The 115,343-nt window shown below is 32.2% G+C and carries 104 protein-coding genes, 1 pseudogene and 8 riboswitches (1 of these 113 running past the window's edge); of the genes and pseudogenes, 84 read left to right on the plus strand and 21 right to left on the minus strand.

Going from position 1 to position 115,343, the window contains the following annotated elements:
* Positions 1-902: 902 nt before the first annotated feature.
* From CLMAG_RS08460 to CLMAG_RS08475, 5 genes are all read left to right on the plus strand, one after another.
* Positions 903-2,048 carry a universal stress protein gene (locus CLMAG_RS08460; RefSeq protein ID WP_066620978.1) on the plus strand — a complete coding sequence of 382 codons (1,146 nt, stop codon included), beginning with the start codon at positions 903-905 and terminating at the stop codon, positions 2,046-2,048.
* Positions 2,049-2,490: 442 nt separating this feature from the next.
* Positions 2,491-2,568 carry a K(+)-transporting ATPase subunit F gene (gene kdpF / locus CLMAG_RS34915; RefSeq protein WP_139264100.1) on the plus strand — a complete coding sequence of 26 codons (78 nt, stop codon included), beginning with the start codon at positions 2,491-2,493 and terminating at the stop codon, positions 2,566-2,568.
* 27 nt (positions 2,569-2,595) lie between these two features.
* Positions 2,596-4,278, plus strand: coding sequence for a potassium-transporting ATPase subunit KdpA (gene kdpA, locus CLMAG_RS08465; RefSeq protein ID WP_066620981.1), 1,683 nt, complete (start codon positions 2,596-2,598; stop codon positions 4,276-4,278).
* 37 nt (positions 4,279-4,315) lie between these two features.
* Positions 4,316-6,379: a potassium-transporting ATPase subunit KdpB gene (gene kdpB, locus CLMAG_RS08470; protein ID WP_066620984.1), complete on the plus strand. Its 2,064-nt coding sequence runs from the start codon at positions 4,316-4,318 to the stop codon at positions 6,377-6,379.
* 112 nt (positions 6,380-6,491) lie between these two features.
* On the plus strand, positions 6,492-7,118 hold the full coding sequence (locus tag CLMAG_RS08475) for a K(+)-transporting ATPase subunit C (RefSeq protein WP_066620987.1): 627 nt from the start codon (positions 6,492-6,494) through the stop codon (positions 7,116-7,118).
* A gap of 62 nt (positions 7,119-7,180) precedes the next feature.
* Here the strand turns inward: CLMAG_RS08475 and CLMAG_RS08480 are convergent, their stop codons facing one another.
* From CLMAG_RS08480 to CLMAG_RS08485, 3 genes are all read right to left on the minus strand, one after another.
* Complete coding sequence (locus tag CLMAG_RS08480; RefSeq protein WP_341420252.1) at positions 7,181-7,618, minus strand: P-loop nucleotide/nucleoside kinase family protein; 438 nt, start codon at positions 7,616-7,618, stop codon at positions 7,181-7,183.
* Positions 7,566-7,763 (minus strand): AAA family ATPase, encoded by a 198-nt coding sequence (locus tag CLMAG_RS34665; protein WP_341420254.1) that lies wholly within the window; start codon positions 7,761-7,763, stop codon positions 7,566-7,568. The genes CLMAG_RS08480 and CLMAG_RS34665 overlap by 53 nt, the downstream gene beginning before the upstream one ends.
* A 165-nt stretch (positions 7,764-7,928) precedes the next feature.
* Positions 7,929-8,363: a P-type ATPase actuator domain-containing protein gene (locus CLMAG_RS08485; RefSeq protein ID WP_066620990.1), complete on the minus strand. Its 435-nt coding sequence runs from the start codon at positions 8,361-8,363 to the stop codon at positions 7,929-7,931.
* Positions 8,364-8,703: 340 nt separating this feature from the next.
* Here CLMAG_RS08485 and CLMAG_RS08490 point away from each other — a divergent pair, with 340 nt between their 5' ends.
* The 3 genes from CLMAG_RS08490 (at position 8,704) to CLMAG_RS08500 (ending at position 11,892) form a co-directional block, all read left to right on the plus strand.
* A complete protein-coding gene (locus CLMAG_RS08490) occupies positions 8,704-10,533 on the plus strand; it encodes a HAMP domain-containing sensor histidine kinase (RefSeq protein WP_066620993.1) in 1,830 nt (609 codons plus the stop codon).
* Between the two features lie 41 nt (positions 10,534-10,574).
* Complete coding sequence (locus CLMAG_RS08495; protein ID WP_242873023.1) at positions 10,575-11,186, plus strand: response regulator; 612 nt, start codon at positions 10,575-10,577, stop codon at positions 11,184-11,186.
* A 205-nt stretch (positions 11,187-11,391) separates the two neighbouring features.
* The gene (locus CLMAG_RS08500) at positions 11,392-11,892 is read left to right on the plus strand and encodes a nitroreductase family protein (protein WP_066620996.1); all 501 of its coding nucleotides are present in this window, start codon (positions 11,392-11,394) and stop codon (positions 11,890-11,892) included.
* Positions 11,893-11,970: 78 nt separating this feature from the next.
* On the opposite strand, the gene CLMAG_RS08505 is transcribed toward CLMAG_RS08500, so the two are convergent.
* A complete protein-coding gene (locus tag CLMAG_RS08505; RefSeq protein WP_066620999.1) occupies positions 11,971-12,141 on the minus strand; it encodes a zinc-ribbon domain-containing protein in 171 nt (56 codons plus the stop codon).
* A 215-nt stretch (positions 12,142-12,356) separates the two neighbouring features.
* On the opposite strand from CLMAG_RS08505, the gene CLMAG_RS08510 reads away from it, so the two are divergent.
* The gene (locus tag CLMAG_RS08510) at positions 12,357-13,931 is read left to right on the plus strand and encodes a DEAD/DEAH box helicase (RefSeq protein ID WP_066621002.1); all 1,575 of its coding nucleotides are present in this window, start codon (positions 12,357-12,359) and stop codon (positions 13,929-13,931) included.
* Between the two features lie 161 nt (positions 13,932-14,092).
* On the opposite strand, the gene CLMAG_RS08515 is transcribed toward CLMAG_RS08510, so the two are convergent.
* Both CLMAG_RS08515 and CLMAG_RS08520 read right to left on the minus strand, forming a co-directional pair.
* Complete coding sequence (locus CLMAG_RS08515) at positions 14,093-14,443, minus strand: cupin domain-containing protein (protein WP_066621005.1); 351 nt, start codon at positions 14,441-14,443, stop codon at positions 14,093-14,095.
* A gap of 50 nt (positions 14,444-14,493) precedes the next feature.
* On the minus strand, positions 14,494-15,132 hold the full coding sequence (locus CLMAG_RS08520) for an FGGY-family carbohydrate kinase (RefSeq protein ID WP_242872975.1): 639 nt from the start codon (positions 15,130-15,132) through the stop codon (positions 14,494-14,496).
* On the opposite strand from CLMAG_RS08520, the gene CLMAG_RS08525 reads away from it, so the two are divergent.
* The 5 genes from CLMAG_RS08525 (at position 15,094) to CLMAG_RS08540 (ending at position 19,157) form a co-directional block, all read left to right on the plus strand.
* Positions 15,094-15,483 (plus strand): substrate-binding domain-containing protein, encoded by a 390-nt coding sequence (locus CLMAG_RS08525; RefSeq protein ID WP_082831853.1) that lies wholly within the window; start codon positions 15,094-15,096, stop codon positions 15,481-15,483. The genes CLMAG_RS08520 and CLMAG_RS08525 overlap by 39 nt on opposite strands.
* 91 nt (positions 15,484-15,574) lie before the next feature.
* Positions 15,575-15,922, plus strand: coding sequence for a beta/alpha barrel domain-containing protein (locus CLMAG_RS34670; protein WP_341420263.1), 348 nt, complete (start codon positions 15,575-15,577; stop codon positions 15,920-15,922).
* Positions 15,916-16,335 (plus strand): beta/alpha barrel domain-containing protein, encoded by a 420-nt coding sequence (locus tag CLMAG_RS34675; protein ID WP_341420265.1) that lies wholly within the window; start codon positions 15,916-15,918, stop codon positions 16,333-16,335. The genes CLMAG_RS34670 and CLMAG_RS34675 overlap by 7 nt, the downstream gene beginning before the upstream one ends.
* A gap of 449 nt (positions 16,336-16,784) precedes the next feature.
* Complete coding sequence (locus CLMAG_RS08535) at positions 16,785-17,984, plus strand: 5-bromo-4-chloroindolyl phosphate hydrolysis family protein (RefSeq protein WP_066621008.1); 1,200 nt, start codon at positions 16,785-16,787, stop codon at positions 17,982-17,984.
* Positions 17,985-18,014: 30 nt separating this feature from the next.
* Positions 18,015-19,157, plus strand: a complete 1,143-nt coding sequence (locus tag CLMAG_RS08540; RefSeq protein ID WP_066621016.1) for a toxic anion resistance protein — start codon at positions 18,015-18,017, stop codon at positions 19,155-19,157.
* Between the two features lie 124 nt (positions 19,158-19,281).
* On the opposite strand, the gene bioB is transcribed toward CLMAG_RS08540, so the two are convergent.
* Positions 19,282-20,238: a biotin synthase BioB gene (gene bioB / locus CLMAG_RS08545; protein ID WP_066621022.1), complete on the minus strand. Its 957-nt coding sequence runs from the start codon at positions 20,236-20,238 to the stop codon at positions 19,282-19,284.
* Between the two features lie 349 nt (positions 20,239-20,587).
* On the opposite strand from bioB, the gene CLMAG_RS08550 reads away from it, so the two are divergent.
* From CLMAG_RS08550 to CLMAG_RS08585, 8 genes are all read left to right on the plus strand, one after another.
* Positions 20,588-21,262, plus strand: coding sequence for a GntR family transcriptional regulator (locus CLMAG_RS08550; protein WP_066621023.1), 675 nt, complete (start codon positions 20,588-20,590; stop codon positions 21,260-21,262).
* A 407-nt stretch (positions 21,263-21,669) separates the two neighbouring features.
* Entirely contained in the window at positions 21,670-23,601 is a 1,932-nt protein-coding gene (locus CLMAG_RS08555) for an aconitate hydratase (protein ID WP_066621024.1), read from the plus strand.
* A 171-nt stretch (positions 23,602-23,772) separates the two neighbouring features.
* The gene (locus tag CLMAG_RS08560; protein WP_066621027.1) at positions 23,773-24,885 is read left to right on the plus strand and encodes a 2-methylaconitate cis-trans isomerase PrpF family protein; all 1,113 of its coding nucleotides are present in this window, start codon (positions 23,773-23,775) and stop codon (positions 24,883-24,885) included.
* 59 nt (positions 24,886-24,944) lie between these two features.
* Complete coding sequence (locus CLMAG_RS34225; protein ID WP_278330055.1) at positions 24,945-25,073, plus strand: hypothetical protein; 129 nt, start codon at positions 24,945-24,947, stop codon at positions 25,071-25,073.
* A gap of 65 nt (positions 25,074-25,138) precedes the next feature.
* Positions 25,139-26,539: a CitMHS family transporter gene (locus CLMAG_RS08570; RefSeq protein ID WP_066621032.1), complete on the plus strand. Its 1,401-nt coding sequence runs from the start codon at positions 25,139-25,141 to the stop codon at positions 26,537-26,539.
* A 170-nt stretch (positions 26,540-26,709) separates the two neighbouring features.
* Entirely contained in the window at positions 26,710-29,064 is a 2,355-nt protein-coding gene (locus CLMAG_RS08575; RefSeq protein ID WP_066621033.1) for a hydratase, read from the plus strand.
* 237 nt (positions 29,065-29,301) lie between these two features.
* Positions 29,302-30,180, plus strand: coding sequence for a LysR family transcriptional regulator (locus CLMAG_RS08580; RefSeq protein WP_161486946.1), 879 nt, complete (start codon positions 29,302-29,304; stop codon positions 30,178-30,180).
* Positions 30,181-30,330: 150 nt separating this feature from the next.
* Positions 30,331-31,080, plus strand: a complete 750-nt coding sequence (locus CLMAG_RS08585) for a DUF554 domain-containing protein (RefSeq protein WP_066621037.1) — start codon at positions 30,331-30,333, stop codon at positions 31,078-31,080.
* 194 nt (positions 31,081-31,274) lie between these two features.
* Here the strand turns inward: CLMAG_RS08585 and CLMAG_RS08590 are convergent, their stop codons facing one another.
* Positions 31,275-31,979: a DUF421 domain-containing protein gene (locus CLMAG_RS08590; RefSeq protein WP_066621039.1), complete on the minus strand. Its 705-nt coding sequence runs from the start codon at positions 31,977-31,979 to the stop codon at positions 31,275-31,277.
* A gap of 308 nt (positions 31,980-32,287) precedes the next feature.
* Between CLMAG_RS08590 and CLMAG_RS08595 the strand changes: the two genes are divergently transcribed.
* From CLMAG_RS08595 to CLMAG_RS08610, 4 genes are all read left to right on the plus strand, one after another.
* Entirely contained in the window at positions 32,288-34,405 is a 2,118-nt protein-coding gene (locus CLMAG_RS08595; RefSeq protein WP_066621041.1) for an AAA family ATPase, read from the plus strand.
* A 76-nt stretch (positions 34,406-34,481) separates the two neighbouring features.
* Positions 34,482-35,126 carry a cupin domain-containing protein gene (locus CLMAG_RS08600; protein WP_066621043.1) on the plus strand — a complete coding sequence of 215 codons (645 nt, stop codon included), beginning with the start codon at positions 34,482-34,484 and terminating at the stop codon, positions 35,124-35,126.
* A 209-nt stretch (positions 35,127-35,335) separates the two neighbouring features.
* Positions 35,336-35,650: a cytochrome b5 domain-containing protein gene (locus tag CLMAG_RS08605; RefSeq protein WP_066621046.1), complete on the plus strand. Its 315-nt coding sequence runs from the start codon at positions 35,336-35,338 to the stop codon at positions 35,648-35,650.
* A complete protein-coding gene (locus CLMAG_RS08610) occupies positions 35,643-35,834 on the plus strand; it encodes a hypothetical protein (RefSeq protein ID WP_066621048.1) in 192 nt (63 codons plus the stop codon). The genes CLMAG_RS08605 and CLMAG_RS08610 overlap by 8 nt, the downstream gene beginning before the upstream one ends.
* Before the next feature lie 411 nt (positions 35,835-36,245).
* Here CLMAG_RS08610 and CLMAG_RS08615 read toward each other — a convergent pair whose 3' ends face one another.
* From CLMAG_RS08615 to dapB, 3 genes are all read right to left on the minus strand, one after another.
* Positions 36,246-36,917, minus strand: a complete 672-nt coding sequence (locus tag CLMAG_RS08615; RefSeq protein ID WP_066621050.1) for a DUF421 domain-containing protein — start codon at positions 36,915-36,917, stop codon at positions 36,246-36,248.
* 32 nt (positions 36,918-36,949) lie between these two features.
* The gene (locus CLMAG_RS08620; RefSeq protein ID WP_082831854.1) at positions 36,950-37,321 is read right to left on the minus strand and encodes a DUF4363 family protein; all 372 of its coding nucleotides are present in this window, start codon (positions 37,319-37,321) and stop codon (positions 36,950-36,952) included.
* Positions 37,322-37,703: 382 nt separating this feature from the next.
* The gene (gene dapB / locus CLMAG_RS08625) at positions 37,704-38,519 is read right to left on the minus strand and encodes a 4-hydroxy-tetrahydrodipicolinate reductase (protein WP_066621052.1); all 816 of its coding nucleotides are present in this window, start codon (positions 38,517-38,519) and stop codon (positions 37,704-37,706) included.
* A 4-nt stretch (positions 38,520-38,523) separates the two neighbouring features.
* Positions 38,524-38,655: riboswitch (cyclic di-AMP (ydaO/yuaA leader) on the minus strand.
* A 411-nt stretch (positions 38,656-39,066) separates the two neighbouring features.
* On the opposite strand from dapB, the gene CLMAG_RS08630 reads away from it, so the two are divergent.
* The 3 genes from CLMAG_RS08630 to CLMAG_RS08640 all read left to right on the plus strand — a co-directional run bounded on the left by CLMAG_RS08630 (position 39,067) and on the right by CLMAG_RS08640 (position 42,697).
* Positions 39,067-39,702 (plus strand): GntR family transcriptional regulator, encoded by a 636-nt coding sequence (locus CLMAG_RS08630; RefSeq protein WP_066621061.1) that lies wholly within the window; start codon positions 39,067-39,069, stop codon positions 39,700-39,702.
* Positions 39,703-39,974: 272 nt separating this feature from the next.
* Positions 39,975-41,102 (plus strand): betaine/proline/choline family ABC transporter ATP-binding protein, encoded by a 1,128-nt coding sequence (locus CLMAG_RS08635; protein ID WP_066621063.1) that lies wholly within the window; start codon positions 39,975-39,977, stop codon positions 41,100-41,102.
* A complete protein-coding gene (locus CLMAG_RS08640) occupies positions 41,102-42,697 on the plus strand; it encodes an ABC transporter permease/substrate-binding protein (RefSeq protein WP_066621065.1) in 1,596 nt (531 codons plus the stop codon). The genes CLMAG_RS08635 and CLMAG_RS08640 overlap by 1 nt, the downstream gene beginning before the upstream one ends.
* Positions 42,698-43,210: 513 nt before the next feature.
* Here CLMAG_RS08640 and CLMAG_RS08645 read toward each other — a convergent pair.
* Positions 43,211-44,812, minus strand: a complete 1,602-nt coding sequence (locus CLMAG_RS08645; RefSeq protein ID WP_066621068.1) for a ClC family H(+)/Cl(-) exchange transporter — start codon at positions 44,810-44,812, stop codon at positions 43,211-43,213.
* Positions 44,813-45,008: 196 nt separating this feature from the next.
* Here CLMAG_RS08645 and CLMAG_RS08650 point away from each other — a divergent pair, with 196 nt between their 5' ends.
* The 5 genes from CLMAG_RS08650 to CLMAG_RS08670 all read left to right on the plus strand — a co-directional run bounded on the left by CLMAG_RS08650 (position 45,009) and on the right by CLMAG_RS08670 (position 50,784).
* Positions 45,009-46,478, plus strand: a complete 1,470-nt coding sequence (locus tag CLMAG_RS08650) for an amino acid permease (protein ID WP_066621070.1) — start codon at positions 45,009-45,011, stop codon at positions 46,476-46,478.
* Between the two features lie 739 nt (positions 46,479-47,217).
* Positions 47,218-48,696, plus strand: coding sequence for an Lsa family ABC-F type ribosomal protection protein (locus CLMAG_RS08655; protein ID WP_066621072.1), 1,479 nt, complete (start codon positions 47,218-47,220; stop codon positions 48,694-48,696).
* A gap of 90 nt (positions 48,697-48,786) precedes the next feature.
* Entirely contained in the window at positions 48,787-50,031 is a 1,245-nt protein-coding gene (hflX, locus tag CLMAG_RS08660; protein WP_066621075.1) for a GTPase HflX, read from the plus strand.
* Positions 50,032-50,156: 125 nt separating this feature from the next.
* Entirely contained in the window at positions 50,157-50,471 is a 315-nt protein-coding gene (locus CLMAG_RS08665) for a MarR family winged helix-turn-helix transcriptional regulator (protein ID WP_082831855.1), read from the plus strand.
* The gene (locus CLMAG_RS08670) at positions 50,428-50,784 is read left to right on the plus strand and encodes a GNAT family N-acetyltransferase (RefSeq protein WP_073392947.1); all 357 of its coding nucleotides are present in this window, start codon (positions 50,428-50,430) and stop codon (positions 50,782-50,784) included. Before CLMAG_RS08665 ends, CLMAG_RS08670 begins: the two co-directional genes overlap by 44 nt.
* Positions 50,785-50,868: 84 nt before the next feature.
* On the opposite strand, the gene CLMAG_RS08675 is transcribed toward CLMAG_RS08670, so the two are convergent.
* Positions 50,869-51,804, minus strand: coding sequence for a metallophosphoesterase (locus tag CLMAG_RS08675; protein WP_066621080.1), 936 nt, complete (start codon positions 51,802-51,804; stop codon positions 50,869-50,871).
* Positions 51,805-52,147: 343 nt separating this feature from the next.
* Here CLMAG_RS08675 and CLMAG_RS08680 point away from each other — a divergent pair, with 343 nt between their 5' ends.
* From CLMAG_RS08680 to CLMAG_RS08730, 11 genes are all read left to right on the plus strand, one after another.
* The gene (locus tag CLMAG_RS08680; protein WP_066621083.1) at positions 52,148-52,822 is read left to right on the plus strand and encodes a GntR family transcriptional regulator; all 675 of its coding nucleotides are present in this window, start codon (positions 52,148-52,150) and stop codon (positions 52,820-52,822) included.
* A gap of 216 nt (positions 52,823-53,038) precedes the next feature.
* Entirely contained in the window at positions 53,039-54,109 is a 1,071-nt protein-coding gene (gene uxuA / locus CLMAG_RS08685) for a mannonate dehydratase (protein WP_066621086.1), read from the plus strand.
* A gap of 105 nt (positions 54,110-54,214) precedes the next feature.
* Positions 54,215-55,813, plus strand: coding sequence for a mannitol dehydrogenase family protein (locus CLMAG_RS08690; protein WP_066621089.1), 1,599 nt, complete (start codon positions 54,215-54,217; stop codon positions 55,811-55,813).
* Between the two features lie 222 nt (positions 55,814-56,035).
* Entirely contained in the window at positions 56,036-57,439 is a 1,404-nt protein-coding gene (gene uxaC / locus CLMAG_RS08695) for a glucuronate isomerase (protein WP_066621091.1), read from the plus strand.
* A 35-nt stretch (positions 57,440-57,474) separates the two neighbouring features.
* Positions 57,475-59,001 (plus strand): MFS transporter, encoded by a 1,527-nt coding sequence (locus tag CLMAG_RS08700; protein ID WP_066621093.1) that lies wholly within the window; start codon positions 57,475-57,477, stop codon positions 58,999-59,001.
* A 118-nt stretch (positions 59,002-59,119) separates the two neighbouring features.
* A complete protein-coding gene (locus CLMAG_RS08705; protein ID WP_066621099.1) occupies positions 59,120-59,767 on the plus strand; it encodes a bifunctional 4-hydroxy-2-oxoglutarate aldolase/2-dehydro-3-deoxy-phosphogluconate aldolase in 648 nt (215 codons plus the stop codon).
* Between the two features lie 19 nt (positions 59,768-59,786).
* Complete coding sequence (locus tag CLMAG_RS08710) at positions 59,787-60,731, plus strand: sugar kinase (protein WP_066621100.1); 945 nt, start codon at positions 59,787-59,789, stop codon at positions 60,729-60,731.
* A 162-nt stretch (positions 60,732-60,893) separates the two neighbouring features.
* Positions 60,894-61,316 carry an HIT family protein gene (locus CLMAG_RS08715; RefSeq protein ID WP_066621103.1) on the plus strand — a complete coding sequence of 141 codons (423 nt, stop codon included), beginning with the start codon at positions 60,894-60,896 and terminating at the stop codon, positions 61,314-61,316.
* A gap of 179 nt (positions 61,317-61,495) precedes the next feature.
* Positions 61,496-61,933: an MCP four helix bundle domain-containing protein gene (locus tag CLMAG_RS33570; RefSeq protein WP_066621106.1), complete on the plus strand. Its 438-nt coding sequence runs from the start codon at positions 61,496-61,498 to the stop codon at positions 61,931-61,933.
* A gap of 17 nt (positions 61,934-61,950) precedes the next feature.
* Positions 61,951-62,718: a methyl-accepting chemotaxis protein gene (locus CLMAG_RS33575; protein ID WP_066621109.1), complete on the plus strand. Its 768-nt coding sequence runs from the start codon at positions 61,951-61,953 to the stop codon at positions 62,716-62,718.
* Between the two features lie 52 nt (positions 62,719-62,770).
* Positions 62,771-63,406: a tRNA-uridine aminocarboxypropyltransferase gene (locus CLMAG_RS08730; RefSeq protein WP_066621112.1), complete on the plus strand. Its 636-nt coding sequence runs from the start codon at positions 62,771-62,773 to the stop codon at positions 63,404-63,406.
* A gap of 153 nt (positions 63,407-63,559) precedes the next feature.
* Here CLMAG_RS08730 and CLMAG_RS08735 read toward each other — a convergent pair whose 3' ends face one another.
* Together CLMAG_RS08735 and CLMAG_RS08740 are read right to left on the minus strand one after the other, a co-directional pair.
* Positions 63,560-63,949, minus strand: a complete 390-nt coding sequence (locus tag CLMAG_RS08735) for a GtrA family protein (protein ID WP_066621115.1) — start codon at positions 63,947-63,949, stop codon at positions 63,560-63,562.
* Between the two features lie 27 nt (positions 63,950-63,976).
* The gene (locus CLMAG_RS08740; RefSeq protein WP_066621123.1) at positions 63,977-65,035 is read right to left on the minus strand and encodes a glycosyltransferase family 2 protein; all 1,059 of its coding nucleotides are present in this window, start codon (positions 65,033-65,035) and stop codon (positions 63,977-63,979) included.
* 221 nt (positions 65,036-65,256) lie between these two features.
* Between CLMAG_RS08740 and CLMAG_RS08745 the strand changes: the two genes are divergently transcribed.
* A complete protein-coding gene (locus CLMAG_RS08745) occupies positions 65,257-66,717 on the plus strand; it encodes an ArnT family glycosyltransferase (protein WP_066621125.1) in 1,461 nt (486 codons plus the stop codon).
* 110 nt (positions 66,718-66,827) lie between these two features.
* Here the strand turns inward: CLMAG_RS08745 and wsfD are convergent, their stop codons facing one another.
* Positions 66,828-68,315, minus strand: a complete 1,488-nt coding sequence (gene wsfD / locus CLMAG_RS08750) for a glycan biosynthesis hexose transferase WsfD (protein WP_066621128.1) — start codon at positions 68,313-68,315, stop codon at positions 66,828-66,830.
* Positions 68,316-68,507: 192 nt separating this feature from the next.
* Positions 68,508-68,630, plus strand: a riboswitch (molybdenum cofactor riboswitch).
* A 218-nt stretch (positions 68,631-68,848) separates the two neighbouring features.
* Between wsfD and CLMAG_RS08755 the strand changes: the two genes are divergently transcribed.
* Both CLMAG_RS08755 and CLMAG_RS08760 read left to right on the plus strand, forming a co-directional pair.
* Complete coding sequence (locus CLMAG_RS08755; RefSeq protein WP_066621134.1) at positions 68,849-69,700, plus strand: ABC transporter substrate-binding protein; 852 nt, start codon at positions 68,849-68,851, stop codon at positions 69,698-69,700.
* Positions 69,701-69,935: 235 nt separating this feature from the next.
* The gene (locus CLMAG_RS08760) at positions 69,936-71,078 is read left to right on the plus strand and encodes a GGDEF domain-containing protein (protein WP_066621136.1); all 1,143 of its coding nucleotides are present in this window, start codon (positions 69,936-69,938) and stop codon (positions 71,076-71,078) included.
* A 19-nt stretch (positions 71,079-71,097) separates the two neighbouring features.
* Here CLMAG_RS08760 and CLMAG_RS08765 read toward each other — a convergent pair whose 3' ends face one another.
* Positions 71,098-71,883: a hypothetical protein gene (locus CLMAG_RS08765; RefSeq protein ID WP_066621138.1), complete on the minus strand. Its 786-nt coding sequence runs from the start codon at positions 71,881-71,883 to the stop codon at positions 71,098-71,100.
* Positions 71,884-72,151: 268 nt separating this feature from the next.
* On the opposite strand from CLMAG_RS08765, the gene CLMAG_RS08770 reads away from it, so the two are divergent.
* The 17 genes from CLMAG_RS08770 (at position 72,152) to CLMAG_RS08845 (ending at position 88,506) form a co-directional block, all read left to right on the plus strand.
* A complete protein-coding gene (locus tag CLMAG_RS08770) occupies positions 72,152-72,328 on the plus strand; it encodes a DUF1540 domain-containing protein (RefSeq protein ID WP_066621140.1) in 177 nt (58 codons plus the stop codon).
* Positions 72,329-72,733: 405 nt separating this feature from the next.
* Positions 72,734-73,090 (plus strand): PDGLE domain-containing protein, encoded by a 357-nt coding sequence (locus CLMAG_RS08775; RefSeq protein ID WP_066621148.1) that lies wholly within the window; start codon positions 72,734-72,736, stop codon positions 73,088-73,090.
* Between the two features lie 79 nt (positions 73,091-73,169).
* Positions 73,170-73,343: riboswitch (cobalamin riboswitch) on the plus strand.
* A 465-nt stretch (positions 73,344-73,808) separates the two neighbouring features.
* Positions 73,809-74,004: riboswitch (cobalamin riboswitch) on the plus strand.
* Positions 74,005-74,144: 140 nt separating this feature from the next.
* Positions 74,145-74,480 carry a precorrin-6A/cobalt-precorrin-6A reductase gene (locus CLMAG_RS34230; RefSeq protein WP_278330072.1) on the plus strand — a complete coding sequence of 112 codons (336 nt, stop codon included), beginning with the start codon at positions 74,145-74,147 and terminating at the stop codon, positions 74,478-74,480.
* 32 nt (positions 74,481-74,512) lie between these two features.
* Entirely contained in the window at positions 74,513-74,923 is a 411-nt protein-coding gene (locus CLMAG_RS34235) for a precorrin-6A/cobalt-precorrin-6A reductase (RefSeq protein ID WP_341420324.1), read from the plus strand.
* Complete coding sequence (gene cbiQ, locus CLMAG_RS08785; protein WP_066621150.1) at positions 74,910-75,719, plus strand: cobalt ECF transporter T component CbiQ; 810 nt, start codon at positions 74,910-74,912, stop codon at positions 75,717-75,719. Before CLMAG_RS34235 ends, cbiQ begins: the two co-directional genes overlap by 14 nt.
* Before the next feature lie 12 nt (positions 75,720-75,731).
* Positions 75,732-76,586: an energy-coupling factor ABC transporter ATP-binding protein gene (locus CLMAG_RS08790; protein WP_066621152.1), complete on the plus strand. Its 855-nt coding sequence runs from the start codon at positions 75,732-75,734 to the stop codon at positions 76,584-76,586.
* A gap of 48 nt (positions 76,587-76,634) precedes the next feature.
* Positions 76,635-77,387, plus strand: coding sequence for an energy-coupling factor ABC transporter permease (locus CLMAG_RS08795; protein WP_066621155.1), 753 nt, complete (start codon positions 76,635-76,637; stop codon positions 77,385-77,387).
* Positions 77,387-77,710, plus strand: coding sequence for an energy-coupling factor ABC transporter substrate-binding protein (locus CLMAG_RS08800; protein ID WP_066621164.1), 324 nt, complete (start codon positions 77,387-77,389; stop codon positions 77,708-77,710). Before CLMAG_RS08795 ends, CLMAG_RS08800 begins: the two co-directional genes overlap by 1 nt.
* 31 nt (positions 77,711-77,741) lie before the next feature.
* Positions 77,742-77,934, plus strand: a riboswitch (cobalamin riboswitch).
* Positions 77,935-78,082: 148 nt separating this feature from the next.
* Positions 78,083-79,582, plus strand: coding sequence for a cell wall-binding repeat-containing protein (locus tag CLMAG_RS08805; protein WP_066621167.1), 1,500 nt, complete (start codon positions 78,083-78,085; stop codon positions 79,580-79,582).
* 26 nt (positions 79,583-79,608) lie between these two features.
* On the plus strand, positions 79,609-79,836 hold the full coding sequence (locus tag CLMAG_RS08810) for a hypothetical protein (RefSeq protein ID WP_066621172.1): 228 nt from the start codon (positions 79,609-79,611) through the stop codon (positions 79,834-79,836).
* 24 nt (positions 79,837-79,860) lie between these two features.
* On the plus strand, positions 79,861-81,828 hold the full coding sequence (locus CLMAG_RS08815) for a DUF4430 domain-containing protein (RefSeq protein WP_066621174.1): 1,968 nt from the start codon (positions 79,861-79,863) through the stop codon (positions 81,826-81,828).
* Positions 81,829-81,893: 65 nt separating this feature from the next.
* Positions 81,894-82,835: an energy-coupling factor transporter transmembrane component T gene (locus tag CLMAG_RS08820; RefSeq protein ID WP_066621176.1), complete on the plus strand. Its 942-nt coding sequence runs from the start codon at positions 81,894-81,896 to the stop codon at positions 82,833-82,835.
* Positions 82,816-84,441, plus strand: coding sequence for an ABC transporter ATP-binding protein (locus tag CLMAG_RS08825; protein ID WP_066621184.1), 1,626 nt, complete (start codon positions 82,816-82,818; stop codon positions 84,439-84,441). Before CLMAG_RS08820 ends, CLMAG_RS08825 begins: the two co-directional genes overlap by 20 nt.
* Positions 84,438-85,130: an ECF transporter S component gene (locus CLMAG_RS08830; protein ID WP_066621187.1), complete on the plus strand. Its 693-nt coding sequence runs from the start codon at positions 84,438-84,440 to the stop codon at positions 85,128-85,130. Before CLMAG_RS08825 ends, CLMAG_RS08830 begins: the two co-directional genes overlap by 4 nt.
* A 219-nt stretch (positions 85,131-85,349) precedes the next feature.
* Entirely contained in the window at positions 85,350-86,117 is a 768-nt protein-coding gene (locus CLMAG_RS08835) for a DUF4430 domain-containing protein (RefSeq protein ID WP_066621189.1), read from the plus strand.
* Positions 86,118-86,253: 136 nt separating this feature from the next.
* Entirely contained in the window at positions 86,254-87,489 is a 1,236-nt protein-coding gene (locus tag CLMAG_RS08840; protein ID WP_066621191.1) for an Ig-like domain-containing protein, read from the plus strand.
* A gap of 33 nt (positions 87,490-87,522) precedes the next feature.
* The gene (locus CLMAG_RS08845; protein ID WP_066621193.1) at positions 87,523-88,506 is read left to right on the plus strand and encodes a TIM barrel protein; all 984 of its coding nucleotides are present in this window, start codon (positions 87,523-87,525) and stop codon (positions 88,504-88,506) included.
* Positions 88,507-88,641: 135 nt separating this feature from the next.
* Positions 88,642-88,839: riboswitch (cobalamin riboswitch) on the plus strand.
* Positions 88,840-88,960: 121 nt separating this feature from the next.
* On the opposite strand, the gene CLMAG_RS33385 is transcribed toward CLMAG_RS08845, so the two are convergent.
* Positions 88,961-89,143, minus strand: a complete 183-nt coding sequence (locus CLMAG_RS33385) for a hypothetical protein (protein WP_207647053.1) — start codon at positions 89,141-89,143, stop codon at positions 88,961-88,963.
* Between the two features lie 108 nt (positions 89,144-89,251).
* Here CLMAG_RS33385 and CLMAG_RS08850 point away from each other — a divergent pair, with 108 nt between their 5' ends.
* Both CLMAG_RS08850 and CLMAG_RS08855 read left to right on the plus strand, forming a co-directional pair.
* Positions 89,252-89,509: a cysteine-rich small domain-containing protein gene (locus tag CLMAG_RS08850; RefSeq protein ID WP_066621196.1), complete on the plus strand. Its 258-nt coding sequence runs from the start codon at positions 89,252-89,254 to the stop codon at positions 89,507-89,509.
* A gap of 87 nt (positions 89,510-89,596) precedes the next feature.
* Positions 89,597-90,100 carry a hypothetical protein gene (locus tag CLMAG_RS08855; protein WP_066621199.1) on the plus strand — a complete coding sequence of 168 codons (504 nt, stop codon included), beginning with the start codon at positions 89,597-89,599 and terminating at the stop codon, positions 90,098-90,100.
* Positions 90,101-90,214: 114 nt separating this feature from the next.
* Here CLMAG_RS08855 and CLMAG_RS08860 read toward each other — a convergent pair whose 3' ends face one another.
* A complete protein-coding gene (locus CLMAG_RS08860) occupies positions 90,215-91,942 on the minus strand; it encodes a methyl-accepting chemotaxis protein (RefSeq protein WP_066621202.1) in 1,728 nt (575 codons plus the stop codon).
* Between the two features lie 320 nt (positions 91,943-92,262).
* Complete coding sequence (locus CLMAG_RS08865; protein ID WP_066621205.1) at positions 92,263-94,269, minus strand: diguanylate cyclase; 2,007 nt, start codon at positions 94,267-94,269, stop codon at positions 92,263-92,265.
* A gap of 150 nt (positions 94,270-94,419) precedes the next feature.
* Positions 94,420-94,606, minus strand: a riboswitch (cobalamin riboswitch).
* A gap of 837 nt (positions 94,607-95,443) precedes the next feature.
* Between CLMAG_RS08865 and CLMAG_RS08870 the strand changes: the two are divergent.
* The 9 genes and pseudogenes from CLMAG_RS08870 to CLMAG_RS08905 all read left to right on the plus strand — a co-directional run bounded on the left by CLMAG_RS08870 (position 95,444) and on the right by CLMAG_RS08905 (position 104,109).
* Positions 95,444-97,053, plus strand: a pseudogene (locus CLMAG_RS08870) (ABC transporter substrate-binding protein).
* Positions 97,050-98,015 carry an ABC transporter permease gene (locus CLMAG_RS08875; protein ID WP_066621208.1) on the plus strand — a complete coding sequence of 322 codons (966 nt, stop codon included), beginning with the start codon at positions 97,050-97,052 and terminating at the stop codon, positions 98,013-98,015. Before CLMAG_RS08870 ends, CLMAG_RS08875 begins: the two are co-directional and overlap by 4 nt.
* The gene (locus CLMAG_RS08880) at positions 98,015-98,830 is read left to right on the plus strand and encodes an ABC transporter permease (protein ID WP_066621210.1); all 816 of its coding nucleotides are present in this window, start codon (positions 98,015-98,017) and stop codon (positions 98,828-98,830) included. Before CLMAG_RS08875 ends, CLMAG_RS08880 begins: the two co-directional genes overlap by 1 nt.
* 212 nt (positions 98,831-99,042) lie before the next feature.
* The gene (locus CLMAG_RS31585) at positions 99,043-99,237 is read left to right on the plus strand and encodes a hypothetical protein (protein ID WP_139264089.1); all 195 of its coding nucleotides are present in this window, start codon (positions 99,043-99,045) and stop codon (positions 99,235-99,237) included.
* 13 nt (positions 99,238-99,250) lie between these two features.
* Positions 99,251-99,367: a hypothetical protein gene (locus CLMAG_RS35175; RefSeq protein WP_242872978.1), complete on the plus strand. Its 117-nt coding sequence runs from the start codon at positions 99,251-99,253 to the stop codon at positions 99,365-99,367.
* Positions 99,368-99,711: 344 nt separating this feature from the next.
* Entirely contained in the window at positions 99,712-100,470 is a 759-nt protein-coding gene (locus CLMAG_RS08890; RefSeq protein WP_066621220.1) for a class I SAM-dependent methyltransferase, read from the plus strand.
* 376 nt (positions 100,471-100,846) lie between these two features.
* The gene (locus CLMAG_RS08895) at positions 100,847-101,653 is read left to right on the plus strand and encodes an ABC transporter ATP-binding protein (protein WP_066621222.1); all 807 of its coding nucleotides are present in this window, start codon (positions 100,847-100,849) and stop codon (positions 101,651-101,653) included.
* Entirely contained in the window at positions 101,647-102,453 is an 807-nt protein-coding gene (locus tag CLMAG_RS08900; protein ID WP_066621223.1) for an ABC transporter ATP-binding protein, read from the plus strand. Before CLMAG_RS08895 ends, CLMAG_RS08900 begins: the two co-directional genes overlap by 7 nt.
* A gap of 270 nt (positions 102,454-102,723) precedes the next feature.
* Positions 102,724-104,109 carry an MATE family efflux transporter gene (locus tag CLMAG_RS08905; RefSeq protein WP_082831858.1) on the plus strand — a complete coding sequence of 462 codons (1,386 nt, stop codon included), beginning with the start codon at positions 102,724-102,726 and terminating at the stop codon, positions 104,107-104,109.
* 75 nt (positions 104,110-104,184) lie between these two features.
* On the opposite strand, the gene CLMAG_RS08910 is transcribed toward CLMAG_RS08905, so the two are convergent.
* Positions 104,185-106,659, minus strand: coding sequence for a heavy metal translocating P-type ATPase (locus CLMAG_RS08910; RefSeq protein ID WP_066621224.1), 2,475 nt, complete (start codon positions 106,657-106,659; stop codon positions 104,185-104,187).
* 265 nt (positions 106,660-106,924) lie between these two features.
* Positions 106,925-107,115: riboswitch (cobalamin riboswitch) on the plus strand.
* Positions 107,116-107,252: 137 nt separating this feature from the next.
* On the opposite strand from CLMAG_RS08910, the gene nikB reads away from it, so the two are divergent.
* The 8 genes from nikB to CLMAG_RS08950 form a co-directional block, all read left to right on the plus strand.
* A complete protein-coding gene (gene nikB / locus CLMAG_RS08915; protein ID WP_066621226.1) occupies positions 107,253-108,191 on the plus strand; it encodes a nickel ABC transporter permease in 939 nt (312 codons plus the stop codon).
* A 1-nt stretch (position 108,192) separates the two neighbouring features.
* Complete coding sequence (gene nikC, locus CLMAG_RS08920; RefSeq protein WP_066621228.1) at positions 108,193-109,017, plus strand: nickel transporter permease; 825 nt, start codon at positions 108,193-108,195, stop codon at positions 109,015-109,017.
* 57 nt (positions 109,018-109,074) lie between these two features.
* Positions 109,075-110,676 (plus strand): ABC transporter substrate-binding protein, encoded by a 1,602-nt coding sequence (locus CLMAG_RS08925; RefSeq protein ID WP_242872979.1) that lies wholly within the window; start codon positions 109,075-109,077, stop codon positions 110,674-110,676.
* An 11-nt stretch (positions 110,677-110,687) separates the two neighbouring features.
* Positions 110,688-111,494: an ABC transporter ATP-binding protein gene (locus CLMAG_RS08930; RefSeq protein WP_066621241.1), complete on the plus strand. Its 807-nt coding sequence runs from the start codon at positions 110,688-110,690 to the stop codon at positions 111,492-111,494.
* Positions 111,467-112,432 (plus strand): ABC transporter ATP-binding protein, encoded by a 966-nt coding sequence (locus CLMAG_RS08935; RefSeq protein WP_066621243.1) that lies wholly within the window; start codon positions 111,467-111,469, stop codon positions 112,430-112,432. The genes CLMAG_RS08930 and CLMAG_RS08935 overlap by 28 nt, the downstream gene beginning before the upstream one ends.
* 147 nt (positions 112,433-112,579) lie before the next feature.
* The gene (locus CLMAG_RS08940; RefSeq protein WP_066621245.1) at positions 112,580-113,545 is read left to right on the plus strand and encodes a M14 family metallopeptidase; all 966 of its coding nucleotides are present in this window, start codon (positions 112,580-112,582) and stop codon (positions 113,543-113,545) included.
* A 109-nt stretch (positions 113,546-113,654) separates the two neighbouring features.
* Positions 113,655-114,569 (plus strand): DMT family transporter, encoded by a 915-nt coding sequence (locus tag CLMAG_RS08945; RefSeq protein WP_139264088.1) that lies wholly within the window; start codon positions 113,655-113,657, stop codon positions 114,567-114,569.
* A 194-nt stretch (positions 114,570-114,763) separates the two neighbouring features.
* A protein-coding gene (locus CLMAG_RS08950) for a class I SAM-dependent methyltransferase (RefSeq protein ID WP_066621249.1) crosses the window boundary here: on the plus strand, positions 114,764-115,343 show its 5' portion. The gene runs 179 nt beyond the window's last position; the window shows 580 of its 759 coding nt (coding positions 1-580); its start codon is at positions 114,764-114,766; its stop codon lies beyond the right edge, outside the window.

Consider the following 115,343-nt stretch of genomic DNA (forward strand, 5'->3'; position numbering starts at 1 on the left):
CTCCGTTACAAAAACATAAGGTATAAGCAGTATAGTTGCTAATGACAACTGCAACAATGTGGTTTCCAAACCATTCATATTATTGTATTAAACTAAATTCAATGTTTACGGTCAGCGTTGAAATTTCACTAAAAATGACTTATACTATAGAAAGTATATTAGCATTTAATTAAAAATAACTATTTATTATAGCTCAATATGAAAGTGATAGATTAAATTTATCGCAGCATTTAAGAATTTTAAAAGATGCAGGATTAGTTAAGAATGAAAAAGTAGGCCTAGAAGTTCATTATAGATTATATAACGATAATGTTAAAAGTATTATTGATAATGTTGAAAAATATGTTCTAGATCTTGTGAATAATATTAAGGAAACAGGATTAGTTTAAAGTTAAAGAAAAGTCATTTAAAACTCTAGACATATATGTCTAGAGCAGATAAAATCACTAGATAACAAAGATACCAATCTTTTATAGGCTTGGTTTTTTTTATATTGATAGCTTAATGATATTCGCCATAGAAATTGTTAAATATATAATAAAATATTCATTATGACCACAATGTATTTTTAAAGTTTAAAATATTTTAATGATCAAAGGATGATGTTATTATTTATTTATGACAAACGATTATAAAATTTGATATAAAATTACGAATGGAAGGTGCTAAAAATGAATTATTTTGAAGAAAGTTTAAAATTACATGAAAATAACAAAAGACTGTATTGGAGAAATTCGATACGGTCTTTTATTACAAATATGGATTTAGTACACTTATATCTTACAATATAAAGGTTTTTATAAAGTCGTCCTTCAAGTTGTACTATGAAATAAGGGGGAGTTATGTTAAAATTTTATGAATATAGAAAATAAAATCATAGTTATATTAAGAGGTTGAGTTAAATGAATAGTGATTTCAAGAGGACTACCCCTGAGGAAGCATTAAAAAAATTAAGAGAAGAACTAAGAGGACGCTTAAAGATATATATAGGTTATGCTCCTGGCGTAGGAAAGACTTACGCCATGCTTAATGATGCCAACAGTAGGCTTGAGAATGGAGAAGACATAGTAATTGGTTATTTGGAGTCTCATCAGAGAAAAGAAACAGAAAATCAAATAGGTAAACTTGAAACTGTGCCTAGAAAGAATGTTGAGTATAATGATGTAGCAATGGAAGAGATGGATACGGATGCTATAATATCAAGAAAACCCAATACTGTACTTATAGACGAGTTAGCACATACCAATGTACCAGGATCTAAAAATAAAAAGAGATATGAAGACGTTGAAGAGGTTTTAAGTCAAGGAATAAATGTAGTTTCTACACTAAATATTCAACATTTAGAAAGCCTAAATGATATAGTAAGACAAATCACAGGCGTTACTGTTAGAGAAACCATACCAGATAAAATCATAGAAAATGCAGATGAGGTAGTGGTAATAGATATTGCACCAATAGCTCTTCAAACTAGACTTAAAGGTGGATATGTATACAAAAATGAGAACGTTGGTAGAGCGTTAAAAAACTTTTTTAGACTAGGGAACTTAAATGCATTAAGGGAAATTGCTCTCCGCCAAACAGCTGAAGAGGTTGATGAAGATCTTGAAGAATACAGAAAAGAACATGGAATCAAAGAACATTGGCATGTTATAGAAAGAGTAATGGTATGCATAAGTCCTAGCCCAACTTCTAAAAAACTTATTCGAAGAGGTGCTAGAATAGCGAAGAAATTTAAATGTGAATGGATTGTGGTTAATGTAAATAGCACAAGAATCTTTGCCCAAAAAATGACTGAAAAAGATGCTGCTACCCTAGAAGGACATTTTAAATTGGCGATGCAGTTAGGGGCGGAAGTTGTAAATTTGACAGGAAAGAGTATATCAAGAGAATTAACCCAGTTTGCCACTCAGAGGTATATAACACAAATTATTATTGGCCATAGTACAAGAACAAAACTACAAACTTTATTAAGAGGCTCAACAGTTACAAGACTTTTGAAGCTTACAAGGGATATAGAAGTTCATGTTATACCAAATGATTTGAAATAAATAAAACCCCAGTACTAAAAAATTAGTATTGGGGTTTTTAAGTTGTGTAAAAGTCGGAATATTAAGATATTTAAAAATGACAGATATAGATAGTCTAAGACTTTTTTTCATTACTGTCAATTTAATATACCATAGCTAAATTAAGAGAATATTAAAAACTACTAAGAATCACAGAGATATTTTGTTTAAATTGTTTATAACAAATTGGAGTTTTTTAAATTAAGATTAATACTAAATTTTAGTTTTTCTATTAATGGAAGTATAATCTGAATATGCATTCTACTGAATACATTAATATTTTGAAAAACAAAGGAGGTTTATCATATATGGTTGATGTTATATTTGCGGCAGTATTCTTTATAGGATTTATATGCTTAAAATTTTTTGTTGAATGGTGTGATAAGCAAATTGAGAATAAAAAGGATTGATGGAGGAGTTAAAAATGTCGGGATTAATTATAATAACCATTTTGCTATTTGTGTATTTATGCTATGCACTCTTTAACCCTGAAAAATTTTAAAATACTAGTTTTTAGGAGGAAACTTTAATGGAAATATTACAAATAATAATACCTTTAGTGATATTTATGCTTTTAGTAGTTCCTATGGGTAGATATCTTTATAAGATGAGTACCAGAGAAAAAGCATTTGGTGACGTCTTTTTTGATGTAATAGATAACTTTATTTATAAAGTTTGCAGAATAGACAAGTCTGAAGAAATGACTTGGAAGGAGTATGTAATCTCTATTATTGTGGTTAACGGTGTAATGACAGTTTTAGCTTATATAATTTTGAGAACACAGTCATTTCATTTTTTAAATCCAAATAAAATTGGAGGAATGGAACAATCTCTTACTTTCAATACAGCTATTAGTTTTATGACAAATACAAATCTACAAAATTATAGTGGAGAATCAGGTTTATCTTATTTAAGTCAAATGCTAGTTATTATATCTATGATGTTTACTTCTGCGGCTACTGGTTTTTCTGCAGCACTTGCATTTATGAGAGGAATTATTGGAAAACAAAAGACTTTAGGAAACTTTTTTGTAGATTTAACTAGAGTTATAACTAGAGTTCTCCTTCCTCTATCGGTAATAGTTACTTTATTACTAGTAGCTCAAGGGGTACCTCAAACTCTTTCTGGTGCCCATACCGTAACTACTATAGAAGGTAAGCTTCAGGATATAGCCTTAGGTCCAGTTGCAGCTCTTGAATCGATCAAGCATATAGGTACAAATGGTGGAGGTTTCTTTGGTGCTAATTCAGCTCATCCATTTGAAAATCCTACGCCTATAACAAATTTAATTGAATTGTTATCAATGATGATATTACCTGGCTCTATAGTATATACATTTGGTTTAATGACAAAGAATAAAAAGCAAGGCTGGACAATATTTGCTGCTATGGGAACATTATTTTTAATTATGTTACCAGTTTGCTATTTATCAGAGAAGGCTGGAAATCCAGTTCTTGCTAATGTTGGGCTTAATCAGTTTATGGGAAATATGGAAGGTAAAGAAGTAAGATTTGGAATACCTCAATCATCATTATTTACTACTGTAACCACAGCGTTTACTACAGGAACTGTAAATAGCATGAATGATTCCCTAACTCCTTTAGGTGGACTAGTCCCATTAATGAATATGATGTTAAACGTAGCCTTTGGTGGTAAAGGTGTTGGCTTTATGAATATGATTATGTATGCCATATTAACAGTATTTCTATGTGGATTAATGGTAGGTAGAACTCCAGAATTTTTATCTAAAAAGTTAGAGGGAAGAGAGATTAAGTTAATAGCATTAGCTATAATAGTGCATCCGTTTTTAATACTTATGTTTTCAGCATTAGCATTAATTGTTCCTCAAGGTTTAGCGGGGATATCTAACTCTGGCTTCCACGGGCTAACTCAGGTGGTTTATCAATTTACATCTTCTGCAGCTAATAATGGTTCTGGATTTGAAGGTTTAGCAGATAACACAATGTTTTGGAACACCACTACAGGAATTGTAATGTTCCTTGGAAGATATTTATCCATGATAACTCTTATTGCGGTAGCAGGATCTTTAGCTTCTAAAAGGGCTATACCAGAAACTGCTGGTACCTTTAAAACTGATAACGCTATGTTTTCAATAACTTTAGTGGTTATAGTTTTAATAATCGGGGCATTAACCTTCTTACCAGCTATTGCCCTAGGACCAATAGCAGAACATCTGACACTTATACGTTAAGATAAGTTTTACAAATATTTAAGAAGGAGCATCTGGTATGAGTAAGAATAATAATAAAAATAAGTTTATTACCAGGGAAATTGTTGGCGAAGCTGTAGCTGAATCTTTTAGAAAGTTAAACCCCAAATATATGATTAAGAATCCAGTTATGTTTGTTGTTGAAATAGGTTTCTTTATATCATTGGTGCTAACATTTTTTCCAACTATATTTAGAGACACTGGCAATAACTTAAGAACCTATAATTTAATTGTTACGATAATTCTTTTTAAGACTCTTTTATTTGCAAATTTTGCTGAAGCTGTGGCAGAAGGCCGTGGTAAAGCTCAAGCGGAAAGCTTAAAGAAAACACGCAAAGATACTATGACTAAACTTTTAGATGACAAGGGAAATGTAAAAGTAATAAGTGGAAGTGAACTAAAAAAAGGTGACATTGTTATTGTTGAAACAGGGGATTTAATTCCTAATGATGGTGAAGTTATAGCAGGTCTTGCATCTGTAGATGAATCTGCTATAACAGGTGAATCAGCACCAGTTATGAAGGAGGCTGGCGGAGATTTTGCTTCTGTCACTGGCGGAACTAAGGTTGTAAGTGACTGGCTAAAGGTTAAAATTACTGCTACACCTGGTGAATCCTTTCTTGATAAGATGATTTCTTTAGTAGAAGGTGCATCCAGACAAAAGACACCTAATGAGATAGCTTTAAACACATTACTTGTTAGCTTAACACTAATATTTTTAATAGTGTTGGTAGCTCTTTATCCTATGGCTATGTATTCAGGTGTTAGAATTCCTATATCAACTCTAATTGCACTGCTTGTTTGTCTTATACCTACAACCATAGGTGGTCTTTTATCAGCTATAGGTATTGCTGGTATGGATAGAGTTACAAGGTTTAATGTTATAGCTATGTCAGGTAAAGCAGTTGAAGCTTGTGGTGATGTTAACACAATGATACTTGATAAAACAGGTACCATAACTTATGGTAATAGGTTGGCAGCTGAGTTTATTCCAGTTCTTGGTGCTAAAGTTGAAGAGCTTGTTGACTACTCAGTAATATCATCACTTAAAGATGATACTCCAGAAGGAAAGTCCATAGTTGAGCTTGGAAAAAAACAAGGTACTACAGTAGATGCCTCTAAGTATGAAAATCTAGACTTTATAGAATTTACAGCTCAAACGAGAGTGAGTGGAGTAGACTTGGCCGATGGAAGAAAGGTTAGAAAAGGAGCACAGGATTCTATTAAGAAATTTGTCATTGAAGCAGGTGGTGAAATTCCGAAAGATTTAGATGAAAATCTAGCTAAAGTTTCAAAACTAGGTGGCACGCCACTAGTAGTATGCATAGATAACAAAATATATGGAGTTATATATTTAAAAGATACAGTAAAACCTGGTCTTGTGGAAAGATTTGCAAGGCTAAGAGAAATGGGTATAAAAACAATAATGTGCACAGGAGATAACCCATTGACTGCAGAAACAATTGCTAGAGAAGCCGGTGTTGATGAATTTATAGCAGAGGCTAAACCTGAAGATAAAATAGGAGCCATAAAGAAGGAACAAAGTGAAGGGAAAATAGTTGCTATGACAGGAGATGGAACTAATGATGCTCCAGCTCTTGCACAGGCAGATGTAGGTCTTGCTATGAATAGTGGCACTACAGCAGCTAAGGAAGCAGCAAATATGGTTGACTTAGATTCAGATCCAACAAAGATATTAGAAGTTGTTGAAATCGGAAAACAACTGCTTATAACCAGAGGGGCTTTAACAACTTTTAGTATTGCAAATGATGTTGCTAAGTACTTTGCTATAATACCTGCTATATTCACTGTGTCAATACCTCAAATGCAGATGCTAAATGTCATGGGATTATCAACACCTTCTAGTGCTATAATTTCAGCATTGATATTTAATGCTATAATAATTCCGGCATTAATACCTATTGCTATGAAAGGTGTAAAGTATAAACCTATGAAATCGGAAATGCTTCTGCTCAGAAATATGCTTGTATTTGGTGTTGGCGGTATGATAGTACCTTTCATCGGCATTAAAGTAATAGACTTACTTATAACACCATTATTAAAAATATTAAATCTAAGCTAATATCTTAATTTTGTATAGGGAGGCAGGTGAAAAATTGTCCACACCAAATATAGCCTTGCATTCCTAATTAAATTACTTATATAAATAGATTTTATTGAAGGAGATTGAAATCATGAAAACATTAAAGAGATCAATCCTTATAAGTATTGTTTTGTTGGTCTTATGTGGCATAATATATCCCTTAGCTATGACAGGAATAAGTCAACTTGTTTTCAATAAAAAGGCTAATGGAAGTATGATAGTTGTTAATGGGAATGAGGTTGGTTCTGAGCTAATTGGCCAAAGCTTTACCGACCCAAGATTCTTCCGTGGAAGAGTTTCACAAGTAAACTATAATATCTATACTGAAGCAGATACTAAAGCTGATAAGAATGGTAAAGCTGCATATAGTGGAGTGGCTTCAGGATCACAAAATCTTGCACCATCAAACAAAGCATTAACTGATAGAGTACAAAAGGATATGGAAGACTTCTTAAAAAACCATCCTGGAGTAAAGAAAGAAGATATACCTACAGACTTGCTTACAAGTTCAGGTTCAGGACTTGATCCGAATATAAGCCCTCAGTCAGCAAAGATACAAATACCTGCTGTTTCAAAAGCTACAGGTATAAGTGAAGCTGAGCTTCAGAATATAGTAAACAAATATACTGAAGAAAGGCCTTTGGGAATATTTGGTGAACCTAGAGTCAACGTGTTAAAAGTAAATCTTGAAATATCATCAGCGTTAAAAATAAAATAATAATAAAAACCTCCTTGAATTTCCATCAAATTCAAGGAGGTTTTTTGGTTCTTTTCTAAAACTTATTTTTGAATACTTATTTTAAGTTTTTCAATTACTTCCTTAAAGCTCTTTTTTTCCTCTTCTTCATTATCATTCTTATAAATTAAAAGATCTTCAATATCTGGTGCATTAAAATTTTCTGTTTTAATATACTCTTCCCAATGCTGAAGCTTCCAAGTATCTCGATCTGAATTTCTCTTAAGCATTCTCTCGTGGGCAGTCTCTTCTGAACACTCAATCCATATAACTCTTAGCTTTGCATCATATTCTTTTAATCTGTTTCTTAAATTTTCAATATATTGTATATCCCTAAGTTCCCTACTAAAGGGTGCATTTATTATAACATTTGAATCAAATTCTAGTGCCTCAGAAGCTAAATCTAAAATAACTTTGTATTCTAAGTCTCTAACATGTTTTTTTGAAAAATTCAGAACTTCTATTATACTCCTCTTCAGCAATTTCAAATATTTTTTTAGATAATGGTATTAGAGTATCCTTATCTAAGTAAACAGTTTCATGTAATTCTTTAGCTAATTTTTTCGCTAAGGTTGTTTTACCACATGCTGGAGGGGAAGTTATCAAAATTAAATTTCTTTTATTCATATTAAATGCCCCTTATCATTTTTTTCTATGGTAATAGAAAAGTTATATAACTTAATTATTTTATAATTAGTTTGTTTAAATTTTTCAATATTATAACATAAAATTATTGTGAATTAAGGAGTTTAGCTTCACTATTTTATTATTAAGTTGATATATTAAGTATTTTTATATAGCAGTACTCTCTGAAACACTAACTATTTTATCAAAGCACGATTCTACAGGAGGTTCAGTAACTTTAATTTTAAGCCAGTTACTCGCGATTCTTGTCCCACTTATAACTAAATTGAACTCTCCGCCGGCTTCCTTCATAACAGGAACAGATTCACCAGTTATTGCGGACTCGTCCACTAAAGCTAGTCCCTCAATTACTTCGCCGTCACTTGGAATAATATCACCAGCCTCAACAAGAATTATATTTCCTTTTTTAATATCACAGCCACTTATTATTTTTATATTTCCGTTTTTATCTAAAATTTTAACAATTCTTTTATCTGTAGTGTTGCTAAGGCTCTTTGCTTGTGCGTTTTTTCGCTCTAAAGTATGCTTTGTAAAAAACACAAATAGAGTTCTAATAAAGCCTTTTTTTTCATCTTTATTCATTCTATTTCACCTCTATAATAAGCAATGATTGTATATCTAATACTAAGTCTAATATTATTGTTATAATTTAGTGGATAAAAATAAGTACACATCAAACTAGAACGTATAGACTTATAAGTATTAGAATAATTATATAACTTATAGTTCTTTAGATGAAGTCTTGAAAATGAGCTAAATTTTAATTTTCCTAGCTATTAAATATAGTCTTATTTAATTATTGTGCAAACTCATAGACATATTTGCTGTTTTCTCAATTTAATGCTAGTTTTAATAAATTGACGATAGCTAATTATAACCTTATACTGATGAATAAATGTAAAGTGTAGCAGTGGAGGAATATATGGTAAAAACGCTTAAAGGTAAAATTTCAGTAGTATACATATGTCTTGTTTTAATGATTGCCATAGTGGGGTTTACTTCAGTTATTAATTTTCATGTATTGAGTAGGTCAGTAGATGGATTAATGGTTAACAATTACAAGAGTATAAATGCAGTTAACAATATGATTGAAGCTATTGATGGACAGAATATGGCTATATTGAATTACCTTAATAATAATGAAGAAACAGGAATTGACCTATTTCATAAAAATAGCGATATATTTTATAAATGGTATAATATTGAGGCTAATAATATAACAGAATCAGGAGAAAAGGACCATATTAACAAGATCAATAAAGATTATGCTAAATATATTATGTTATTCTCAAATCTACAGGAAATAAGGAATAAGCAGGGAACAGATAAAGCTTTAGATTTTTATAATAATCAGATTATTACCTTATATAATAATTTGAAAAATGAGTTAAAGGATTTATCGGCTTTAAATGAAAAAGCAATGTTTAGCAGCAAAGATAAAGTAACTAATGATACTATAGTAATAATGTATTTAGTTTTAGGATTATCTTTAGTTGCAGTAATAGGAGGGTACTTTTTATCCACATTTTTTATAAATAAATTTTTAAAGCCAATCTATATACTTACAGAAAGTATAAGATCCGTTAAAGAAGGAGAGTTACAGAAAGAAATATCTGTAGCTACAAGTGATGAAATAGGACTTTTAGCTCATGAATTTAATAATATGACAGAGAGGCTTCAGCAATTTGAATATAGTAGCAAAGGTAAGTTATTAGAAGAAAAGAACAAGTCTATAGCTATCGTAAAAAGTATATCTGATCCTTTGATTGTTTTAGATACAGATTATAAGGTTGTTTTATTAAATAATGCCTGTGAGGATATTTTTGGGATAAAGGAAGAGGCTGTTTTAAATAAACATTTTTTAGAAGGAATAAGAAATGGAGAATTATATGAATATATATCTAGTGTTTATAAAGAAGGTAATGAAAAAAGATCAGAAAAGATAATGCATGTAAAAGTAAATGAAAAGGATTATTACTTTAATATTGTTTCCACAGCTATAAAAGATAGGAATTTAAAAATATATGGAATAGTTATATTACTTCAGAATGTCACTAAACTAAAACAGCTTGAGAAAATAAAAACGGATTTTATGGGAACTATATCCCATGAATTGAAAACACCTTTAACTTCAATAATGATGGGATTAAGTTTGATTACAGATAAAAAAATAGGAGATTTTAATGAAAAGCAGGAAACAATTGTAGAGGCAATGAGAGAGGATGGAGAGAGACTTTCCAGTCTTATAAGTGAGTTACTTCAGCTTTCTAAAATTGAATCAGACAAAGCTGTATTTAATATAAAGCAATGCTCCATTATTGGAATAATTGAAAATTGTATTAAAAGATTTAATGAGCAAGCTCTGTCTAAGGAAGTAAATCTATATTATGAAGGAAGTGAAAAGCTACCAAAAATAACAATTGATTCAGAAAAAATATCATGGACTTTAAATAATTTAGTATCAAATGCATTAAAATATATAAATGCTGGAGATGAAGTTTTTATAAAGGCTGTGGTTAAAGATAATAAAATGTATGTTTCAGTTGAGGATACAGGGGTAGGGATTCCTGATGAGTACCAAAAGATAATATTTGATAAGTTTGTTCAAGTAAAAGGTGGAGATTTAGAGATGAGAAGTAGTGGCATAGGTCTGGCTATTGCAAAAGAAATTGTAGAAGCTCATGGTGGTGAAATTTGGTGTGAGAGCAGATTAGATGTAGGCAGCAAATTTACATTTACTCTTCCTGTATAAGACTGTCAATAAACTATAGTGGAGGTTGTGCCTTGAGCGCAGTGAAAGGAATGAATGTTTTTATGAAAAAAGCATTGGTAGTAGACGATACAAAGAATATTAGGGCTTTACTCACTACATGTCTTGAAATAAATGATTATAAAGTCACTACAGCAAAAAGTGGCCAAGAAGCAATTGGTTTTTTAAAAATGGAGAAATTCGATTTGGTTTTTTTAGATATAAAAATGCCTGAAATAAGCGGAACTACAGTTTTCAAAAAAATGAGAGAGATGGGCATTGATATTCCAGTAATAATTATGACCGCATACGCTACAATTAAGAATGCAGTAGAATGTACAAAGCTTGGAGCGGTAGCATATCTACAGAAGCCCTTTACTGCAGAAAAAGTTAAATCAGTGCTGAATGAAATTTTTAGTATTGATGATGATACTAATGATTTAAAGGACTCATTAAAGCATAGTACGGAATTAATTAAATATGGAAACAACGAAGAAGCCTATGAAATTTTGAAAAAAGCTTTATCTATAGATCCATCCAGTTCAGAGGTCTATTATTTAATTGGGATGATTCATGAAAAAAGAGGAGATGTAAAACAAGCTAATAAATTTTATGAAACAGCAGAGCGATTTGATTCCTTGCAAGAATACCAGTAGGGGAAAGCGTATATGTGTTTGGAGTAGATATGACACCAGAGATGATCCAGTTATCAAGAAAAACTGCTTCAAAATATTATAAATACTTTTAAAGTAGTATATTTTTTAATACTATGATACAAAATAGTGCGTACTTGTTATATGCAATGCCGTTTTATACAATAAGAGCATAATTTTAAAATATTGGTAAATAGGGGGCATATATATGAATGCAATATTAAATAGAAAGAGTATAAGAAAGTACAAGGACATAAAGGTAAGTGATGAAATAGTTGAAGAATTATTAAGAGCAGCTATGGCGGCACCTTCTGCCGGGAATCAGCAGCCTTGGGATTTCGTAGTCTTAAGAGATAAGGAAATTATGAAAAAAATTACTGAATTTCATCCTTATTCAAAAATGTTATTAAACACAGATACTGCTATTGTGATTTGCGGAGATGAGGCAAAAGAGATATTTAAAGGATATTGGGTCCAGGATTGCTCAGCTGCTTGCGAAAATATATTAATAACTGCAGAAGACAAGGGGTTAGGAGCTGTATGGCTAGGAGTTTACCCAATGGAAGATAGAATTGCTCCATTAAAAGAAATTCTGAATCTACCAGAGAGTGTAATCCCGTTATCAATAATTCCTATTGGATACCCAGATGAGGAAAGAAAACCACAGGATAGATTTAATAAGGAAAGAATACATTACGACAGATGGTAATATTACAACCTTACTGTATTTTAGGGTAATTTAAAAACCCTGCAGGAATACACCTGCAGGGTAACAGTAAACAAGTTACTATCTTCTAAAGCCTCTATTATTGTTGTTTTGTTGCTTTCTTGCTCTTCTGCAATCAGCACATCTTGTAGGCTCGTTTTCAAAGCCTTTTTCTTTATAGAAAGCTTGCTCGCCCTCAGTAAATACGAATTCTTTTTCACAGTCTTTACAAACTAATGTTTTATCTGCCATTTCAACATTCCTCCTTTTTCAAAAGATTAAGATCCAAAAATAGATTAACAACTATATTCTAAAAAGAGGATATGTTTGTTTATCATATTAAACCTTAACAACAAATATATTATTACATCTGCTGCTTAGCTATCATAACACATATTAAAAAAATATACAACTTATTTATTTTTTGAAATTGCAAATACTAAAAAAAACAGAAAGAAGGGATTGATATGGAAGGTAAAGGATTTAACGAATTAGGTCTAGATGAGAGCATTCTTAAAGCTATAGATGTAATGGGATTTGAAGAACCCTCCAAGATTCAAGCTGAGGTAATACCGGTTCTCTTAGAAGGGCATGATGTAATCGGTCAGGCTCAAACTGGAACGGGAAAGACATTGGCATTTGGAGCTCCAGTTTTGAGTAGAGTTGGCAGGTCACAGGGAAAGATAGGCAGTATCATACTAACTCCTACAAGAGAGCTTGCTATCCAGGTAAATGACGAACTGAATCGTATAGCTAAATTTACTAAAGTTAAGCTAATTCCTGTATACGGCGGCCAACCTATTGAAAGGCAGATTTCTGCTTTACGTAGAGGTATAGATGTAGTAGTAGGAACTCCTGGAAGAGTATTGGATTTAATTAGAAGGAAAGCCTTAGATTTAAGCTCCATTCAATTCCTAGTGCTGGATGAAGCTGATGAAATGCTTAATATGGGCTTTATTGATGATATAGAAGAAATAATAAAAAATTCCAGTGAAGACAGGCAGACAATGTTGTTTTCAGCTACAATGCCTGCAGAAATCAAAAAGCTTGCTAAAAGATATATGAAGCCTGAAGCTAAACATATAGCTATTTTAAAAAGTACGATGACAGTAGCTGCAGTGGGTCAATACTATTATGAAGTTAAGAGTAGAGAGAGGTTTGAATCACTATGCAGAATATTGGATGTAGATGAGCCTTCTTCCGCTATTATATTTTGCAAGACTAAGAGAGGCGTAGACGAACTGGTGGAAGGTTTAAAGAGTAGAGGCTATGGTGCTGAAGGAATGCATGGTGATATGAACCAAAACCAGAGGATAAATACCTTGAAAAGGTTTAAAGAGGGAAGTGTGGAGTTCCTGATAGCTACTGATGTTGCTGCAAGAGGCATAGATGTTGAGAATGTAACTCACGTAATAAATTACGATTTGCCTCAGGATGTAGAATCCTATGTTCATAGAATAGGTAGAACTGGTAGAGCAAATAAGGAAGGTGTTGCATATACACTGGTTACTGCAAGGGAATATACGTCTCTTAAGCATATTGAAAAGGCTACAAAGAGCAAGATAAAAAGAAGAGAGATTCCTACAGTAGATGAAATATTTACTTCGAAGTATAAAAATATAGTATCTAGAATAAAAGAAACTCTACAGGAGGATAGCTATAAGAGATTTATTTCACTAGCAACAGAGCTTGATGAGGAGTTTAATCTTGTGGAAGTAGCAGCGGCTTTAATGGATATGCTGTACAGCAAAGAGGTAAGCTATGACTACACTGAAAACGCAATAGGTTCAGCGACAGAGAATAAGAGATTGTTTCTAACTGTAGGACGTATGGATAAAATTAATCCAAAGATGCTACTGGAGTTCTTTAATGAAAATGCAAGAATAAACAAAGAAGATGTTGGAGATATTGATATTCTTGAAAAGTTTTCTTTCGTAAATGTAACAGAAGCTGCAGCAGAAGCTATAATAAAGCATTGCAGTGGAAAGAGATTCGCTGGAAGAAAGGTGAATATTGAAATTTCAACAAAATCAAGAGGATAATCTATTCAAGAGTTTTGATAACTATCCATCAAAATTTTTAAAACAACTTAAATTAAAACTGCTTCAAAATGTTATAAATACTTTTGAAGCAGTTTCTTTAAATCCATATCTTTAGTTTAGTGTTGATTTTTAGGCAGCTCCAAATCATATGTTAAAATGGATTAATATTTGTAATTTTCAACATCTACTTTATCTACTTCTTGGAAAGGGGCTAGTGTAGAAACCATCTTTATTGCAGCGTTGGAATTGTTTACGCAGTAGTGAATCTCACCGGGTTCTATGTGGATGAATTGACCCTTTGTTAGATGGTTTACTTTTCCGTCTACAATGATATCGATTTCACCTTCTATGATATAAAAGTTTTCCTCCATTACGTTGTGATAATGAGCTTTAAAATCTTGACCTGGTTGAAACTGAACCAAAGCAAAATTCATGCGGGGACCTTTCATTAGATATTTGGGCCCACTGTCACCAAAACGATATTCTTTATCTTTTTCATCAATAATATACATACTCAAAACTCCTTCATATTTTCTTATAATTTATTTTATTATTATAAATCTTATAGGCCTGGTGCAATCCACATATTATTTGTAAGCTTTTGGTTGCAAAGCTCCAATTGTGAGGCATAGACCTTACGCCATGTTTTATAAAGGTTTTCATACAGGACGTGATTCTCCATACTTGGATTGTAAGTTTTGTCCCATTTTACTAGTTTATTGGCCGCTGCTGAGATATCTTCATAGATTCCTACACCGTAGCCAGCTAGGATAGCAGCACCAAGGCCAGTTGCTTCTTTTACAACGGGAACACGAACAGGTAGACCAAGAACATCAGATAGAATCTGGCACCATATTGGGCTCTTGGAAGCACCTCCTGCAAATACGATGCTCTCTGGCATATTACCGGTGGCTTCTTTAACTAGTTCAAGATGTCCCTTGGTAACCATAGCAGTATTCTCTAGGATCGAACGATAGAAGGTATAACGGTTGAATTTTTCAGGATCAAGTTCAAAATTTGTAAAAGTAGGAGCAGCATGTTTCCAGGAAATAAAATTCATTATATCGGAGAATGCACACAACATACCATAGCTTCCTGCTGGAATTAGAGCAGCCTTTTGATCCATTAGATAATACGGATCTTTACCTAGTTTTTCACCTTCCTGTTTTTCTGCAATGACTCTACTGCACTTCCTGGACAATGTCAGGCTGCTCAAAACAAAGGTAAGAAAGCTAAAGACATTACAATAACTGGTTTTGCTTCACCAAATTCTATGAAACAATACTGTAAAGATGGTATCTTAACTCGTTGGGGATTATGGGACTGCGGAATCCAAGGAGCTATGGGTTGTTACATGGCATACTACATTGCTTCCGGTAACAAAGTAAAAGTTGGGGATAAGATTAATATTCCAGATATCGGTACTGTAGTAGTAATGCCTAACACTGTACTTGATCCTAAAGCAGATGCTTCTGATACTTCTTCAGGAGTTGTATTATTACCTGAAAGAACTGTATTCACTAAGGATAATATGAATAATTATGACTTCTAATTTTATAATTTATTTTTAAATTGTATATTAATTATACATTAAGAAATTACTCAAAAGGCTAATGATGGATTTCACAAGGAGGATTTTAATTATGGCAGATATAGATGGTTTAAAGGTTGCAAAGGATTATCATATAGACACTGAATTTGCAAATCGTGAAGGTTTTTATGTCAAGGGTGCAAATAGCTTAGATTGGGGAATGAAGAAACATCTTGCCAATATTTTTGATAAAAAGAGCGGCAATACTGTGATGTTCGCATTTGACTATGGTTACTTTATGGGATCTGTAGCAGGTCTAGAAAGACTTGATTTATTGGTTCCTACCCTTGTAGATCATGTTGATGTTTTGATGTGTACAAGGGGGCACTTCGTACTTGTGTACCACCAGTTGGGCAAAAGGCAATTGCACTACGTGTTTCTTCTGGATCATCTATGTTAAATGATGATTTATCCCATGAGGTAGTTGCTGTGGATATTGAGGATGCAATTCGCTGCAATGCAGATTGTATGGCTGTTCAAGGATTTATTGGTGCAGATGGCCAGCTTCAAAGTATCGATAATTTATCAAGAGTTATAAATGAAGGTATCCGTTACAGTATTCCTACTATGGGTGTTGTGGCAGTAGGAAAGAACATGGAACGTACAGATCGTTACTTTAAGCTTGCTACTCGTATCTTAGCAGAAATTGGTGTTAATATTGTTAAAACTTATTACTGCGAAAACTTCGAGGAGGTTGCAGCAGCATGTCACGTTCCAATTGTTGTAGCAGGAGGAAAGAAGCTTCCAGAAAATGAGGCCCTTACAATGGCATATCGTGCAATGAGTGAAGGTGCTCACGGATTAGATATGTGACGTAACCTTTTCCAAAGTACTAATCCAATAGCAATGGCAGAAGCTATACGTAAGATTGTTCACGAAAAGGCAACTGATAAAGAAGCTTATGAGTTCTATCAGAATGCTATTCATAAGTAGAAAGTATTCAGCAGCAGGATTTCCTTTGGGGGAATTTGAGAGGTTTTTCATAAGTAAAATTAAATAAATCTATATAGCTTCCGAGGAGTCTTCTTCGGAAGCTTTTCATTTAGAGTTAGATGAAGCGTATTTATGTTGTATATGAGTACGCTTTTTATTATATTATTTAAATTTCTCAAGCTTGCTAATACATAGTTCAAAAATTTAGAAAGTTATAGAATTGTTGCAAATTGTAATTTGTACAAGAATGATATATAATAGAGCCACAATATTATGACAATTATATGAGACTATAGTAAATCACAAGAAAATAATTTGGAGGCATAGGTATGAGAAAAAAAGATTTTTTTGATTTAGAGGATCAAATTAGAGATGCATTGAAAAACGCATTCAATGCTATAGATTTTGCTAGATTAAAAGAGGATATCAATGATAAAACTGAAAGCACTTTAAATGAAGTGAAAACAAAGTTAAAGGATAAGTCACAGCATTTTAATGAAAAAATAAAAAATAAGTCGTATAATTCCTATAGAAATGTTATAAATACAGCCAAAAAAGACAAAAATGAATTACAGATGTATATTGCTAAAAGACCAGTTGGAAGTATATCTGGAATACTTTATATGATACTTGGATTTGTAGGGGCAGGAGCATTAGGGATTTTGTCTATTGCATACTCAATATTTACTTCTTTTTTCAGTATATTTTCAGTAACTAGTTTTGTTATTTTAGGACTTATGTTGTCTTCTTTGGTAGGGAGTATAGCCCTGGCTTTCAGAGGTATGTTTTTAAGAAAAAGAGTAAAGCGTTTTAAACAATATGTAAATACTCTTGATACTAATAAATACTGCTCCATAGAAGAATTAGCTGCTTCTATTAGGAAGAAGAACAAATTTGTTGTGAAAGATTTAAGTAAAATGATTGATTTAGAAATGTTTCCACAGGGACATATTGATGATAAAAAGACCTACTTTATGTTGAATGATGAAGTTTATGAGAATTATTTGAGCTCCCAAGAGGCCCTTAAGAACCGTAAGGAAGCTGAATTAAAAAGGCAAGAGGAATTAAATAACGAAATAAATGATCCTGAAAAAAAAGAATTAAGATATGTGCTTGAAATAGGAAAGAACTATATTGATCAGATACAAGACGTAAATGATGCTATCCATAGAGAAGAAATTTCAAAAAAGTTATCTAGACTTGAAAGTATTGTAAGCCAAATATTTAAGTATGTAGAGAATAACCCTAAAAAGCTGAATGAGGTTAGTAAATTTATCAATCATTATCTTCCAATGACTCTAAAGTTAGTTAATGCATATAAAGAGCTAAATGATCAACCTGTTCAAGGTGATAACATAACTAGCGCAAAAAATCAGATTGAAAAGACTATAGATACCATAAATAGTGCTTTTGAGAAGTTGTTAGATGACTTATTTGGAGAAGTAGCTTTGGATATATCCACAGATATTTCCGTTCTTGAAACACTGTTCACGCAAGAAGGATTGACTAAAAATGATTTTAAAAAGTAATAGCAAAAGAATACAGGGGGTAAATTGAAAGTGAATAATGAATTTAAAGAAAATATTGATGTTGTGCCAAGCTTATCCTTTGAACCTTTTCAAGAGGAGGTTCCTACTATCAAAGTAAAGGAAGAAGTTAAACAAGCAGAAGTTCTTGATGACAGCTATTTGACAGAAGAAGAAAAGAAGATGGTAGATGAGTTTGTAAATAAAATAGATATAAGTAACTCAAATTCAATTCTACAATATGGAGTAGGTGCACAAAAGAAAATTGCAGATTTTTCAGAAAGTGCTTTAAATAATGTAAAGACTAAGGAACTAGGGGAAATAGGTGAAATGCTCTCTGGTGTAGTAGTTGAACTAAAAAATTTCGATGCTCCTGAGGAAAAAAAGGGATTTTTGGGTCTTTTCAAGAAGACTACACAAAAAATTGATCACATGAGAGCAAAGTATGATAAAGTTGAAGGAAATATAAATAGAATTTGCAGCACCCTTGAAAAGCATCAGATACAACTTCTAAAGGATATTGCTATGCTTGATAAAATGTATGAAATAAATAAGGTGTATTTTAAAGAACTTTGTATGTACATTTTGGCTGGAAAGAAGAAGCTTGCAAAATTAGAAAAGGAGGAGCTTCCTATTCTAGTAGAAAGAGCAAAAGCCAGCGGACTTCCAGAGGATGCACAGGCAACAAATGATTTTATGGCTCTTTGCAATCGCTTTGAGAAAAAGATTCATGATTTGGAGTTAACTAGAATGATCTCTCTCCAAATGGCTCCACAAATTCGTTTAGTTCAAAATAATGATTCTTTAATGGCTGAAAAAATACAGTCTACTATTGTAAATACGATTCCCCTTTGGAAGAGTCAAATTGTACTGGCTCTTGGAGTTGCCCATTCTAGCAATGCAGCTAAAGTTCAGAGTGAAGTAACAAATATGACAAATGAACTTCTACGTAAGAATGCAGAAACACTTAAAATGTCAACTATAGAAACAGCTAAAGAGTCTGAACGTGGAATTGTGGATATTGAGACTCTTCGACAGACAAACGAATCATTAATATCAACTCTTGATGAAGTGCTTCGCATACAAACAGAAGGACGTCAGAAGCGTAAAGAGGCTGAAACAGAATTGCAAAATATTGAAGAGCAATTAAAGAATAGACTTTTAAAGCTTAGATAACAACATTACTATTTACAATAGATTAAATCAAAAGCTGAAGAATAAACGTTGGATATTCTTCAGCTTTTGATTCTATATAACTTCATAAAGATCGAAGAATAGAGATAACTGCAGCTGCTAGATGTTACTTTAAGATATCAAACCCTAAATTAGTTAACATTTCTTTATCCTGTGCAGTGTTATTACCTACAGTGGTTAACATGTCCCCAGTGATTGTAGCATTAGCACCAGATAGAAACATCTTTGTGCCGCCATCTTTAAAGTAGCTTCTGCCTGCTGCCATACGAATATATGCAGTAGGATTAATATAACGAAAAATAGCAATTGTTCTTAAAATATCATTCTCAGAAAGAGGCTCCAAATCTTCATAGCAGGTCCCTTTAATAGGCATAAGTGCATTGATAGGAATGGACTCTATTTGTAATTCTGATAAGCTTACAGCCATATCAATACGGTCATCCCAAGTTTCTCCCATACCTATGATACCGCCAGAGCAAACTTTAAGACCCACTTTTTTTGCCAACTGAATTCCGTTAATTTTATCCTCATATGTATGAGTTGTACAAACGTTAGGAAAGTTACGTTTAGAGGTTTCTATGTTTGCATGATACATTGAAACGCCAACTTCTTTCAAACGAATAAATTCCTCTTCAGTTAAAAGGCCATGGGAGGCACAAAGGTCAATAGTGCATTCCTCATACATTTTTTTGTATGACTCAATTGCTTTATCAAAATCCTTGCCTGTTAAGGATCTGCCAGCGGTAACAATAGAATAGCGGTGTACACCATTAGCTTCATTTCTTTTGCAGTCTTCTAGAATTACATCTGAGTGTAAAAATTCATACTCTTTAATTCCAGTGTGATGATGAGCAGACTGGGCACAGAATTTACAGTTTTCACTACAACGGCCGCTGCGACCATTGATAATGGTACAAAGATCAACCTTGTTGCCACATAGTGCTTCACGAATCATATTGGCGCCTTCAAGCAGTTCATCCACATCTGCGTTTAAAAAGAAACTGAAATCTTCTCCTCTTTTTAAACGTCTACCTGCAATAATCTCTTTTGCTAAATCTTTCATATTAACTTCCTCCATATAAATACTTAAATATAAATAAAACATACTAAGATTAACTAAAACTAAATGAATGTCCCATATCGATTACACTTTCATAAAAACAACGATTTTCACATATTGAAGTATATATGAATAGAAAATAATTGTCAACTAATTTCTTAATATGGTGGTTGACGATGGCGCTTTAGTATAATTAAAAGATTGAGGAAACTGATGGCCAGCTCTTGGGATTTATACTTTATCAAAGTATAAACTATTTGAACGATTGTAATTTAATAATACATACATTATAATGAAGACGTACAATACTGACAGTTTGTTAACTATATAGAATATTAAGGAAGCTGATTATATGAATCAATTGTTTGAGAAAATTGAAACTACAGATTTAAGACCAATAAGAGAAATAGTTTTAGAAAGGCTCCGACGTGCCATTATTGAAGGTACTCTTGAGCCGGGAGATAGGCTAGTTGAGACTTACATAGCAGAAAACATGGGCGTTAGTAGAACTCCTGTTAGAGAAGCCTTTAGGCAACTTGAGATTGAAGGATTAGCTGAGAATGTACCAAGAAAAGGAACCATTGTTAAGGGAATATCGAAGAAAGACATTCTTGAAATCTATGAAATTAGGGAAATGCTTGAAGGGCTAAGTGCCAGATTAGCATGTGCTAATATTTCGAAAGAGCAAATAGAAGAATTAAAACACAAAATTTCCAAGATGGGACAGCTAATTGATAGTAGAGATAGTACAGAATACTGGAAGTTACATGGTGAGTTTCATAATATTATACAACATGTTAGCGGAAATAAAAGACTTATAGATCAAATGAAACAAATTAATGAATATCTAGCAGATTTGCGTACTAGGACTTTAGTTATGGATAAGAGAAGAAGTGGAGCTATGGAGGAACATAAAAAATTAATAAAGGCCTTTGAAGAAAAGGATGAAATGTTAGCTGAAAAAATAGGTAGAGAACACGTAATTAATGGAAGAGATTTCTTATTTAAAGAAACTAAGTTCCTTTAAGGCTATTTAATACAGGTGTTTCCCTAGTTTTGAAGGGATACCTGTATACATTGCTATTAAAGTATGCTTAAATCTACAATTTAACTTATATTATCCTAACCAGTTGTATGCAAATGAAGGGTTTTATAAAAAAATTCGCTAAAAAATAAATAAAATCGACAAAAAATTCTTCAAAACGATTGCAAAAAAAATAATAGTATATTATAATTGTTTCATAAAGTCGATTGTATACACGTATACGTGTATACAATCGGTTGCAAAAAATAATTTTTTAGAATACAAATAAGATTTGATACTTACGTGAAGTGTTGATATATAGGAGAGTCTAAAGTTATCCTGCTAATTGTATACAGGTATACATTATTTACTGAAGTAGTCTATTAATTAGGAAAGGAAGGTAAAGGATAGTGGGTAAGAATCTAACTAGAAAGATTTTTGAATCACATCTAGTAGAAGGAAGAATGGTTGCTGGTGAAGAGATAAGGATTAAAATAGATCAAACTTTAACACAGGACGCTGCCGGTATAATGGCATACGTGGCTTTTGAAGCATTAGAATTACCAAGGGTAAGAACTGAAGTCTCAGTAAGCTATGTAGATCATAATACACTGCAAGTAGGATTTGAAAATGCTGATGACCATATATTTTTAAAGACTAGTGCTGAAAAGTTCGGAGTTTATTACTCTAAACCAGGAAATGGAATATGTCATAAAGTTCACACTCAGAGATTTGCTGTGCCAGGAAAGACTCTTTTAGGTTCAGATAGCCACACGACTACGTCAGGAGCATTAGGTATGATAGCTATAGGAGCTGGAGGAATGAGTGTTGCAATGGCTATGGCTGGAGAACCATTCCCTTTAGTAATGCCGAAAGTAGTTAATGTAAAATTAACTGGCAAACTAAGAACAGGGGTTTCGGCTAAGGATGTAGTTCTGGAACTTTTAAGAAGAATGACTATAAAAGGTGGCGTAGGAAAAGTAATAGAATATACTGGCCCAGGAGTGGAAACTTTAAGCGTAACTGAAAGACAAACAATTAGTAGCATGGGAGCAGAACTAGGGGCAATTACAGCTATATTTCCAAGTGATAAGATTTCTTATGAATTCCTGAAAGCTCAAGGAAGAGAAGAGGACTGGATAGAGCTTTCAGCTGATGAAGATGCTGAATATGATGAAGTGGTGGAAGTAAAACTTGGGGAACTGGAGCCAATGGTTGCGAAGCCAAGGATGCCTGATAAGGTAGTTAAAATAAGAGAACTTGAAGATACTAAAATAGACCAAGTATTCATTGGCAGTTGTACAAACTCATCCTATGGAGATTTAGCTAAAGCAGCGGCTATTCTAGACGGAAAGTGTGTGCATCCTGATGTAAGTCTATCAGTAGCAGCTGGATCAAAACAAGTATTTGAAATGATAGCTAGAGATGGAATTCTTCAAAAGTTAATTAGTGCTGGAGCTAGAGTTTTAGAGAGTGCATGTGGACCTTGTGTTGGTATAGGACAATCACCACCAACAGGTGGAATTTCTTTGAGAACTTCTAACAGAAACTTCATAGGAATAAGCGGCACTGTTAATGCACAGGTTTATCTTTCAAGTCCAGAAGTTGCAGCTGCTAGTGCTATAACTGGATTAATAACTGATCCTAGAGAGATAGCAGATTTAGAAGTCTTAGAATCAATAAAGGAATCAACTGATTATATTATTGATGATAGAATGATAATTGCACCTAGAGAAAATACAGAAGATGTTGTAATAAAAAGAGGACCTAATATAAGAACTTTGCCAGTAAGAGAAGGGTTAGATGAAGAAATAAACATTGAGGTGCTTATTAAGATAGGAGATAATATTACAACTGACGAAATTATGCCATTAGGTGCTAAAATTCTTTCTCTTAGCTCAAATATTCCTGCAATATCACAATATATATTTAATGTATTAGATCCTACGTTCTCTGAAAGATCAAAGGAAAATAATGGTGGAATTATTATTGCTGGAGAAAACTATGGATACGGATCAAGCAGGGAGCATGCTGCACTTGCACTTATGTATCTAGGGGTAAAGTCAATCCTAGCAAAATCTTTTGCTAGAATTCATCATGATAACCTTATCAATCACGGTATTTTACCATTAGTTTTTAAAGAAAAAGCCGATTACAAAAAAATATGCCCAGATGATACTTTGGTTATTAAAAGGGTTAAAGAACAAATAAATAGTGGTGAATTTATTGTGGTAAATGAAACAAAAGGATTTGAATTTAAGGTAGTAGCAATACTTTCAGATAGACAAAAAGAAGTAATATTAAGTGGTGGACAATTGAATTATATTAAGAGGCTACTATAAGCTTAATTGATATATTATAACTAACCAATAAATTGTATACAGGTATACAGTATAAGGATTGTATATTTGTATGCGTTAAATATATATAAATAAATATTTGAAGAATTAAAAATGATAGGAAATACGCTAAGTAATTACTTAGTATTAGGTATTCCTAAAGGAGGATGTATAATGCAAAAAATACCATGTACAATTATGAGAGCTGGTACAAGCAAAGGGGTGTTTATAAAGTTTGAAGACATGCCAAAGGATATAAATAAGTGGAGTGATTTTCTTTTAGATATTATGGGCAGCCCAGATGCAAGGCAAATTGATGGGTTAGGTGGAGCGAATTCCTTAACAAGTAAAGTAGCAATTATAAAAAAATCAGATAATAAAGAATATGATATCGAATATACCTTTGCTCAAGTTAGTTTAACAGACAAGCTTGTAGACTTTAAAGGAAACTGTGGAAACATTTCCGCAGGGGTTGGGCCTTTTGCAGTAAACGAAGGTCTTGTAGAAATTACTAATCCTATAACAGAAGTTAAAATTTTAAATACTAATACAAATAAGATAATAGGAGCAGAAGTTGAAATCGAGAATGGACAAGCTAAGATAGATGGAGATACTTATATTCCGGGAGTTCCTAATTCAGGATCACCAATTTATCTTTCTTTCTACGATTCTGAAGGCGCCGTTACTGGAAAGTTATTGCCTACAGGAAATGTAATAGATAATATTGAAACGTCAATAGGTAAGATTGATATTTCCATCGTAGACTCAGCAAATCCGCTAGTATTTATAAATGCTAGAGATCTTGGCTTAAAGGGTACTGAGTTACCAGATGAGCTTACAGAGGAAAATTTAAAGTTAATAGAAGAAGTACGTTCTATAGCTGCCGAGATGTGTGGCTTTGCAAGCAAAGAAGAAGCAACAAAAAAATCTCCAGCAGTACCAAAATCTACACTAGTATCAGCACCTGCTGAATATATAGATTTAAGTGGAAGCAAAAGAAGCAAGGAAGATATGGATTTAGTTATTAGAATGATGTCAATGCAAAAGCCCCATAGAGCTCTTGCAATAACAGGTGCAGTATGTACCACAGCAGCTGCAAGTATCGAAGGGACTTTAGTAAATAAATTAATACAAAAAGGAGATGATAAAATAAGGATTGCTCATCCAGGAGGCATAATGGAAACAGTGGCTAAAGTTAAGGATGGAAGAGTTGAATGTGTAAAGGTTGTGAGAACAGCAAGAAAAATAATGGATGGCTATGTTTATACAAGAGAAACATATAAATAAAATTGTATACAGGTATACTAGAATACAAGTATACAGTATTGCTGGCGAATAGTTGCCAAATGTATAATAGGTTATTAGGAACTAAAACCATAAAAAGTGACTTAAAAATTGAGCATAGTGATGGAATAATAGATTTATCAATAAAATATAAAAAAAATGGGAAAGGTATTATCATTAATTCTGTTTAAGGTCATAGAATTGCTAAAAAGATCATGACTGGTACAGATTACTATGATAATGAATAGGTGAGAATATGTTAGCACTTTTAGGATATACAATGATTATTGTATTTATGATACTTCTTCTTACAAAGAAAATTTCTCCCTTTGTAGGGCTGATAATGATTTCTTTGACTTTTGGAATAATAGTATGTCTTGTTCAAGGTGTACCAATTCTTGATGCCTTTAAGTGGATAAAAGAAGGTCTCTTCTACAAGGTAGTAGGTGGTAAAGTTAAAGCAGGAACCGCAGGAACTGCAGTATTACTATTATTTGCAATTTTATTCTTCAGTATTATGTTAGATGTAGGATTATTTGAACCTATGTGTATCGGACTTATAAAAATGGCAAAAGGTGATCCACTTAGAATTTGTCTTGCAACAGCATTTATATCTATGGTAGTTTCTCTTGATGGAGACGGTACTACAACTGTTCTTATCGTAACAGCATCCGTACTAACGTTATTTAAGAAGCTCAAGATGAATAAGCTTTATCTGGCACTGCTCATAGCTATACCAAACTCTATTTTAAATTATGTTCCATGGAGTGGTCCAATGGCAAGAGCGATGCCTGTACTTAATCTTGGAGCAAGAGAATTTTTCCTTCCAGTAGTACCTGGAATTCTTGTAGCACTTGTATATGCAACATATATGGCATGGAACCTTGGAATGAAGGAAAGAAAAAGGCTTAACTATCATCCAAGTAATTTAAAAGCAAATGGCGGTAATGCAGAAGTAGCAGCTACTGCATTAGCTGTAAATGAACATGATATTAATGAGATAATACATGAATTAAAAGAAAGTAACAAAGAGTTAAAGAGACCAAAGCTTTTCTGGTTTAACCTTGTACTTACAATTGGAGTAATGACTCTTTTAATTATGGATGTTATGGATGGTGGAGTTGTATTCCTTGTGGCAACAGCACTTGCACTAATGGTTAATTACAAGGATCCAGGACTTCAAGCAAAGAGACTTGTTGCAAATGGTGAAGAAGCATTAGGTCCTGTAAGCCTTGTGTTTGGAGCTGGTGTAATCATGGGAGTATTGAATGGTAGTGGAATGAGTGCTGCTATAGCAAATCACATTGTTTCAATAATACCTTCTTCAATGGGGGTTTATGTACCTTTATTCCTTGCATTAGTTTCCTTACCAGCACTTATTTTCTTGCCAAATGATGCATTCTATTTTGGAATACTTCCTGTTATAGCTCCAATAGCATATTCTTACGGAGCAACACCTGTAGAGGTTGGGGTTGCATCCCTTATAGGACAAGCAACAAGATTCTGTAGCCCATTGGTTGCATTCTTATATGTACTTGTTGAAAGAACAGAAGTTAACTTTGCAGATTATCAGAAGGCATTCTTTAAATGGGCACTTCCACTGTTCTTTATACATCTATTTATGGCAATAATAACTGGAGCAATTCCAATTCGTTAATGAAGTGAAACTTGAATCAGATGGGGTTTCAATCCCACCTGATTCCTAGTTGAACGAATCCAGGGACATAGCCGCTCGCAACGTACGCTTTGAAGAAGAGGGAGTATTAGAGCGGGTAGTCATCGGATAAAGAGAGATTATTTAAGGTAAGAAAAATTGGAGGATAAAAAATGGTAGAAGTTATTGAAAAAGGAGCTTATCTATACAAAGGTGAAAGTATAATAGGCTTTGAGAATGAAATTTCAAAAGAAGATTTAGCTCGTGTGTTAAAAGAAAAGGGAGAAAACCCTGTTGATTTAGATAAGTTAGTAAATCCCAAAGAAGCTAGTAAGAACACTATGGCGTACGATATCATTATGAAGCATAATACCTCAGGAGATTCAGAAAATCTAAAATTAAAATTTGATGCATTAACATCTCACGACCTTACTTTTGTTGGTATCATACAAACAGCCAAGGCAAGTGGATTGCAGCAATTCCCAATACCTTATGTTTTAACTAACTGTCACAACAGCTTATGTGCAGTTGGTGGAACTATAAATGAAGATGACCATGTATTTGGATTATCTGCAGTAAAAAAATACGGCGGAATATATGTACCTGCTAACGTAGCAGTTATACATCAATATATGAGAGAAGAAATGGCTTCATGTGGAAGTATGATTTTAGGATCTGACAGTCACACAAGATATGGAGCACTTGGAACTATGGCTATTGGAGAAGGTGGAGGAGAATTAGTTAAGCAACTTTTAAGCAAAACTTATGATGTTCCTCGTCCAGAAGTTATAGCTATATATTTAGAAGGAAAACCTCGCAAAGGAGTAGGACCTCAAGACGTTGCCCTTGCAATAATAGGTGCTACATTCAAAAAGGGTGTTGTTAAGAACAAGGTTATGGAATTCGTAGGACCAGGTGTATCAAACCTTTCTGTAGATTTCAGAAACGGTATTGATGTTATGACAACAGAAACAACTTGTTTAAGTTCTATATGGACTACAGATGAAAAAGTAAAAGAATTCTTTGAAGTTCACAAACGTCCAGAGGCATACAAAGAGATGGCTCCAGGAACTGTAGCTTACTACGATGGACTAGTAAAAATAGATTTGAGCAAGGTAGAACCTATGATAGCTCTTCCTTTCCACCCAAGTAATGTGTACACTATAGCTGAACTTAATAAAAACCCTGAAGAAATACTTAAAGCTGTAGAAGCAGAGGCAATTAAGCTTCTTGATAACCCAAAGATTAAATTCAATCTTACAGATAAAATTGTAGACGGAAGAATTAAAGTTGATCAAGGAATTATTGCAGGATGCTCTGGTGGAACTTTTGAAAATATATACAAGGCTGCAAGAATACTTAAGAATGCTTCAACTGGAGATGACTATTTCAATATGAATGTATATCCAGCTAGCCAGCCAGTATATTTAGAACTTCTAAAGAACGGTGCTTTAGCAGATTTAACAGAATCAGGGGTAATAATAAAGCCAGCTTTCTGTGGACCATGCTTTGGTGCAGGAGATACCCCATCAAACAATGCATTTAGTATTAGACATACTACAAGAAACTTTCCAAATAGAGAAGGTTCAAAGCCAGGAGTGGGACAAATTTCTTCTGTAGCTCTTATGGATGCTTTATCAATTGCAGCTACAGCTTTAAATGGTGGTTATTTAACACCAGCTACTGAAATAGACTTTGATGATGCTGAGCCAACTTACAACTTTGATCGTAAGGTATACGAAAATAGAATAAACCAAAGTTTTAACAAGGGTAATGCTGAGGCAGAATTAAAGTATGGCCCTAGCATAGCAGATTGGCCAGAAATGTATGCATTAGAAGATAATGTACTATTAAAAATGGTTTCTGTAATTCATGATCCTGTTACTACTACAGATGAACTTATACCATCAGGAGAAACTTCATCTTATCGTTCAGATCCTAATAAGCTTTCAGAGTTTACTTTAAGTAGAAGGGATCCTGAATATGTAGGAAGAGCAAAAGCAACTAGAGAGTTAGAAAAAAATAGACAAGCATTTATAAAGGGAAATGGGGATGCAGACGTTAAGGAAACTAGAGCTATACTAGCTGAGATAATAGGAAAAGATAATGTTACAGCAGAAGAAGTAGATAACTTTGTTAAAAATACTAGTGTTGGAAGCACTATATTTGCTGTAAAACCTGGAGACGGATCTGCAAGAGAACAAGCAGCTTCTTGCCAAAAGGTATTAGGTGGTCTTGGAAACATCTCTATAGAATATGCAACAAAGAGATACAGAAGTAACCTTATAAACTGGGGGATGATTCCATTTACGATTCCAGAATCAGAAGACTTAAACTTTGAAGTTGGAGATTATATATTTGTAGAAGGAATAAAGGAAAAAATCAAAGAAGGCATTGAGGAAATGGAAGCTCAAGTTATAAGTATTAAAGGTAATAGAAAGATCAAACTTCAGTTAAAGAATTTAACTAATGATGAAAAAGATATTATTTTGGCTGGATCTTTAATTAATTATAATGCTTCAAAATAATGACTATATGAACTGTACTTTATTAAATACACAAGTATAAAATAAAAATTTATTTCACTAAGGTCTGGCTTTTCAATGCTACATTGGAGTCAGACCTTGATAGATTTTATAGAGTTGATGAATCAAGGACAAAGTCAACTTGGAAAAGGTACAAATGCTACTTTTACTATTCCAATATAGTTTGGTATAATGTATTCTAAAAAAGAATAGATAGGAGTAGCTATGGAAATCCAGCAATTGAAGTTTTTTTTAGAAGTTGTAAAGTACAAAAATTTTACTATAGCTGCAGCAGAGCTTTGCATATCCCAGTCTTCTTTATCTAAGCATATTAAGGCTTTAGAGAATGAATTGGGGGTCAAGCTTTTAGAAAGAAGTGCACGAAGCGTAAAGCTTACGGAAGCAGGAAGTGAATTTTTTGATTTTGCCGATGGAATTATTCAGTCATATAATGAGATGCAGGTAAAAATGAACACGTATAAGGAGAAGAATAAAAAAAAGTTGACTATAGGCACAATCCCGGTAATGAGTCAGTATGGTATAACCTCTTTAATAGTAAGATTTACAAAGCAACATGTCGATATTGATATTAATATTATTGAGGACAGGAGTCCAGAAATATTAGCGTTACTTGATGCCTCAAAAATAGATTTAGCATTTATTCGTACCATTGCCTTACCAGGAGATACTTATAAAGTAAATCCACTCATAGATGATGATTTAATAATGATGGTTCCAAAGGGTCATCCTTTTGCTAAAAAGTCATGTATAGATTTATCAGAAGCTTCTAAGGAGAACTTTATATTTTTAGACTCCGGTCCTGGTATTTATGACCTTTGTGTGGAAGCATGCAAAACATCGGGCTTTGAGCCACATGTTTTGTATGAGTATAGCAGGATAGAAACCATTATTGGAGTTGTATCCGAGGGGATAGGTGTGTCATTATTGATGAGAAGAGTACTAGATTTCTTTAATAATCAAGATATAGAAATTGTTGAGCTAAGTCGGAAGTTTAGTACTACTATTGCCCTAGTATCATTACCACATAAGAAACCTTCTGACACGGTAAAAAAGTTTACTTCATATACTAAGGAATGGGTTAAGAATAACAAATTATAATTTTCTATAAGAAGGGATATATTCCAATGAGGAATATATCCTTTCTTATTATGAATTGTTCCAAAGGAGCATAGTAAACTATAATAAAATAAAGTCTAATTAAGCAAATTGATGTCGATAATTGATGTAATTTTAAGGAGGAAAATAACAATGCCTATTGGAGTAATAGTTAACGCCTGTTCAGTGCTTTTCGGAGGTTTGATTGGAGCATTTCTAGGAGATAAGATACCAGAGAGATTACGTTTAGCGTTGCCTCTAACCTTTGGCGCAGCGTCAATGGGAATGGGAGTAATTTATACAGTAAAATTAAAAGTACTACCTGCAGTTATATTAGCTTTAATCCTTGGAAGTGCCATTGGTGAATTAATTAGATTAGAAGAAAAAATCGGAAAGTGGGCTCAAAGTGCTCGAGGACCTATCGAAAAATTATTTTCAGGTAAGAAAACAAGTGCTGCTCAAGTAGAGGTTGCAGCTACTTCAGATAACCAAAATGCTTTTATGGAAAAGTTTGTTGGAATATTAATCTTGTTTTGTGCCAGTGGAACTGGTATATTTGGTGCATTAAATGAAGGAATGACAGGAGACCACTCAATCCTACTTACAAAGTCAATCCTTGATTTCTTTACAGCTGGAATTTTTGCAACAAGCCTTGGATATTTAGTTGGATTTATTTGTATTCCACAAATCATTATACTAATGGCATTATTCTTTGGTGCAACTTTTATATTACCAATGACTACACCAGCGTTAATTGCTGATTTTACCTCTTTGGGTGGTATGATTATGCTAGCTACAGGTCTTCGTATAAGTGGTATAAAAGCTTTCCCAGTAGCTAATATGATACCAGGGTTGATTCTTGTAATGCCAATATCACATCTTTGGACTACTTTTATACACTAGTAATTTAACTGTAGAAAGAGGCACAATAAAGATTAATGCTAAGGCTTTTTTAGTAGGAGAGGATTTATGTGTGATAACCTCAGGGGGAGATAGTCCCCATAATTGAAAGTATTAATAGTAAATGAGATTTTTCAAGACAAAGAGGCTTAAGCAAATCTGCATATATAATATAGATATGTTTAAGCCTTAAGAGATTACTTATATAAAAAAACTTTTAAGTTATCTTTGTTATCAAGGGTGGCGAGCAGAACGTTTTTTACCTCAGTTTGGTATAAGTTTTCTAAGTTGGAAACAACCCAGCCTTCATCCCTAGATGTTTGTTTTAGCTCCTTGAAATTAATTCTGCCTTCTTTAATAATTATCCTTGGCAAATTAAAAGATTCTGTTTCTATTTGTAAGGTTGAAGGAGTAATTGGTTCATATTTTGGATGCAAAAAAACAGAAATGTTTCCATCGGCTTCCCAAATTGCTAAGGAAACTTTTTCTACATCATCTATTTTTTGCTGGCGCAATTCTTCTATTAAAACATCAATGGATATTCTTGCTTTTTTTAACCCTTTATAAAGAATTTCTCCATCCTGTACAATTGTAATTGGTGAACTATTAATAAGTCTTCTTAAAGATGGAAATTTAAGAATGCTGAATATACTACAAAGGTATAGAGCTACTAATACAATTGTTGATATGATGGACCCTTTTAAACCAAGATGTTCATCAGACAAAGGATGGGCAATAATATTTCCAATTACTAAAGCAATAACAAAATCAAGGAGTCTTAATTGGGAGATGGTACGCTGTCCTAAGAGTTTTGCAACAGTAAGCAAAAAGAAAAAAGCAATAATAGCGCGAAGAATCCACTCAATGTTGGTAAGCGCTTCCTGACCCTGTAAGAAATTCATATAATATACCTCCTTTATTCCAAAGATTTAACACTTATGTTATTTTAACCAATAAATAATAAAAAATTATTTTTTCTTAATTTATTAGGCTAGAAAAGGTATTTACAAATAATTAGCTGCATTAACCAATATACTGTATATATAATAAACTTTTTATAAGGTTACAACTTCAGGTTGAAAAAAAGAAAATGTTGCAGTAAACATGTGTAGTAGTACAATAGAACCATCGTAAAAATTCATATTACGATAAAAGAATAGACTGGAAATTTTAATTTAACTAGTTAATTTACGGATGGGAGTGTTGGTTAGTGTATCTATATTATGAGATAATTTTAGAGTTTTCTTTGCTACCGTTAACTAATAACTTTAAGTTAAGTGAGCACGTTAAGGGAATAGGAGATTGTGCCCATAAATTTAATTTAGAAAATGAAGACAACAGTGTATTTCCATATGATATTGATAATAATAAATTGAGTTGTTTTTTAAGGGTAAATAAGAATACTGACAATACAATAGTTGTAGAAAGTTTTAAGAAATTATTATGTGATAATAGATTTGAGTGGTTTAGAGCAAATGAAAATATAGAACTGGAGAAAAGGGTAGAGACCCTTATGATTAGTAGAATAGAAAGAGAAGTTTGTGTATATATGTTAAAGGAGATCAGTGACATTAAGAGCCCTTTATTAAACGTTGAGGATTATGAGAAGTTTCTGAATTCGGAAAAAAGCTGCTGTAATGAAGAGGAAGATAGCAAACTTAATCTCAATGGCGCTTTTTCAATCTTTAAAGATATTGTAGGCTTACAAGAGTTTAAAAATGAGATGAAAGCTATTGCCAGGTTTGCTGATTACAGCAGGAAAATAAAAAATGAGTTCAATACAAAAGTTATGTTTCCCTATCATTATGTGTTTACTATTGATGAAGGAATGGGCATAACCTCTATATTAAAGCTTATGGCAGAATATCTTAATAAACTAGGCATTTTAAATTCATCTAGTGTTATAGAATACAAAAGACCTGCAGCCTCTGAGACAGGTGGAGAAAGTAAAATTGGACATTTTAGGGCAGTTAAAGATTATGGAATAGTAGCAATTGATGTAACGGGATATCTTGATGATACAGAAGCCTATTTCAATAAACTTATGGACATACTATGGGAGTTTAGAGGGAAAGTAATATTTGTATTTATAAATAGCTGCAGAGACGGATTAAAGTTAAACAGTCTTTTAGAAAAAATAAAAAGTAAAGTAAACTGTCATCACATTGATTTTAAGCCTTATACAGATGAAGAACTATTTAAAATTACAGACAAACTTCTGAATAATGATGGATTTCAGTTAGATGTACAGGCAAAGGAATATTTTCGAAGCATAATAGATACTGAAAAGGAAATGGGAAACTTTCAAAATATAAGGACTATCCAGAAGATAATTGATGAGGTCTGGGTAGAAAAACTGTTCAGGCTGAATGAGATGAACTTAAATGGGACTTATGATATTTTAACCGTAGAAGATTTTAAGGCAGTAGAAGATGATACTAATGTAATAAAAAAGGATATATGGGACGAGTTAAATGAAATTGTAGGACTTGATGAGGTAAAGAAAAGAATAAAAGAGATAGCAGCAAATACACGAATAAAAAAGAAATTAAGAGAGATAGGAGTAGCAGAGGGAAATAATTGTTATCATATGTTTTTTTTAGGAAATCCAGGTACAGGAAAGACCACTGTAGCAAGAATACTTGGGAAAATATTTAGACAAATAGGCATACTTGAAAAAGGAGAGGTTCATGAGGTAAGTCGTGAAGGTCTCGTAGGAAAGTTTGTAGGACAGACTGCACCTAAGGTGAGGGAAAAGGTAAAAGAGGCTTTAGGATCGATTCTTTTTATAGATGAAGCCTATAGTATTTTTGGTGGAGAGGATAAAGTGGACTTTGGTCATGAGGCAGTATCAACCTTGGTAAAAGAAATGGAAGATAATCGAGATAAGTTTATAGTTATAATGGCTGGTTATCCTAAGGAAATGGAGACTTTTATGAATATGAATCCAGGACTTAAGGAAAGAGTTCCCTACAAAATTGAATTTCCAAATTACGATGCAAAAGATTTAACCGAAATATTTTTCAAGATTCTAGGAAAGGATTATATACTTGAGTCTGGTGTATACGAAAAGATATATGAGCTATTCTTAAAGATTTGCAGTAACGCTGGGAAAAACTTTTCAAATGGAAGAGTTTCTAGAAATATTGCGGAGAGACTTAAGATTAAACATTCTATGAGAATATGTGAAGAGAATAGTTTCTCAAGGGAAGGTCTACTTAGCATAAAATTAAAGGATGTCAATGCTTTATATGAGGATGTTGATATACTTGATAAAATTAACAATTCTAGGGGGGAAAATAAGATAATAGGATTTAGGGATAACTAAAATAAACTTATCCAAGCACGTTTTCAAAATATAGCACATAATATAATTTGGTAACACTTTAAAGAGAAGGAATAGTATGTATAATAATTATAGGATGTATTCATATCCTTATTGTGGTCAAATACCAATGTGTAATTTAGACAGCATGTATAATACTTATCAATACCCTTGCTTCGCTAACACAACAATGTATGACCCGGCTTTTTCAAGATATTTTGCTGACGAGGATATTTCTTTGAAGGATGAACTAGATACTGTTTCAGAATTTGACTCTTTAGAATCCTTTGACGATGATCGTTTAGCTAGAATGAAGGATTATGGACCACAACCCTTTGTAATTAATATTAATGAAGCTAGCAAGCAAAATAAAACTTTCCGTACCGCATTATGGACAGGAAAACATCTGCAAGTTACTTTGATGAGTATTAATGTTGGCGATGACATAGGTTTAGAGATTCATCCCAATATTGATCAGTTTATACGTATTGAAGAAGGCCAAGGAATTGTTAGAATGGGAAAAAGTAAAGGTACATTAGATTTTCAAGCAAGAGTTTATGATGATTCTGCAATCATGATACCTGCTGGCACGTGGCACAATGTTATAAATACAGGGAATAAACCACTTAAGGTATATGCTATCTATGCACCGCCTCAACACCCACATGGTACAGTTCATGTAACTAAAGAGGATGCAGAAGCTAATGAAAAGAATCATCACTAATTAAGACCAATTTTTATCCTGTCAAATATAATTATAATACCACCCTATTAATTTTATGATAATAGCAGTAATTAATAGGGTGGTATTTATGTTTCTAATTTCATTAATACAGCTAAAGATGAAGCTTGTAACTATCAGTAAGGCAAAAAAATAATAACATAATCTTAGAGTTCATATATTTTATGTATGAGAATAATAAGGAGGTTGCTATGTCTATTTATTACGATATCAAAACTATTAGAGAACTTCTAGGAGATCAGCGTTCAAGTCAGCAAAAGGAGTTTACGTTAGAAGAACTGTCTCAAAATGATGGAAGCGGGGGTAAACCTGCTTATGTGGCTGTAGGAGGCATAGTATATGATGTAAGCATTCAAGCAGCTTGGGGTGGAGGAACTCACTTTGGGCTAACTGCTGGCAAAGACTTAACGGAGCAGTTTACGTCATGTCATAGGACAGCGCAAATATTAAATAATCTACCTAAAGTTGGAGTATTGAAAACTGCGAGGTGGAAAGGCCTTGAATAGAAAAGAGTTTTGTCCAGTAGTACAGAAAAAAGAGACTACTGCAAGTAACTTAACTAACATGGTATTAGATGAATTAAGAAATAGAGAAGTTAAAAAGCTAAATGCCATATGGGTTGAAGCGACTGGATGTTCGGGAAACAGAATATCACTTCTTAATGCAAAAGACCCAGATATGGTTTATTAAATGAAGATTATAAAACTTCATAATACTTATAACTCAATAAAAAGGCTTTAGCATTAAATATAATGTTAGAGCCTTTTTATATAAAGTCTAATTTTCATAGAAATTTACAATATTATTTTACGTAAACGAGTCTAATTATCTCCCCATATTTTATGTAAATAGGTGTGGTATCTGGAAATGCTTTACCGTTAATAGTAAAAAAATTGGATTTCTATCAAACTTGTTTGGTTTATACAGTCCAGGACAAACCTTCTCTAATTTTGGTTGAGGTATTTGCCACTGATGAAAGAGCAAAATGTAATCTTTATATTGAAAGAACTAGAAAGCTGAGAGATTATATAGAACATAGCTCATTTGCACTTCATTGAGAGATATTCAATGAAGTGCAAATGAACTATATAGTAATATAAACTACTTTTTAAAAATAATTATTTTCCAAGAAGAATCTAACTCTGCTAAGGCAACTTGATTTTCATAATTTTGAATTCCTTGTTTTTTGAGTTGTGACAGAAGCCAAGACTTGTTTTTACTGATATGTTTTAAGTTGCTTTCGATAATCCTTCCATCCAATATTAATGGTAGAGTAAGTGGCTTGTTTGTAGAGTTAATGTTCAAATCCTTTAGCGTAACAGGCTTATTTTCACTCTTTGGGAAAACAGATATATTTCCTTGTGGCTCGAAGACTGCTGTTTGAATATCTGACATCTTATCATAGCCTTGCTGTCTCAAAAGACCCTGAAGTTGATTTAATGTAAGGCTCAGGCTTTTTAACGCTTTCATATTGATCTGTCCATTCTCAATTAGTATAGTAGCTGTGTGTTCAAAAATTGGTGTAAACTTATTTATTAGTGCTAGACGTGCGACAACAAGCATAAGTACTACTAATAATCCAGTGCCATAAACAGATTTTATTACTACCTTATCTACTAAAGGTTCTGCAGCTACATTTGCAAGAACCATCAGACCTGCCATTTCATAGGCTGTCATTTCAGCTATAGCTTTTTTGGTTAATATCCTCGTGGAGAGGTATGTAAAAAAATAAACTAAAAATACTCTTGCAGAGTAAGTAAATAATGTATACATAGTATCCTCCTATCTTTAAATTTCTATTGGAGTTAAGGACCTGAGAAAGGCTTTATAACTAAATTTAAAGATTCTTTTAGTGCTCCTATATATTCTAAAGCACTTTCTTGATTATATTTTACAGTTGTCTCTAACTGACCTATTGTATGCTCAAAGGTTGTAAGTGCTTCTGTTGAATTATTCATCTGAATAAGAAATCGTTTTTTACTAAATGTATTTTTAAACTGAAAAGTGTACTTATTAGCTTCTTTCCAGTCTTCATTTTTGATATTTTCTTCAATTTTATTTAATTGATAACTCATAATATTGAGTGGTAAAATATTATGAAACATAATCCATAAGCTTGCGAATGCTAGTATCCAAGCAGCCATTAGTTTATATCTTATGTCAATCTTATCAAACACTAATTTTTCACCCCCAGTATGTGATATCTAGCTTAAAATAAATACATAAAATATTATTTTCATTATGTTAGTATTACTAGAAATGCAATTTATTATTCTATAGTGAATAGATATAAAAAGCAATGTTAACACTATTATTTTTCATATTAATTGTACCTAGTGGAATTCTTTAAAAACATAAGTTAAAGACGGTTGATAACTTAACTAAGGCTGTTCAGCTAGTTATTTAAAAATAAAAAAGGGCAAAAAGAAATATATACATCATTACTAAACATCTATCTTAGTTATAATGTATATATTTCTTACTAAAACTAACAAAGTACCATATGAATTTTACAATTTTATATTTTTTAATTAAGATAAACAAAATAATGAGAAGTTTTTAACCTAGAGCACTATCCAAATTATTAATGTACCCATATAGTATTTTTTTAAGGTCTAATATATCCTTCATCTCGTAATATCCAGATTTTTTATAAATATAGTTTACGGCACTAATAGCACCTAGTGCAAAAGCTTTTCTTGAAAAAGATTCATGGCTTATCTCTATTTTATCGTCTTCACCAATTATTAAAACTTCATGCTTTCCTACTACGCCACCAGCACGTACTGCATGAATAGGTATATCTTTATTGTATACTCCAGCTGTTCCAAGTCCATTTTCTATTTCATAGGACAGCTTTAATGCAGTACCTGAAGGTGCATCCTTTTTATTTTTGTGGTGGATTTCTGTGATTTGAAAATCGTAGTTGCTTAATATATTGGCTGCAATATTACTTAAAAGCATCACCACGTTGACACCTAAGGTAATATTTGGTGCATATACTATTCCATTGTTAAACTTATGAGCTATATTTTGAAGCTTATCAATATCTTCTGTAGTAAAACCTGTTGTACCTATAACCAAGTTAACTTTCATTTTCGATAGTATTTTAGCATTTTCTAAAGTTGCCTTGGGACTGGAGAAGTCTATAACTACATCTGGCTTGGTTTTAAAGATAACATATTCTAATTCGTCAGAGGTGCTTATCTTTACATCTGCTTTATAGTTTCTTAGAAGTTCACCTAAATCCATTCCTTTTTTTGTACTATTTGGACTGCATATAGCTGCAACAATTTTCATATTATCCTGTTCTAAAATTCCCTTTGCGATATGTTGCCCTGTTTTGCCTAAACCTATTAAACCTACTTTAATCATAATAAATACCTCCATTTTAACGCTTACGAGGTTAGCTGACGGATTCGGACAGAAGGTCTATCCCTACTCAATATTAATTGAGATTCACCCCTAGGAAACGGTTCCCCCGCTCTTTTAGATTCAGCGTCTATTAAATATTAACAACTTGATTATATATTTAAAGTTGTTTGTTGTCAATATTAAGTAATTTTTAAAATTCCGATATTTGATCTTAGTTTACAATTTGTACAAATTTTTAATTTTTTATATCTGTTTGTAAATCAGTATCTAATAAAGGTTTTTGTTACAAATTTTGAGAAATTGTTAAATTATTATTTACATAATCTTAATATTGTCCTATACTATTTATGGATTTAGTAAAGTAATATATTGCATTTAGCCTTAGTTTCTGTAAAAGGCTATCTTGTTTGACTGTTATGATGAAACTGCAGAATAGTTTAACTAACTCATATAATCATAAGCAATCATGTATTTAAATATTTAGAACGAAAACATTCGAAAAGGGGGAATTGCTTTAAGATAAAATATGTCTTAAAGTAAATTAAAAATGTCAGAAAAATATGTTATAAAACCTGTGTATCAAAAAATAGCAATAGACATAGCTAATAGAATAGTATCAGGAGACTTCTCCATAGGTGAGAGGCTTCATGGCAGATCATCTCTTGCAAGTCACTATAATGTTTCGCCTGAAACGATTAGAAGAGCAATGACACTTTTGAATGATATGGATATCGTAGAAGTAACAAAAGGCAGTGGAATTCTAATCAAATCTGTAGATAACTGCTTGAAGTTTATAGATAAATTTAAAGATATAGGTTCTATGAACTCTTTCAAAAAAGAGATTTTAGAGCTGCAAGATGAAAAAAATGCGTTAGAAAGAAAAATCGATGGAATAATTAATGAACTTATAGACTATTCTAATAGATTTACTAGTACTAATCCTTTTGTGCCCTTTGAGTTTGAAATACAAAAAGGACTTGATATTATTGGAAAAACTATATCGGAAACTAAGTTTTGGCAAAACACAAGTGCCACTATAATAGGCATAAGAAGGAGAGGAAGCTTGATACTTTCTCCGGGTCCTTATGCTATATTCGAAGAAGGAGATATATTTATAGCAATAGGTGACGAAGAAAGCTATTATAGAATAAAAAAGTTCCTTTATGAAGAAAGTCATATATAAATTCTATTTAAAGTGTATAAAGCAGGTTATGGTAGTTTTACATCACCATAATCTGTTTTTCTTTATTTTTAAGAATAGGCAGCTTTAGTTAAGAGCGTATTTTTCTTAAAAAGTGTTAGTTTTAGAGATTCTATTTTTCTTATTTATCCGATGACTACCCGCTCTAATACCCTCATCTGATTCAAGTTTACACTTCATCAGAAAATTGCCCTTTACAAAGTAACAACTTTGTGTTAAATTAAAGTTGTTGATTTACAAAAGGAGGGATTGTTGTGATAGAGTTTAAAAATGTAAGTATGCGTATAAGTGATAGGACAATTATTGACAGTATAAGCTTAACAATAAATAGAGGAGAACTAGTAACCTTTGTTGGTCCAAGTGGATGCGGAAAAACTACTACGCTAAAAATGATTAATAAGTTAATAACTCCAACTTCCGGTGAAATTTTTATAAACGGAAATAAACTTGAATATGAAGATACTATTAAGCTTAGGAGAAATATGGGGTATGTAATACAACAAACTGGTCTGTTTCCTCACATGACTATAGCTGAAAATATAGCCTTAATACCTAATATAGAGAAAAAGAATAGTAAGGAAACATTGAAAAAAGTTGAAGAATTACTTAATTTAGTAGACATGAATCCTAAAGATTATATGAATAAATATCCTAGTGAATTAAGTGGCGGGCAGCAGCAAAGAGTGGGCATAGCAAGAGCTTTTGCTATGAGTCCAGAAATAATACTAATGGATGAGCCTTTTAGTGCTTTAGATCCAATAACTAGAAATCAGCTTCAAGATGAAATATATAATATTCAACAAAATTTTAAGAAAACAATTATTTTTGTAACTCATGACATGGATGAAGCTATAAAATTGGCAGATAGAATATGTATTATGGGAGAAGGCCATATATTACAGTTTGATACTCCAGAGGAAATATTAAAAAATCCATCAAATGAATTTGTAAGGGAATTTATTGGTGAGAATAGAATATGGAATCAGCCAGAGTTAATTAAAGCAAAGGATATTATGATAAAGGAGCCAATAAAATCTAGCGCTGAGAGAACAACTCTTCAGGCAGTTGAAATAATGAAATCAAACCATGTAGACAGTTTGCTTGTTACAAATAACCAAGGTAATTTAATTGGACTTATTACCTTAAAGGAAATTAGAGCTAGCATGGATAAGAATAACAGACTAAAAGATATTATGGAGACAAATGTAATAACAGTGAATTTTGAAGATTCTATATTAAGTGTTCTTAAAAAAATGGATAAGTATAGTATAGGATATATTCCTGTCATAGATAACAAATCAGTTTTAGTGGGGCTTATTACCAGAAGTAGTCTTTTATCGGTGATGAGTGGTCAATTTCTTAACAAGGAGGCGAGTGCCTAATGAATACAATTAATAGCTTTTTAGACTTTACTATAGACAGAAAAGCTCAAATATATAGTTTGTTTGTAGAGCATATACAGTTAACTATGTTTGCAGTTTTAATATCTATAATGATAGGAATCCCTTTGGGCATGGTTATAGTCAGAAGAAAGAGAGTTTCTTCTGCAGTGATTGGCATAGCAAACATCATACAGTCAATACCAAGCCTAGCCTTGTTAGGTTTTTTAATTCCGGCTTTAGGGATAGGGAGTAAACCAGCAATCGCTATGGTAGTACTATATTCTCTGCTTCCAATTATAAAAAATACTTTTACTGGACTTACTAATGTAAATATGGCTACAATTGAAGCTGCTGAAGGAATAGGACTTACCAAGAGGCAAATTCTATTGAAGATACGACTTCCTTTAGCAATGCCAATTATAATGTCTGGTATAAGAATATCTGCAGTTACCGCCGTAGGTCTTATGACTATTGCTGCTTTTGTAGGGGCCGGCGGGTTAGGTTATTTAGTGTTTTCAGGTGTACAAACTGTCAATAATAATATGATATTAGCAGGTGCAATCCCAGCATGTTTTCTGGCTATATTTTTAGACTTTATTATTGGAAAAATTGAAAATGTGGCTATACCAGAAGGTATAAAAGTTTCAAGTAATAAGTCCTATAAAAAAACTTATAAGAGCATTACTACACTGTTAGGCAGTAAAAGGCGAAAAAGTGTTTTGGCGGCAATTCTCTCAATAGTTTTTTTTACCTTTGTTTTTCTAGCACATAATGGGGTTGGTAAAAAAACAATAGTGGTTGGCTCAAAAAACTTTAATGAGCAGTTAATTATTGGTAATATGCTTTCATCACTGATAGAAAAAAATACAGATTACAAGGTAGACAGAAAATTAAATTTAGGTGGCACTAATGTACTTTTTACTGCTATGAAATCTGGAGATGTAGATTTATATGTGGAATACACCGGCACAGGTCTTGTAAATATAATGAAAGAAGATTCAATAAGTGATGCAGATAAAGTATATGATATAGTAAAAGATTACTTTGAGAAAGAATATGATATGGAGTGGTTAAGACCCTTAGGTTTTAATAATACCTATGTATTAGCTATGAAAAAAGAGCTGGCAGATAAGTATGATGTAAATACCATATCTGATTTAAGTAAAGTAAGCACAAGTATGAGCTTAGGTAGTACTATGGAATTTGCTAATAGATCAGACGGATACCTTGGACTACAAAAAGAATATGGCTTAAAATTCAATACTGTAAAGGGATTAGAGGGGGGGCTTCGTTATTCTTCTTTGGAAAGTGATGAAACACAGGTAGCGGATGCCTTTTCTACAGACGGTCTGTTAAAAAAATTTGATTTAAAGCTACTTAAGGACGATAAAAATTTCTTTCCTCCATACTACGCAGTTCCTTTGGTAAGAAAAGATACATTAGAAAAATATCCGGAACTTAAATCCTTGATATTAAGTTTAGAAGGAAAGTTTACAGATGAAGATATGAGAAGTCTCAATTATAGAGCTGATAACGGTGAAGATCCTAGACTAATTGCAGAAGAATTCTTAAAAGATAAAGGGTTGATAGAGTAAATAGATTCCTTGTATAAGATTACTGGTAGTAATAAAAAAGGGACTGCAGAAAAGCAAAAGAATCTATACAGATATTTCAAATTCAAAAAATATATTTTTACGAATGAAAAAGTTGGTAAGTGTTTACCAACTTTTCATTTTTGCCAATAATAAATACCATAGTTTAACTTGTGGGTGTGATTTATCTATCAGTAATATGATTAATTTACTTATGAATAAATCAATTACAAAACAAATGTATTAAATATTATACTTTTCCAGCAGGCTCCCTAGTTACTTTTGGATTATTAAAGCTAGGTGCAGTTGGTGATGGATCATCGAAAAATCTTCCTGGTGTAGATAAATCAAATCTATACAAGATTATTATGAGTAAGTAAACGAAGGTTTATTTTTAATCTATATAGAGAGATGAGAAATAGCGTAGATCATATAACAAGAGAATTTAAAGTATTCTTCTGGTTTTAAGCTAAAGTATTAAAGATATCCTTTGCAACATGATCATCAGTTTGAGGGCTAAAGTTTAATATCATCACTTCCAGACAATTTCAATAAATGATCCATTGAAGCTGAAGCGGTATCCTCACTGGTAAGAATAACTAAATAGTCACCTAAATAAATCGCTGTATTTCCTTTAGGTATAAATTCCTTTTCGCCCCTTCTAATTCCCACAATTAAACATTTAGCAGGCCAGGTTACATCTTTTATTTTTTTGCCTTCTAATGTTGAACCTACGCATACTGGAATCTCAATAACTATTTTAGTTTTATCTTCTCCTTCAAAGTTGCTGTTATTTTTGTTTAAAATTCTTTCTAAGAGTGCTTCGTATACAGGCTTAGAATTCATTGTATCTGCTACTATGTAGGAAATTAAAGATATCATTGCTATTGGAAGTAAGTGAGTAAACGATCCTGTCATCTCAGTAATTAGAATACTTCCTGTTATAGGTGACTTTACTATTGCTGAAAAATAACCTGCCATAGCAAGAATTATAAAGTTATCTTTATACATATGATCAAAGCCAAAGAAATAGCTTAACCCATCGCAATATATATTTCCTATTAATGCTCCTAGTACTAAAAGAGGAAGAAATATACCGCCGGGAGCAGAGGAACCAAAGCATATCATAGTAAAACAGAACTTTATTATTAAAATAATTATTAGCAGCTTAATTGAGAAAGAGGTGCTCATGATGGAAGTAACTAAGTCACTACCTCCTCCTAAAACCTCTGGTAAAAACAATCCTAGTACAGCGGCTAATAGAAATGGGATAATAGGACGTGCCTCTGTCGGAAGCCACTTTTGCTTTGAATATAGAGTTTGTGTACCTAACAGTATTTTATTAAAAAGTACACCTAAGACTCCAACTAGAATACCAAGTATAGCTATGTATGCATAATTTTCAAGAGGCAACTGGCCAAGATGTTGAAAATTAAAAATTGGACTAAGACCAAAAAAGTGTTTTGCAATAAAAGAGGATGTAATGGAAGCTGCTAGTGCTGAAGTCATAACTATAGGAGAAAAGTTTTTATGGACCTCTTCCAGTGCAAAAATAGCGCCTGCCAAAGGAGCGCTAAAAGCAGCTGAAAGGCCTGCACTAGCACCACTTGTAACAAGAAGTTTTTCTTCGATTTTTATTCTCTTAAGTATTCTACTCACACCTTGTCCTACTGCGGCGCCTATTTGTATAGATGGACCCTCTCTTCCTAAAGATAGACCAGCACCTATGCAGAGAACTCCTCCAATGAACTTACCTACAATTACACTTAGCCAGTTCATATTTAATTTTCCTACTAAAATACCTTCAACCTGTGGTATACCGCTACCGGAAGTCATAGGATCTTTTTTTACAACCAGTCCAACTATATATCCCATAATTACCACCAACAACACCCACAGAGGAATCATCCATGTGTTCTTTAGTTGCAGAGAGTATATATATCTTGAAAAGTTTATTGCACCTTCCAATAAAAATCTGTAGAAGGTGGCGACTAAACCAGCAAAAAAGCCTACAATTACGCTCTCTATTATTATTTTTAATCTGAAACTATGCCAATGAGATAATGTTTTTTGTATGTTACTAGGGTTATGCGTATTAATGTTATTTAAAAAATTCATAAAAGCATCTCCATATCTTAGTCAATGAAATTCTAGATATCTTCCTATTAATATACATAAGATTTTTTTGTCTAGGAATTTATGTCTATATTACGATAAGTATTATAACATAGATAATGTAAGAATGCATTTTTAGATTTGAGAGATAATATTATCGGTTGCTATATGGACATAGTCAAGGAGGATAAATAATATTATGGAAAAAAAACATCAAGGATTATCAGCAGGACATCTTACAATGATGGCATTGGGTTCTGTTATAGGAGGTTCATTTTTTATTGGTACAGCCGTAGCTATTAATGCGGCAGGACCCGTCGTTCTAATATCTTATATACTAGGAGGAATATTAATTTATTTTATACTATATGCTTTGTCTGAAATGACTGTGGCAAATCCCCACTCTGGTTCTTTTCGTACTTTGGCAGCACGTTACTTCGGGCCAGGAACTGGGTTTGTTGTTGGTTGGGTATATTGGACTGGAATGATTCTATCTATGTCTAGTGAAGCTACTGCGGTTTCAATTTTGATACGTAATTGGTTTCCTAACATAGCTATATCCTTAATGGGAAGCTTAATAATAATAGGTGTTACTCTGCTTAATTTATTAGGAGCGAGAAGGATAAGCAAGGTGGCAAGCAGCCTCTCTGCAGTAAAGTTACTGGCAATAGTCTCCTTCATTGTTATATCAATCTTGCTAGTTATGGGTGTATTCCCCAGGACTTCGGCAATTGGTATTGGGGAACTTGCAAGAGAACCGCTTATGCCAGGAGGAGTAAAGGGAATTGCAGGAAGTATGCTTATAGTCATATTTGCCTATGCAGGTTTTGAAATAATTGCATTAGCTGCTTCGGAAGCGGCTAACCCTGAGGAAACAATTCCTAAAGCAATCAGGAATACTGTTTTAGGTCTTGTAGGTTTATATATACTTTCTGCCCTTGCTTTGCTTCCTCTAGTTCTAACATCTGCCCTCACAGAAAATATGAGTCCCATGGTAACGGCTCTTAATAGATGGGGAATGGGATGGGTTAGTACCGCTATGAATCTGGTACTTATGACAGCTATACTCTCTGCCTCATTAGCATCTATGTTTGGAATTGGAAGAATGATGAGATCTCTGGCAGATGAGGATCAGGCGCCAAAGTGGTTGAAAGATAAGGGTGATGTGCCTTATCGGGGAATGATTTTTTCTGGTTTTGCTATGCTATTAACATTATGGTTAGGTCTTTTGTTTCCAAGAATGTATCTATTCCTGATAAGTTCAGGTGGCTTTGCTCTTCTCTTTACATATGCCGTAATTTTGGCTATTCATATACGATTTCGTAAAATGGATGGATGTCCTCCAGAAGGAAAGTGCCAGATGCCTGGATTCCCTTATAGTTCTTGGTTGGCTTTAATAGGTACAATTGTAATCATCTTAAGTATGCCAATTATTTCAGGGCAGGGATCAGGGCTTATAGCTGGGATTGCAATGGTATCAGTATTTTCATTAATTTACGTGGCAATGAAATTTTTCAGTGGATCTCAAGTCAAAAGCACCACTGATGCAAGTAGGAATATTAAAAGGTATCACGGGAAGTTTGTAACAGAGTTCTCAAGGGAGCTAACAGAAGAGACTAACAGGAAAGACAAAGTAAAACCAATAAGAAAGAGAAGAAATAAAGAATAGATTTATCTAAAAGGGTATTTATTAGAATAATATATCCCTTTATCTATATAAAGATTTAATATAGATGAAGTTGTTGTAATTTCCTAGGTTGTGCAGGTAATATATTATATGTCTATCCAAAGGTTAAGCCTGATTCTCATGGTAAAGAAGTACTAGAACTACTAAAATAGTTTATTAAATTTGCTTGTTGTATTTTTAAAGTAAGTATGGTATAGTCTAAACAAATATGATGATTGGAGTTGAAAAGATGATTAATTTTTCTTGCTAGTTTTACAAAGCATAACAAAATCGTGGGTTCGTATAATACCGCTTTTTTTTGTTGTGCCTATGCAAGAAAGTTAATTATTTTTTCACTCAGAAAATATATACTTTTCGTTCCCGTAATAGAGGGTTGGATTTGATATATTTATGAGCCGTAAGAATAATAATTTCTTGCGGCTCTTATTTTTTTACAAATCATGAGAATAAGTAGGAGGAATTATACAATGGATAATAAAGATACTTCGATAACGCATGATAATCTCCATATAGAGCCGGATACTTCAGGTGACATTTATCCGATGACTACCCGCTCTAATACTTCCCCCTTCTCTAAGGGGAAGTAAAGAGCGGGTACGTCCCTGGATAACGAGTTCTAAGTGTCAAAAACACTAAGAACTCTGTTTATATGGAGTAATACCAGTCACCTATTGTTCTGACTTTGTTGTTTGTACTTTTAATTACAAAGGAGGATAAAAATATGTCTTTAATAAATGTAACAAACCTGACCTTCGCTTATGAAGGTAGTTATGATAATATTTTTGAAAATGTAAGCTTTCAAATTGATACCGATTGGAAATTGGGCTTTACCGGAAGAAATGGGCGAGGAAAAACTACCTTTCTGAATCTTTTACTTGATAAATATGAATATGCTGGAAATATTTCAGCCAATGTAACCTTTGAATATTTTCCTTATGAGGTTCAGGAACAAGAAAATTTCACTATAGATATCATAAGGGAAATCAGTCCAAATTCAATGGATTGGGAAATAATGAAAGAATTATCGCTTTTAGATATAGATGATGATGTTTTATACAGACAGTTTTATGCACTGTCAAAAGGAGAACAGACCAAGGCATTGCTTGCTGCTATGTTTTTGAAGGAAAACTCCTTCTTACTTATTGATGAACCTACAAATCATCTGGATGCTGAAGCTAGAAAAAAACTAAGTAATTACCTCAGAAAAAAGAGAGGATTTATTCTGATTTCACATGATAGGTATTTCTTGGATAACTGTATTGACCATGTTCTCTCAATAAATAAGACAAATATAGAAATACAAAAAGGTAATTTTTCCATCTGGTGGAAAAATAAACAAAGACAGGATAATTTTGAGCTTGCGGAAAACGAGAAACTTAGAAAAGATATTAATCGTTTATCTGAGTCTGCTAAACGAACAAGTAATTGGTCCAATGAAGTAGAAAAATCCAAGAAAGGAACAACAAACTCTGGTTCAAAGCTGGATAAAGGTTATGTTGGACATAAAGCTGCTAAAATTATGAAACGTTCTAAGTCAATTGAAAGCAGACAGCAAGGTGCTATTGAAGAAAAGTCTAAGCTTCTCAAAAATATTGAAAGCTCCGACAGCTTGAAGATTTCTCAACTTGTTTATCATAAAAACAAACTTGTGGAACTTGAGAATATTTCAATTTTTTACGGTGACACCATGGTTTGTAACGATGTTGGCTTTAGTATTGAGCAAGGTGACAGAATTGTACTTAAAGGTAAAAATGGCTCAGGAAAGTCAAGTCTTATCAAGCTTATTTGTGGTGAGGATATAAACTACACAGGTAGTTTCAACAAAGGAAGTCAGCTTAAAATATCCTATGTCTCCCAGGATACATCGTATCTTAAGGGCAATCTGACCGACTATGCTTCAAATAACAATATTGATGAGAGTCTTTTTAAAGCTATTTTAAGAAAGCTTGATTTTTCTAGAGATCAATTTGGAAAAGATATATCATCTTTCAGTGGTGGCCAAAAGAAAAAAGTGCTGATTGCAAAGAGTCTTTGCGAGAAAGTTCATTTGCATATCTGGGATGAACCTCTTAATTTTATTGATATTATCTCTCGTATGCAAATAGAAGAGTTATTGCTTGAATACTCACCAACTTTACTGTTTGTGGAACACGATAGTGAATTTTGCAAAAATATTGCAACAAAGAGTGTTGAGCTTTAGTTTTGCGAATAAAAGTGTGCTAAAGGGGGAGTGGCAGGGCTCCCCTTTTTATTTGTCTAAAATAGAACAGTAATGAACGGAGGAAGTTGTATGAAACAAAAACAAAGAGCAGTAATTGTAGGATGTAATCTCAAGGATGATAAAGAATTCTTAAATATGATGGAGGAGCTATGTAGTCTAGCTAATGCATGTGATATTGAATTAGTTGGTGAAATTACTCAAAAATTAGAGCGAGTGTATCCGTCACATTATCTAGGTAGGGGAAAAATCCAAGAACTATTTACATTAATTCACGAAAAAGATGTGAACATGGTTATTTTTAATGATGAGCTGTCTCCATCACAAATTCGTAATCTGTATACAGCTTTAAAATGTAAGGTAATAGATAGAACGGTTCTGATTTTGGACATTCTGGCTAAGAGGTCTAAAAGCAAAGAAGCACAGCTGCAGGTAGAAATAGCAAAATTACAGTATATTCTGCCTAGGGTAACTGGCCTTGGAGAAACATTAGGTCATCAGGCATTTGGGACAGGGTTTATAAACAAAGGTTCGGGAGAAACAAAGCTTGAACTTGATCACAAAAAGATTAAGGATAGAACCAGTGGTCTACATGCAGAACTGGAAACACTTGTAGTTCAAAGGCAGAACCAAAGAAAACAGCGTAAAAAATCAGGAATACCTGTGGTTGTTTTGGTAGGATATACAAACGCAGGTAAGTCAAGCATTATGAATTCAATGATTGATTTATACAGTTCTTCAATTGATAAGAAGGTATTTGAAAAGGATATGTTATTCGCTACATTAGAGACTTATGTAAGAAATATTAAACTGCCAGATAATAAATCATTCCTGTTAAGTGATACAGTAGGATTTATCAGTAAGCTACCTCGCCAGCTTGTAAATGCATTCCGCTCAACTTTAGAGGAAATTACTGAAGCTGACTTGTTAGTTCATGTAGTTGACTGTTCAAACCCTAATTATAAACAATATATTGAAGTTACAAAGAAGACATTAAAAGAGCTGGGGGCAGGCAATATCCCCATTATTTATGCTTATAATAAGACAGATTTAGTAGAGGGTGAAATCACAAAAGATAAAAAAGATTGCATATATATTTCTGCTAAAAATAAAGCTGGAATAGGTGAACTAGTAAATGAAATTTGCAAAAAGACTTTTCTACAGTATGTTTACTGTGAGCTGCTAATTCCATATGAAAAAGGAAACCTACTGTCATACTTTAAGAATAATGCCAACATTAAATCGATTAAATATAATAGTAATGGAGTGTTAATATCGATGGAATGCAAAGAATCAGATTACAGAAGATATAAATAATTTAAAAGCCTGATTAAAATATAGTTATCCTTAGTCATCTTTTGGAAACAGATATGTCTGTGCACCTTTTAATATAGTAACGGCAACGGAGGACGGATTGGGTAAGGAGAAATTATTGTCAATCTATGAATAGTGATATATTAAGTGAAATAGGAACTCTATCACGTTGTATTCACTTTATAAGTGATGTGAAATTTAAAGAAATAAGTCTACAAAAAGGTCAATTTACATTTTTAACAAGAATATGTGAAAATCAAGGAATTAATCAAATTGATTTATCAAACCTTTTAAAAGTTGACAAAACTACAACAACTAAGGCTATACAGAAGCTTATTGAAGCGGGATATATAGATAAAAAAAGAGATGATACTGATAAAAGAATGTGGAGACTTATTTGTGGTGGAGAGAGAAGGAAAGTTGGTTGGTTTCGCATGTATTAATAAAGTAGAGCCAATTGAGTATAAAGAATTAAATTGGGCATTAAGTGAAGAGTGTATAGTTGTTCATAGAATGGCGGTTAACTCGCACTATAGAAGAAGTGGAATTGGTACTGAATTAATGAGATTTGCTGATGAATTAGCTCTAGAGAATAGTATAGTCTATTTAAAGACAGACACCTATTCAATAAATATAAAAATGAATGCACTATTTAAAAAGTGTGGTTATGAATTCGTTGGAGAAATGAGCTTCTTAGGAAAGGAAGAACCATTCTATTGCTATGAGAAAATATTAAATTTAGAGGTGCAAAAATAAAGAATGCAATAATTTTTGAGTGTAAAATTACAATGATATTTGCACTCTTTTATTTTGCCTTAAATCAAGGGGTTATGAACATTTTTATTTGCTAAATTCATTTGTTTTATTATTTCTTAAATCAAATGTTTCGATTGGTTCTGGCCCTCTTAATATTTTTCTTTTTATATGAAGATCACCATCTGAATCAGTTCTGATCCTCCATTCAATCAACATTATTTTTCCGTCGGCTATTTCAATACCTTGTATTCCACTTGCTCGGACGCATGATCCATCATTGAAGTAAGGTAATTCATTAATTTTGGGAAAATGCGGTCTATGAGTATGTCCACAGATGATCATAATTTTATTCATTTCAATCCAATCACTATAAATCCGTTCAATTTTATGAATCTTCTCGGAACTTTTTACAGGACTTGCAGGATTTATAAATCCTATTGAGTGAAGAAATCTCCAAAAATATCTTACTGTAAGCATATTAAAATGCCACAACTTGTCATTCATTCTGTCTCCTTGATGACCGTGAACCGTTAGTATTTCCTGTCCTGTATTTTTATGTTTAAACACTACTGCCTCATAAAGCGTAATCCCAGGAAACAATTCTATTTCTTCCTCGTTATAATCATCGTAGAATTTATAATAATTTTTTTCTACAAAGTCGTTATATTTTAAGTGTATATTATGATTACCATATAACATAATCAATCTATTGGAATCAAAGAACTTTTTTAATAGGGAATATACCTCATCATGTGCCAGTCTTATATGTTTAAAATTAGAGTGTTCCCAAAGTTCATCTCCATCTCCAACTTCCACATAAGTATATCCATTATTAAAATAGGATTCCAATGCAAATAAAAAGATATTTTGATTTTTTGCAAATTCATCAGATGGTGTATTATCCCCTCTATGACAGTCACTGAAAAATATATATTTAGAATTGTTATCAAAGTATTCAATTTTGGCATTATTATAGGCTTCTGTTAATCTCTTTTCTGCTAACTTCTTTTCTGATATCATAGCACACCTCTTTTATGGCAAATAAAATCAACTTTCATATCAACATTATTATGTGATTTAGAAAAGCAATTATTCGTTATTATTTATAGTCACTAATGGGAACAATAATATATGTAAAAAGCAATGTAGAAGTGTAGAAAAATTAATTTGTTTTTTTATTCAAATTGTTATTTTTTTAACTTGACTTTGTAAACGGTTATGCTATAATTTATTTATAACATAGCTACCATACAAGTGTGGTAGCTAAAAAATAGAGAAAACTGCCATACAAGTATGGCAGTTAAAAAATAAATACAACTACCATACAAGTGTGGTAGTTGTAGTCAAAGAGGGGAAACTAATTATGACTGCTGAATTAAGTAAGAATTCTACAAGTAAAAAAATATATCACCTTCTCAGAGAAGAGATTATTAATTTATATATGAAACCAGGTACTAGCATTTCTGAAAAAGAAATTTCAGAAAAATATAATGTTAGTAGAACTCCTGTCAGGGAGGCATTTGTTCGACTATCACAGGATGGGCTACTAAGTATATATCCACAAAAAGGAACAGTTGTATCTTTGATTGATTTGTCTGCAGTAGAAGAGGCTAGATTTTTACGTGAAAATTTAGAAAGAGCTGTGGTAAGGCTGGCTTGTGAGGAGTTTCCAGAAGAAAAAATCTTCTCTTTAGAAATGAACTTAAAGCTTCAGGAAATGTATATGAAAAATCGTGATTATAGACAGTTATTTCAATCAGATGAGGAATTTCATAGGATAATCTTTGAAGGATGTAACAAAAGAAGAATATGGGCAACTATTAATGACATGAGTACTGACTTCCAGAGAATTCGTGTACTTAGATTGTTAGCTAACTTTAAATGGGAACATATTTATTCACAGCATCTAAGTGTTGTTGATGCGATAAAAAACAAAGATCCTGAAAGAGCTGAAAAGGTTATGGAAGATCATCTAACTATGGTTACTTATGATAAAAAACAATTAATGCAAGACTACCCAGACTATTTTAAAGAATAGGAGGGTTATAAAGGAAATATAACAATTATGAAACTATGGTTTTATGATCTTTGTAAGGCTAACTAGATGATATGTATTTGAAAGGGGTGATGCTATTAAACTATAGGTGATTGAAATTATAAAAAAGAACTTTGACTTGTTAACTCTATTATATAAGTATTGTTAACAATGTATGTGAAAGAAAAAATACTAAAAATTATCTGGAGGAATTTTACTATGAAAATGGGTTTTAGATGGTACGGTGAAGGCAATGATACCGTTACACTTGGACAAATAAAGCAGATTCCCGGGGTTGAGGGACTTGTTTGGGCTCTTCATGATATGCCAGCAGGCGAAGAATGGCCTATGGAAAGAATTCTTGAGTTTAAAGAACTAGCTGATAAGCATGGGTTTAATATTGATGTTGTTGAGAGTGTTAACATTCATGAAGATATTAAATTAGGATTACCAACTAGAGATAAGTATATTGAAAATTACAAGAGAACAATAGAAAAACTAGCTAAGGTTGGCGTAAAAGTAATCTGTTATAATTTCATGCCTGTATTTGACTGGCTTAGAACAGATTTATATAAAGAATTAGAAGATGGTTCAACAGCACTTTTTTATGAGAAAGCTAAAATTCACGATATAGATCCAATGGAATTAGTTAATAAAATAGCATCAAATCCTAATCTTACAATGCCTGGTTGGGAACCAGAAAGGTTAAAGAATTTATCTAAGCTTTTCGAAGCCTATAAGGATGTAAAAGAAGAAGATTTATTTAATAATTTAAAATACTTCTTAGAGCAAATTATACCTGTAGCTGAGATCAACGATATTAAGATGGCTATTCATCCGGATGATCCACCTTGGTCTATTTTTGGATTACCAAGAATTGTTAAAAATAGAGAAAACTTAGCAAGGTTATTAAAACTTGTTGATAATCCATATAATTGCCTTACTCTTTGTAGTGGTGCCATAGGTTCTGATCCGAATAATAATGTGCCAGAAATAGTAAGAGAATTTGGTAATAGAATAGCGTTTGCTCATATTAGAAATGTGAAGATCTACGAAAATGGAGATTTTATCGAAACTTCTCATAGAACTTGTGATGGTTCACTAGATATTTGTGATATAGTAAAGGCTTATCATGAAGTAGGATTTACAGGATATGCAAGACCAGACCATGGAAGACATATTTGGAATGAACAATGTAGACCGGGTTATGGACTTTATGATAGAGCACTTGGAATTATGTACATTTGGGGTATATGGGATACTCTTCAAAGAAGTAAAATTAATATGTAAAAATAATATAGTGTGAGAAACTAAGTTTTATAAATAATTGTGAAAATAGCTCGAATTATTGTAAGAAACAAATCTCATAATAATTATAGAGAGGTGACAAGAAATATGAAGTTAGTACTTAATAAAGAAAATATAAAAGACACCAATGTATGGAGACAAGCTGCTATAGAACTTCCAAAGTTTGATTATGAAAAGATGTCAGCTGCAACTATGGAAAATCCTACATGGGTACACTTTGGAGCTGGAAATATTTTTAGAGGATTTATAGCCATGCTTCAGCAAGAGCTTTTAAACACTGGCAAAGTAGACACTGGTATTGTAACAGTAGAAGGATTTGATTACGAAATCGTTGATAAGATTTATACTCCTTACGATAACTTAAGTTTACTTGTAATTATGAATCCTGATGGAAGCTTAAATAAAAAAGTTGTAGGAAGTATAGGTGAAAGCTTAGCAGCAGATTATTCAAGAGAAGATGAATGGAAAAGACTACAAACTATATTTTCAAAACCATCATTACAAATGGCAAGTTTCACAATAACAGAAAAGGGTTATAGTGTCAAAAACCTTTCACATGAAGATATATTAAATAGTTTTAAAGAGCCTAAAGGTATTATAACTAAAGTTGCATTACTAGCTTATACAAGATATAAAAGCGGCGAGCTACCTATTGCTTACGTAAGTATGGATAACTGTTCACATAATGGTGAAAAGCTTCATGATGCATTAGAAACTGTTATAAGCAAATGGGTTGAATCTGGATTAGTTGAAAAAGGATTCCTTGAATATATCAATAATCCTAAGAAGGTATCATTCCCTTGGAGTATGATAGATAAAATTACACCAAGACCTTCACAAAGTGTTAAGAAAACATTAGAATCAAACAGTTTTGAAAGCACTGATATCGTAATTACAAAGGCTAACACTTATATTGCTCCTTTTGTAAACGCAGAGGGACCACAATATCTTGTAATAGAAGATGATTTTCCAAATGGTCGTATGCCTTTAGAAGATGCAGGAGTATTTTTAACTGATAGACAGACTGTTGAAAGAGTTGAAACTATGAAAGTATGTACTTGTTTAAATCCACTTCATACTTCTCTTGCAGTTTATGGATGCTTACTAGGATTTAACTTAATTGCAGATGAAATGAAAGATTCATCCTTAAAGAAATTGGTTGAAAAGATTGGATATGAAGAAGGAATGCCAGTTGTTGTAAATCCTGAAATTCTTAAACCAGAAGATTTTATTAAAGAAGTAATTGATGTAAGACTTCCAAATCCACACATACCTGATACACCTCAGAGAATTGCATCAGATACATCTCAAAAGGTAGGTATAAGATTTGGAGAGACAATTAAGGCTTATGCTGAAAGTGCAGATTTAGACCCTAAAAACCTTAAATACATTCCACTTGTAATTGCTGGATGGTGCAGATATTTAATGGGAGTAGACGATGCTGGCAACAAGATGGAGTTAAGTCCAGATCCTTTATTAGATACATTGAAATCCTATGTTTCTGAAATAAAATTAGGAGATAAGGAATCTGCTCAAGATAGTTTAAAACCAATACTTTCAAATGAAGAGATATTTGGATTGAATCTTTATAATGTTGGGTTAGGAGAAAAAATTGAGAACTACTTTAGTGAGTTGATTTCTGGAGCTGGTGCTGTAAGATCCACATTAGAAAAATATTTAAAATAAAAAAGTAGGCATTTTTATCGTTCCGATTTATATATTTTGGCGAAGACTATAAATACAGAATGATAAAATGTCTACAGAAAAAAATATCTATAAAATAATATAACACAGATTATTCTAATTAACAACTTTACTTGGTGTCAGATTATGATTAATTTTCTTATCTGATACCCCTAATTAAACTTATATGTATTGAAAAACTAATCTGAAAGTGAGTTGATTATATTGAAAAAATTCATGGATGAAAACTTTTTATTAGCTAGTGATACTGCTATAGAGTTGTATCACAACTATGCAAAGGACATGCCTATTATTGATTACCACTGTCACATAGATCCAAAGGAAATTTATGAAAATAAAAAATTTAAAAATATAACTGAAGCGTGGTTATATGGTGATCATTATAAGTGGAGAGCAATGAGAATCAATGGTATAGATGAACAATGTATTACAGGAAATGCTAGTGATTATGATAAGTTTATGGCTTGGGCTCAAACAATATCTATGAGCATAGGCAATCCGCTTTACCATTGGACACATTTAGAGCTTCAAAGATTTTTTGGAATACATGAAGCATTAGACGAAGATACTGCACCAGCAATTTGGGAAAAAATTAATGAGTTGCTTAATGGAGAAGGCTTTAGAGCAAGGGATTTAATTACAAAATCAAATGTAGAAGCTATATGTACTACAGATGATCCTATAGATACATTAGAATATCATATAAAGCTAAAAGAAGATAGTAGTTTTAATGTAAAGGTTTTGCCGACCTTTAGACCAGATTGCGGAGTTGAAATTAAAGGATCTAACTTCTTATCATGGGTGAAAAAGCTGGAACAAGTTTCAGAAATAGATATTACTAGTTATGAAGAATTATTACAAGCCCTTGAATCAAGAGTTAGATTTTTCCACTCCGTGGGATGCAGATTATCAGATCATGGCTTAGATGTAAAGGTAGTATATGCTGAAACTTCAAAAGAGGAAGCAGCTGCTATATTTACAAAAGCGTTAGAGGGTAAAGGCATAAGTGAAGAAGAAGAAAAGAAGTATAAGACATATACCATCAGATTTTTAGGTAAGCTTTATCATGAGCTAGGCTGGACAATGCAGCTTCATATTGGAGCTCTTAGAAGTAATAATAAGAGAATGCTAGAAAAGATAGGGCCTAATACTGGCTTTGACTCCATCAACGATGCATGTATAGCAGAGCCGCTTTCTAGACTTTTAGACGCACTAGAAAGTGAAAACTCACTTCCAAAGACTATTTTATATACTTTGAATCCAAAGGATAACTATGTTCTTGGAACTATGATAGGTAATTTCCAAGGAGATGGAATTCCAGGAAAAATGCAATTTGGAGCTGCTTGGTGGTTTAATGATAACAAGGATGGAATGATTGAGCAGATGAAAGCATTAGCTAATCTTGGATTGCTAAGCCGCTTTGTTGGAATGCTTACTGATTCTAGAAGCTTTTTATCATACACAAGACATGAATATTTTAGAAGAATAGCTTGCAACCTAATTGGAGAGTGGGTTGAAAACGGTGAAGTACCAGCAAATATGAAGCTATTAAAAAATATTGTTCAAGGTATATGTTACAAGAATGCAAACGAATACTTTGGTCTTTAAATAAAAAATATATATGTAAGAAAGAGGTAAATAACATGGCTAATAAAGCAAGAAAAATTACGGTACCTATAGGTATTGGTTATGGATTAGTAGATTTAATGGGCGGCGGAGCATTTACAATCATAGGAGCCTTTTTACTATATTTTTATACAACTTTTGCTGGTTTAACACCTATTCAAGGGGCTTCCATTATTGCAGTTGCTCGTATTGTGGATGCAATTGTTAGTTTGGCTATAGGAAGTATAACAGACAACTTCTATAAAACTAGATTAGGTAAAAAATTCGGAAGACGTCGTTTCTTCTTATTAATAGGATCCCCTCTAATGGCAGTTTATGTTCTATTATGGGTAACAGGAATGAACTATTGGTTCTATCTACTTACTTACTTAGCATTTGAAATAATTGCTGCTATGGTATTAATTCCGTGGGAAACGTTGCCAGCAGAAATGACAAAGGACTTCAATGGAAGAACAATAATTTCTACATCAAGAATGTTTATCTCTGCTACAGGTACATTTTTAGCAACCTTTGTTCCTGGACGATTAATTAAACACTTTGGACAAAACAGTCCAGAAGCATATTTTATTAATGGATTAACTTTTGCTATAATATATGCTATTTGTATATTCATATCATATAAAGCGACTTGGGAAAGAGAACTAACACCTGAAATGGAAAAGGAATTATTAGCTCAAGCTAATAAACAAAAAAGTTTTGGTGAACAACTAAAGGCTGTTGTTGAAATAGTTAAGGATTATTTATCTACGTTAAAAATCAAAAGTTTCAGAAAACATTTAGGTATTTACTTACTATCATTTACTGCAAAAGATGTATTTAATGCTTTGTTCGTATTCTTCTGTGTTTACGATTTAAAAGTTTCAGCTACACTTGCTGCTAACTTACTTTCACTTAGTGTTGTTGGTATACCTATGACTATCTTTGCTGGATTCTTGATGGTTAAGATAGGACCTTCTGGTCTGTTTAAATTATCATATTCATTAATGATTGCATGTTTATTATGTTTCTATGGTGTTTATATGACAAACACAGGATCTAATACTGCTATGTTATATATAATTGCTGGTGTTTATCAAATAGGGAGAAGTGTATTGGAGTTTACTCCGTGGAATGTATTCCCATTCATACCAGATGTAGATGAAATTATTACAAAACAAAGAAGAGAAGGACTTTTTGCTGCAGTTATGACTTTCGCTAGAAAAAGTAGTGTGGCAATTGCTACATTTGCTGTCGGGGTTATATTACAAGAGGGTGGATTTGTTAAAGGAAGACCAGTTCAACCACCTGAAGTAATGGAAACTATTGCAAATACCCTAGTATTTGGAGCTATTGGATTACTTATACTTGCTCTAATGATTGCATTTACTTTCAAGCTTAATAAAGATACACATGGTATATTAGTAGATGAAATTGAGCGTCTAAAAAATAATGGTTCAAAGAAAGATGTTGATCCAGAAACAAAAGCAGTTGTTGAAAATCTTACTGGTTATAAATATGAAGATGTTTGGATAGGCGGCAACACAGCCCAAAAAAGTGTTTCTTAATTAAGAACAAGTCTGATTAAATGATTCAGAGCAGATTATAGATTTGCTATGAATCATTTATATTTAACATTTGGTAAACAGATAAAATTTATTCTATTTGACTATAAGGAGATTAATAATGAAAAGAATTGAAACCATACAAAAAATAATGGAATGCGGTGTTGTAGCAGTAATAAGAGCAGAATCAAAAGAAGAGGGAATAAAAGTTATAGAAGCAGTAAAAAAAGGTGGAATTAAGGCTTTAGAGATAACAATGACTGTGCCTGGTGCAATAGATATTATAAAAGAAATATCAGAAATATACAAAGATGAAGATTTAATTATAGGAGCAGGAACAGTACTTGATCCAGAAACGGCAAGAGCTTGTATACTTGCAGGAGCAAAATATATAGTAAGCCCTTATCTTGATGTAGAAACTGTTAAAATGTGTAACAGATATAGAGTTGCTATAATGCCAGGAATAATGACTGTAAAAGAAGCTGTTGAGGCTCTTGAGTATGGTGCTGAAATATTAAAGGTATTCCCAGGCAATGCTTATGGTCCATCAATTATTAGTTCTTTCAAAGGACCTATACCACAAGGAAACTTTATGCCAACAGGTGGAGTTAACTTAGATAACATAAAAGATTGGATAAAAGCAGGAGCTGTAGCAGTAGGTACTGGCGGAGATTTAACTAAGGGTGCTAAAACAGGAGATTATGAATTAGTTACAGAAACAGCAGCAAAGTTTGTTGAAGAAGTAAGAAAAGCAAGAGCTAATAATTAAGGGGAGGTGTGAATATTAAGTGGAAGTATTAACTTTTGGAGAATCGATGGTGCTTTTTAACCCAGAATCAAACGGGCCTTTAAGATATGTTCATGGTTTTAATAAGGCTGTAGGTGGAGCAGATTCTAATGTTGCTGTAGCGCTTGCAAGACTTGGACATGAATCTGGATGGTTTTCAAAACTAGGAAATGATGAGTTCGGAAGGTATGTTCAAAATACTATTAGAGGAGAGGGCGTAGATGTATCAAGAGTAAGATTTGACTCGGAAGCAAATACAGGCCTTCTTTTCAAAGAGAGATTTAGTAGTGAAAACCCTAATGTATATTATTATAGAAAAGATTCAGCAGCAAGTAAGCTAACTATAGAGGATTTAGATTTAGAGTATATAAAGAGTGCTAAGATAATTCATATTACAGGCATAACTCCAGCTTTGTCAGAAAGCATGAGAAATGTAGTATTTGAAGTGTTAAAAATAGCTAAAGAAAATGGAGTTACTATTTCTTTTGATCCAAATATTAGGTTAAAATTATGGACTTTAGAGGAAGCAAAAACAGTGCTTTTAGAAATAGCAAAAATGGCAGATATAATTTTCCCAGGACAAGAAGAGGGGGAGATGCTTCTAGAAACTGGTGATGAGAAAGAAATAGCAAATAAGTTTATAGAAATGGGTTGCAAGACAGTAGTTGTAAAGCTTGGTGCAGAGGGATGTTATGTGGTAGATAAAGAGATCGGAGTATATGTAGAAGGGTATAAAGTTAAGCCTGTAGATACTGTTGGAGCAGGAGATGGTTTTGCAGCAGGATTTTTATCAGGAATACTAAAAAACTTGAGCCTAAAAGAATGTGGTCAACTTGGTAATGGAGTAGGGGCTATGGCTACTCTAGTACAAGGAGATATGGAAGGATATCCTTATCTAGATCAACTTATGGCTTTTATGGATAAAAAGAAAGTTGTAGATAGATGAAGTGAAACTTGAATCAGATGGAGTTTCAAACTCCATCTGGTTCTTAGTTGAACGAATTCAGGGACGTAGCCGCTCGAAACGTACACTTTGAAAAAGATGGGAGTATTAGAGCGGGTAGTCATCGGATAAACAAAATTATAAGTAAAGCAAGGAGAATTTATTATGAGTAATGAAAATACATGTTTTTACTGCGAGAAAGATAAAAGACTTGATGATTTAATGATTAAAGTGTGTGATCTTGATGCATCTACTGTTTACTTGTTTAAAGAACAAACATACAAAGGAAGATGTATCGTAGCTTATAAAGGTCATGTAAATGAACTATTTGAATTAGAGGATAAAGAACTTAATGCATATATGAAAGATGTTACAAGGGTAGCTGCTGCAGTTAAAAAAGCTTTCTCACCTAATAAAATAAACTATGGAGCATATTCAGATAAGCTTCCACACCTTCATTTTCACATAGTTCCTAAGTACGAAGATAACTATTCATGGGGCGGTGTATTCGAAATGAATCCTCAGAATACATATCTTAGCGATGAAGAATATAGCGAAAGAATTGAACTTATAAAAGAAAATCTGTAATTAAGTTTAATAGACAGACTTAAGGGGTATTTGTTAATCAGGTGCCCCTATTTGATATATCTAAATATATCTGAATTTTTTAGATATATTTAGTATGCTTAAAAATATTTGGAATTTAAATTCTTTAAAAGCTGCATGGCTTTTGTGATATAAATATAGTGCTTTGAAAGGAGAAAATTATGCTGAAAAATATTAAAGTTATTAGAAGTATCATATTAATGGTTATATTATCTACAATTATGTCATTATCTATTGCAGTGGTCGGCTATAGTAATATGAGATCTATAAATAATAACTCTTCTTTAATGTATGAAGATGCTTTAATAAAGATTATAAAGACGGAGGATATAAGAGAAACTTTTTCAGGCATTAGAATGAATGTTAACAGGTTAACTATTGGAGGCTTTAATGAGGATGATGTAAAGAATATTGATAACTATAATAGTACTATAAATAAGAAAATAAGCGATTATGAGAATTTAAATTTAAGCAGGATAGAGAAAAATAATTTGTCGGAGTTTAAAAAGGAGTATGTCAGTTACTATGCACAAATTAAAAAGTTTGAATCTGGAGAGATGCTTTATGGTATAGATTTAGAAAAATTTAATCAATTTTAAAAAATGAGTTTGGTAAAATGAAGAAGTCTCTAAATATGACAATTTCAAATGTTGCTACTATGCTAGAGGCAATAAAAGCTTCCACTAATGTCGTAAATTTGCAAGCCCAAAACTTATTAGGAACTTCTGATGAAATGTCATCCTGTACACAAGAAATTAGTACAGCAGTTCAAGATGTCGCTAATTCTGCCAATAGTCAATCTAGTGACTTAATAAATATAAAAGCTTCATTAGATAACTTTGCAGATTCTTTAGATAAAATAGCTTTATCAGTTAACGACGTGAATTCAAATATCCGTCATATTGATGCAATGTCGGAAGATAGTAATTCGAAGCTGAAAATTTTATTTGATTCTATTAAAATTGTCAACGATTCTTTTGACACAGTAAGAACTAAAGTTATACAGTTAGATAGGCACGTGGAACAAGTAAATAATATAACTAATATTATTAACTCAATTGCTGAACAAACGGATTTACTAGCATTAAATGCTGCAATTGAATCTGCACGGGCAAGGGAAGTAGGAAGAGGATTTTCTGTAGTTGCAGAGGAGATTAGAAAGCTAGCAGAAAAGTCTAAGAGCTCTGCTAGGGATATAAACCTACTTATTTCTGATATTAATAGAGAGTCACAATTGGTAGTAAAAACTACAGATTCAGGCAAAAATAGTTTAAACAATCAAACTGTTCTAATCGAGGATTCTATAAAATCATTTACTATGATACTTGAAATGGATGCTTTAAACACATGGGATCAGATATTTGGCAATAAAGTAAAAAGGTAAAAATCCCTCATTAGTTAAATATATTCGTGAAGAAATAGAATTAGGAGGAAGCATGAGTTTAAAATATAAAGTAAAGAGAATAACGAGATTACACGAAAGCTGTGATATATGTGGTTTGCCTATGATTAATTGTATTTGCGGTATCGTCCCTAGGATACAGACTAATGCAAAGATATGGATTTTATCAACAGAGAGAGAGTTCTACAGGCCTTCAAATACTGCAAGATTACTAAAACTAGCTAATCCAGATTCAACTGAGATTATTCTTTGGGAGAGAACAAATATCCCTGAAAAGCTACTTGAAAATATAAATAGTAAAATTTATGAAGTATACTTGTTGTTTCCCGTAGAAGATGAAGAGGGCGCAGTTAGAAAAGTTGAATATAACAATTCAGGTAAGCCACCAGCATTTATTATTATAGATGGCACATGGAAAGAAGCAAGGAGAATATTAAGGAAAAGTGATTATTTGAAAAGAATACCTATAATTTCACTAGAACCTACCTTTAAGTCTAAATATGATTTGAGAAGAGGGGCTTCAGAAGAAAACTTATGTACTATAGAGGCAGCAATCGAAGTATTAAAAGCAAATGATGAACTAAAGGATGCAGAAGCTATAGAGGAAGTTTTTGATTTGTTTTTAAAAAGTTTCAAAGCGGGCGCTACTGGGCAAAAGTTAAAAGAATAGAGGTATTTATATTAATATAAAAAATAAGAATCTAATAGAAATTCACTTGGCTGCTTTTTTACTCAACTATTGAAGCAAGATCTTAATTCAGATGAAAATTCTTTTACCCCATCTGAATTAAGATTTCACTTCATTGAATCATAGTAGTGCAATTTAATCTGAGCAGTGGTTGATGCTGCGGAATACAATAAGTTTACTTCCAAGATAGTTCGAAATAGTAGAAAAACCCGTAGCAAAAATTTGAGAAAGGAAAGCATCAATGTATAATTTGCCTACTAATAAATGCATAACCATTAGGTTTACTGCTAATGATACTCCGTTAACCGCAATGAATTTTGTGAGTTGGGCAAGTATTCTTTTATCTTTGTCATAAAAAGTCCACTGCTTATTTAAAATATAACTATTTAACATACCTATTGAATATGAAACTACTGTACTTAGCAGGTAGTCAAGCAGTAAAATTTTGTTGAAAAGATAAAAGAAAACCAATGTTATAATAGTATTAGCAGCTCCAACGATGCAAAACTTTATTAGCTTAATCATAATAATTCTTCTATTAAAAAATATATTTTACTTAGCATCACAATCTTCGCTAGCACTTGCACTATCGTTAACTACATATAAAGTTCTTTGTGAATTCTTATATAAATTCATCTCACCGTCAGAATAATTCAAAGAGTTCTCAAGATTCCCATCTAGGTTTATTTCTTTGTCTACTATGTATAAAGGTCTGCATTTACTTTCATCATAAATTCTAGTAATGTATTCACCAACAATTCCCACAGAAATAAGTTGAATACCTCCAATAAAGCAGGCTACGGTTAAGGTTGTTATCCATCCTATGGAACTTACAGAAGACCCTAGAGATATTTTTATCAATAAATATATAAAAACTACTAGAGATACTAAAATACTATCAAAACCCAGGTGTTCAACTAACTTTAATGGTTTGGAAGAAAAAGAGAATATTCCATCTTCAGCAAATTTTATCATCTTTTTTAAAGGATATTTTGTTTCTCCCGCAAAACGTTCTTTTCTTTCGTATTCTAAAGGTATTTGTTTAAATCCAATCCAACTTGACATTCCTCTTAGGAACCTATTATGTTCAGGCATTTTTTTTAGGGCTTCTACTACTTTTCTATCAATTAGTCGAAAATCTCCCGTATCCATTGGAATTTCCACACTGCTCATTTTGTTTAAAACTCTGTAAAATAGTTTTGCTGTAGTGAGTTTAAATAGGCTTTCACCATCACGCTTTTTTCGTTTTCCATATACTACATCATTGCCTTCTTCCCAAAGCCTAATCATTTGAGGTATAAGCTCGGGAGGATCTTGGAGATCAGCGTCTATTATAATTACTGCATCCCCTTTAGATTTATCAATTCCGGCAGTAACTGCAATCTGATGACCAAAATTTCTTGAAAAACTTATAACTTTCACATGGGAATCCTTTTTAGCAAATTCTTCGAGAATTTGTAGAGTTTTATCTGTACTTCCATCATTAACAAAAATTAGTTCATAGTTTAGATTGTTTTTTATTACTACATTGCTTAATCGAGTATAACATTCCTTAGCAACTTCTTCTTCAAAATACATGGGAACAACTATTGAGATAAGCTTGTTATTCATAATGTACCTCCTGGAAACATCCTTAATAAATATTGGTAATTGTAAAATAACCACAGTTCCTAGTTTTAGTATAAATCTACTTTTTTATTCCTATTTTGATGAATTTTATTAAAGTTTTTTCTTTATTTATGAATATTTTTATATGAGGTCTAGAAGAATAAAATAGAGCCTAATATGTAAAAGTTATACAGCGAAAATATAGAAGCACGAGGAGAATAGGGATGAATATGTTTGATACAAAATTAGTGGATAGAATAGTTGATTTTATTGAGAAGAGATATAATTTTTTTTTAATAATAATTTTATCAACATCGATATTTAATATATTCTATAATTTAGGTACTGCACCTATATATAGCTGGGATGAGGCAAGACATGGAGTTAACGCTTATGAAATGATTAAAAGGAATAATTATATAGTAAATACTTATGCATATAATAATGATTACTGGAACTTGAAGCCGCCAGTAAGCTATTGGGCAATAATATTAGGGTATAAGCTAGCTGGTTTTAACGCTTTAGGGTTAAGACTATTTTCTGCTATATCAGCTGTGTTAACAATAATGGCAGTATCTATATTTGTTTTATACAATCACGGAAAAATAGCTTCTCTAATTTCCTCAGCAGTGTTAACTACCACAGTGCCTTTTATTATGGACCATTGTTCTAGATCTGGAGACGCAGATTCCATATTTATTTTATTTTTCACACTGTCTATCATGTGTTTAACCTTAGGAGAAAAAAGTATCCGATGGCTTTATGGCTCGGGGTTCACCTTTGCACTGGCGTTTCTAACCAAGAGCTGGCATGCAGGTAGCATAGCAGTTATTATATTTATATATTTGGTTGTGAATAGAGAATTATTTAGGATGAATAAAAAAGTGATAGCCTTATTTATACTAAGTACTTCATTGCCAGTTCTTGCTTGGGCAATATTAAGGTATAGCCAAGATGGTTTTGTCTTTTTCAAGAACATGATAGGATATGATTTAATGGCTAGGACCTCTAGAACCTTAGAAGGCCATATTGGGGGTATGTGTTACTATTTTGAACATTTTCAATGGTCATATTTCTATTGGTTTTTAGTTTTTACAAGTACTACACTGGCACTTATTACAGTGTCTGGCCCAGAAACCTTAACTGATGATAACAAGAATTATATTTTATGTATAGCGCTCTGGATAACCATACCATTTTTGCTCTACACGATAGCAAAGACAAAGATATGGTGGTATATTTTTCCTGTTTATCCTGCCATGGCTATAAGCATTGGGGCGGCTTCAAGTATGCTTCTAAAGATTAAAAGAACAAATATTATTATGTCGATTTTATTGATTGGTATGATAATATTATCTATAACTAAAAACCAGTTGTTAATCATAGATAAAATCCATAGCATCAAACCAGATCCTATTCAGGTATTGTTCAAGAAACTAGAAAAGCACCCAGAGTATGAAGGGAGAAAGATCTATGTTGATCACTTTGAACAGAGCTACTGGCTATGTGCTGAATTATATGGTGACTTAGTTCCAGTTTCAGGAGGAATAAAAGGATTCTTAAAGGAGAATGATAATAGTACCATCCTTTTTATTACAAAGGATAAAAAAATTGATTTAGGTAACAATATTCGTAATCTCAAAATAGTAATTGAAAATGAAAATGCCTGTATTTACAGCAAGTAGTTACGAGTGTCGTTACTAATGAGTAGAGTTTGCGGGCTACTTAAAGTGAAAATTTCTCCCACGCAAAAACTAAGGCTTCCACTTTTGGCTGATGCAAAAGTGGAAGCCTTTTACCTATTTTTCAGCGAAACCAGTTTATTAAAAATCCAGGTAGAGGCAGCCAAAAAAGTAATATCAAAGGTATAGTTAAATAGGAAAAGCTGCTTTGCAGTATCTGCTTCTCCGTTGCCTATATAGGGCATAGGAAATTGCATAATACCAATTAGAATGATTATCCATAAAATCTCTATTCGCAGAGTAACTACAGCATCATGTTTATGCTTAATGTACTCAATAACAGAAAATAAAAATATTAAAATATAAAAAGTTACTATGAAGGATAAGGTTTTAGGTAACTTGAAGTTTCTAAAGTCTGACCAGAGTGTGAAACGATTAAATTCAGGAGTATACTTCGGCACCTTGGATTTTTCATATTTACCTAGGGCAGTTTCAGTATGAAAGCTCTTAGATGCAGTATATTCCATACCCTTTAATAGCCTGTCAGGCTGTAGAATATAGAATTTTACTAGCTTTATATTGCTGATTTTTTCGTTAAATTCTTTATTAGTTATATCTGACCAAGGAACGTATTTTACATATGCCTCCTTGGGCAAATAAGCATGTTTACCTGCTTCCACAGATAAATCTGGAGACAAGCCAAGAAGCTCTAAGTCCTCTTTAGGATTTTGTGAGTTTTTCAAAATACCGTAAAAAACTGAATTAAATTTTGTATCTACACCACAGGAAGCATTAATCTGAGAATATGTGCCTTTCACATAGAAAGTTAATGCCAGTATGGTAATAATGAGGAATATGTTAGTTTTAGTAAAAAGTTGTTTTCTATTAATTTTTATCACCCTTAATATAATAAAAACCACAAGTGGTAATGCAATAAAACATTGAGCCTTGGAACCGAGAAACAAAACTGATGAAATAAATATAAATAGAAATTTTTTATAAGGTTTATCTTCTCTATGTTTTAAAAGGTAGAGAATACTTGAGATAAATAAAAGGAATCCTACAATCATCATTGGCTCTCCATAAAGGCTATTAAACCATACAAGATAGTTTCCGTCTACCAATACAAATACAGATAATATACTGAAAAAAATTGCTGTACTTATATTTTTAAAATGGATACAACGAAGGCATATATATAAACCTGTCATATACAAAACTAAGTAAATGAAAGCCAAAATTCTAGTGTCAAAATAATTATAGCCAATCACACTGCATAATAATTTTCCTATCGTAATAGGATAGATCATACTTGTTGTTGGAATTTCACCTGAGAGTCTAGAAAAGCTTGTTGGAAGCGCTTCGTATTCAGTTACAACATATTTGAACCAGTGAGAAGCATCTTGCATTTTGGTATTTCCTAGACCAGTAACCTTCATTACCCTTTCAAAATCTCCTTGATCTGCTATGCCTGGCATAGGAGGGGAGAACAGTGTAAATAAAGCTATTATACAAGCTGTTAAGGTACTGACAATTGGTATGTATATATATAAGTTTGAATAGTCTCTGAGGGATAACTTATTTTTTTTTATATTTAGCATAATACTCTCCTTTCATGGGGCCAATTTTAAAAGGGAATATATCCATCCAAAGAAAGTATTGCCATAAGTTTAGAAATTAAACCTAATTGTTTTATGACGGATTGATAAAACAATGTGGAATAAATGTAACATTAAGAATACTTTGACAAGGTATTCTGTTTACAAAACAACATTTTTTTGCTAAACTAAAATTAAATTTAATAACTCCGACTCTATATTACCTAAAAGAATCATTTCTTATGGTGAATAGAACCGCAGGGTATTGTTGGAAACTTCAGTGCCTACCTTATGGAAAGGAGTAAAAGAATATACCTGATTAGTTAATGGTGTATTTTCGACGTTCCTTTTGGAACGTCTTTTTTATCCGATGACTACCCGCTCTAATACTCCCATCTTCTTCAAAGTGGGAGTAAAGAGCGGCTACGTCCCTGGATTCGCTCAACTAAGAATCAGGTGGAGTTTGAAACTCCATCTGATTCAAGTTTTCACTTCATGTACAAATAATTATAATATAATCAAGGGGGAAGAACATAATGAAAAAAATTTTATTAGCTGCTTTAAGCACAGTATTTTTATTTTCTACAACTGCTTGTTCAAACAAAACAGCTCAGAAAGAAAGTACTGAAAAACAAGAGGACAAGTCTATTGTTATGGCAACCACAACTAGCACACAAGATTCAGGGCTTTTAGACTACTTATTACCAATCTTTGAAAAAGAAAAAGGAATAAAGGTGAAAGTAGTTGCTAAGGGAACAGGAGAAGCTTTAAAGCTTGGTGAAAGGGGAGACGCAGACGTTCTGCTTGTTCATGCTAAGGAGCAGGAAGAAAAGTTTATAAAAGATGGTTTTGGTGTAAAAAGATATGATGTTATGTATAATGATTTTATAATAGTTGGACCAAAGAGTGACCCGGCAAAAATAAAAGAAAAAGCTCCAAGTGACGCAATTCAAGCGTTAAAGACTATAAGTGAAAGTGGATCTCAGTTTATATCCAGAGGAGATGAATCTGGTACTCATACTAAGGAAAAGGGTTTGTGGAAGGCAGCTAATATAACTCCACAGGGAAATTTCTATGTTTCTGCTGGTAAAGGTATGGGAGCTGTGCTACAAATGGCAAGTGAGAAAAATGCATATACTCTTACAGACAGAGCTACATACTTATCTATGAAGGATAAGCTTGATTTAATAATAGTAACTGAAAAGAATGACAAGTTGTATAACCAATATGGTGTTATAAAATTAAATCCAGAAAAGAATAAAATAAAAGAAAAAGAAGCAGATGAGTTTATAAATTGGATCATATCTGATAATACACAAAAACTCATAGCAGAGTTTGGTAAAGAAAAATATGGACAATCTTTATTTATACCTAATGCAAAAAAATAATATAAGGTTTTAATAGAAATTTAAAAACTTATATATTGTGATGATTATTAAAAGTTAATGTCTTTATTTTTAAAGTAACCAGGAATTATTTTTATATAGTTCCTGGTATTATTTTATACCTATATTGCAATGGCAATATAGGTGTCTTTATTTAAAGATTATGTTAAAATAAGACATACGTATTTTGGTTCAATATCTAAAATATGTAAATATGCTTATTTGGAGTGGTGCTATATTGAATTTGGTATTGAGAATAGATAATAATATAGTTGCAATTATTGTATCAATTATATTTTTAAAAAATATATCAAACTCTCTTGATAAAAAAGAAATAAAAAACAAAGCTTTCGTCGCTATTTTCATATTAAATACCATTGAACTAATTACTGAAACCTTAACCTGCATAATAAATAGACAACCATATGAATGGCTAATACCTATAACTAACGTGTTGCATATTCTTTTATTTATTTTAGGACCATTAATAACATATGGGTGGTATGTGTTTGCTAACTTATGGGTAAATAAAAGTATAGAGTATAGGTGGAAAAAGGATATTTTTCTTTTGATACCTATAATAATAAATACCTTCATAGTAATCCCTAGCCCATTCTTAAAACTAATATTTTATATTAATGAATATAATGTGTACGAGAGAGGACCGTTATTTTTTATTCCTGTCCTTATATCATATTTTTACTTGTGCTGTGGTTTTATAATGGTTTATGCTAATAAAAATAAACTAAATAGAATAGAGTTTTTACCTTTGTTTCTGTTTGGAGTATTTCCAGCATTAGGAGGATTAGTTCAGTCAATGTTTTATGGTCTTTTACTGATGTGGAGTTCCATCGCCTTTTCTTTAATCATTTTGTATTTGTATATACAACAGCAAATGATGCATATGGATTATTTAACAGGAGCATGGACACGTGAAAAGTTTTATAACTATTTAAATAATAGAATTGAACAAAAAAAGCATAAGAATTTTTCAATAGTCTTTGTTGATCTTAATGACTTTAAAGAAATAAATGATACCTTCGGCCATAATGAAGGGGATCGGGCTTTAATAAATTTTGTATCTATTATCAAAAGTGTATTGCGGAATGAGGAGTCCATTACTCGCTACGGGGGAGATGAGTTTGTTTTATTTCTTGATGTAGATAGTCAGCAGGAAGTGGAGGTAATAATTAAAAAAATTTCTGATGCTATAGCTGATTACAATAAGCGTTCTAATGTACTCTGTAAATTAGATTTTAGCTGCGGATATGAACTTTATAATTTTGATAAACATATGACTGCTGATGAATATATTAATCACGTAGACAAATTGATGTATAGGGATAAAAATAAGAAAAAGAAAACAACCGATTTTTTATAACAATCGGTTGTTTTAAAAATTATTGGTTAGTTGTTTCAGTCTGAGGAGCTTGATGAGCCTTTGGAGCAGGCATAGCTGCTTTAATAGCATCAGCCTTATCCTGAGTTATGATTCCAGCAGTTACAAGCTCGCTAAACATATCAGTTTTTTCTGTAGTCTTTTTGCTTTCAAAGTAAGCTTTACGATCAGCTTCGGTCATATCTTTAACTTTGTCCATTTCAGCTTGTCTTTCAGTCTGCTTTTCTGTCATATAGCTTATGATTTTGTCTTCTTCATTTTGAGTAATAGTTCCAGCAGTAACTAATGTGTCAAGTTGAGTTTTCATTTTCTCAGAAGACATACCGCCGCCTCTTTTACCACCTTTTCCATCATGACCTTGAGGAAGTGCACTTTTTATGGTATCAGCTTGAGCTTGAGTTAAGGTGCCATTAGTTACAAGAGAGCTTAACAAGTCAGTTTTCTCTGTAGTTTTTCTGCTTTCAAAGTAAGTCTGACGTTCAGCTTCAGTCATGTTTTTAACCTTGTCCATTTCTGCCTGTCTTTCTGATTGCTGTTGGCTAACTTTATCTAATATAGCAGTCTTTTGTGCTTCAGTAATAGTTCCAGCAGTAACTAGCTTATCAAGCTCTGTTTTCATCATGTCTGATTTATTTTCCTTATTCATTCTAGCTTCTTTTCTAGTTGTATTGGTGTCTGTTGAGCTACTAGAAGTACTAGCAGCAAATGCAGCAGTTCCAGCTGAAATTAGTACACCACCAGCTATTACAGCAGTTAATATTTTATTCATTAATTTTTTTCTATTCATTTTAATACACTCCTTCAAATTTTTATTTATGTTTTCAATTTCTTTATTTTCATATGTTGTTCCTTGATATGTTTATATCATAAAGGTTTTATGTGACAATTATGTTACAGCTTTATTAAAGTTTTGTGTCAAATAGTCAAAATATAATTGAATGTAGATATTCAATATGGTAAAGATTTAATCCGTCCAAAATATTTTCAGCATAAAAAAATAAATTTTAGAAACAATATTAGTGTTAATTATTTTTTTATATAGGGAGGAAATATTTATGAAAGCAGAGAAAATGAGTAGACCTAATGAAGGAATTAAGTGTGTTGTTAACACTTGCCACTATTACATGTCTGGCGACCATTGTAGTGCGTCCCAAATAGAAGTTCAGCCTAAAAATGCAGGTAATACTCAAGAAACAGACTGTGCAACATTTATTCCAGAAGGTCAGGCATAACTTTTATTTCTACATGTTTATCCGATGACTACCCGCTCTAATACTCCCATCTTTTTCAAAGTGTACGTCACGAGCGGCTAAGTCCCTAGATTCGGTCAACTAAGAATCAGGTGGAGTTTGAAACTCCATCTGATTCAAGTTTTCACTTCATACCTACTTTTAAGAAATGTTAAAACTAAATAATAAAATTAATGAGATGCCGTATTATTCAAAAAAGAATTTTACGGTATTTCTATGTAATAATACAAGCACTCTATTAGGATTATGTATTCTTAATTTATTTTCAATTTAATAACTTAATTGTGAATTTTCTCATTATGAAACGGGAAAGGTATCATTTTGATACTGAGTGTATAGTTAACAGAAGGAGCTGTAACTGCCGGAGTTTATGCTTATGTTAGAAAAATGGCGCCAGGAGTCACATATGAAGGTAGATCTGCTGGTAAAAAACCTCTATATGGATTAATTATTGCTATGATACTTCTTTCTCCAATAGGACTTTTAGCTACTGGAACAGCTTGGAGAGAATGGGGTGCTGACGAAATAAAAGATATTGTAGGATATGTGCCTAATGCATTTGAACATGGATTTAATTTTAATGCAATGATGCCTGACTATGCTGTAAACGGAATGAATGAAATAATAGGATATATTATTTCTGCAGTGGCAGGAGTTGCAATCATTTTAATATTATTTAAAATAATTGGATCTGTTAAAAAGGAGAAACTAAGCGATAGTGATAACATAGGAACTTCTTTATAATCAAACTTAAATATAGTTTGAAAGTTTGAATAAATTATTGACATAATTTGAAAATAGGTATATAATTTAATCATAAAATTAAATATTAAAAATATTAGGTTTATTTAATAATCAAAAGGGAAAATGGTGAAAATCCATTGCAGCCCCCGCTACTGTATACGGCGACAAATTCTGTATCCACTGGATTTATTCTGGGAAGGAAGAAGGAGGAAGACCCGTGAGTCAGGAGACCTGCCTTTTATTTTGATTGCAAGCTTTCGGAGGGAAAGAAAATGCATAAAAATTATTATTTTAATACATCCTATAACTATGTGGTTTTATGGATATGAAGGATAGTCAGGTTGTATTGAATATAATGATTTATGTATTTTTAATTTGTTATTAAGGACTTCGAAAGAAGTCCTTTTTATATGGTGTTAATTTAAATATATTTAATCCTTTTTTTCACACCTACTTTTTCAGTAGGTGTACTTTTTTATAAATAAACAAAAATTTACTTATAACCTAATGAAGATGAATTAACGTTGTTTTAAAATGCAAATTTCTTCAATTTTGTATAAAATATTGACAAATATATATTTAATAGCTATGATGTAAATATATGATAAAGTATTGGTTTAAAATTAATATTTTGTTTAATATATGATATCGCAAGTTTTATATAAAAATTTAGTATGACAAAAATTGGATTTTTAATATAATTTGTACATTTGTAAATAATATAATAGTTCAAATAGGTGTCGGTTGTAATCAAAGGTATTATAAACCGGTGAAAAGGAAAGATGGGTGAAAATCCCACACGGTCCCGCCGCTGTAAGAGAAGAGTCCCTCTGAGAATGCCACTGAATAATCGGGAAGGCAAGAGGTGATGATGACGCTTGAGTCAGAAGACCTGCCTGTTTTAAAACCAGTTACTCTACGAGAGATGGAGGAGGTTTAATACAGTGCGCCTATTTTTAGTATTAACTCATTATCTTTTTGGAGATAATGAGTTTTTTTGTTTAAATTCATATGATTTATTTATGGGATATTTTAAATATTTTTGGAGGTAAGTATGTCAAACGTATTAGTTATTGCGGGAACAATGGATGCTAAGCAAATAATAGACAAGCTTTATAAAATGGGTGAAAAGGTTACCGTAATGGTCACCACTAAGTTAGGCAGTGAGTTGATTGATCACGATGATAGTATTGATATTTATCAGGGAAAGATCAATAAGGTCAGCATCATTGATATGATAGATAAAGTACAGCCAAAATGTATTATTGATGCTTCTAATCCTTTTGCGATAGACATATCTCGAAATGTAATAAGTGCTTGTAAACCTACTGAAATACCATATATTAGATTTTTAAGAGAAAAAGTAACATATGAGGGGATGATATTGTAAGGGTAAAAAATTATGAAGAAGCATTTGAACGGATTCAGGAATATGAGGGTAATATAATACTAACAGTGGGAAGTAAAAAAATTGAAACTTTTACTAAGATACCTGACTATAGAAACAGAGTATACCTAAGAGTGCTTCCGGATTGGATGGTCTTAAAAAAATGCGAAAACCTGGGATTCAATTCAAGAAATATAATAGCAATGAAAGGCCCGTTCAATGAAGAGTTAAATGTGGAGATATTTAAATATTGCAATGCCTCTGTTTTAGTGACAAAAGATAGTGGTAATACTGGGGGCGTTATAGAAAAAATAAATGCAGCCAGAAAGTTAGGGATTAAAATAATTATGATCGACAGATCTGATGAAAATTATGAAAATAAAACGACTTCGATTAAAAAAATAATTGATTTTGTAAAGGAGATAAGTATCTATGGATCATCATAAACATAGAATCGGGCATAAACACGGTGAAGGGTTTTCGATTGATTTTTATGCTTATACTTCCAAAATTAGACACTGGAATCCTACTTTTAAAGTATTTCTTTCTGTTTTGATACTGATTCTTTGTATTGTATTGGACAACCCCTATGTATCTATTGTAGTCATTATTGCAATGGCATATCTGACCATCATAAAAGGAGGGCTTCCAATACATGAATATCTGTCAATGTTAACGATTCCGATTGTCTTTATACTCCTTGGTACTTTTACCATTGCTATTGATTTTTCAAAGGAGCCTATAGGACAGTATAACCTGTATCTTGGTTTCTGCTATGTGTTTACTTCCGGGGAAAAGCTTAAGGAAGTGGTCTTCTTGATTCTGAAGGTTTTTGCAGCTATCAGTGCTCTACAGATGATGATATTATCCACTCCATCCTCTGAAATTATATATGTCCTTCGAAAGGCACATGTGCCGAAGCTTATTATAGAGCTTATGAATATCATTTACCGATATATTTTTATTTTAATGGATGTGTATACTAAAATGAAAAACTCCGCAGAATCCCGTCAGGGCTACTGTGATTTTAAAACTTCCTGCTATACCTTTGGAAGCATTGCAAGTAATATGCTGGTTGTTTCACTGAAAAAGGCAAACTCTTATTATGATGCTATGGAAGCCAGATGCTATGATGGAGATCTTATATTTTGGGAGGAGGATAAAAAGATAGAAAAAATACAGATTGTGACAGCAGCAGCATTCATAATTTTCTTGATACTGCTCTGGAGCTTTACAAGATAGAAAGGAGTTATTATGGGAAAACCAATATTAAAGGTTGAAGATTTGTACTATGTATATGGAAATGGAAATCCTGCATTGAAGGGAGTAAGTGTAGATATCTATGAAGGGCAGAAAATTGCTGTCATTGGTTCCAATGGATCTGGAAAATCCACATTTTTCTTGAATGTGAATGGTGTGTTTACACCGGAACAGGGGAAAATCATTTACCGTGATACAATCATCAATAAAAAGAATTTAAAAGAACTTAGAAAAAATATTGGAATTGTATTTCAGGATGCAGACAATCAAATTATCGCATCTACAGTTATGGCAGAGGTTGCATTTGGACCGATGAACTTAAAGCTTCCAAAAGAGGAAGTAAAGAAAAGGGTTGAGGAGGCACTGGCATACATGAACATCTCCGATTTCAAGGATCGTCCGCCCCACTATTTGAGCGGTGGTGAAAAGAAGCGTGTCAGTATTGCAGACATCATTGCTATGAAATCGGAAATTATCATCTTTGATGAACCTACAGCAGCACTGGATCCTTTAAATGCACAGATGTTGGAAGAAGTTTTGGAAAAGCTTAGTTTAGAGAGGAAGACAATGCTTATTTCCACCCATGATGTGGATTTTGCATATAGATGGGCTGAAAGAGCTATTGTATTTTGTGAGGGTAAAATTATTGCAGATGGAACACCTCTGCAAATTTTTAAAAACAGTGAAATTTTAAAACAGGCAAATTTGAAACAGCCAACTATGCTTCAGGTCTATGAATCTCTTGTAGAAAAACATCTTTTACAAGATACAAAGACTTATCCAAGAAGCGTTGAAGAGTTGAAGAAGTTACTTGAAAAACAAGAGGTATTTCTAGGTGCTTTAGCTTAGATTAATACAAATAAATTAATAACAATATTATATGAGGAGGAAAATAAAATGAATCAAACAGAAAAGAAAATTGTCGCAATGGCGGCAGCTTTTGCATTAGTTTTCGGAGTAACCCCGGTAGTAAATGCAATGCACATCATGGAAGGATATCTTCCACCAAAATTCTGTGTTATATGGGGCGTTATTTGCCTTCCATTCTTAGCGGCAGGTTACTTATCAATTAAGAAGACATTGGCAGAAAACCGTAAATCTATCACTATTCTTGCTATGGCAGGCGCATTCATTTTTGTACTTTCATCTTTAAAAATTCCATCAGTTACAGGAAGCTGTTCACATATGACCGGTACCGGACTTGGTGCAATTTTATTTGGACCAGTTGCAGTAAGTATATTGGGTATTATTGTATTGATTTTCCAGGCAATTATGTTGGCTCATGGCGGATTGACATCTCTTGGTGCTAATACCTTTTCTATGGCTATTGCAGGTCCATTAGTTTCTTATGGAATCTATAAATTATGCCAGAAGATGAATGTAAGTAAGCATGTGGGTATTTTTTTAGCAGCAGCAATTGGTGACTTATTCACTTATTGTGTAACCAGTATTCAGCTTGCACTTGCATATCCATCTGCAAACGGTGGTGTTGCAGCATCTGCAGCTAAGTTCCTTGCAGTATTTGCACCTACACAACTTCCACTTGCAATTATAGAAGGTATTTTAAGTGTTGTTATCATTATGGGTCTTGAAACATATGCAAAATCTGAATTGGCAGGTATTGGATTTTTAAAGAGAGGTGAAAATTAATGGCAAAAACAAAAAAGAAAGTTATTAGTTTATTAATTGTTGCTGCGTTAATTGCTGTTATTCCATTATTCACATTAAAAGGTGCTGAATTTGGTGGATCCGACGATGCAGGAAGTAAAGTGGTTTCCGAGATAACAGGTACTGAATATGAGCCTTGGTTTACCCCTGTTATGGAAACCTGGATTGGCGGGGAGCTGCCAGGAGAAATAGAGAGCTTGTTATTCTGTGTACAGACAGGTATTGGAGTTGGCGTTTTAGCATTCTTTATGGGTAGATTTGTAGAAAGAAAGAAGAATGAAAATCAGCAGAATAGAACTGCATAATGTTTTTTATATTTATAAAAATTAAGGGAATTTAATAATAATAGTATTAGGTGCTGCCATTAATTGAAAAATGGAGTTAAAAGGGAAAGTGGAAAAGCCACTGCAGCCCACCGCTACTGTGAGGAGGATGAAACCTTATTAGGTCACTGGATAATTTTTATCTGGGAAGACAAGGGAGTAAAATGAATCTGAGCCAGGAAACCTGCCTAGTATTTGTTGATTCTTTCGGAGGGGAAGATATATGCAATTATACGGCTATTTATGTTTATTGGATCAATAAACATAAATATTTCGTTTTTTAGAGAACCTCCAATGGTTCTCTTTTTGCGTTTCTCCAATATCGCTAATAGATTATAGAGGGAGGTAAACGTTATGAAAAAATCTATTAAAAAACTATTAGTAACCTGTCTAACTTTTTCTTTAATATTAACTCAAATGTTTTTTACAAGAGAAGCAAAGGCAGAAGAAGCTAAGGGAACTGTTAAAACAGCAGGATCTTTACGACTTGGCGGAAGCGACAGATATAAAACCTCTGTTGCTATATCTCAAAGGGGATGGTCCTCATCTCAGTATGTTGTATTAGCTAGCGGCATTGAATTTCCAGATGCACTTTGTGCAGGGCCTCTAGCGAAAAAATATGATGCTCCAATTCTTTTAACACAACCTGATAAATTAAATTTAGACACATTAAAGGAAATTAAAAGATTAGGTGCAAAAAATATTATTATCATAGGTGGCATTGGATCAATTTCAAAGAATATTGAAGATGAACTGAAATCAGAGGGAATTACTAGTACCGAACGTATATCTGGAGCAGACAGATATGAAACATCTGTTAAGGTAGCTGAAAAAATTGGTACTACAGATAGCATTGCACTTGCTTGTGGCTTAAACTTTCCAGATGCATTATCTTTTTCTCCTATAGCAACGGCAAAAGGAATTCCTATAGTATTAACTAATAAAGACAGCTTACCAGATTGTGTAAAGCAATATTTGACAGGTAAAAAAATAATACAATCATATATAGTAGGTGGAACTGGTGTAATTAGTGACAGTGTGAAAAATTCAGTTTCTAATCCTTTAAGATTAGGTGGTTTGAATAGATATGAAACTAATGTAGAAATATTAAAGGCCTTTGATAAGGATCTCAATTATAATAACGTATACATATCCGATGGAGATGGTCCAAATGGTAATGAATTTGCAGATGCGTTATCCGGATCGGTGCTTGCAGCTAGAACTTCTTCGCCTATAATTTTAGCTTATAAGTCTTTACCAGATTCGACTAAAGATTATATTAAAACAAAGTTTATATTAGGAAGTAAAACAATAGCTTTAGGTGGAGAGGCTTCAGTATCTTCTTCAATATTGAATGATATGTCAGCATTAATAAATGAAATACCAGCAAGTGCTGTAGATAATAAAACTCAAACTACAACTGCTTCTCAAGGATCAGGAGGAAGTATCTCTAGTAATATTACTCTATCTGTTACTGGAGTTAGTGGCAAAGTAATATTATCCTCTACAGCAATAGAGATGCAAAGCGGAGATACAGCATATTCTGTTTTAATTAGAAAGCTTGGCAGTAAAGTAAGTACAAAGGGATCAGGATATGTAAGAGGAATAGATGGTCTAAAGGAATTAGATTATGGCCCTTTAAGTGGATGGATGTATTCTGTAAATGGAAAATTTCCTAATGTCAGTGCTGATTTATATACACTAAAAAATGGAGATGTTGTGGCATGGTGTTACACTAAAAATATGGGACAAGATATAGGGGCACCTATGACTGGTGGTAGTACAGGCTCCGGTGGGGGGCAGGAAGTGGATCAGGAACAAACCCTACTGATAATACAAATGGAAATCTTGTAGATATAAAGGGAAATTTAAGCTTCACATTGACAGAGGCAGCAAGCAAAACAATAACTATACAATCAAATAGTAATAATAGTAGTGACTTTATTACTGTAACTTTATATGATAGCAATGGAAATTTAGCTTATATAAATCAATGCTCTAATGGAACTATGCAGTTAAATACCATTCTTGCACCGGGAAAATACCATGGGTTTGTGAAAGCTTCAAGTATGGATAAAGTAACTATAAGTGAATTTCAAGTTAACTAAATTTAATATGGGAGGCTGAAAAATATGAAAAATTTAAAAAGTAAACTAATATCGATGTTAATGGTTTTTGCCATGGTAATAGGTTTAGTGGGAATTAAAGTGAATTATGTGTTTGCAGCGGAAACAGCAAATACTGTGAATGTAAAGATAAGGGTGGAAGCTGCTGATCATACCATAGTACATGAAACAGAGCTTGCAGTTAGTAATTTTGATATGACTGATTATGGCATGACAACTCAGCTTAGTAAGGTTAATGTTATGAATGCGCTTGTAATGGCATTAAATAGTAACAGTATTGACTGTAAAAACAAAAATAATTTTGATGCGGAAGCATCAAGCTATGGTGGTTATTATGTTAAAACAATAGCCGGTATTAGTGCAGCTGGCATTGGAGGATGGATGTACTGTGTAAATAATATTTCCCCATACAATACAATGGAACAGGAAGAAATAAAAGAGGGGGATTCCATTGTTGTATATTATGTCAGTGACTATTCAACAGTTTACAGCTTTTTTGATAAGTCAGAGGTTACTACAACTACAGGTTCAATAACTTTAAATTTGAAAGGAAATTTTTATGATGCAAGTTGGAACGTTTATAATAAAGGAATAGATGGAGCAAAAATATTAGTTGATGGCAAAGAAGTAAGTGCAGATGGCAATACAGTTGTAACAGATAAGGACGGAAATTGTGTATTAAACTTTGATAAATCCGGAACATATAATGTGTCAGCGGAGAAGGATGGTATATCAAGATCTTATTGTAAAGCTATTGTACAACTGCCAGAACAAGCAAAAGATTATACAAGCTCTATAAATACTCTTATAGATGGAGTAGCACAAAATATTAAAGCAGATGGTTTGGGAGTATTAGATTTATATAAAGCAGGTAAACAAATACCGACTACTTATTTACAAACAGCTGAAGATAATATAAAGAAAAATGCTGATGATTTTACTGCCACTGATTTGGAGAGTAACACTTTAAGTATACTTGCAGCAGGAGGAGATCCTACAAACTTTGCAGGATATAATCTTGTAGAAAAGATATACAACAATGAAAGCATGAATAATATAATGGCATATATATATGGATTATTGGCTTTAGATTCAGCAAACTTTACAGCACCTCAGGATGCAAAGTGGAATAGAGATAAACTTGTACAAGCTATTTTAGATTGCAAAACCAGTGATGGTGGATGGGCATATTATGGAGATTTTGCTGACCCAGATGTGACAGCTATGACACTTTCAGCATTAGCACCTTATTATAATACAAACTCCGATGTAAAGGCAGCAGTAGATACAGCTGTAGGAAGACTTTCACAGATACAGACTAACAATGGTGGCTTTATATCATATGGAAATGAGAACAGCAACAGTACAGAAATGGTAATAATAGGTCTATGTGATATAGGAATAGATCCAGCTATCGATAGCCGCTTCGTAAAGAATGGAAAAAATCCAATAGATGCCCTTTTAAGCTTTGCATTAAGTGATAACAGTGGTTTTGGATTCACAGATGCCAGTAAAGCAAATGTATTGGCAACAGAACAGGGGCTAAGAGCATTAGTGTCATATAAGTTCTTTAAAGAAGGAAAAGGTTCTGTTTACAAGGGCTTTACAGTAAATGAACAAAATGGTACATCAAATGGACAAAATGGTACGTCAGAAAACAAATTAATACAAATAACTAATTTAACAAAAGATACAGTATTTAATTTAGGAAATGATGCAAAAATAACTATACAAGCAACAAATAACTCTGATAAAGATCAAGATGTTTCATTAATTGTAGCACTATATGATAACGCTGATCAATTTGTCAATTATGTATGTGCAGAGCAGACTATAAAAAAAGGTGATTCATCTGTTTTAACAAGTATGATGAAGTTTCCCAAAGAAGGAGTTTATAAATTAAAAGCCTTTGTTTGGGATAGTATGGAAGCTATGAATTCACTTTCAGATATAATAGAAATACCTGTTAAATAATATGATTTAAAGAATGACTGCTTTACAAAGTGGTTATTCTTTAAGCAATTTAAGGAAGTGAAAGTATGCAAATATGCAATGAAGACAGTAGTAACATATGCTTATATGAGAAAAAAGAAAAAAATAAGTATTACAGAAGTTTTAAAGAATATCATGTGTTAACTTCCTCACTTGTTTTTATGTCAATGTTAATACTGATATTTTCTAATGATAACCCGATAATATTAGGTTCTGTCTATATATTTATTATATCAATAATAATTTGCTGTAAGGAAAAAGAAAGATTTAAAAAGGTTATTTTGTATTTTATTCCAGTGGCTCTTTTGCTGGTCATATTGAATATGTTTTTTGTAAGTGCAGGCAGTACCACACTTTTTTATTTATTTCATAAAAGATTTACTCTTGAATCTGTAATCTATGCTGTAGTTATGACTTTTAAGCTTCTGGCGGTTATTTATCTATTTATAATACTTGAAATTATGGTTGATTCTGATAGGGCAGTTTCCTATTTTTCTTCTGTAATGCCTAAATCTACACTTATGCTTATGATAAGCTTTAAACTTGTTCCAACTATGAAGAATAGGTTTAAAAGTTTAAAAGAAATATATGAAGTAAGAGGAGTAGTATTTAATAAGAAAAAATCTAAAGAAAAAACCGCAAGTTATGTTCCGGTACTTTCTATACTATTAGAAGACTCCTTAGAGGGGTCCTTTGATATAGGAGAAGCAGCCTATGTAAGAGGATTTTTAAGCGGAAAAAGAAGCGTATATGATAGACAAAAATTTTGTGGCAGAGATTTTAAAATAATAGCCTTAAGTATTGCCCTTATTATATTTTACTGTGCAGCACAGTTTAAGAATTGGGTACAGTTTAATATATATGACGAGGTAACTGTTATAAATTTTATTAATACTGGTATAGCTATAATTTTTACTTTCATAATAGTTATAACTCTTATATTAATATTTAACAGTGAGGAGAAAAAACATGACATTTATAGAAATTAAGAATTTAAATTTTACTTATCCTTTAGAAAAAAAGAAAGCTTTAGAAAATGTAAATTTATCTATAGAAAAAGGTTCGCTGCTGCTCATAGCTGGAAAATCTGGTTCAGGAAAATCAACCTTAGGAAGAGCCATAGTTGGAACAGTTCCACATTTTTATGGAGGTACTATAGGTGGTCAAATTAAAATTGATGGTAAGCTTATTGAAAAAATGAGCCATAAAGAGAGAGCGGAAAAAATAACAATGGTTTTTCAGGATCCGGAGAAGCAGCTTATGATGAATAAGGTACATAGAGAGGTAGCTTTTGGACTTGAAAATATTTGTGCTGATGAAAAAGTAATAAAAAGAAGAGTTTATGAAGCACTACAATTTTCAGGAATACTCAATCTTGCAGAAAGAGATATAACATCTTTATCTGGAGGGGAGAAACAAAAGGTAGTAGTAGCCTCCTCCCTTGCATATATGCCCCAGTGTATAATTTTGGATGAGCCCACATCTCAACTGGATCCCTCCTCTGCAGAAGAAATAATAAATCTAGTAAAAAAGATAAATGAAGAATTGGGAATAACAGTTATTGTTGTAGAGCATAGAGTAAATCGGTGGTTCGATACAGCAGACTCAATAGCCATTATGGACAAAGGAAAGATTAGGTTGTTTAAGGATAAAGAAGATTTTTACAATAACTGTAGTGAAGATGAATCTATGTTTTTGCCAGATTATCTTAAGTTTTTTAAGAAGATAAAGATTAAATACATGCCTGCAAGCTTTAAAAAAGCAAGAATAGAGTTTTTAAATAGTGGTATAAGTTTAAAAAAAGAAAATAAAAATATTTATAATGAAGACCATCAAACAATACTCACTATAAAAAATCTTACCTATATAAGTGATTCTAAAAATATTCTAAAGAATATAAATCTTACAGTTAATAAAGGTGATTTCATAAGTATTATGGGAGCTAATGGTGCGGGGAAAAGTACATTTTTAAAATCAATTATGGGACTTATAGATTATGAGGGAATTATAGAACTCCATAATCAGAATGCAAAGGACATGGATATAAGAAGTATAGCTAAACATATAGGTTATGTTTCACAAAATCCTAATGATTATTTATCAAAGGATACTGTGTATGAGGAAATTAAATTTACTATGGATAACTATGGTATATATGATGAAAAAGTTATAGAGGAAGTTTTGAAAGAATTGGGAATATACGATTTAAAAGATAAAAACCCAAGAGATTTAAGTGGCGGTCAGAGGCAGAGAGTTGCAATTGCTTCCATATTGGTGTTAAAACCAGAGATGATTCTTTTAGATGAACCTACAAGAGGACTTGAAAGTGAACTAAAATTAAAACTTGGTAAAGTGTTGAAAAGACTTAATGAGGAAGGAACAACAATTATACTTGTAACTCATGATACAGATTTTGCAAGCAGTTTTTGCAGTAGATATATACTTATGTTTAATGGAAGCATAGCGGCAGATGGTGGGAAAAAAGAAGTTTTAGCAGATGGTATATTCTATACTACTTCAATAAATAAGCTTCTCAGAGATAAGAACAGCGATGTATTTACTTTAGAAGAAGCCTTAAGGATGTGTATAATATGAAAAAGCTTATAACTTTTCTTACAGCTACGGTTATTATATTTCTTATGATCATAACACTACATGGAGATACTCAAACCGGGGTATCACTAATCACCACATTAGGAGTATTTCTAATACTTTTCATGAGTTACTTTTATTTTGAAAAAAGCAATATGGGTACAAAGGAAATAGCTATTATAGCAACCTTAAGTGCATTTACAGCTCTTTCTAGAGTTGTTTTTGAAGTAATTCCCGGTGTAAAACCGGTAACCTTTTTAACTGCACTTACTGGTTTTGTGTTTGGACCCTATGAAGGCTTTTTAGTAGGCAGTACCTCTGCTTTTCTATCTAATATATTTTGTGGTCAGGGACCATGGACTCCCTGGCAGATGTTTTGCTGGGGACTTGTAGGAGTTATATGTGGTTTCTGGGGAAAAAGAGGTAAAGAAGTTTCTGCTATGAAATTTTCCATTGCATGTTTTTTACTTGGTTTTATGTATGACTGGATTATGAATATCTGGTTTGTGATTGGATTCGTAAAGCCTATTAATGTACAGACTGTTATAGGTGCATACCTTGCGGGGTTAACCTTTGATATTTTACATGGAGGCGGTTCTTTTATATTTTCTATAATTTTTTACGACAGTTTTTTACCGGTACTTCAGCGGTATAAAAGAAGATTAAATATAAGTTATATTAAGGCATCTTAAAAAATAACTAGTCAATCTGCTAGTCTATTTTATGTCATAGTGTGTCTACAGAACTCTTAGATAGGGCAGGCTGCCTCTTGTCTGACACAAAATATCCGTCGCATCTTTGACTTGTTATTTTCTTTAAGATGCCTAAGTCGTCTCAAATAGAATAAAGAAAAGAGGTGAGCATTTAGTGGGGGTGGCAATTACTATACTATTTCCCACTAAAGATAAATTATGAACAATAAAAAGAAATATGTAATAGCTTTAATAGCCTTTGCTGTATGTGCAGTTATGTTTTTCTTTGCTATTAAAGCTGAAAGAATGTATGCCAATAATGTTACAAAACAAGATACTAATAATGAAATGACTCAAAATAAGGCTGCTGATACAAAAAACACTTCTAAAGCAGCTGAGGAAGCTAAAAAGACAATAGATGAAAAGAATACAGCAAAGGATATTTCTAATAATATATCAAATAATGCAACCAGTAACCCTAACAACTCATCTACTTCAACTTCACAAGAGAATAAAACTAATACAACATCATCAAACAATAGTGGAGCAAATAATGGACAAACAACTGCAGCGGTACAATCCTCAACAGCTAAACAAAATACCCAAACTACAAATCCAGATGAGCAGCCTACATTTATGTTTATAGATGGAGTACATGGAGATAAAATGATCCTTCAAAAACATGTTGATGCAGAAGGGGAAACAGTGGGATATATCACCTGTAAACTTTTAGATGAAGCTAAAATAAGATTTAGAACTACAGGATCTTCTTCTACTTTATATGTTGCAGCTATAGATGGTCTTGAGGAAAAAAAACAGGGACCTTTATCCGGTTGGTGCTATTATGTAAAGAAAAAGGGAGAGAATAGTTTCCATAAGCCTAACATAGGATGCGGTCAATATGTATATGAAAAAGGTGATGTAGTAGTTTGGAGATATGTAGCGGACGGAGTTCATGATGGATATTCTGAAAATTGGGGTAAGTAAAGTGAAACTTGAATCAGATTGAGAAAAGCAGAGAGCCCAAATCTCTGATTTGGTGCGAATCGCTTTCACAACGTGCGTAGGGAATATTAGAGCAAGTAGATATTGGATAAATTTATAGATAGAGGAGTGGGTGTAAATGCTAAAAAGAAAAAGTAAATACATTTTATTAGGGTTAGTTATTGTAGGAAGCTTATGGCATCCATCAGTTAAAGCATTAGAATTAAATAAAGAAACAACAGATGTTCATAAAGCATGGAATATAAGGTTTAATCAAAATATTGATTTTAATGATGAAGGTAAAAATAGTATAAGGGTATCAGATAGCAAAGGTAATACTATAACTACAGATATAAGGTCTGGTGATAGTAAAACAATAATAGTAGATGCTCCAAAGGAAGGATATAAAGAGGGAGAGACCTATACTATAGATATAGGTAATAAGATTCATTCAAAGAGTAACGTATATTTGAAAAATGGTGTAAAATGCATTTTCAAAATAAATAAGTCGGATAATAAAATCGGTGATAGTGATAAATATAAAGATCAGGTAGATAATGTAATAAATTTAGGAGTAAATAAAATATTAAAAGATGGAGTTGAAGATCAGTGGCAGGCAGTAGCAGTTTCAAAACATGGTGCTTCAGTTCCTTCTAGCTATTTAACTTTTGTACAGAAGGAGATAAACTCCACAAAGGGAGATATGGAGCAGCCTATAGATTATGCAAGAACGGTAATTGGCTTGATGGCCATAGAAAAAGATCCTACAAATTTTGAAGGATACAATCTTATGGAAAAGATATACAACAATAAACAAATGGAAAATGAAAGTATAAATACTTATATATTTTCTCTTATAGCATTGGATTCTGGAAAATTTGATGTACCTGCTAATGCTTTGTGGACAAGAGATAAGTTAATAAAAACAATATTAGATAATAGAACCTTTGATAAAGGATGGGATTATGCAGGAGACAAAGCAGATCCTGATATGACTGCTATGGCACTTACAGCTCTTGCCCCATATAGAGATAGAGATGATGTAAAGCTTGCTGTAGAAGAAGCAATAGATAAACTTTCATCTATGCAAAATGAAAATGGGGGGTTCTCTTCCTGGGGAACAGAAAATAGTGAAAGCTCATGTCAGGTTATAATTGGGCTGTGTGCTAATGGAATAGATCCTACAGGTGATAAATTTGTGAAGAATGGAAAAAATCCTCTAGATGTACTGCTTGAATATAGAACTGAAGATGGAGGATTTAGTCATACAAAAGAAACTGGATGTAATGGAATAGCAACAGAACAAGGAGTTGAGGCATTAGAAGCATATAAAATGTTTAAAGAAGGAAAAGGAAGTATATATAGTTTTAAATAGAAAAAAGAAAATAGGGAAATGGGGATAGCATGAATGTTGAAGCTTATGAATTTTTCTACATATAATTATGATCTTGAAAGATTTAATTGTGATAGTCAGCAAATAACAGTTTTTTTAGAAAAAAATAATATGGATGGTGTTGAACTCTTAAATCCAATTATGTGGGAAGAAAATATTCTTCCTAAAAAAATAGTTAAAGGAATACATTTGAAGTATTATCCTACATGGCTGGATTTTTGGAATAATAATAAAACTGAACTTTTAAGACAATTTAAAACTATGGATATGGTGGAACAATATTATTTAGGTAATAGTAGAGAGGTTATGATAGAACATTATAGAAAAGAAATTGAGACTGCAACTAAGATTGGTGCAGAGTATATAGTATTTCATGTAGCTCATGTAGAGGTTGAACATACTTATGACTATAACTTTACCTATTCTGATAATAAGGTAGTAGATGCAGCAGTTGATTTGCTAAACCAGGTATTTAAAGGGTTAAACACGAATATAACGCTTTTATTTGAAAATATGTGGTGGCCTGGTTTTACTATGCTTGATAAAAAAATTGCATTAAAATTATTGAATAAAGTTGAATATAAAAATAAAGGATTTATGCTTGATGTATCTCACTTAATAAATACAAATCTATATCTTAAAGATGAAAAAGAAGCGGTTGAATATATAATAAATACTGTAAAGGGTCTTGGAAAACTAAAAAGTCTAATAAAGGGTATACATCTTAATTGTTCGTTATCAGGGGAATATGTAAGGTCCCAAATAGATAAGAAAAAGCAGGAAAAAAAAGAGTTTATACTTAATCCCATGAGTGAAGAGGTATTTATGCATGTCTTTAGAATAGACTGTCATAGACCTTTTACAGATAATAGCATAAGGAAGCTTATTGAATTTATAAACCCTGAATATCTTGTATATGAATTTGTAACAACTTCTATAAGACAGCTTGAAGAATATATTAAAATTCAGGATATGGCATGGGATTATTTTAGAATTTAACTTGTGGAAGAGAAGAGGGCATTGGAATAAGTTATAGTTTGAATTATTTTATTAACATAATATTGATATAATATTGATATAATATTGATATAATATTGACATAGTGTGCAATACGTTATATAATGTAAATATAAACTAAATATTGAAATATTAGGTGCTTTTGTTTCTTAGAAACAAAAGTTAAAAGGGAAAGTGGAAAAGCCACTGCAGCCCGCCGCTACTGTGAGGATGATGAAACCTTATTATATTAGGTCACTGGATAATTTTTATCTGGGAAGACAAGGGAGTAAAATGAATCTGAGTCAGGAAACCTGCCTAGTATTTGTTGATTCTTTCGGAGGGGAAGATATATGCAATTATACGACTATAAGTGTTTGTTGAATCAATAAACATAATTATTTCGTTTTTTCAGAGAACCTCCAATGGTTCTCTTTTTGCGTACTCCTTACTATTGCTAAATAATGATATCTCTTGTTTTATCTTCTTTAGTGGATATATGAATAACGGCCCTATTGTAAATATAGAATCTCAATGATTCACTTAAAATCCAATCCCTCTTCATATTTATTTTTAATCCACTAATAGCACATAATTGAGATATAATTCTATAACAGGGAAGTTTTAACTTCTCTGTCATAGAACCCAACTATAATGTCATAAAAGCTTTTTTATAAATATTGAAATGAATTACTATAACATAGTAGTAGATGTTGTGAAAGAATAGATATATAAAGGAGATACAAATATGAGTAAAAACTATAAATTCTTTAATCATAGAGGATGTGAATTTTTTCCATGTCATAATATAAAAAATAATGATAAATTTAATTGTTTGTTTTGTTATTGTCCACTGTATTTTGTTGAAAATTGTGGTGGAAATAGCACTTATATAAATTGTGTTAAGGATTGTAGTAATTGTATGATACCTCATTCGGAAAACGGATATGACTATATTTTTAAGAAAATAATAGAGATTAATAAAGAAAAAAGAAATGAACTGTAAAGGAGGTTTAATTAATTTTGATTAATTAAAAGGGAATTAAGTTAAAGTTTTTAGCTATCCTATAGTGATTAAAAGGAGGATTTTTTTATGAAGTGTTATTTTTATCAGACCCAATTTTCTGAATATAAACCAGGATTTGTTACTTATCTAAATAAAAAAAATAAAGTAATGATAAAAATTAATAAGCTCTATTTTTATGATTATTGCAAAAGAGTAGTAGGCTTTTATAAAAAACTACAATATTATTATAATACATATTCTTCAAGAGTAAAAAAAATTGTAGAACAAGATGGAATAGATCTTGAAAATATTAATGAGATTCTAAAACTTGAGATGTATTTGTATAACATTGCAAGTATATATCATGATGACACCATATTTGAAGAATGTAACGAACTGGAAGAAAATTTGGAGGAATGGATTCACAATATTGATAAAGATACTTTTCTTGCTTACTTTGATAGTAAGTATGATTTAGATATTTTAAACGATAAAAAGATGTTCTTTAACTTTTTTTCAAAAAAATCTGAATTACCTGGTTTATGTAAAATAGGTCTTGGACAACAGAGGAGTCTCAAAGAATGCTTTTAGTTAGTTTATTGAAATAACTTTAATATATTGCTTGTCCTTTAATATATATAAATGACCAACTATAGGTCGCTTGAATAGTGTCTTGTAGTTGGTCATGTTTTTGTTTGGGGGGCTTTATACTTTAAACTTTTGAACCATTTCATGAAGTTTGTTAGCTAATTCAGTTTGATTCTCTGTTATTTTTGTAATTTCTTCTATAGCTTTTGTGGAGTCATGTATGCTGCTTTGTATTTCATTAGAATATTCAGCAGAACTTTGGGATAGACTAGCCATATTTTTTATTGCTGAGGTTACTTCATTAGTAGCAGCACTAATTTGTTCTGTCATAGAGGCGATAGTGTAAGACATATCATTAATATAGCCTGAATCGCTACTATATTGTTTGCTTATATTTACAAAGTCCTTTAGTTGCTCGTATACATGCTCATTTATAAACTTTAGTATGTCTTCACTATTGGTAGAGATGTTTTTAAAAGCCTCCTGAACCTTTGCTACTGTGGTATGTATGTGTACAACTGTCTCAGAGGACTGCATAGCAAGTTTTTTAACTTCTTCAGCTACAACTACAAAGCCTTTACCCTGTTCGCCAGCTCTTGCTGCTTCAATGGCAGCATTTAGGGATAAAAGATTTGTTCTGGAGGCTATATTTGCTATAACATCTGCCATAGTGCTAATTTCCTCTACTACCTTTCCAGTTTCAATAGCTTTTAGTATTTTTTCCTGTTTTTCTGTAAATAAACTCTCTGTTATTTTCATAGATTCTTGTCCTTTCTTCTGTGCTTTTCCGGCTTTCTTTCTAAATTCTAAGGAATTTTCACTTCCCTGAGATGCTTTTGCTGTAAGTTCATTTATACCTGTACTGATTTCGTCTTCAGAGGAATAGATTTGCTGACTTATTGCACTAACCTCTTCTGCTCCATTAGAAATTTCATCAATATAAGCATTTATTGTTTGCATTTTAGCATTCATTTCTTCAATGGAAGCATAGACTTCTTCACTTAAACAGTTTAGGTTGGAAGAGTTGTTCGTAATTTGTTTTATGAGTTCCTTCATATTTTCTTGGGCTTTATTTAAAGCTGAAATAGTTTGTCCGAATTCATCGTTTCTGTGAATTACTATATTAGTAGTAAAATCACCATTTGCTAATCTTTGTGCAAAATTTTCCATTTTTAACAAAGAATTACTTATTTGTTTTGTAAGAATGATGCTTATAAGAGCTGAAATTGCTAGTATAATTAATATTAGGACTATAGTAAGAGTAACATCATTTTTAAATGTTTTGTGTTTTTTTAAGTTATCAGTTTTTGCATCATCTGAATTTAGTTGTATAATTTTATCTAAAGATTGAAGTACTAAATCTAATTTATTTAAAGTGCTTGGATATAAATTTAAAGATTCTTCAGTTTTTCCTTCGTTAATTAAAGTTATTACATTTTCTTTAATTTCTCTATATTCATTTAACTGAGAAATAAACGTATTATATACTTCCTCTTCGCCAGCAACCCAATCATCTTGCCCATCACTAGTATTATTGTATTCTTCAAGTAGCTTATTATCCTTTTCAGTAAGTTTATGAATTTGATCTATTAATTGTGTTCTCTTTTCATTATTTTTTTCATTAACTAATTCTGACATGTTAACACTTATGTTTAATAAATTTTCTTTTATATTATGTATTTGATTAATGGGTATCAAGTTGCCATTATACATATGATAATAAGATAAACTTAGATCATTTAAATCTTTTAAACCTGTGGCAGCAAGTACTCCTATAAACAAAATTATACATAGAAATGAACTTATAAGCTTAGTTTTTATCTTCATGTTTTTAATTATCCCCATTTTATACCAACCCCCAAAATATCTTATTTTTTTACAGTATTAATATGTATTTTACAAATTTATATAAGCAATTCCTATTCCACTCATTTTTTTTACATATTAGGCTATTTTTATCCGATGACTACCCGCTCTAATACTCCCGCTTCTCAAAGCGGGAATAAAGAGCGGGTACGTCCCTAGATTCGTTCAACTAAGAATCAGGTGGGAGTTAAATGCCTAAGTGGCATTTAACGGGCAAAGCCCCGGGTCGTAGACGAAACTCCATCTGATTCAAGTTTCCACTTCATTACTGATAGTATCAAAATGAAATGTATTTTATATCATTTTGAGAAAGAACTATCTTTTTTCTCGTTTTGATACAGAGTGTTTGCTTTAAGATGCTTTTTACTATAGTTATGAAATTTTTCTTTTTCTATATACATATTTTCATCAGCTGTTTTTATAATAGTATTTATAGAAATACCCTTAGAGGATATAGAATATCCAATACTCATTGTTAACTTAATATCTTTTTCTCTTTTATTCCAAATGAAAATAATATTATTATTTATTCTTCTTATTATTGATTTAACATCCTTTTCACTGCAGGACAGGGCTAATATTATGAATTCATCACCGCCGTATCTAAAAACATAGTCATTTTTTCTAATAGATCTTTTCAATATCTGTGCAGTTGTTTTAATAAGTAAATCTCCATATAGATGGCCGAAGGTATCGTTTATGTATTTAAGATTATTAATATCAATCATAATAACTGCAAAGGAATTTAAATCTGGATTTAAGGATTCTATAATTCTTTGTAAATATTGTCTGTTATATATTCCCGTCAGATTATCTTTAATAGCCTTTTCTTCTATCTGCATAAGAAACAAATATTTTTGAATGGCACTGTTAGTATAGTTTGAGATTACTTGCAGTAATTTTTTCTCTCTTTCTTCTACTTCTGTTTCTATATCTGTTTGTATAAATATAAGAGCTTTATTGTTATTTTCTAGATGTAATGCTGAGGTGATAAGATTTTTATCATCTATTTTTATTAACTCAATTGAAGAATCTTCTGTATAAAAGAATTCTTTTAGATTTTCATTTATATACTCCTGTATATTTTCTGTAAATCCATCTATATTGTTAACATTGTAATAATCATCATCCATATATCTTTTAATAATTATACTTATATGGTCTACACTGATTATTTTATTAAATACAACTGATGCTCTTATTAAAATTTCCTCTAAATCATATACTTCTGTCAGCAAACTGTTAGCCTGAACAAGTATATTTAAATTTTCAATACTTTTTTCCAGTAATCTGAGCATTTTTTCCTGTTCAGAAACATCTCTTGTAAGCATAAGCAATCCGTCATATTTATTGTCTTCATCATGAATGGCTATATATTTATTTTCTAAGTATTTGTTGCTTCTTTTCATTATTCTTTCCCATCCATTTATCTCACCAAGTTTAACCTTTAAAAGTTTATCTTTAATTATGCTATTTCTATGTTTTCTATGAAAATCGGTAAAACTGCTTCCTAAAATATCTTCTATATTTTTATTTCTTATTGATGCAGCAAATTTATTACAAAATTGTATTTTGTCATGCTTATCTATTAAAATTACACCTATATCTGGTAGTTTATCTAAAATGCTCTCCCAATTTGTATTTATGTTACTATCTATTTTTGTGTTTTGGATATATGAAGGGTTTTGTGAATTGTAGTATTGATTATAATAATCATCTATTATTTCTAAGAAATTATTTAGTATAGAACCGTCAAATTGAGTATTGCTATTTCTTATAAGCTCGTCCTTTCCTTCTTGAAGTGTTAATATGTTTCTATAATTACGAAATGATATCATAGCATCAAAACTATCGCAAATACTTATTATTCTAGCTTTTAGTGGTATGTCTTCTTCTTTTAATTTTGAACAGTACCCTTCCCCATCATATCTTTCATGGTGATATAATATTGAATCATGGACTTTGTCTAAATACCTAGAACTGTTTAGAAGGTTTACGCCATTAATAGGGTGTCTCACAATTATACTTCGCTCTTTAGCATCTAGAGGTCCCGGTTTATATAAAATTTTTGAAGATATATTTAATTTACCTATGTCATGAAGTAATCCCCCTAAAGCAACGTTTATACATTCCTCATCTGAAAGATTCATTTTACGAGACAATAAATATGAACTTAGACATACATTTAAACAATGGGTGTAAACACAATGATATTTGTGTTTTAGTGCTAATAATAATGTATTTGTTACTTCATCCTTTTCTATTAAAGCTTGAAAATAGTTAATCAGTTCAATTTTATTAAGCATACATATCCCATCCTTTTACAGTAAAAATCACATTAAAAAAAGACCTTCTGTTTCGAAGGTCTTTTTAATCTGCACACCAAAATTAGATCATTAATGACTAATCAATAAAAAATTACTGTACATTTTTACCTTTCTTTCCCTCCGAAAGACTTTGTTTAAACTAACAAGGCAGGTCTCCTGGCTCAGATTCATCTTACTCCCTTCTCTTCCCAAAGCATTAGCTTCAGTGAGATATTAGGTTTCATCATCATTACAGTAGCGGGGGCTGCAGCGGATTTTAACCGCTTTCCCTTTTCATTTCTTTTTACAAAGAAACACCTTATTAATAATATTTAATTTTAGTTATCTAGACAATAATTTTTAGGTATTTACAAAATCATATATAATAATACTATATTTACCAATATAGTACAGCATATATAAAAAATTGTCAATAGCGTAATTTAGTTTCATTTTGATAAAAGTTGTCAATATAAAACTTTTAGGTGTAGCATTATAATAATTAAATGAAGAAACTTGGTAAAAATTAACATTTGTATCATTGGCATGAAAAATGCTTTGTATAATAAATTAATATATCTATACTTATAGTTGTGCAAAAGTAAGGAAAGGATGGTGTTATTCAAATGAATAATAAAGATTTTTTTTATTGTATAACAGAAAAATGTAACAAAATATCCTTAATGAAAAATTGTTTTGACAACTTAAGCTTCATATCAGAAGAGTTCGTTTTAGTATCAAAATGAGTCGGTTTAAAAGGTTTTTATCAATTTGAAACTTAACTAATTCTCGAAATGATAATATTTATAGAAATAATATGAAAATTAAGGCTTCCGATATTGGCACGAAAGTTGCTATATATAATTATAGTTTGAGATAAATTAAAAAAACCTAAACCCTAAAATAAAAATTACTTAAGAGCAGCCCTCCTGTACTTAAGTAATTTTTATTTATATAGTAATTGAATTAGATGGAAGTTAGTTATGGTACAAATTTTGAATATAGCAGTTTCAAAATGATAAATATTATCGTTTTGAAACTAAAATGTGTATCGTTTTGGAAAAAATAATAAAAAAGTAATAGATTTACAAAGTTTGTAACGTTGGCATGAAAGTTGCTGTAAAATAAGTGAGAAATAAATACAAAATGACAAGATTATATTGGAGGGATTACTATGAGAAAAATTGTAAGTGTTTTACTAAGTGTTTTGTTTGTAGTTTCAGTAATATTCACTGGATGCGGTAAACAAGAAACGGCGGCAACTAACGCTGATGCAAAAAAAGGAGAAACTTTAGTTTATGGAGCTGAATCTGAAGATGAAAAACTAAATCCTATACTTACACCAGCTTATGCAAATGCATTAATCTTTAGAGGACTTATGAGATTTGACGAAAATAATGCAACTAAACCAGATATAGCTGAATCCTATACAGTATCAGATGATAAACTTACATATGACTTTAAACTTAGAAAAGGTGTTAAGTTCCATGATGATAAAGAACTTAAAGCTGAGGACGTAGTATTTACTATTAAAAGCATATTAGATGAAAAAGTAAATTCAGAAATTAAGCCTGAATTTGAACAAGTTAAAGATGTACAAGCTATTAATGATTATGAAGTTAAAGTAGCTTTAAAGAAACCTTTTCCACCACTTTTGGATAAACTTACTATAGGAATAGTTCCAAAGCATTGCTTTAATAGAAAGGATATAAATACTGCTGAGTTTAATCAAAAACCAATTGGTGCAGGTCCATTTAAATTTGTTAAATGGGATAAAGGAAACAATATAACTTTAAACAAGTTCAAAGACTTTTATGGAAAAACAGGAAATATAGATACTTTTGTATTTAAATTCATACCTGATTACAATGTTAGAGCAATGCAGCTTCAAATAGGGGAAATTGACTTAGCATTACTTGAGCCAAGTCAGGTAGCAAAACTAGACAAGTCAGATAAAGTAAAGGTTAATAAAATACCTACAGCAGACTACAGAGGAATAATGTTTAACTTTAAAACAAAGGCAATTTTTAAGGATGTAAATGTTAGAAAAGCTCTTAGCTATACTACTGATAAAAAGGGAATAGTTGATGGTATATTACTTGGATATGGTGAGGTAGCGTATTCTCCAATCCAATTAAATAAGTATAATAATCCAGATGTAGAAAAATATGAATATAACCTCGACAAAGCAAATGCTCTTTTAGATGCAGCAGGATGGAAAAAAGGTGCTGACGGTATAAGAGAAAAAGATGGTCAGAAATTATCTTTTTCATTATTTGCAAGAAATAATGATGAAGTTAGAGTTAAAATTGCAGAATATGTATCAGCTCAAGGTAAAAAGGTTGGCTTTGACATAAAAGTAGATGCAAGGGATCCTAAGGCTATGAAAATAAAAGATACAGAAGCTTTTGTGGTTGGATGGGGAAGTCCATTTGATGCAGATGATAACACTTACAGCATATTCCATTCAAGTCAAATAAATTCTGGAAGTGGTTATAATTTTGGTTCCTATATAGATCCTAAGATTGATGAAGCACTTGTATAGATCCTAAGATTGATGAAGCACTTGAAAAAGCAAGAACAACTTCTGATGAAAATGAAAGAAAGAAGTATTATGCAGAATTTCAAAAGGAGTTAGCAGAAAATCCTGCGTTCAGTATGGATGTTTATTTAACAGCTCTCTATGGAGTAAATAAGAGAGTTTCTGGTTATAACGATAAGAGAGTCTTAGGACATCACGGGGAAGGTTTCATATGGAATGCTGAGGAGTGGAATATACAATGATTTCAAGATTTATAGCAAAAAGAATCTTTCAGGGAATTGTGGTTATATTCTCTTTAAGTATATTAAGCTTTGCTATTATAAATGCTGCACCGGGCGATCCGGCCACAGCTTTATATGGACCTCTAGCAGATAGACTTACCACAGAAGAAAGGGCAAGAATCAATAGAAATTATGGTGTTGACAGACCAGTAACTGAAAGATATATAAAGTGGACAAATAATATGATAAAAGGAGATTTGGAAGTCTCTTATTTAGAAGGAAGAAAGATTACAGACATATTAAAAGAGAGAATACCTAATACTTTAATGCTGTTTTTAAATTCAATTACACTAATACTAATATTCTCACTAATATTAGGTTTAAAAGCAGGTTTTAATGAAGGTTCCCTGTGGGATAAATTTATAAGTGGAATAAGTGTAATATTTTATTCCATTCCTTCCTTTTGGCTGGCTCTTTTATTTATAATAATTTTCTCAGTTCAATTTGGTTTTCTACCTTCCTCAGGAAATAAAAGCATAAGTGGAGAAGGAGGAATAGTCGATACTGCAAGACATCTTATAATGCCTGTTTCTGTAATGGTTATTGCCCATGTAGGTGCTTATGCAAGATTTATTCAAGAAAAGGTTAAGGAAGAGAGCAATAGTCATTATGTAACTGCAGCAAGATCAAATGGAATGGAAGAGAAAAAGCTTATGAAGGGAATTATAAAAAATGCATTGGTACCCTTTATAAATTATCTTGGAATAACCATACCTGGTTTCTTTGGAGGTTCTGTTATGATTGAAACGGTTTTCTCATGGCCAGGCTTAGGTATGATAAGTGTTAAAGCAGCAAACTCCAAAGATTATCCATTATTGATGGGAACTATTTTTATAACAGGAGTTATGGTAGTTTTAAGCATAATTATAACGGATATATTAGAGCTTTCGATAAATCCTTCTTTAAGAAAGCAGGTGACATAATGAAAAAAAATTTTCATACTGTATGGATAGTATTGCTTTCAATTATAGTTTTTGGATCGTTTTTTGCCCCTTTTATAGCTCAGCATAGTCCTTATGAAGTAGAGTTATCAAAGGTACTTCAAAAACCGAACGGTACTTATATCATGGGTACCGATGCAATGGGAAGGGATATATTTGCAAGAATAATATATGGAGGAAGGGTTTCCTTAAGTGTTGGATTTTTTTCTGTTATCATATCAACAGTTATAGGAATCATCTATGGTGGAATAAGTGGTTATTTTGGAGGAAAGCTGGACAATTATATGATGAGGCTTTTAGATACATTTCTCGCTATACCTACATTAATAATAATGCTTGCGCTTCAAGCTATTATAAGAGGCGGACTTGTAAGCATTATATTAGTAATTGGCTGTACTTCATGGCTTGCCACTGCAAGAATAGTGCGATCTCAGTTTTCAGAGCTTAGAGATAAAAATTTTGTTAAGGCTGCTATTGTTATAGGAACACCTACCTGGAAAATATTAATCAACCATATTCTTAAAAATAGTATGCCGGCTATTGTAGTAATAGCTACCTTAAACTGTGCTCAATCTATATTTATGGAAGTATCTATGAGTTTTCTTGGAATAGGGGTTCCTCAAGGTACTCCTTCTTGGGGTAACATGCTTACTAATGCACAAAGTGATATCTTATCAGGAGCTTGGTGGGTAGCTGTATTCCCTGGGGTTACTATAGTAATTGCCATGCTTTGTATTAACTTTATTGGTGAGTACCTAAAGAAAAAGGTTACTTATGTACAGATATCTAACGTCTAAACTTAACTTAGATCCGGTATTACTAAGGACATCTCTTCCGCACTGTTAACAATTTAAAGTTATCTCTAAGGCGTTTCGCTAAGAGCTAACTTTAAATTGTTAAATGTGCTATCAGAGATATCCTTAGTGATACCTAACATAAGTTAATGTTTCGAAACTGGATGTCTATATAGATGAAAATCAAAAATACCATAATTTTAAGGGGGATATACATGAACAAGAAAAAAATAACAAGTGTTATACTGAGCTTCTTACTAGTTATTTCAGCAGTATTTACAGGATGCGGAAGTAAATCAGAGGCTACTGCTACTAAACAAGCTTCAAGTAATGGAAAAATCTTAGTATATGGAGCTGAATTTGAATATGAAAAAATTAGCCTTTACATTAACTGCTCCAAAAACAGATGAGGTTAGAGTTAAAATGGCAGAATATTTTGCTTCGCAGTTTAAAAAGATAGGTGCAGAAGTAAAAGTTGAAGCTCTTGATTGGAGTGTAATAAAGATAGATCAATGTGATGCTTTTGTTCTTGGATGGTGAAGTCCATTTGATGCAGATGAACATACCTTTAGATTATTTCACTCAAGTGGAATTAATGGTGGAGAGAACTATGAAGCATACTCAAATCCAAAGGTAGATGAATTACTAGACAAAGCGAGAACTACTACAGATGAAAATGAAAGAAAGAAATTATATGCAGAATTCCAAAAAGAACTATCAGAAGACCCTGCTTTTAATTTTGCAGTTTATTTAAAAGCATTATTCGGTGTAAACAAGAGAGTTTTAGGTGTTAAAGAGAAGGTGCTTGGGCACCATGGCGCTGGTTTCTTATGGAATGCAGAACAGTGGAATGTAAACTAAAATTTTGAAAGTTGAGGGGTATTATGGATGAGATTAAAAGAGAAATAGCATTAAAGTGGAACTCCTGGTCAAAGGATTATGATGAACAATATTCTCATGGATTAAAAAGTGAAGCGGAAAAAAAGCAGTGGGAGATATTTTTACAAGAAATCCTGGGAAAAGAACCTAAACAAATATTAGATATAGGTACTGGAACAGGATTTTTGGCACTGCTTTTAGCAGAATTAGGGCATAATTGCACTGGAGTTGATATATCTGAAGGAATGATGAAGGTTGCTAGAAAAAAGGCGCAAAAGGCTGGGCTAAAAGTAAGTTTTCGTATGGGAGATGCAGAAAATCTTCCTAGTAAAGAAAACACCTTTGATATAGTGATAAATAGGCATTTGCTTTGGACTATCCCTAATCCAGAAAAAGACTTAAGTGAATGGATAAAAGTGTTAAAACCGGGTGGCAAGCTTGTAATTATAGACGGGGACTGGTTCTACAAAAACATTAATTATGATGTTCAAAGATTCTTTGGTAAGCTATTAACAGCTGTAACTGAATTTAAAAATCCATGGAATAAAAAGGGTGATTATGGCAATAATATTAAAGAAAATTTACCTATGATTAAGGATAAAAATGCTAGAAATATACAACAGTTAGTAAGAAATGCAGGTTTAAGTGATGTAAAGGTTATTCCTATGGAAGAAGTGGACAGGGTGGAAAAAGGAGTCATGCCTTTAAAAAATAGACTGATGAATCCATATAAGAGAATTTGTATAACAGGTATAAAAAAATGAAGTAAAACTTGACTTAGTTCCGGTATTAAGTTGTTTTATCTATATAGGATTTCAAGGTGGAACTTTAACTTATACACAAAGATAAGTTATTAGTAATTGAGAATTACGGTTAAGTTAAGAATTAAGAGTGAAGAGTTAAGAGTGAAGGATAATTTTTCTCCACTTTGTTTCGGAAAATTTTTAATTTAAGGTTTATTGAAGCAAAGCTCCAATGGTGTTATATTTTAGATTTTCTGTAGCTTTAGCAAAAGAAAATCATCCATAACTCTTAATTCTCAACTCTTAACTAAACTTTATCAATTAGGAATAAAATATTCCTGCGTATAAGTTAAGTTTCGATCGTGGAACCCTGTATATAATTTATTATGGGGTGAGAATGTTGGAAAATATTGTAGAGGTAAAAAAACTAAAAACCATATTTAATACTGAAAGTGGTATTAAAGAGGTAGTAAAGGGAATAAGTTTTGATATTAAGAAGGGAAAAGTAACTTGTATTGTAGGTGAAAGTGGAAGCGGAAAAACTGTGACTGTAACGTCAATGATAAAAATGCTTCCTAAAAATGCGTCAATTTCGGAAGGAAGCATATTATTTCATGGACAAGATTTAACTAAAATAACAGAGAAGGAAATAAGGCAAATAAGAGGCAAGAAAATATTCTCAGTATTTCAGAATCCAATGAATTGTTTTAATCCATCTATAACTATGGGCACTCAAATTTATGACCTTATATCAAGCAATATAAAAATAGCCAGAAAAGAATTTGAAAATAAGTTTTGTGAAATTATGAAAAATTTAAATCTAGAAAATCCAGCTGCTATTTTAAATCAATATCCATTTCAATTAAGCGGTGGTATGCTTCAAAGAATGATGATAGCGGCAGCTATATTTATGAAACCAGATATAATAATTGCTGATGAACCTACCACAGCACTAGATGTAACTACTCAAAAAGAAATATTAAGACAATTTAAGCTTATACAAAAAAAATACAATACAACAATATTAATAATAACCCATGATTTCGGAGTTGTTGCAGAGATAGCTGATGAGGTACTAGTTATGCAAGAGGGATCTATAGTAGAGAGAGGAAATGTCTTTGAAATTTTTAATAATCCAAAGCACAGCTATACCCAATCCTTAATTAAGGCAACTTTCGATAGAGAGGTAGAAGAAGTATGTTAATAGAAGTAAATAATTTATCAAAGTTATATAGAACAAAACTATCTTTAGTAAAATCTGAAAGTGGAAATAAAAGAGCAGTGAACAATGTTTCTTTTACTATAGATAACAATGAAATTATAGGATTAGTTGGAGAAAGTGGATGTGGAAAAAGTACTCTTTCAAGACTTATTATGAGAATCGAAAAGCCTACGGTCGGAAATGTTAGTTATAGAGGCAGAGATATTTGGAGTTTTAAAGGGGATGATTTAAATAAATTTAGAAAGAGCTGCCAAATAATTTTTCAGGACACCTTAACATCTCTAAATCCTAATATGAAGATAGTAGATACTTTAAAGGAGCCATTAAATAATCACTTCAAAATGTCTGAAGAGGAAAAAATTAAAAAAATTCAAGACATAATTTTTTTTGCAAACTTGAATAAAGGCATATTGGCTAATTATCCAGCTAATCTCAGTGGAGGCGAAAGGCAGAGAGTAAATATATGCAGGGCTTTGCTACTGGAACCAGAGTTTCTTATATGTGATGAGATAATATCCAGCTTAGATGTTTATACTCAAGCAGTTGTCTTAAACATGATAAAGAGATTAATAAGTCACAATAATATGGGAGTATTGTTTGTTTCTCATGATATAAGTGCGGTAAAGTATCTGTGTTCTAAAATAATGGTGATGTATAAGGGAGAGATAGTTGAGGTTATAGATAATAAAAATAAAGAATACAAGATAAGTCATCCCTATACTAAGAAGTTAGTATCCTCAGTACCTATAAATAACCCTAATAAGAGATTGGCGATGGGATAAAAACAATAGCATTTAATCAATTAAATATAAGCTTATTAATTAAGAAGAGTACCGGCAATGTCGGTGCTTTTTGACTCTATAGGAATTTATAAAATTTTTAACTTGTGGATAACTTAAAAGTATAATCCATGAAATGGACTCTTTTATACCACATAAACATCTAATTTCTATATAGAAGGTATTTTAATTCATAGTATAAAGAAGTAATCATACATGAACAGCATACATATAACTTTAAGTGTATACTAATTTATTTAGGAAGTGTGCTTTATGAATAACGAGCAATTTCAAATAAAAAATAATGACATTCTAAGAAATTGCTTTGATTTAAAGACTATTAAAATAATTATACCTCTTGCAATTCCAGTGATAATAGAAAATATCTTGCAAGTTTTGCTTAGTACTACTGATACTTATTTTGCAGGAAAATTAAATTCTAATGCTATTGCAGCTGTAGGCATTACTAGTCTTATAATGAATATATACATTGCATTTTTTATTGCTGTAGGAATAGGTACTACCACCATAGTTTCAAGAAATATAGGGTTAAATAAACCTAATAAAGCTGCTGAGGCAGTTAAGCAATCTATATTATTAACAGTTATAATTAGTTTGATAATAGGTATTATTAGTTATATTTTTGCTGATCCTATTTTAAGAATACTAGGTGCTAAGCCAGAGGTGTTAGTATATGCGTTACCTTATTTCATGGCAGTTGCGGTACCATCAGTATTTTTATGTTTAATGTTAGTACTATCAAGTGCTTTAAGAGGAGCAGGAGATACAAAGATACCAATGGTAGTTTCTTTAGTTGCAAATTTAATCAATATAATATTAAATTATATTTTAATATTTGGAATTTGGAATTTTAAAGGGTTAGGAATAGTAGGTGGTGGATTGGCTACCACTATTGCCCGTATAATTGCAGTTATAATGCTTTTAACTTGTCTTTGCAAGGGGAAGACAATTATAAAGTTAAATCTCTTTAGCAAATGGATAATAGACCAAAAACTATTGATATCAATAAGTAGAATAGGAATCCCTGCTGGAATAGAAAAATTAATAATGAGATTTGGACAATTGGTTTATGGAGCGATGATTATAGCTTTGGGAACCTCAGCATATGTAGCTCACAATATTGCAGGGACTATAGAGAGCTATTCCTATCTTCCAGCTATGGGATTTGGGGTAGCAGCAGCTACCATGGTGGGAAATAATCTTGGGGCAAATAAACCAGAGGAAGCTAAAAAATTTGCTTTAGCAGCAAATACTTTATCAACGATATTGATGGTTATAATAGGTATTTTCTTTTTCATTGCTGCGCCATTTTTAGTAAAGGTGTTTACAAGTGATAAAGAAGTACAAAGATTGGTAGTAGCAGTAATAAGAATAATAGCATTATTTCAACCATTTTTATCATTAACCTTGGTTATATCCAGTGCATTACAAGGAGCAGGGGATACAAAATTCCCCATGTACTCCACACTCATAGGGATATGGGGAATACGAGTTGTATTTGGATATTTATTTTCTATAATATTTGATTTGGGGTTAGTAGGAATTTGGTTAGCTTATTCTTTAGATATAATTATAAGGGGGATATTATTATTGTTAAGATTTTTAAAGGATAAATGGAAAAGTATAAAAATTAGCTAATAATTACTGTTGAGGTGATAAAAAAATGTAACAAAGAGGTACATCCATAATTTTTATGATTGCACCTCTTAATAATTATATATTTTCTGTTTTCATTGCTCTCATGGAATTTAATACAGCAAGTAGCGTTACACCAACATCACCGAAAACAGCTTCCCACATAGTACCTACACCTAAAGCTACAAGGACTAATAAAATAAGCTTAATACCTAAAGCAAAGATTATATTTTGCATTACTATAGTTCTTGTTTTCCTTGCTATTTTTATTGCTGAAGCAATCTTAGAAGGCTCATCAGTCATTATAACTACGTCAGCAGCTTCAATTGCCGCATCGGAACCTACACCACCCATTGCTATGCCTATATCTGCTCTTGCTAGAACTGGGGCATCATTTATTCCATCACCTACAAATACTAATTTACCCTTAGGTGATTTTGTTTTATTCAGTAATTCTACTTTCTCAACCTTTTGATCCGGAAGTAGTTCAGTATAAACTTCATCTAGCCCTAACTGCTTGGCAACTTTAGTCCCAACAGTATTATTATCACCTGTAAGCATAACTGTTTTCTTGATGCCAATAGCTTTTAAAGCTTTAATAGCTTTGGATGAATCCTCTTTAACTTCATCGGATATTACTATATATCCTGCATATTTTTTATCTACAGCAACATGCACCACTGTACCTATAGTTTCAACCTGTTCATAAGCTATCTCTTCCTCAAGCATTAGTTTATAGTTACCAGCTAATATTTCTTTACCGTTAGCTAAAACTTTTACACCATGACCGGATATTTCTTTATAGTTTTGTATTGAATCTTTAGCTATTTCCTTACCATAAGCATTTAATATAGAATTTGCTATTGGATGATTAGAATAACTTTCTGCATAAGCTGCATAAGCTAAAAGCTCATCTTTTGAAACATTATTCTGTGCTTTTACTTCTGTTACCTTAAAGACACCTTTTGTAAGTGTCCCTGTTTTATCAAATACAACAACTTCCACATTGTTTAAAGCTTCTAAATAGTTACCGCCTTTAACAAGTATTCCATTTTTTGAAGCTCCACCTATACCACCAAAGAAACCAAGTGGTATGGATATGACTAAAGCACAGGGACAGGATACTACTAAAAATGCCAAAGCTCTATATAGCCATTGGGAGAAAGATGCGCCTTGGATAAATAAGGTTGGCAGTATGGCTAAGGCTAAAGCTGAAAAAACAACGGCTGGTGTATAGTATCTAGCAAACTTTGTAATAAAGTTCTCCGTTGGAGCTTTTTTACTACTTGCATTTTGAACCAAATCTAATATTTTAGCAATCGTAGAATCTTCAAATTCTTTTTCTACTTCAATTGTTAAAAGTCCATTTTTATTAATAGATCCACTTAAAATATTATCGCCTAATCCTACTTCTCTAGGAACTGATTCACCAGTTAAAGCAGAAGTATCTATCATTGAATTACCTTCAATTACATTACCATCTAGTGGAACTTTTTCTCCAGGTTTTACTATTATAATATTACCTACACTAACCTCTTCTGGTGATACCTTTTTAATATCATTACCTATTTTTAAGTTAGCAAAATCAGGTCTTATATCCATAAGGGCGGTAATAGATTTTCTTGAACGGTTAACTGCAATTCCTTGAAACATTTCTCCTAACTGATAGAAAAGCATAACAGCAACACCTTCTGGATATTGTCCTATAGAAAAAGCACCAATAGTTGCTATACCCATAAGAAAGTTTTCATCAAATACTTGTCCTCTGCTTATATTTTTTAATGCTCTTAATACTACTCCACCACCAACAAGCATATAGCTTATTAGATAAAGCATTAATTCTATAGTATTTGAAAAGTTCCAAATGGTTGCTATTCCAAAGATTGCAGCACCAACAGCTAACTTGATTATTTCTTTTTTATTGCTTTCATCATATTCATGTCCATGATCATGAGTCTTATTTTGTGATGTTTTGCTCTTATTTTCAAGTTCAATCACTTTTACATGAGGTTCTATTCTTTTGACTATTTTCTTTGTTTTTTCCATAATTGCATCTTGTTTGGAGAGGTTGTCTATTTCCAAAGTAAGCTTTGTAGATATAAAATCCACCATAGCAGATTTTACACCATCTATCTTATTTGCTTCTCTTTCTATTTTGGCAGCACAGTTACCACAACATAGGCCTTCAAGTAATAGTTCTTTTTTAAAAGCTTTTTTTGATAGCTTTTCTTCTATTTTTACATGAGGCTCTATTTTTTCAATTCTAACAGAAGTTGCTGCAATCAAGTCTTGTACACTATTTACTTCTTCAAGTTCTAAAGTTAGAGTTTTAGTTAGAAAGTTAACATTTGCTGAATTTATTCCTTTAATGTTACCAACCTGCTCCTCTATTTTAGATGCACAGTGAGCACAGTCTAAACCTTGAAGAATGAACTCTTTTTGAATATTTTTACTATCAAATTTTTTTGACCTGATGTTAATATTTTTTTTATCAATATTTTTGGTTGATAACTTTAAATTATTTTTGCTAAGCTTTTTAAGTTCTTTACCCATAGTCTTCCTCCTCATTATGTAATGTAGTTTATTTTTTTCATATATGAATTAGCCTGTGATTAAAAGTACTATCTTATCGTTGAAAAGTATGAACATATGAATTATTGTTCATATGTTTATTATATTAAGGTATTTTAATCTTGTCAATAAGATTAGAAAATATTCTATAAAATCTTAATATATGGTATTTTTTATATTTTTTTTAAAAATAAAAGAAATATTTGACATAATATTGATAAATATGTATACTAATATTAGTAAAATTTCATATTTAAAGGTAATAGGTTTAAAAGCTAGATTAGCTAGTTTTTGATTAAAAGGGAAACAGGTTTAATTCCTGTACGGTCCCGCCGCTGTAATAGAGGAGTCCCTCTGAGAATGCCACTGAACAATTGGGAAGGCAAGAGGTGATTATGATACTAGAGTCAGAAGACCTGCCTGTTGCTATAGAGATCATAACTCTACGATGGATAGGGGGTATGTTTAATTGTTGTGCATAAATGCTATGATATTTCAATAACAGCCCTTTCTATTATCAATAGAAAGGGCTGTTATTGTATTACGAAATGTGGATAAATGATGAGGGTGAAAAAATGAACAAAAAACAAATAGGTAGAAGGTTGCTACAAATTCTTATAGTCTTGATAGGTATTAGTTTTTTTACATTTGGCTTAACATATCTATCGCCGGGTGATCCAGCAGAAATTATGCTTACAGAATGTGGAAATATACCAACACCTAAACTATTAGAACAAACAAGAGCAGAGCTTGGATTGGATAAACCGTTTCTTACACAGTATGGAAATTGGGTCGAGGGTGTTCTTACTGGGAATATGGGGAAATCCTATTCTATGAAAGTACCAGTTGTACAGAAATTAACAGCTTGTTTTTGGCCTACCTTAAAACTGACTTTAGTATCATTGCTTATTATGATAGTCATATCAGTGCCTTTGGGCATTTTATCAGCAGTTTATCAGAATAAGTGGCCAGATTATCTAATCAGAGGAATTACCTTCATTGGAATTTCCGTCCCTAGCTTTTGGATTGGTTTGATTTTATTGAGTATTTTTGGTGTTACTCTAAGGTGGGTGTCTGTTTCAGGAGGAAGTACAGATTTTAAAGCATTAATTCTTCCGGCAATAACTTTGGCTATTGCAATGTCAGCAAAATACACAAGACAAGTTCGTATAGCTGTCTTAAATGAGTTGCGTCAAGACTATGTAATTGGTGCACGTATGAGAGGAATTAAAGAAAGAGCAATTCTTTGGAGCCATGTGATGCCAAATGCGATGATTCCTCTTGTTACATTGCTAGGACTCTCTCTAGGCAGTCTTTTAGGAGGAACTGCAGTGGTGGAGATAATTTATAACTGGCCAGGGATGGGAAGTATGGCTGTAAAGGCTATATCTTGCAGAGACTATCCTCTAGTACAAGGCTATGTATTATGGATATCTCTTTTATATATGGGAATTAACTTGTTGATTGACCTTTCCTATAATAGTCTGGATCCTAGATTGAAGGAGGAACTGTAGTTTGAAGCTAATTAATTTCTTAAAATTTAACAAACAATTTACTTTTTTTCTGTTTCTTGCATTGGTAGTTATAGGAGTTGCTATTTTTGCTCCTTTCATTGCGCCAATGGATCCATACGAAGCTAATATGACTAAATCTTTGACAGCACCAGGAGACATATATATATGGGGCACTGATAAACTAGGAAGAGATGTATTGTCAAGAGTTATTTATGGAACCAGGACTTCATTGTCTATGGCACTCTATTTAGTAGCAGTAATATTCACTATTGGAACTACACTTGGAATTTTTGCAGGATATTTTGGAGGAATCATGGATGCCATAATTATGCGTATTGCAGATATGATGATTTCGTTTCCAGGGTTAGTATTAGCTATTGCTATTGCTGGACTATTGGGACCCAATATGGTAAATGCAGTTATTGCAATTTCAGCAGTAAGTTGGACGAAATATGCTAGGTTGTCTAGAAGTATGGTCTTAAAAATTAAGAAAAACCTTTACATAGAAGCTGCAATAGTATCTGGCACAAAAACAAAAAATATTCTATGGAAATATGTAGTTCCTAATATAATAACTACAATGATAGTTACAGCTGCTACAGATATTGGAACTATGATGTTAGAGCTAGCGGCTTTATCCTTCTTAGGTTTTGGAGCACAGGCACCTACACCAGAATGGGGACTTATGCTAAATGAAGGAAGAACATATTTGTCAAAAGCTTCATGGCTGATGATTTATCCAGGTATTGCAATTGTGGTTGTTGTAATAATATTTAATATGCTGGGTGATAGTTTAAGAGATATTTTAGATCCTAGGCAAGAGTAATAAAATATAAAATGTGAGGTAGTAATAAGGTTGAAAGAAATGCTTTCATAACGTTTTATGCCTTCAACGAAAGGAATGAATATAAAAATGAATAAGTTTTTTAAAAATGTATTAGGTATGATTTTGTCAAGTACAATAAGTTTATCACTGATGGCTGGTTGTGCAAATTCTAAGGATAAAGCTAATGTATCAAAAAAAGGTGGAGAGGTTACCATAGGTGTAACTAGTTTTGCTGATACTTTAGAGCCAACAGAGCAGTCTTTCAGTTGGGTTATAACTAGATATGGAGTGGGAGAAAACTTGGTTCGCTTTAATGAAAAAGGAGAAGTTGAGCCTTGTTTGGCAGAAAGTTGGCAATCTAGTGAAGGTGGAAAGACGTGGACATTTAAAATCCGTAAAGGAGTTAAATTCTCTAATGGAGATGATATGACTCCAGAAATGGTAAAGAAGTCCTTGGAACGTACTTTTAAATTAAGTAAGCGTGCGGTTTCTTTTTTTGAACCAGCTTCTATAGAAGTGGATGGACAGAATCTTAAAATTACTACAAAAGAACCAGTTGCAGTAATTCCAGGAAGTTTAGCTGATCCATTGTTCTTGATTGTTGATACAAATGTTGATACAGCCTCTTTCGCAATGAAAGGACCAATTTGTACAGGGCCTTATGCTGTAGAATCTTTTAAGCCAACAGATTCTTGTGTAGTTATAAAAAATAAGAATTATTGGAATGGTGACGTACCCTTAGATAAGGTTACCTTTAAATGTATAGAGGATCAGACAACTCGTTCCATGTCATTACAGACAGGTGAGGTTGATATTGCATACAATTTAAAAGCAGAAAACTTAGCTGAGTTTAAAGATACTGATAAGTACAATATACAGAAATTACAATCTTTAAGATCTACTTTTGCTTTTATGAATCACAAAGGTCCATTAAGTGATTTGAAATTAAGACAAGCACTTATCCGTGGATTGGATAAACAAACTTATAGTAATGTTCTACTGGAAGGCGGTGCAATAGCGGGAAAAGCACCAGTACCTCCAACTCTTGATTTTGGATTTAAGGAATTGAAGGATGAAAATAGCTATAATCCAGAAGGAGCAAAAGCATTATTGAAGGAAGCTGGTTATAAAGATATAGACGGCGATGGCTTTGTTGAGACACCAGATGGAAAACCATTACAATTGAATTTTGTTATATATACTAGCCGTAAAGAATTGAGTGTTTATGCACAGGCTGCTCAGGTAAGTTTGAAAGAGATTGGTTTAAATGTTAAGTTAAATACCGTTAGTTATGAAACAATGTTACATACAAGAGAATCTGGTAAATTCGACTTGTTAATCTGGAACGTGCTAGTGGCAAATACTGGGGATCCAGAAAAGTATTTACGTGAGAACTGGTACAGTACATCTTCAACTAATCAGACAGGATACAAGAATGCAGAGGTAGATAAGCTTTTAAATCAACTTTCCAAAGAATTTGATAAGGATTCAAGAAAAAAATTAATTATCCAAATTCAACAGTTAATTATGGATGATGCAGCAACAGTTTTCTTTGGATATGAGACTACTTATCTATTCTCATCAAAAAGGGTAAAAGGGGTTACTATGTATCCAACTGACTATTATTGGTTAACAAAGGATATTACACTGGCAAAATAAAGGAGTATATTATGTTGAAAATTAATGATTTGACAGTTCAATATGGTAAACAAAAGCCTACTATAGAGCATTTTAATCTTTCTATGAAGAAAGGTGAAATCATTAGTGTAGTTGGAGAAAGTGGAAGCGGAAAGACTACAGTTATTCGAGCAATATTAGGTGCTTTGTCTGGAGCTGGAAAAGTAACTGATGGATATATTGAATTCCAAGGCAAATCCTTATTAGGAATCCATAAGGATGAATGGAGAAAGTTAAGAGGAACAAAAATGTCAATGATTTTTCAGGATTGTGGAGGAACTTTAAATCCCTTAAGGAAGATTGGGAAGCAGTATGTAGAATATATTTGTACTCATAGCGATGTATCTAAAGATGAAGCCTATGAAAAAGCGGTTTCTATGCTGGAAAAAATGCAGCTTTCTGATTGTGAAAACATTATGAAAAGTTATCCTCATCATTTAAGTGGGGGTATGCGGCAAAGAGTAGGAATTGCAATTGCAATGACCTTTAATCCAGAACTATTATTGGCAGATGAACCTACCAGTGCACTTGATGTTACTACTCAGACACAAATTGTACGTCAGATGATGGAACTTAGAGATACGTATAACACAGGAATTATTATTGTAACTCATAACTTAGGTATAGCTGCATATATGTCAGACCAACTGATTGTTATGAAACATGGAAAAATTGTAGATCAAGGAACAAGAGATGAAGTTATAAATCATCCTACTAGCGAGTATACAAAAAAGTTATTGAAGGCAATACCTGAAATTAGGGGGGAATCGTTTTGTTTAAAGAGTCGGATATTATCTTAGAAACTAAACATATTATAAAACAGTTTCCCATATCCAAAAATCGAACCCTTACAGCATGTAATGATATTAACTTGAACGTATATAAACAAAAAACTTTAGGAATTGTTGGGGAAAGTGGTTGCGGAAAATCTACTTTTGTACGTATGTTGATTCAAATAGATACCCCAACAAAAGGAGGAATATTTTTCCATAATAAAAACATTCTAGAATTATCAAAAAAAGAAAAATGGCTGAACCGTCAGAATATGCAAATGGTGTTTCAAGACCCATTGGCTTCATTCAACCCTAAAATGAAAGTGATAGATATTTTGACAGAGCCACTTATGAATTTTGGACGCTTAAATAAGAATGAAAAAGAATTAAAAGCAAAAGAATTACTTGAACTAGTTGAATTACCTGAAGATTTTCTTTATCGATTTCCTCATAATATGAGCGGAGGACAAAGACAACGGATTAGTATTGCTAGAGCACTTTCTCTTGAACCTGAAATTTTAGTATGTGATGAGGCTACCTCTTCATTAGATGTTTCTATACAAAAAAATATTATTGACTTGTTAGTTAGACTTCAAAAAGAAAAAAATATAAGTATTGTATTTATTTGTCATGATATTGCATTGATTCAGTCATTTGCTCATGAAATTGCAGTAATGTATAAAGGGCATATAGTGGAGATAATACCAGGAAATCAGGTTGGAACCAATGCTGCTCATCCATATACGCAGACATTATTGGGAGCATTGTTCTCAATCCATATGGATCGTAATAAAAAAATAGAACCTATTGAATGTGAGGCTACCAGCACTCTTGATTTTTCATCAGGATGTATATTTCAAAATCGATGCAAGTACTGCATAAAAAAGTGTAGAGAGGAGAAGCCTACATTACGTAAAATTGCTCCAGAACATCAGGTAGCCTGCCATCATGTTGTTAATCATTAATAATAATGATAACACAATATAGAGGTAGAAATACTAAGGTTTCATGATGTTAAAAGTTAGAGTAATTTTGGCTCAACCATAACTTTTGTAAAACCACATAATAATTGAATAAAGTACATATGTTAGATGAGAAAGGTGTAATGAGTGATGCAAACAATAAAAGTAGGAAATATGTCCGTTAAAACTGGAGAGAAAGCATCAGGGTATGTAGAGGTTAAGGACACAGAGATAGAACTTCCAGTCACAATTATTTGTGGGGATAAGGAAGGGAAAACTATATTTATTTCTGGAGGAGTACATAATGCAGAATATGTAGGAATTCAGACGGCTATTGAAATAGCTAATGAGATTTCACCATCCAAATTGACGGGAAATCTTATTATATTACCCCTAATGAATAGAACAGGCTTTGAACATCGAACTATGAGCATGGTCTATGAGGATGGCAAAAACTTAAATAGAGAGTTTCCTGGAAATCAGCAAGGAACAGTAGCGGATAAAATCTGTTATACCGTTGTAACAGAATTTCAAAAGAATGCAGATTATTATATTGATCTTCACTGCGGAGATGGATATGAAGATCTAACACCTTATGTGTATTGTGTAGGAGCAGCTGCTCCAGAGGTTGTAAAGAAAGCAAGAGCTATGGCTGAAGTGGTAAATGTTCCTTACTTGGTGCAATCTCCTTGTGGTACTGGTGGTTCTTATAATTATGCAGGTTCCTGTGGAATTCCTAGTATTCTCATTGAAAGAGGATGTCTGGGGATCTGGTCCAAGGAAGAGGTGGAACTAGGAAAAGAGGATGTTAGAAATGTCTTGCGCTATTTAGGAGTTTTAGAGGGAGACGTTTCTAAAAGAACCTATAATCCAACTGATGTAGGAACTGTGATTTACAAAAATGCTGGACACACCGGCTGCTGGTATCCAACAAAAAGATCAGGAGACACCTTTAAAAAAGGAGAAATTTTAGGCTATATTAAGGACTATTTTGGAAATGTATTGGAAATATGTGTTGCTGAAATGGATGGAATCTTACTTTATCAGGTTAGTAGTTTATCTATTATTAAGGGTGGATCTATGGTGGCTTATGGGGAAAATCCAAATCAGAAATAGCTTAGTAAACTAAATATTTTTACTTATGGAGAAATCATTTGTTTGGTTTCTCCTTTTAGTATGTTTATATGAGATGAAAATTATATAAAATAAGGAGCAGAAAGAGTAAATGACGAAGAAAATTAATTTAGATAAAATACTTACTGATAAAAGATATATAGTGTTATTATGTACATTATGTACTTTCTTATGGGGAAGTGCATATCCAGCAATTAAATTGGGATATAACTTTTTTTATATACAGTCAAAGGATAGTTTTTCAAAATTACTATTTGCAGGGTATAGATTTTTTCTGGCCGGCATAATTCTAATGCTTATACAAAAGGCTATGGGAAAAAGTATAATGCCTAAAGCTATGTCCGATTTTAAAAATTTGACTCTTTTAGGAATTGTACATACTCTTTTGCAGTATGTTTTTCTTTATATTGGTATGGCGAATACTACAGGGGTAAAAAGTTCTATACTGGGTTATGTGGGGGTTTTTGTAAGTATTATATTAGCACATTTTATTTATAAAAATGACAAGTTATCTTTAAAAAAGATTATAGGATTTTTAGGGATAATAATAATTAATTTTCAAGGTAAAAATTTTAATTTAGACTTTAACTTAACCGGTGATGGATTTGTAATTTTATCTACTGTTATGGGATCTATAGGCAGTATATACAACAAAGAATTAGTAAAAAAGAATGATGTTTTTGTGGCAACAATATGGCAGCTTATATTAGGCAGCTTAATGCTTATAATTATAGGTAAATTTTCGGGAGGGACATTGATTTTTACATCAGCTAAATGCGGAATTTTATTATTATATATGGCACTACTATCATCAGTTTCATTAGTAGTATGGTCTGCGTTATATAAATACAATAAAGTTGGCAAGATTGCTATTTATAGTTTTCTAATACCTGTATTTGGCGCATTGCTATCTGCTGTTTTATTGGGAGATTCTATATGGGATATTAAAAGCTTGGTAGCATTAGCTTTAGCTTGTATAGGTATATGGATTGTTAATAGAGAATAATATATAGGGCAGTTTCAAAATGATAACGAAAAGTCAATGGTTATCATTTTGAAACAAAAGAAGTTATCAAAATGATACAAAATTATAAAGTAATAACCTAATTTCAAGCTTGTAGAATTGGCATGAAAATTGCTCTAATATAGAATAATAAGAAATTTTATTACGATAAAAAAGAGCAATGGAGGATTAAGGATATGGCAGAACTTTTAGAAAAGGTAGAACAATATTGGGATGGAAGATCAGATGGTTATTGTGAGGTTAACTTACAGGAATTACATAGTTTTAAGAGAAATGCATGGATAGATTTAATAAATGAGTATGCGCCAAAAGTATCAGGAAGAAAGCTAAAGGTATTAGACATAGGTACAGGCCCAGGATTCTTTGCTATAATAATGGCCGGCTGCGGATACGAGGTTACAGCTGTTGATTACACAGATGCTATGCTTCAAAAAGCTAAAAAGAATGCAGGTATATACAAAAACAATATTAAATTTAAGAGAATGGATGCACACAATTTAGAGTTTGAAGATAATACTTTTGATTTAATAGTTACCCGTAATCTTACCTGGAATCTTCAAAGGCCTGATGCAGCATATAGAGAGTGGCATAGGGTATTAGATAAAGGTGGAAGATTATTAAATTTTGATGCTAATTGGTATTTACACTTACATGATGATGAAAAAAGAAAAGACTATGAACAGGATAGACTAAATACTTTAGAAAAAGGTTTTGAAGATCATTACACTTGTACTGACGTAGACGCAATGGAGGATA

Origin of the sequence: Clostridium magnum DSM 2767 (assembly GCF_001623875.1) — a bacterium.
In the GTDB taxonomy this organism is placed as follows: Bacteria; Bacillota; Clostridia; order Clostridiales; family Clostridiaceae; genus Clostridium_AM; species Clostridium_AM magnum.

Excerpts from the sequence above, each read along its gene's own strand:
- CLMAG_RS08460 (WP_066620978.1), top strand. The coding sequence starts at position 903 with ATGAATAGTGATTTCAAGAGGACTACCCCTGAGGAAGCATTAAAAAAA.
- kdpF (WP_139264100.1), top strand. The coding sequence starts at position 2,491 with ATGTCGGGATTAATTATAATAACCATTTTGCTATTTGTGTATTTATGC.
- kdpA (WP_066620981.1), top strand. The coding sequence starts at position 2,596 with ATGGAAATATTACAAATAATAATACCTTTAGTGATATTTATGCTTTTA.
- kdpB (WP_066620984.1), top strand. The coding sequence starts at position 4,316 with ATGAGTAAGAATAATAATAAAAATAAGTTTATTACCAGGGAAATTGTT.
- CLMAG_RS08475 (WP_066620987.1), top strand. The coding sequence starts at position 6,492 with ATGAAAACATTAAAGAGATCAATCCTTATAAGTATTGTTTTGTTGGTC.
- CLMAG_RS34665 (WP_341420254.1), bottom strand. The coding sequence starts at position 7,763 with ATGAATAAAAGAAATTTAATTTTGATAACTTCCCCTCCAGCATGTGGT.
- CLMAG_RS08485 (WP_066620990.1), bottom strand. The coding sequence starts at position 8,363 with ATGAATAAAGATGAAAAAAAAGGCTTTATTAGAACTCTATTTGTGTTT.
- CLMAG_RS08490 (WP_066620993.1), top strand. The coding sequence starts at position 8,704 with ATGGTAAAAACGCTTAAAGGTAAAATTTCAGTAGTATACATATGTCTT.
- CLMAG_RS08500 (WP_066620996.1), top strand. The coding sequence starts at position 11,392 with ATGAATGCAATATTAAATAGAAAGAGTATAAGAAAGTACAAGGACATA.
- CLMAG_RS08505 (WP_066620999.1), bottom strand. The coding sequence starts at position 12,141 with ATGGCAGATAAAACATTAGTTTGTAAAGACTGTGAAAAAGAATTCGTA.
- CLMAG_RS08510 (WP_066621002.1), top strand. The coding sequence starts at position 12,357 with ATGGAAGGTAAAGGATTTAACGAATTAGGTCTAGATGAGAGCATTCTT.
- CLMAG_RS08515 (WP_066621005.1), bottom strand. The coding sequence starts at position 14,443 with ATGTATATTATTGATGAAAAAGATAAAGAATATCGTTTTGGTGACAGT.
- CLMAG_RS34670 (WP_341420263.1), top strand. The coding sequence starts at position 15,575 with ATGGCAGATATAGATGGTTTAAAGGTTGCAAAGGATTATCATATAGAC.
- CLMAG_RS34675 (WP_341420265.1), top strand. The coding sequence starts at position 15,916 with ATGTTAAATGATGATTTATCCCATGAGGTAGTTGCTGTGGATATTGAG.
- CLMAG_RS08535 (WP_066621008.1), top strand. The coding sequence starts at position 16,785 with ATGAGAAAAAAAGATTTTTTTGATTTAGAGGATCAAATTAGAGATGCA.
- bioB (WP_066621022.1), bottom strand. The coding sequence starts at position 20,238 with ATGAAAGATTTAGCAAAAGAGATTATTGCAGGTAGACGTTTAAAAAGA.
- CLMAG_RS08550 (WP_066621023.1), top strand. The coding sequence starts at position 20,588 with ATGAATCAATTGTTTGAGAAAATTGAAACTACAGATTTAAGACCAATA.
- CLMAG_RS08560 (WP_066621027.1), top strand. The coding sequence starts at position 23,773 with ATGCAAAAAATACCATGTACAATTATGAGAGCTGGTACAAGCAAAGGG.
- CLMAG_RS34225 (WP_278330055.1), top strand. The coding sequence starts at position 24,945 with ATGTATAATAGGTTATTAGGAACTAAAACCATAAAAAGTGACTTAAAA.
- CLMAG_RS08570 (WP_066621032.1), top strand. The coding sequence starts at position 25,139 with ATGTTAGCACTTTTAGGATATACAATGATTATTGTATTTATGATACTT.
- CLMAG_RS08575 (WP_066621033.1), top strand. The coding sequence starts at position 26,710 with ATGGTAGAAGTTATTGAAAAAGGAGCTTATCTATACAAAGGTGAAAGT.
- CLMAG_RS08585 (WP_066621037.1), top strand. The coding sequence starts at position 30,331 with ATGCCTATTGGAGTAATAGTTAACGCCTGTTCAGTGCTTTTCGGAGGT.
- CLMAG_RS08590 (WP_066621039.1), bottom strand. The coding sequence starts at position 31,979 with ATGAATTTCTTACAGGGTCAGGAAGCGCTTACCAACATTGAGTGGATT.
- CLMAG_RS08600 (WP_066621043.1), top strand. The coding sequence starts at position 34,482 with ATGTATAATAATTATAGGATGTATTCATATCCTTATTGTGGTCAAATA.
- CLMAG_RS08605 (WP_066621046.1), top strand. The coding sequence starts at position 35,336 with ATGTCTATTTATTACGATATCAAAACTATTAGAGAACTTCTAGGAGAT.
- CLMAG_RS08615 (WP_066621050.1), bottom strand. The coding sequence starts at position 36,917 with ATGTATACATTATTTACTTACTCTGCAAGAGTATTTTTAGTTTATTTT.
- dapB (WP_066621052.1), bottom strand. The coding sequence starts at position 38,519 with ATGATTAAAGTAGGTTTAATAGGTTTAGGCAAAACAGGGCAACATATC.
- CLMAG_RS08630 (WP_066621061.1), top strand. The coding sequence starts at position 39,067 with ATGTCAGAAAAATATGTTATAAAACCTGTGTATCAAAAAATAGCAATA.
- CLMAG_RS08640 (WP_066621065.1), top strand. The coding sequence starts at position 41,102 with ATGAATACAATTAATAGCTTTTTAGACTTTACTATAGACAGAAAAGCT.
- CLMAG_RS08645 (WP_066621068.1), bottom strand. The coding sequence starts at position 44,812 with ATGAATTTTTTAAATAACATTAATACGCATAACCCTAGTAACATACAA.
- CLMAG_RS08650 (WP_066621070.1), top strand. The coding sequence starts at position 45,009 with ATGGAAAAAAAACATCAAGGATTATCAGCAGGACATCTTACAATGATG.
- CLMAG_RS08655 (WP_066621072.1), top strand. The coding sequence starts at position 47,218 with ATGTCTTTAATAAATGTAACAAACCTGACCTTCGCTTATGAAGGTAGT.
- hflX (WP_066621075.1), top strand. The coding sequence starts at position 48,787 with ATGAAACAAAAACAAAGAGCAGTAATTGTAGGATGTAATCTCAAGGAT.
- CLMAG_RS08665 (WP_082831855.1), top strand. The coding sequence starts at position 50,157 with ATGAATAGTGATATATTAAGTGAAATAGGAACTCTATCACGTTGTATT.
- CLMAG_RS08675 (WP_066621080.1), bottom strand. The coding sequence starts at position 51,804 with ATGATATCAGAAAAGAAGTTAGCAGAAAAGAGATTAACAGAAGCCTAT.
- CLMAG_RS08680 (WP_066621083.1), top strand. The coding sequence starts at position 52,148 with ATGACTGCTGAATTAAGTAAGAATTCTACAAGTAAAAAAATATATCAC.
- uxuA (WP_066621086.1), top strand. The coding sequence starts at position 53,039 with ATGAAAATGGGTTTTAGATGGTACGGTGAAGGCAATGATACCGTTACA.
- CLMAG_RS08690 (WP_066621089.1), top strand. The coding sequence starts at position 54,215 with ATGAAGTTAGTACTTAATAAAGAAAATATAAAAGACACCAATGTATGG.
- CLMAG_RS08700 (WP_066621093.1), top strand. The coding sequence starts at position 57,475 with ATGGCTAATAAAGCAAGAAAAATTACGGTACCTATAGGTATTGGTTAT.
- CLMAG_RS08705 (WP_066621099.1), top strand. The coding sequence starts at position 59,120 with ATGAAAAGAATTGAAACCATACAAAAAATAATGGAATGCGGTGTTGTA.
- CLMAG_RS08715 (WP_066621103.1), top strand. The coding sequence starts at position 60,894 with ATGAGTAATGAAAATACATGTTTTTACTGCGAGAAAGATAAAAGACTT.
- CLMAG_RS33570 (WP_066621106.1), top strand. The coding sequence starts at position 61,496 with ATGCTGAAAAATATTAAAGTTATTAGAAGTATCATATTAATGGTTATA.
- CLMAG_RS33575 (WP_066621109.1), top strand. The coding sequence starts at position 61,951 with ATGAAGAAGTCTCTAAATATGACAATTTCAAATGTTGCTACTATGCTA.
- CLMAG_RS08730 (WP_066621112.1), top strand. The coding sequence starts at position 62,771 with ATGAGTTTAAAATATAAAGTAAAGAGAATAACGAGATTACACGAAAGC.
- CLMAG_RS08735 (WP_066621115.1), bottom strand. The coding sequence starts at position 63,949 with ATGATTAAGCTAATAAAGTTTTGCATCGTTGGAGCTGCTAATACTATT.
- CLMAG_RS08740 (WP_066621123.1), bottom strand. The coding sequence starts at position 65,035 with ATGAATAACAAGCTTATCTCAATAGTTGTTCCCATGTATTTTGAAGAA.
- CLMAG_RS08745 (WP_066621125.1), top strand. The coding sequence starts at position 65,257 with ATGAATATGTTTGATACAAAATTAGTGGATAGAATAGTTGATTTTATT.
- wsfD (WP_066621128.1), bottom strand. The coding sequence starts at position 68,315 with ATGCTAAATATAAAAAAAAATAAGTTATCCCTCAGAGACTATTCAAAC.
- CLMAG_RS08755 (WP_066621134.1), top strand. The coding sequence starts at position 68,849 with ATGAAAAAAATTTTATTAGCTGCTTTAAGCACAGTATTTTTATTTTCT.
- CLMAG_RS08765 (WP_066621138.1), bottom strand. The coding sequence starts at position 71,883 with ATGAATAGAAAAAAATTAATGAATAAAATATTAACTGCTGTAATAGCT.
- CLMAG_RS08770 (WP_066621140.1), top strand. The coding sequence starts at position 72,152 with ATGAAAGCAGAGAAAATGAGTAGACCTAATGAAGGAATTAAGTGTGTT.
- CLMAG_RS08775 (WP_066621148.1), top strand. The coding sequence starts at position 72,734 with ATGGCGCCAGGAGTCACATATGAAGGTAGATCTGCTGGTAAAAAACCT.
- CLMAG_RS34230 (WP_278330072.1), top strand. The coding sequence starts at position 74,145 with ATGTCAAACGTATTAGTTATTGCGGGAACAATGGATGCTAAGCAAATA.
- cbiQ (WP_066621150.1), top strand. The coding sequence starts at position 74,910 with ATGGATCATCATAAACATAGAATCGGGCATAAACACGGTGAAGGGTTT.
- CLMAG_RS08790 (WP_066621152.1), top strand. The coding sequence starts at position 75,732 with ATGGGAAAACCAATATTAAAGGTTGAAGATTTGTACTATGTATATGGA.
- CLMAG_RS08795 (WP_066621155.1), top strand. The coding sequence starts at position 76,635 with ATGAATCAAACAGAAAAGAAAATTGTCGCAATGGCGGCAGCTTTTGCA.
- CLMAG_RS08800 (WP_066621164.1), top strand. The coding sequence starts at position 77,387 with ATGGCAAAAACAAAAAAGAAAGTTATTAGTTTATTAATTGTTGCTGCG.
- CLMAG_RS08805 (WP_066621167.1), top strand. The coding sequence starts at position 78,083 with ATGAAAAAATCTATTAAAAAACTATTAGTAACCTGTCTAACTTTTTCT.
- CLMAG_RS08815 (WP_066621174.1), top strand. The coding sequence starts at position 79,861 with ATGAAAAATTTAAAAAGTAAACTAATATCGATGTTAATGGTTTTTGCC.
- CLMAG_RS08820 (WP_066621176.1), top strand. The coding sequence starts at position 81,894 with ATGCAAATATGCAATGAAGACAGTAGTAACATATGCTTATATGAGAAA.
- CLMAG_RS08825 (WP_066621184.1), top strand. The coding sequence starts at position 82,816 with ATGACATTTATAGAAATTAAGAATTTAAATTTTACTTATCCTTTAGAA.
- CLMAG_RS08830 (WP_066621187.1), top strand. The coding sequence starts at position 84,438 with ATGAAAAAGCTTATAACTTTTCTTACAGCTACGGTTATTATATTTCTT.
- CLMAG_RS08835 (WP_066621189.1), top strand. The coding sequence starts at position 85,350 with ATGAACAATAAAAAGAAATATGTAATAGCTTTAATAGCCTTTGCTGTA.
- CLMAG_RS08840 (WP_066621191.1), top strand. The coding sequence starts at position 86,254 with ATGCTAAAAAGAAAAAGTAAATACATTTTATTAGGGTTAGTTATTGTA.
- CLMAG_RS08845 (WP_066621193.1), top strand. The coding sequence starts at position 87,523 with ATGTTGAAGCTTATGAATTTTTCTACATATAATTATGATCTTGAAAGA.
- CLMAG_RS33385 (WP_207647053.1), bottom strand. The coding sequence starts at position 89,143 with ATGACAGAGAAGTTAAAACTTCCCTGTTATAGAATTATATCTCAATTA.
- CLMAG_RS08850 (WP_066621196.1), top strand. The coding sequence starts at position 89,252 with ATGAGTAAAAACTATAAATTCTTTAATCATAGAGGATGTGAATTTTTT.
- CLMAG_RS08855 (WP_066621199.1), top strand. The coding sequence starts at position 89,597 with ATGAAGTGTTATTTTTATCAGACCCAATTTTCTGAATATAAACCAGGA.
- CLMAG_RS08860 (WP_066621202.1), bottom strand. The coding sequence starts at position 91,942 with ATGGGGATAATTAAAAACATGAAGATAAAAACTAAGCTTATAAGTTCA.
- CLMAG_RS08865 (WP_066621205.1), bottom strand. The coding sequence starts at position 94,269 with ATGCTTAATAAAATTGAACTGATTAACTATTTTCAAGCTTTAATAGAA.
- CLMAG_RS08875 (WP_066621208.1), top strand. The coding sequence starts at position 97,050 with ATGATTTCAAGATTTATAGCAAAAAGAATCTTTCAGGGAATTGTGGTT.
- CLMAG_RS08880 (WP_066621210.1), top strand. The coding sequence starts at position 98,015 with ATGAAAAAAAATTTTCATACTGTATGGATAGTATTGCTTTCAATTATA.
- CLMAG_RS31585 (WP_139264089.1), top strand. The coding sequence starts at position 99,043 with ATGAACAAGAAAAAAATAACAAGTGTTATACTGAGCTTCTTACTAGTT.
- CLMAG_RS35175 (WP_242872978.1), top strand. The coding sequence starts at position 99,251 with ATGGCAGAATATTTTGCTTCGCAGTTTAAAAAGATAGGTGCAGAAGTA.
- CLMAG_RS08890 (WP_066621220.1), top strand. The coding sequence starts at position 99,712 with ATGGATGAGATTAAAAGAGAAATAGCATTAAAGTGGAACTCCTGGTCA.
- CLMAG_RS08895 (WP_066621222.1), top strand. The coding sequence starts at position 100,847 with ATGTTGGAAAATATTGTAGAGGTAAAAAAACTAAAAACCATATTTAAT.
- CLMAG_RS08900 (WP_066621223.1), top strand. The coding sequence starts at position 101,647 with ATGTTAATAGAAGTAAATAATTTATCAAAGTTATATAGAACAAAACTA.
- CLMAG_RS08905 (WP_082831858.1), top strand. The coding sequence starts at position 102,724 with ATGAATAACGAGCAATTTCAAATAAAAAATAATGACATTCTAAGAAAT.
- CLMAG_RS08910 (WP_066621224.1), bottom strand. The coding sequence starts at position 106,659 with ATGGGTAAAGAACTTAAAAAGCTTAGCAAAAATAATTTAAAGTTATCA.
- nikB (WP_066621226.1), top strand. The coding sequence starts at position 107,253 with ATGAACAAAAAACAAATAGGTAGAAGGTTGCTACAAATTCTTATAGTC.
- CLMAG_RS08925 (WP_242872979.1), top strand. The coding sequence starts at position 109,075 with ATGCCTTCAACGAAAGGAATGAATATAAAAATGAATAAGTTTTTTAAA.
- CLMAG_RS08930 (WP_066621241.1), top strand. The coding sequence starts at position 110,688 with ATGTTGAAAATTAATGATTTGACAGTTCAATATGGTAAACAAAAGCCT.
- CLMAG_RS08940 (WP_066621245.1), top strand. The coding sequence starts at position 112,580 with ATGCAAACAATAAAAGTAGGAAATATGTCCGTTAAAACTGGAGAGAAA.
- CLMAG_RS08945 (WP_139264088.1), top strand. The coding sequence starts at position 113,655 with ATGACGAAGAAAATTAATTTAGATAAAATACTTACTGATAAAAGATAT.